Genomic DNA, 115,343 nt, shown 5'->3' with positions numbered 1-115,343 from the left:
AGTATCGATAGCATCGTCGTAAAATTCAATATCACTGGTCTTGCTTACTTCCTTCGCCCGCTGCCCCAAGGCATACGCTAGCGAAGTCTTGCCAGCGCCTACCGCGCCTACCATCATGACCTTGCGTTTAACCGTAGGTTTCATAGGTCAGGACCTGGTAATGCGAGTCCCGGTAAAACCCAGGCCATCCATCAGTACGGCGTTTACCTGGCGCAACGCCGCTTCCACAGCAGAAACGCTGCCCACCAGCACGACAGAACCGGTGAAACGATCCATAAATCCAATGTCCACGGCCGCTGTTTTAGTGGCTACATCCGCAGCAATCAAAGCCGCCTCGCAAGGAGTAATGGTCAAGATGCCAATAGCGCCGCTTTGTCCGACTCCCAGCTTTTCGCAAAGGGCTTCCTTAGGGTGAGCAATCAGGTGCGCCAAGGTCACCTGTTTCCCTGGTACATATTCTTGTACAACTCTCTGCTTTTCCATGCTCATCGGCCTTCCTCGCAATCTTCGCAAATAATTCGACGATTCTACATGTGTATTAATTGGCGATTGCCTTCATTCTCCCTTGAGTCCTTGTTGCTCCCCTACTGGAGTTCCTTGCTGCCCCCAACCTTCTATTTAGACAAAAATACACTCCTCTTTTTTTGAGATGATAAGATCTTGCTGATCTTTCCGAATTTTTTTAATATAAAAGCAAAAAAAGACTGCCCGAAGGCAATCTTTTTTTATGACAGATTCACTATGCGATTTTGCCGTAAGCTTTTTAGACTTTTGTTTTTTCGCCCCGCAACTCCTGCCGGTACTGGTTCGGCGTCATCCCCATGGCTTGCCGGAAAACACGGCAAAAATAACTAGCGTCTTGATATCCCACTTCCGTAGCAATCCGCACCACCGTGTAATCCGGATCCAACAGAAGCTTCTTAGCCCGATCCAAGCGCACCCGAGTAATAAAATCGGCAAAGTTGAAGCCTTTTTCCTTTTTAAACAAGCGACTGAAATAAAAGGGACTTAAATGCACCGTCTGCGCCACTTCCTCCAACGGCAGATTGCGGTGACAATTGGCAACAATATATTCACAAGCTTTATTCATAACCCGCAAATTCATGCTGTTGCGGTTTTCCAGCATATTATCCAAAAATTGATCCAGCGCTTCCATCATCCAGCGTTCAATATCGCTTTGCTCATGACACTCATTTAAACGCTGAATGCACTGAAAGTTGAGCAAGGTCAGCTTGTCTAAACTGGCGCCGCCTTCCACTGCGGACCGCGACAGCACCACCAGCAACTCCAACACACACGCCTTGACGGTTTCCAGCCGACTTTTCTTGGCAAAGATTTCACTTAAGAGGCTTTTTAAGGTTTCCTTGGCTTGCTTGCGGTCGCCGCAGCGCACTTTGTCCAAGACCGCCCGTTCTGCATGAAAGGGATAATGAAATGGACCTTCGCTGAGATGCGGCGCATCTTCAATATGAATCACCTGGCTGCTGCCCAAATAAAAACGCTGCCGCAGCGCGCTCATCGCTTCGTGATACGATCGATAAATATCCCTCGGATCCCCATAGTATCGGCCCACGCCAATCGTAATGCTAAGCCCCAGCTCCTCGCCTACCACGCTGCGAATGCTCTCCGCTTCCCGTAGCGCACCCGCTTTAGCGCTGTCCGCAGTCTCCGCATTTTCCAAACCTAACAAGACTACGATATTGTCGCTCCCGGTAGGCGCCACCAGCGCCGCCTTGCCCACGCCGCTGCGCGCTCTTACGGCGCGGCAGATACTCTGATGCAATCGCTGCTTCATTCCCTGTTTTTCTAGTTCCGAGGCCTGCAAAGTCAACTTGCGGAAATTATCAATATCAATAACCAGCGCCACGCCAGGGTCCACAGCCAAGCCCAAAAACTTAGCCCGTTCCCGATAATGAGCCAGCTCCTCTACTTGCCCGGAAATGAGGTCGTACACAAAAGACATCTGAATAAACGGCATGGCCTCGGTCACGCTTTTACGCAACGCTTCTTCTTCTTGATGCTTGTTTTTCATGGCCTTGACGCCTTCCGCCACCTTGCGCAGCGTTTCCGTAAGTTCCTCCGGTCGCACTGGTTTCAGCAAGTATTCTACCGCCCCCATCGAAAGAGCCTGTTTGGCGTAACTGAATTCGTCAAAAGCCGTCAGCATCACAATGCGCGTATCCGGCAGCAGCACTCGAATGCTTTTCGCCGCCTCCAAGCCGTTGATCTCCGGCATCCGAATGTCCATCAGCACAATATCCGGCCGTTCTTCCATGGCCAGCCGGACGGCGCTGGCGCCATCGCCTGCCTCACCGACAATTTGAACCTGCGGATAGTTTTTTTCAATAATGAAGCGCAACGCTTGTCGCTCCAATTGTTCATCGTCGGCTATCAACAGCGTATACATACAACTACTCCTTCCCGAATGCTGCCGGTCTTCCCTGACCGGCCTTCTACGATACTTTAATTATGCCGAAACGGCAGACGCAGCTTTACCGAAGTTCCTTCGCCAGGCATGCTTTCCACCGAAAGGCCGTATTGCTCTCCAAAAAAATGACAAATACGCTTATGTACGTTAATGATACCTAAGCCAGTTGTCTGTCCATGCGAATTTTGCCGACGTTCCTCCCGGAACAAGCTTTGCAAACGTTCCGCCGACATCCCCACGCCAGTATCGCGCACCGTCAGCACCATATCGCCGTTCTCCATCTGCCCTTCCAGAAAAATCCGGCCGCCTTCCACCCGGTTTTCCAACCCATGAATAATGGCGTTTTCCACCAACGGTTGCAGCGTTAGCGCTGGAATCAGCCCCTCTAAAAGCGCGGTATCGATTTGAATATCCGAGGCAATACGATCACCGAAGCGAACCTTTTGAATGGTCAAATAATCCCGAGTAGATTTGACCTCTTCTTCGATCGTACGCAACACGTCAATATCCCGCAGATTATTGCGCAGCAAATCCGCTAAAGCGTAAACTACCTCCTGCGTCTTTTCCGCCCCTTCCAGCAAGGCTAAACGCGCAATGGTGTTGAGCGTATTAAATAAAAAATGAGGATTGACCTGCGATTGCAGCGCCTTCAATTCAGTCACCTGCAGCAGGCTTTCCAGCTCCGCTTTCGCTTTCATCTCCAGCATCAGCTGCTTTTGCACAATATTCGCTAGGCCAATTTCTACAATGTAGTTGGACATGATATAAATCAGATCCGCTCCAGCCTTAATGCGGTGCTCCGGTACAATTTCTACCTGGTCAAAAAGCTCGCCGATTTTTTCTTTGTCTACCGGCAAATCCGCCACACGACGATACATTTCTTCCTTGACCTCTTTAATATCGCTGTGCTCGGTTTCCACTACCACCTGACCGGCCAAAAACGCTCCAATGTACTCATCCTGCACAATAATCGGCGCCGCCAAATCTGTCAGACCGCTATGACAAAGATATACCACCGGACGTTTATCTTGAGTAGCCCGTCGACCGCTTTTATCATCACAATTCATGCAGCGACGAAAGCCTTCATCAAAAGAGCGAACGTAATTGCAAAAACAGGCAAAATGGCTGGGCTTAGTAATAGGGCGGCCTTCGGGATCCACAATAACTGCCGCCAGACCCGTGGCTTCTGCAAACTTATCTTGGATCTCTTGCAAAATACTAGTGTCAACAATTTCACTTAACGTAAACCGGCTGACTTGCATATTCATTTCCCTCCATCCTTTTACGACGCATCCGGCAGATTTTGGTCTTGTCAAAGTTTTCGCATAAATGAATACTATTAGTTATACAGATGCGTTTTTCCTGCGTCAGGATTTCGGGATATGAAAGTTTTGTCATAAACCGCCAGTTTCTTTGGCAATATTTTACAAGGCAGCTCGTTGTTCTTTTTCCGTCGCTGCAGGAATGAAATCGGTAATCCGCGCCATATTGTGCATCGTGTAAAGCATGGTCTTCAATAAAAACACCATCAATACCGCCCCAGTTCCTTCTCCTAAAGCCATATTGGCTTTCAACACCACTTCTTCCGCCGGAATATTCCCCAACAGCAGGGAATACGCCATGCCCGGCTCTCGAGACAAATGCGAAGGAATGGCATGCTTTTCCACGCTCGTATCCAATCGTGAAGCGCAGATATAGGCAACCGCCGTAATAAAACCGTCAATAACAAATGGCGTCTTGAGTCGCGCACATTCCAACATAGCGGCGCAAATAGCCACCATATCAAAACCGCCTACGCAGCGCAGAACATCCTTGGCGGTATGAAACTTTTCTTTATGTAGCTCCACGCCTTTAGCAACCACTTGGCATTTGTTTTTGATCAATTCGCTGGTCTGCAGTCCGGCGCCGCCGCCGACGATAAACTCCGGTAAAATACCTGTTAAGCCGTGGAGTACTGCTGATGAGGTAGTCGTATTGCCAATTCCCATCTCTCCTAAAGAAATTAAATTGTAGCCTTTCGCCACTAGTTGACGGACCTGTTCTTGTCCGGCTTCCCAAGCAACAGTAAATTCCGTCTCTGTCATGGCTTCGTCTTTGAGAAAGCTGCGACTGCCCATGGCCGCTTTACGAGAAATTCCGGTAAAAGGTCTTGTAGAATTGACGCCAACATCAATAACCCGATAAGGTATGCCGCACTGCTGGCAAAAACAGCTGATCGTTGCCCGACCATCTACCATATTCTGCACCTGCAAATACGTAATCTCTTCCGGATCCTTAGCCACGCCCTCAGCAATGACGCCATTATCCGCTGCAAACACTAAATGAAAGGGCTTAAGCTCTGTTTTCACTTCACCCCAGGACAGCACCATCTTTTTTAGGTATTTTTCCAACAAGCCCAGGCTATGACGAGGTTTAGCCGCCCCGTCAATCCACTCATTCACATCCTGTTCCAAACTCATAAAAACCCCTCCTTCAACACGTTCAGCCTGCAACTGCCGTACCAGCGGGGATGAGGGATATAAAAACAACCCAGCCACAAAGGCTAGGTATCTTTTCTTAAGTGTACCTATCCTTCTGGCATTCCCCTTGGCGCGAGGGTGCATGACAGCCAAAACAGGCAGGTATCCTGGCTAACGGTTTCTCAAGCTTCCTGCACCTTCCCGGTTTCCCAGTGGCATACGCAAGAGCTCTCCCCGAATACAGTGGCGCGACCGCATCGTTTACAGGCCAAACAGCCTGTCCGAACTTCCCTATTCTCCTTCGGCTTTTTCAACGCTTCCGAAGGCACCTGTTTGGTGGCATCCTTTTTCAGTTGTCTTGAAAATTCTTTTCTCTGATAAGCAAATTAAATCCTGCCTCAGGGAAGCGGCTCGACAAGATAATGGGCAAGGTAGTCAAAATACTCCTATTTTTTACACATCCATCGCCATCGCCTGGCCATGCTCCACCGCCACGCCCCAAAGCTGCTGCAATGGTTTGCCTTGCAACAAACATAGCAAGACGCGAATGGTTCCGCCATGAGCTACCACTGCTATTGCATCCTCTTCTTGATGCGCTTCACGAAGCGCCTGCAACGCCGGCCACGCTCGTTTTGCCAGATCGCTAAACCCTTCGCCTTCCGGCGCGCAGCCTATCTCAGGATGATCGTACATCAGACTCAATTCGTTGGCCCATTTCTCCATAATCTGCTCATACCGCAAACCTTCCCATAGTCCAAAGTGAAGCTCTCGCAGTTCCGGCTTCTGCTGCACCTGCAGCCTGTGCGGCTGCGCTATTGTCTCCGCCGTTTCTACAGCCCGTTTCAAATCGCTGGCATAGACCGCCGCCAGCGGCTCCTTTGCTAATAAGGCCGCTGTTTCCTGCGCCTGCCTCCGCCCGTTTTCATTCAACGGTATATCGCTATGCCCCTGATACCGTTTGGTCCGGTTCCACTCGGTTTCACCATGCCGCACAAACCAAATCTTCATATTTTCACCTCTAACACTTTAACTAATAACATTTCATCATTGCTGGAAATTCTCTGTCAAAGCTCACCGCCAGAAGACAAATACCGCGAGCGCTCCCAATTGAGATAATTCAATGATCGCTCCATATACATCGCCTGTCAGACCTCCAAGAATACCAGCCGCATAGGAAGCTACCGCCCAAGCGATCAATGAAGCAGCTAGCCCCGCCCCCATTGCGAACAATCCCAACGGGGCCAGCAAAATGAGTGTCAGCAATAAGCTCGCCCAAACGGTCAGCCCCCCGGCATACTGCCCAAAGCCCTGCCCCAATCCTTGCGGACGAGCATAGGGATAATGCACAAGGGGCGCTACTACAGCCCACCGTCCGGCTATAGGCATCACCAACGAAGCCATAGGCAGCCATTGCAATGGAATATCCAGGTAGAACGAGTACTTCACAAGCATTAACAACGCAAAAGACATCGCCCCGTATGCTCCTACCCGACTGTCTTTCATAATCTCCAACATTCGTTCCCGAGAACGCCCGGAAAAAATCCCGTCCATCGTATCCATAAACCCGTCGCAATGCAGCCCGCCGGTCAGCATAATCTCGAGCACAATCAGCAACGCCGTTGCCGCATGCATCGGCAAAGATTCTCCAAAAGCCTGCACCATACCCCAGGCGCAGCCGCCCAGAACCGCGCCAATGACGCCTCCCGCCCAAGGAAAAAAGCGCACGCTCCTTCCTAATGCTTCTAGAGACCAATCCACTTCTTTCACCAACTGAAATCGCGTTAAAAATTGCAACGCTCGTATAAAATCTGCTATATAACCTGCTTTCAAGCAACACGCCTCCCACGTAATGAACCAATAATCACCGGTATGGCTCTTGTTCTTGTGTCTATTTCAGCAAAAAGGCACTTCCATACATAAAGAACTATCGTTATGATTAAATTCCACTAAAGAGCAACGCTTTCCTTCCCTAGAATACGTTCATCTTTTGCGGTTTCACCGTCTGCTCTTGCTATGCTCCCGGAAAGATATTGCAAGCTTTGCTCCCGAATGATACGATTGTGATATTATGAACAATCTTTGCAAAAGGAGGGCGTCTTTATGCCCGGAAAAGCCTTTGAGTATTTCATGCCCCCAGTCAGTATTCTAGGCCGCGACTGTTTAAAGGAAATTCCCCGCTACATCAAGCCCATGCGATTTCGCAAAGCGCTCATTGTCAGCGACAAAGTGCTTGTAGATATCGGCCTGATTGCGTCTCTTACCAACGTCTTGGAAGAAGCCGGTATCTTCTACATTATCTATGACAACGTTTCTCCCAACCCGACAGTTGAACAGGTAGATTATGGCCTGCGTCTCTTCCAAGACAACGGCTGCGATTTTCTCATTTCCTTCGGCGGCGGCTCTCCCCACGACTGCGCCAAAGGAATTGCTCTTTTAGCGACCAACGGCGGCAGCATCCATGATTATGTCGGCCTTAACCAATCGAAAGCGCCAGCTGCACCGCTTATTGCCGTCAATACCACGGCTGGTACCGGCAGTGAATTGACCCGTTTCTGCGTGATTACCGATGAAAAGCAGCATAAAAAAATGACCATCACCGATTGGCATGTTACCCCCATTGTCGCCGTCAGCGATGCCTGCCTCATGACCGCCATGCCTCCGGGACTAACGGCTGCCACCGGCCTAGATGCCCTCACCCATGCGGTAGAAGCTTATGTTTCTACCCAAGCCACGCCGGCAACTGACTGCAAGGCCTTAAAGGCCATTGAGCTTATAGCCAAGCATCTTCCTACCGCCGTAGTCGACGGCCAGGATTTAGACGCCCGCGAAGGAATGGTTTACGCCGAATATCTGGCCGGCATCGCTTTTAACAATGCCAGCCTAGGCTATGTCCACGCCGCCGCTCACCAACTTGGCGGTCGCTACGGCCTCCCTCATGGCTTAGCGAACGCCCTCATGCTTCCGGCTGTAACAGATTTCAATCTTATCGCCATCCCCAAGCGCTATGCCGACATCGCCCGCGCCATGGGCCAGTCCATCGCCGGCCTTTCTACAGCCGACGCCGCTCGTTTAGCGCCTGCGGCTATGCGCAGCTTGATTGAAACATTAGGCACGCCGCAGCATTTGCGCGATGTGCGGGGATTTAACGAAGAAGACATTCCTCTCCTTGCCGCTGGCGCCCTGGAAGACATCACCGGCGCTACTAACCTGCGCCGAGCCACCCAAGAAGAAATGGAAGCCATCTTCCGGGCCGTGCTTTAATAAATAACGAACAAGAGAATCAGAGTAACTGAGGGCACGAGCGAGGACACGTAGAAAAACAACATAACAAACATAACAGGGGTTACAGATACTATTTTTTGAGTATCTGTAACCCCTTGTCAATTTCGAAACCCTCAGCCGTACCCTCTCGCGACTCCGGTTCTCCTGTTTCGTTGCCGTTTAATATAAAGCTATGCCCAGGGGAGTCACCAAAAGCGGATGCGGCGGCACATGCACCGGTCGGCCAAAGGCTTTGCCAAAAGCTTCCTCAAAACCATCTAAGTAGGCCGTTCCGCCCACTACGTATACCTCTTGTTTTTCACAATCGCCGCATTGATTCATCATTTGCTGCGTCACAGTAGCCATCTTTTCTATTACCGGCAAGACAATAGGCATAATTTCGCGATGTCTTGATGTATCGCGTTTAATCAATTCCGCTTCTTCAAAAGGAATATGGTACGCCCCTGCCAAAGCCAAGGATAAATGCGTCCCGCCAGTTGGCTCATCAGCCGAAAACACCATCTCTCCGTTGCGCAATACGGCAATGCCTGTCGTACCGCCGCCAATATCAACTACCACGCCGTCGTTAATTCCCAATGCTTTCGCTGCTGCAACCGGTTCGTCCACCTGCCCGATGGGTTCAATTCCAGCCCCGGCAATGACATGGCTGCACGCCTGCGCGTTGCGGCCTACCGTTCCAGGCGGCACCGCCGTAGCTCCGCACTCCAGCTTAACACCGACAATGGTTTCTACTTCTTTTTTCAGTTCTTCTACGATATTCATAGCGCCTCGGAAATCCACCACCAAACCGTCACGCACTACCGTAGCCCATCGCATAGCACCGGCTACCGGCAAACCAGCCTCATCCACTACGACAAGCACCACATCCGCCGTCCCCAAGTCCACCCCTACACGATACGGTCCAGGGACACCTGTCCATGCCTTATCTTCAATCAATTGCTGTAGCTGATATATTTTCTCGTACGCCTCCATTACCATATCCTCCTACTCCTGCTCAAGAACCGCACTCCGTTCCCTCACCGTACCCTCATGTTCTCCGGTTCTCTTGTTCAATCCTAGACCCTATTATTCACAGCATTCTTTTTTTCCGCAAGAACAGTCCAGCTAAAGCGCTCGACAGAAGCGAAAGCATGACTACCAAATAAAAGCCGATCTCCGTCTCTCTGAGCGGCACGACCATGCTCATGCTCCAAAAGCTGGAAATCATCGTAGGAATCGATACAAGAATGGTGATCCCTGCTAAAAATTTCATAATATGATTCAAATTATTGGCAATAACCGAAGAAAATGCATCCATCATGCTGCTAAGAATGGAGCCATAGGTCTGCACTAATGCTAAGGCTCGCTTATTCTCAATAATAACGCTTTCCAGAATGTCCTCGTCTTCCTCGTTCATCGGCAGCCAACGGCGAAACTGCGGCGAAGCCCGCATACGCACAATATTATCCAGCACAATATCATTTGCCCGAAGCGCCGCCGTAAAGTAGGTCAAACCTTTTTCCAAGTCTAATAAACGATATACTTCCTCATTGGTTGTCGACCGACGCAGCTTCATTTCAATTTCGTCCGTCCGTTTGCGTATGCTGTTAATTTGCCGTAAAAACGTATTTCCCGCTTGATAAAGAAGCTGAAAGAAAAAATGTACGCTTTTCGTCGTGTCAAAACCTAGACCAGCTTCGCCTCCTTTAGGCAAAACACTGGTAATTTCCCGCGTCACAGTAATCGTACAATTGGGCGTTAAAATCACGCTCAAAGGAATGGTGTCATAACGATCCTGCCCGCGAAAAACAGGTACACTGACAATTACCAGCAGGCAACCAGCGCTACGTAACACCCGTGGGCATCCATCTTCCTCAAAGGCAAAGCGGAAATAGTCCTCTGGAACGCCTACTTTCTTTGTCACTTCAGCAATTTCCTCAGCCGTCGGATGCACGGCGTGAATCCAGCAGCCATCCTCCAGCGTTTCTAAGGACAACGTACGTAGGCCTTCTTCCTGAGTTTTATATACCGATAACATAATTATTTCTGCATCCAGTATTGGCTCTTGGACACACCCTCAATTTCCATACTGTCTACAATCCCAACAATGGCCGCATCCACCGCACTGTCGTCATTTTTCGTCACTCTCCGAGCCGAACTGCCCGAAGCGACCAGCACCGTCTCGCCGTTGCCCGCTCCCACCGTATCAACTGCCACCTGCATGCTGATATTATTCAACCCATCAAGGTTCAGCGGCTGCACCACCAAAAGCTTCCACCCTACCAGCGTATCATCTTTTGTCGGAGCTACCACGGTACCTACTACTTTTCCTAACCACATATATTTGTGCCTCCTTCTTAAAAGGAAACCAGTGATTGGGTCGAAGTACGCCTCAAATCATTGGTTTCCTATACATGCTTGTCAAAATACTAGCGAATACGCTTATACTGTCAGTAAATTATCCCCCCACTTTATTTCCTATACTCTTGTTCAATCCCCAAATATCATTTACTAAATTGGCCTTAAAGCCCTTATTTCCCTCTGCACTGGCTTGTGCATTCATCGGATATTCTTGCGCTTCAAACTATTCTGTCAACCGCGAGACAAAAACTAACCGAATCCCTTTGCGCTCTAACTCCGGGATTACCTCACGCAAGGCTGTAGCCGTATGCATGCGCGCGTGACCAATCACCACGGCGCTGCCGGATCGCAAAGCCAGATTCCCTGCCGTCCGCAGTTTCTGCTTCACCGCATCCACTTCATCCACGTTATCCAAAAACAAATCATTTTCCGCCGCCGGAACCCCCAACTGTCGCGCCGTCATCCTCCCTACCGACTGAGAGCTGGTGCGGCTGTCCACGAAAAACAGTCCTCTACTATGAAGCACGCTCAATACCTGTTTCATGACCCGGCTGTCCGACGTCGCCAAGGATCCCTGGTGATTGTTTACACCGACCACTCCTGGCAGCGAATGCAGCGCTTTCTCCACGATACTGCGAATTTCACCATCCGACATGCTTGGACTAATGGTATTCTCCTCTGAAGCCGCCGACGCTTGCTGCGGCATCATCGGCAAATGCAAGATCGCCTCTTTTCCCGATGCCTTTGCCGCTTGCAGCGCTTCTGCCGAATGAGGCCGATACGGAAGAATGGCGAAAGTTACCGGACGCGGCAGCGCCGCAAGCGCCGCTATCGGTCCTGAGGTATAACCAAAGTCATCAATAACAATAGCTAAGCGCGCCTTTATTTCACCGCTCGGTTCTGGGAGGGTACTTTTTGTATCTCCCGCGACCTTAGCCGCTTCCTTGGTCTTTTCCTTGGCCTTTTCTTCTACACCCTTGCTCGCTTTCTCTTTTTCGCTGCCGCCGATCGCCTCTTGAACGGCTGCCGGCATCAAGCTGGTTAACGAATTTTTTCCATCATCCTGCATCCCGTACCAAACTGCCGCCCCTAGCGCCAATAACGCCACTACCCACCAAACGATGCGCGGTGACGATTTTTTCTGCTTCCTTGCCATAAACACACTCCTCTAATATCCTTCGGCTCAAACTTCCACGCAGCCCGCTGGAAGTCCTGCCAGAAAACGTACGAGAATGCACGAAGATTAATTTTTGAACAAGAGTAGAGGGAGTAATCGGAGGGTACGATGAGGGTACGATATATTATTTTTTGAAAGTCAACGTTTTTCAGAGATGTACATCTTCGCTTAGTCTATGGCAGCCATGCTTAGCACGTCGTTGCGAGGAGCGCAACGACGCGGCGCCCTCCAAAAATTGTTTTCTTGGTCTTTCTTTGTAAATTTTTAACTTTATCGAGCCCTCCATCTACTCACTCTACTCCTGTTATAATTTAAATTCTCCTGCGTTCCCTCCCGCGACTCTCGAGACTCCTGTTCAATTCCCGTCGCATTTAAAAAGCCTGCGCACTCTAAAAATGCGCAGGCTTTCAAGTCTACTTTTATTGTTTTTTGCCGAACCATTTCTGATACAGTTTGTCATACTCGCCATTGGCTTTTAAGGTTTCCAACGCTTTGTTCACCTTGCTGGCCAATTCAGTATTTTTCTTAGCTACTGCAATACCATAGTCTTCCGCATTTTTCAGCTCTGTTGTCGCCAGTTTAGCAAAAGCATCGCCTTTTTTTTCAAACTGCCCCAAGTAGTATTGGTTAACCGGCAAGTCATTCACAACGGCATCCACACCGCCAGCTTTCAGTTCCATAAAAGTTTCTGGCACACCATTAAATTCACGCACCACCGCACCGGGAATTTTACGAGCTTCTTCCGCAGATGTCGTGCCTATTTGCACGGCAATTTTTTTTCCTTCTAAGTCTTTGAAACTCTTGATGGTCGTATTCTCGTTTTTCACCAAAATACTCAAGCCGGATTTGTAGTAAGGCGCAGAAAAAGCAACCTTTTGCTGCCGTTCAGGCGTAATGGAGACGCCGGAAGCAATCATATCAATCGTACCGGAGTCCAATGCCGGAATCAACGCATCAAAGCCCATGCTCTGAATCTCCAACTCCATTCCCATCTCTTTAGCCAAAGCCCTGGACAAATCCATATCAAACCCTACATAATCTTTACTCTTGTCATCCTGAAATTCAAACGGCGGAAAAGTCATCTCTGCACCTACGCGCAAAACCTTTTTCCCGGTATTATCCGCTTTCTTCTCACCGCCGCAGCCAGCGACACCCACAACGATCGTAAATAACGCCAATACCAACCAGATTAAAGTATTTTTCTTCATTAGTACATCTCCTTCGCACTCATCTTTGTGTAAGATACTTTTAATCATAAAGTATCTTACACAAAGATGCAAAATGCGCAATGTTTCGGAAAATGAAAGAAAAACAAAAAACCTGCGTCATCCGGCAGGATGCGCAGGTTTTAGTAGTACTTTATTGTTTTTTGCCAAACCATTTTTCATAAATTTTATCATATTCGCCATTGGCTTTCATTTCATCCAACGCTTTATCCATTTTTTCTTTCAGTTCCGTGCTTTTTTTGTTCATAGCAATGCCGTATTCTTCAGCTTGCAAAACATCTCCTACCATTTTGGCATCCTTATCGCCACCCTGTTTCAAATAGTAGGCCGTTACCGGTTTGTCATTAATAACCGCATCTGCGCCGCCAGCTTTCAATTCCATAAAGGCTTCCGGAGCATTGTTGAACTCGCGAACGACAGCATTAGGAATCTTTTTAGCGGCATCAGCGCCGGTAGTACCAATTTGTACGGCAATGCGCTTGCCTTCCAAATCTTTTATGTTCTTGATCGTGTTATTGTCGTTTTTCACGGCAACAATCAAACCGGACTGATAATAAGGTTTCGAGAACAATACTTTTTTCGCACGTTCTTCTTTAATCGTCATTCCCGCAACGGTAGCATCAATATTGCCAGCTTCCAGCGCCGGAATCAAGCCATCAAAGTTCATGTTCTGAATTTGTACTTCATAACCCATTTTCGCGCCTAGCGCTTTAATCAAATCAATATCAAAGCCTACATATTCTTTGCTTTTCTCATCTTGGAATTCAAACGGCGCAAATCCAGGATCCGTACCAATCTTTAAAACTTTTTTCCCTTGCTGCTTGTCACCGCCGCAGCCAGCCAAACCCAACGTCAACATAAACATCGCCAATACCATTACCGAAAGCCATTTTTTCGACATTCTTGTTTCCCCCTAACGTTCTTTCGCATAGATTTGTTTATAATTATGCATCATGTCGTATAATTAGTCAACTGCTTTTCTTAAATTTTTGAAAGAAACAATAACCGTATCCCCGTATCAAAAGTAAAAGCCCCGGCACAAGACCGGGGCGCATTGCTGTTGCTATTAGTAATTATTGTTCCGCATCGAATTGAAGCATTCGCGGCAGTAAACCGGACGATCATTGCGCGGCTGGAAAGGCACCTGGGTAGTTACGCCACAGTTAGCGCACACTACATCGTGCATTTCGCGCTGCGAGCTAGATCCGCCATCGCGAGTCCGGCGACGTGCGTCGCGGCAGGTACGGCAACGCGTCGGTTCGTTTTCAAAACCTTTTTCAGCGTAAAACTCCTGTTCACCTGCAGTAAACACAAACTCTGCTCCACAATCCTTACACGTTAATGTCTTGTCTTGAAATTCCATGCACGAGATCCCTCACCTTATTGGTTTCTAAGGAGGTTGCTTAGCCGACCTGGTCTTTGACCCCACACTCGCCTGCAGGAAGTTTCGCTACGAGGATTCCAATCCGCTCACTACTTCCCCTCTCGAGATCTTACGTCCCGGCAGGTCTTACTTCTAAGCCGCACCATGCTCAAAGCTTCGGAAAAATTATACGAGCTCCTTACGTGGATCGTTTCGCCTGCGACTGGCATCGACTTTCAACCACAGACCTAAGCAACATTTCCCGAGGTCATTATAACGCAATTTCCAGAATATTTCAAGGGAATAAAACAAGCAAATTGTCTGAAATTGTTTGTCAATATAGAAGTTCCCTAAACTAGATTTTATGCAAACAAATCCAGTAAGAAACCGGAAGACTGCCGTAAAGCCGCAACTGCCAAACTTCCTGTCTGCCCGTAAGATGACGTAGACTCCAACGGACTGGGAACCTTCAAGAGCGTAGACGCAGGACTTGAACCGACAGCTGAAGATACTGCATTCAGTGCGCCAGTTAAACCATTCTCCCCTCCCAACAGTCGCTGCACTCGTCCTGAATCTTTTGCCAGCGCGCTCGTCAGCCGCTTCTCGTCCAGCGCCAATTCGCCAGTCTGAGAATCACGCGTTATGCCAATATTCGCCAACTCGTTTTTCTGGTATCCCTGAAACTTCGCGTCTACGCGAGAAAAAACGCGCTGCCCCGCAGCCGTCACATTATCTGCCCCTGTAACCGCTGTTTCCAGGCGATTATACGCCGTAATCATCTCTTTAGCTGCCGTGACAATGCCCGCAGGGTTCTTGCCTACCGTTACCACAGCCTTCTCTGTTGTTGCTTTTTGCAAATTCAGCGTCACATTACCGTAATCTAAAGAAATTTGATTAGACGCAGAGGTTGCCGCTTTTCCATTCACGCTATACACAGCATTTTCTGCCTGCTGCGTACGATTTCCCAGTCCCAAAGCCGCAACCGCATTGCCGGATACATCCCGCAATGTAAAGCTTTGAGCAGCCCCGGTTTCCTTGGACTGCAAATTCAGCCCCGTTTTCGTTCCATCGCTGCTCATTACAGCGTTTATATTCAAACCGCTTTCACTAAACGCTTTTGCTACCTTCTCTAATACTTTGCTGTTATTTTCCCCAGCACTCACTGCAAACGATATGTTTTTTTCCTTGCCACTGCTATCGGTAACCCCTAACGTGTAATTACCTGCAGACAACGCCCCATACCCCAGGGCATTAACGCGGGTCCCTGTATTTTGCTGCGCCGTCGCCACCTTGCTAACTTCCACCTCATACGTTGCCGCCTTGGCCGCCACTTTAGCCTGCCCCGAAATAGCACTCGATGTTGAGGTTACGGTATTTTTAGCAAATACATTTTCCGCGCCGGAAAATTGTCCTGTCGCACTTTTCAGTTGTTGATTAGCGCTTGATACTTCTTTTATCTGTGAAGCATAGCTTTGCTGTTCTGCGCGATAATTAGCAAACTGATTCTGCGCCGACTGTTTTAGGGATTTATACTGATTCCCTAGCTTTAGCAGATTCGTATCAACCGCTTTTGTTGGCGACACCGAATTATACCCTGTATAAGGCATTAAATTTCTATACACGCTCAGGCTAACATTAGCCACACTAATCACCTCCTGGCAAAAGAGTATACTTACCTTATATTATTATACCGCAAAAATCACATATTGTCAGTATAATTAGTTTTTTCGCAAAAGGTCCCTCACGTCATAAATCACTACGTCCGCCTTACTATTCTCAACAACATTTCCTTTCTCCAACAAGCGGATAGTCTGCGCCACCCCCGCCCGCCTCCCCGCTTCCACGTCAGACTCCTTATCACCAAGCACCACCGACTCATTCAAAACAAGCTCCAGTTCCTCTGCCGCCTTTAATAGCATCCCCGGCCCTGGCTTACGACAATCCGATTCCCGACGATATTCGCCAATCGCCTTTTCCGGATGATAGGGGGAAAAGTAGACGCCTTCAATCATAACATCCTGTTCTGCCAATGTCTGCTTCATCCACTCCGTCAGCGCCCAGAAATCTTCCTCTGTATAATAGCCGCGCCCAATTCCAGATTGGTTCGTCACAACCACCAGCACATACCCGTCTTGCTGATATTGATGCATCACTTCAATAATTCCCGGAATAAATTCAAAGTCTTCTATTTTATGTAAATAATGCTTCTCTACATTAATCACACCATCTCGATCCAAAAACAACGCCTTACGCACACCAACAGCCTCCTCATGAAAATACTGGGGAGAATACGGTTCACTCAGAGTAACAGAGAACGGCCAGAGAAATGCCCGAGAGGAAAACCGAACTATTTACCGCAGAGATTGCTTCTTCACTTCGCTCCTTGCAATGACAAAATAGCCATCTTAGCGGCACAGCCTCCCCTCACCGCTAAGCCGACTGACCCGTCATTGCGAGCGCAGCGCGGCAATCTCCTTGTGCTACTGTCCAATTTCTCTGATTCTCTGTATTCCGTTCCTTTACCCGTAAGCCCTCCCTATACTCCCTATACTCCTGTTAAAAAACCGTTCCCCGTAACCCTCATTCGAACCCTCAGATTCTCCGGTTCTCTTGTTCAATCCCCGTTCCAATGTTCTCTCTGTTACCTCTGGCATTTCCTCTGTTTCTCTGTGTAAATCTTGTAGCTCCGTCGTACCCTGCATTCCTGTGCCTCGTACCCGCAAAAAAGCCGTCAGCATTCGCCGACGGCTTTTTTTATTTTTCCGGCGCGATTCCTTTAGCCAGCTTCATAGCTTCCGCCCAAGTATCCCGCATTTCTTTCAGTAAATCCAATACTTCCTGCAGCATCGCCTTATCTTTCTTCACATTGCCCTCCATCAAGCGATACTCCATAAATTCATAGAGCTTATCCCAGTTTTCCGAAAGCTCGATATCCATGTTTAAGGTCTGCCGAAACTCCCGTATAATTTCCTGCGTTCGCATGTTCATCTCATGAGCTTTTTCCATCTCTTTCGCCTCAATCGCGGTAATCGACGCACGCAAAAAACGTATAGCGCCATCATACAACATCAAGGTCAATTGTTCCGGCGACGCCGTCATAATCTGTTGATTGCGGTATGCCGCTGCAGGATTCATCATACTCATGTTCAAAAATGCCTCCTAGTATTCCCGTCCATTGCTAAATCTTTTTATCAATCATCATACCAACATAATCGCGAATTCTCGCGATCATGTCCAGGTATTCTTTGGGAGGATACTCTTTTAAAACTTCCCCTGTTCTTGTATTAACGAACTTCACCATAACTTCATGAGTCTTTTCATGCACTTCAAACTTCAAATCAGCAGTCAGCATTTCCACAAATCGATTCATTGCATATGACATTGTCTTAAGCTCTTCCGCGGTTGGCAAAAAATGCAACGGTTTCATTGCTACTTTATCAGCCTTTTGCTCACTTGCTCCATCAACTGTTGCTACGCTTGCCGCTGCTGCAACTTGAGGAGCGTCACTTGCTTTTCGCTGCGTTTCCTGCTGTTGCGCATTCCCTTGCTGTACAGTCCCCTGCTGCATCCCTGCTGAGCTGGCCGTCGCCACCGTCGCTCCGGCATCCATGCGTGTGAGCGATCCGATCTCCATCTTCCATCCTCCTATCCTTTACGTTCCACATGAGCGATTACTCCAGCTACACCTTGATAAGCACTGGCATTTGCATGCTGCTGTTGTACATTTCGCTTAAGTGCGTCCACAGCCTGTACCAATAGCTCTTGTTCCTGCAAAACTTGCTTTAAAAGCACCTGTCCTTCTTCGGTCTCCCGAAAATCGTCAGTTCCTTGCATCAACAAGTTTTGCACTTCTTCTCGCTGTAGTTGTAAAGCCTCCAGTGTCGCCCAATCGGGAACAGAAACAAATTTCCGCATTTCCGTAGTCAAAAACGCGTATTCCTTCCACAACTCTCGACTGTTCTTCGTATTCATAGCTTACTGCGAGTTTCCGCCAAATAATTGGCTAAGCCAAGAAGACTGGCTATTGAGTTTTTGCAACATCGTTTCCAATGCATCAAACTGTTTATAGTATCGTTCTTGCATTGCGCTAATTCGCGAGGTGGTCGAATCAATTCTGGAGTCCAACGACTTCAGCTCTTTAGCCAAAGAACTCTTAGTATCTGATGAGCCTGCAATAACCCCCGCTTTGTCATTTAGCTGGGTCATTGTACCTTTTAACGAATCATACAAACGTTGTGCAATACCATCTTGCGAGGAAGTTACTCCGTCTGTACCAAATAGATTCTTGACTACCGTCGGATCTTCCTGCAGAGCTTTGCGCAATTTCGTCTCATCCAAATACAATTTGCCGCCTTCCGTGTACGACCCGGTTGTAATGCCAATGGACGATAACGATGTATAGTTGCCGCTGATACCTGCTACAGGATTTGAAATACTGTTACGCATGTTTGTCGCAGCCTGCCGCAAGATAGAGTCATTGCTCAAAAGGCCTGTTTTAGCGATTTTCTCCCAAGCCGTAATCTCGCTATCGCTCATAGACGACTTCTGCGCATCTGTCAGCGGCGCGTAGTTCCGGCTGTGCGTTTCGTTTGCCTTATCATTGATAGCTTTTAGTGTCGCATTATAACTTTCAATAAAAGATTTTATATTTTCTACAGTCTTATCTGCATCTGTAGAAACCGAAATCGTCGCCGATATCCCTGCCGTCTTGTTTTTTAGTGTATACGACACACCTGCCAACGTAAAGGAATTGCTGCTTTGCGTAATACTCTGCCCATCGATCTTCACGCTTGCATCTGTACCAGTGCTGCTTATTGATAATTTCAAGTTGTCCGTAATAAAGGCCAAGTCAGCGCTACCTGTAAAATCAACCTTAGCAGTACTTCCTGTCGTACTGCTATAGATATACATCCGGTCCGCTGTCGCATCATAGGTTGCCTGTACGCCATCGCCAGCGCGATTCAAAGCAGATGCAAATTCGTTCAAGCTTTGATTCGTGTTAATAGAAACAGACTTGCCATTAACTTGAAACGATAATGTCGTATCCGCAGCCAAGGAAAACTGCGAAGCAATGGTTGTTTTGCTATTTCCGGCAGCCGTAATCGTCCCGCTGCTAATAGAAGCAGCTCCGGTTGCCAAAGCATCCACTTCCACCGTATGAGTGACCGCTGCTGCTCCGCCGCTTGTCAAAGCGACAACCGCACTTTCATTACTAGATGTTACCTTCTGCGGAGTTAACGTCTTATCCAGCTTATAATCAAAGACTTTATTGCGAAAATCATTGACCGTATTGTAAATACTGGAATAATCCTCTTTTTTCCACTGCAAGGTAGTTTTCTGCTGATTAAGCTTATTCAGGGGCGTATTCGCCGCTTTCATTAAGTCTTTTACCAAATTATCCACGTCCAACCCCGAGCCGGACAAACCATATAAACGCATCCTGCGCACCTCCTTAAAATCCTTTTATCCTCTTAGAAGGAATATCGAATAAAAATCACATATTCTTAAGAACTCTAAAGAAGATTTCGCATATGCTAAAGTCTACTCAGGTCGATTATTACATTTTATCGTAGCAGATGATTCCAATTCAAAGCAGTTCCTTTTAAAACAGCCTGACTAAAGCGAGCCCCTCTCACAAGCTCTAAATACTTCGGTTCCATACCCAAACCTGGGCGAATTGCTCGCACATTTTCTTCGGTAACAAGATCACCGGCTTGAACATCTTCCACAACATACAACGAACGTCGAAACTGCAGTGACTTTTCTTCTGCCTTGGTTCGTTGATAAGATACAGTACCTAACGCTTGAAACGCGCGCTGACATTCAGCAACCAATTGCTTCATCTCTTTAGGCTCTAAGGAAAACGCAGCATCCACACCGCCTTCGGCCCGAGACAAAGTAAAATGCTTTTCAATAACCGTGGCCCCTAAGGCAATAGATGCCACCGCCGCCCCCAACCCCAGCGTATGGTCCGACAGCCCTACATCGCATTGAAACAACTCTTTCATATGAGGAATGGTCCGCAAATTAGAGTCTTCTGGCGATGCTGGATAACTGCTAGTGCATTTTAATAGAGTCAACTGCGAACAGCCTGCTTTACGAACCGCATCAACAGCCTCAGCTAATTCCGCTGCACTCGCCATTCCAGTGGACATAATAATAGGTTTGCCAGTTCGCGCCACTTTCTCCATAAGTGGTAAGTCGATATTCTCAAACGATGCAATCTTGTAAATAGGCATCTCCATGCTTTCTAAAAATTCAACAGATGTTCTGTCAAAAGGGGTACTAAAGCCTATAATCCCCTTTTCCCTGCACCGTTCAAAAATCGGTTCATGCCATTCCCAAGGCGTATAGGCTTCTTGGTACAGATCATATAAAGAACGCCCATACCATAAGCTTTGCGGATCATTAATGCGAAATTCCCGTTCGTTCAAATCCAGCGTCATCGTATCCGCCGTATACGTCTGAATCTTTAATGCATCTACGCCGGTTTCCGCCGCAGCATCCACAATCGCCAAGGCCCGTTCTAAGGATTGATTGTGGTTTCCAGACATTTCCGCTATGATAAATGGTTTTCTATTCACTGTGCTCTCCTTTGTATACATAGCCCCTATTACTTTCTCAGCAGAAATTGTCCTCGTCCTAAAACCGTACAATATTCGCAGAGTTTTGGCAAATCCCCTTCTTCAATCTTTTTTCTAAATGCAAGCATAGGCTGGTTATTCCAAATTGTTTCTAACTTCTCATTTAGAATGTTTCCCATAACATACATATTAGTAAGATCATAGCAACAAGGAACCACCGCCCCATCCCAGCGAATTGTAATTGTATTATTTACATTATCACAATAATTTTCGGGACAATCTTTTCCATTTGCAGTTACCTGAAATTCTTTCTCGTTAAGCCCTGGCCACTTCATTGCAGAAACAACATGAATTTCTCCTTGAAATGCTTCCTTGATAAATTCAGGCACAGTCGGCTCTAAATCAAATTGGGTAGATGAAACAACAATATCAGGCAGGGAACACCCCAACTCTTTTTTCATCGCGATCAGTGCATTAATGTTGGTTATTACTGTATCAAAATTTGCACCTCTGCGAATGCTATTATTATCATTAGCATCGACTCCATCAATTGAAAACTCAATCAAATCCAATCCACTTTCAATAAGTTCGCGGCTTCTTTCTGCTGTAAGAAGCATGCCATTTGATACTATTTTTACAAAAGATACTCCTATCTTTTTTATTTGTTTGATCATCTCGGATAAATTGGGATTTAATAACGGCTCTCCACCATGATATAACACCGCCACTCGAATCTTTTTCCCTTGAATATCATTGATGATTTTTTTAAATATCTCCGAAGACATGATCCCACGATTCATATTGGTCGTTCCAGTCGGACAATGAATGCATCGTAAATTACACGCACCAGCAGGCTCAATGCGAAGTACTTCGGGAAAATTTCTAATATACCTTTTCATAAGTTGACACTCCTTTTATATAGAAATTCATTTCACATTCAAGTTTCATTCACCATTTAAATATATTTCTCTCTGATTTCTGCAATTAAACTATCTTTTATATTCGTCCAATAATCTATCAAATACCCAAAACAAACCACATCTAAATATCCATCATATTCCTTAAAAATGTGTCCCTTCAAACATCCCTCTTGTAAAAAGCCGAGTCGCTGATGATAGCGAAAGCTCTTTTCATTTTTTTCAAGTACTTCCCCCACTACCTTGTGCATCTCCATACGTTCAAAGGCTTCTTGCAACGCTAAAAAGCCCATTACTAACGCGCTTCCTCTAGGCGCGTCATCTACCCCAAGATAAAATCCCCAATTCAATCGTCTATGTTTTTGCGAGATAGCTGTAAAATTGACAACTCCTAACGGAATATCGTCACAACAAAAAACAAAATGTTTTCCACAATATCCTTTTTGTTGTGTTTTATAGAACCAGTGTTTATGCTCTTCTAAAGAAATTTCATGCTCCGTATACATAGCTGCACGTATTGAGGGCTTATTCCGCCAAGTAAGCACCACTAAAAGATCAGCCTCTTCCATTGGCCGCAGTTTCCATCGACTAGCCAGCATGGTTCAATTCCTCCATGGTTCGTACTATTTCACCCACTCCGTGCTTGTCTTTTTCTGGATACAACGCTTGCATATTTTCTTTCATCTGTAGCCGTAGCGCCCTATCTTCAATCAATTGGGTTAATAAGGCTTCTATTCGTTCCAGATTGTCCTGCTGGGCCGTTCCTGCGAGCAAGGTCAATCCATCTTCAGCTGCTTTTTCAGCAATCGCCTTCTGGTTTTCCGCTACGACCACAGTAATACTTGGCACCCCGAGATAGCAGCGTTCCCACAATGAGACCCCACCAGCGCCTATAGCAATATCTGCTTCACAAAGAAGTTGCGCCATTTTAGAGGTTTGGATATGCAACGTAACATTCTCATTTTCATGACAATACTGCTCAATTTTGTCCCTATTCACACAATAATGCCCGATTACAACGATTAAGTGCATTTCTCTGTTTTGGGCAAACTCAGCCTGACTCCACCACTGTAAAAACTTCCATGTCATTCCAGCTGGGTCTGTTCCTCCGAAGGAAAGTAAAATACGCTGCACTTTTTCGATTCCACGAGAACCTAACTTCCCTTTTACTTGAATAAATTCGCGTCGAAACAAAGCATAACCTGGCCCAAGAAAAGAGGCACAATTCCGTGGAATCAATGCCTCATAGCGTGTTTTATCTTGCAAATAATCATTTTGGTCCAATAAGATATCACAATTATGCTGACGATCAGCCAAATCGTCAATAACCATAATATGCCGGAATTGCTTTCGCATAGCCGATTCCCATGTTAAATCCAGTTGGTAATGGTCTACTACCAGCCAGTCACCACAGATAGTAAGTACTTCGTCAATAGCCTTTAACGCATAACATGTATATCCCTTGTCACGAATCATCCTTATCAAATGTCCCGGTTGTTCCACACAAGCAAATTGAACCTGTATGCCATGACACTGAAGTTCTTCTGCAAATGCCAGGCAACGCATTACATGGCCTGTCCCTATTTCAACAGAAGCATCGGCTCTGAATACCACTTTCATTGTACCCTTACCCCCATTGCACAATGCTGTTGCGAACAGGTATGCCACACTTCGCCAAATAATTTTTTGCCTCCATGGGCGTTTGCTGTGTAAAGTGGAACATACTGGCAGCAGCTACCGCCGTTGCACATCCTTCCACTAAAGCCAGGCGAAAATCTTCATATTCCCCTGCTCCCCCTGAAGCAATAACTGGAATCTTATGGACTGTAGTCGTTACTTCACGAATCAACTCTAAATCATACCCCTGCAGAGTACCGTCACGCTCAATAGAAGTAATCAAAATCTCTCCAGCACCCATTTCCTCCATCTGCGCAGCCCACTCTCCTGGAGTGTATGTAGTCTGCTGCTTACCAGAACGACGATAACAACGATAACGGCCATCATCTTCTTTACGCGCATCAATGCTCACGACAATGCATTGCCGTCCAAAGCGCTCCGCCGCTTCACGAATGAGCTGCGGATTTTCGTAGGCAGCACTGTTAATGCTGACTTTATCGGCGCCGGCTTTTAATAGCCGGCGTATTTGTTCAATGTTAGTAATACCACCGCCCACGGTAAAAGGAACAAATGTTTCTTGCGCCAATTCTTCCACCAGCTCATAGTCTGGCTCTCTCTGATCTTCTGTAGCCGTGATATCCATAAGCATCAATTCATCAACTTGTCGCGTATTGTAGACCTTTACAGCCGGCATAGCCGTTCCAACGCGTCTCCAACTATTAAAGCTTTCGCCTTTGACTAAACCAACATCTTTCAGCAACATCGTGGGAATTACTCTTACTTTTAACATGAGCTGTCCTCGTCTCCATAGTAATGCAGAAAGTTTTTTATAATTTGAAACCCATAAGGCCCGCTCTTTTCCGGATGAAATTGTGTACCAAAGACATTCCTTTCTTCCACTGCCGCTACAAAACCACTGGCATAATCTCCTGTTGCCACGACCACGCTGGCGTCTTGCGGTTGAAAATGATAACTATGCACAAAATAAAAATCAGCTCCATCAGGAATGTTCTTTAACAATACACACTCCCTTTTCTTGTGAATGTTGTTCCAGCCCACATGTGGCAAACGTTCTTTCTCTCCAACCTGCATTAAAACGACTTTACCTTGAATAAAGCCCAACCCTTGATGAGTACCGCCTTCTTCGCCTACACTCGCTAAAAGCTGCATTCCTAGACAAATACCTAACACTGGGATTTTTTGATCCAATACCATTTCACGCAATGGATCCACCCAGCCACCTTGACGCAACAGCTTCATGCCATCGCCAAAAGCTCCGACTCCAGGAAGAATAATGCGTTCTGCCTCCTGAAGTTGAGCTGATGACTCAGCTAAAAACACATCGCCCCCGCATTCTTCAATGGCGCGATGAATGGACCCTAAATTGCCAAGACCATAATCAATAATCGCCGTTGCCATAAGTCGGCCTCCTCATGCCTCTGGGTACTGTTTCTTTTGCAAATTTCCCTGGCGATCTTTTACTAAAGCGCCTTTTGCATCTGTTACAAAAATCTTTTTATTAGTAAAACGATCACATACTTTTATAAATTCATCCACACTCATGTTAAGGGGAGCTAAAATCTCTTCAATAGGCTTCCCTAAATAGGTCCAAGGGAATTTGCCGTCATGCATTCTCACCATTTCTACCGCATCCTGCCTAGTAATTCGTCCACGTCGCACATGCAAACAAGCTAAGTCAGTAGCGCGCCCAAAGCCAAATTTAAGATATTTGAAATAGTCGTGAATCCCGGTTTGGTAATTATCTAAATTTTCATAACTCACAAGAGACCCTTCTACCGTATTGGTCAAAGTGGTAAACCCATGAGCCTGGGCAATCAGGGCATTCGCATATCCATCCCAAGGCAAATAATATCCCAGAAAGATACCTGTAACGCCCACGCGTTGAAGCTCTTCATCACTAGGATATGAATAAGGAATTAAATGCCGCGCTTCAATCCCTTCCATGCCAATCAAATCCGTTACCCGAAGACCTAATAAACCACCAAATTCTTCCAGCCACCGCCGCGTCAGTACATTATTTTCCGCAGCAGTCGCTGGACCGCCATACTCATTTTGCGAATTTTCTCCCCACACAATCAATGGAACATTGTATTGCACCGCCGCCCGAACTGGAATCGTAAAAATACCACAATGTTCTGGCCAAGATATATCTCCTACTTGTTTCAAACCAATGCGGTTAAGTTTCCTTCGCACAAGTGGATTAGGACTAAACTCTACATAATCCACACCTAATTGTTTAATGTTCTCAATATTTTTGCGGCCCACTTCCGATAAATGGCAGGTAGTGGCAGTCACGCACAGCGGATTCATGCCTAACTGAAGCATACGTACCACTTGATACGTACTGTCCTTACCACCGCTCACCGGTACAATGCAATCCCAAGAGCTTCCATCTTTAGAACGGTATTTTTCTACAACTTTCTCTAACTCTATCTTCCTTGCATCCCAGTCCACTTCTACGCGTTTTTCATAGCTGCGGCAGGCATTGCATATTCCTTCATCATCTAATACCAAATCCGGTTTTGTATCCGGCATAACACAACGCTTACAATATTGCATAAAACACGTCCCCCCATACCATCATTTTTTCAACAAAAACCAGGTAATATCATCTTGAGGAAACATGGGATCCTTATGCCAGCAGAAGCCGTAATCTACAACCTGCAAATCTGGATATTGAGCTATAAGCTCTCCTGCAAAATCACGTTTAAACAATTTCCCATCGTGACCGCGATAAGATATTTCTACCGGCGAGGGATTATAATATTCCGCTACAAGAATATATTTTTTACTGCATTGGTATAATGTTTTATACACTTCCGGCAGCATTTCCGGTGCCAAGTGAATTAATACGCCTTTGGTAAATGTCAAATCCCACTGCCGATCTTGTACGGCAAAATCAAATATAGATTGATGATATACTTCCACTTGCTCTTGCTTTTTAAGTTCTTCCACGGCTGTTTGATTAATTTCTACCGCAGTCAATTGGCACCCCGGAATCAATTGGCGTAACGCCTTTAAGTTCATGCCAATATTAGCCCCAAGCTCCAGCACACTACTGGTTTCTGTTGTCCGACTTAAAATCCGGCTGAAAAAAGCTAAGTTCGCCGCTGCCAATTGCGCGCTTTTATTCCGTTCCACATAGGCATCCCCAAACTCGCCAGCCCAAAAAGACTCTTGTTCGGTTTTATATGCACTCATTACCATTACACTCTCTTTCTTCCGCTATTCTTCCAACTTCTTCTGCTCAATTTCCGCGTTGAGCCGCTTCCAGTCCGGATGCCGTTCCAGCACGCGCAGCACGTCACGCCAAGAAAAACACGGTTGGACTGGATACAATTCTTCCAGCAAAAGTCTCACTAATTCATAATCTTCTTGTGTGTCCACAGTCCAACGATACTCCGAATAGTCCCCAGCCGCTTTTAATTCTTTTTTTATAAAATTGGGCTGCTGATACAAATACGGTGTTACATGTTCCCGCTCATAGGCTTTATTTGCATTCTTCCAGGCTATTTCTAAAGTCTTAAAAGAAAAGCACTCTACATCCAGCCCTCGTGGATAGGTACGGCTCAACGTATTAGATACATAATCTACGCTCGGGCTTTTAAAGTATACTTGAATCACTTCATCAATAATAGCAGGCTCAATCAGAGGGCAATCCGAAGTCACCCTAACTACCACATCCGCCTCCGCCATTACAGCCGCTTGATAATACCGATCCAACACGTCCTGCTCGTCGCCTCGAAAACAACGAATCTCTTCTTTAGCGGCAAACGCGGCGAGTACGTCATCTGTTTGATTGGTTGTTGTTGCCAAAACAATCTCATCCGCCAATTGAACTCGGCGCAATCGTTCCAGTTGATAGGCCAGCAAGGGTTTCCCCAATACTTCTTTAAGCACCTTACCCGGCAATCGCGTTGAGGTCATACGCGCCTGTACAATAATGACCGTTTTCATCGAGCCACCGCCTCTTTAACTGCACTAATTACTTGTTGCTGCTGCTCTTGGCTTAGCTCCGCATACATAGGCAGACTGATCGCCTTGCAATAATACTCTTCTGACACCGGGAAGTCTCCGGGTTTAAAACCAAAATGCTGCTGATAATACGGCTGCGTATGGACCGGGATATAATGAACGTTTACGCCAATTCCTTTAGAGCGCAGAAAATCAAACACTTCTTTGCGATTCTTATCGGCCTTGCTTTCATCAATTTGAATCACATACAAATGCCAAGCTGACTGCACATTTTCCTGCTGTTTTGGCAATAGTACCGGAAGCCCTTGAAGTTCTCGATCGTAGATGGCCGCAATTTCGCGGCGGCGCGCTAAAAAATTATCGATTCGTTTCATTTGGCTAGTCCCCAAGGCACATTGCAAATCGGTAATACGGTAGTTGTACCCTAAATCAATTTGCTGGTAATACCAATCGCCATGAGAAGCTTCCGTCATTTTAGCAGAATCCCTTGTTATGCCGTGACTGCGGTACATGCGCAGCCGTTCCGCCAACTCCGGGGCCTGTGTCGTTACCATCCCGCCTTCGGCGGTAGTGACAATTTTCACCGGATGAAAGCTAAAGACCGTCATATCGCTGTACTGACAATCGCCAATTCGGCTATCCTCGTAGGAAGAGCCAATAGCGTGCGACGCGTCCTCAATAACCGCAAAACCGTACTCTTTCGCCAATGCCGCAATTTTACGCATCTCGCAAGGCTGCCCGGAAAAATGCACAGGAACCAACACTTTCGGCAGCCGTCCTTGTTTCTTTGCTGCCTCCAGCTTCTGCCGCAAGGCTGTTACACTCATATTATAGGTTTGCGGATCAATATCAACAAAGTCAACATCAGCCCCACAATACAAAGCACAATTCGCCGAGGCCACAAAAGTATTGGGCGTCGTCCAAAGCACCTCACCTTTTTGCAGCCCCAAGGCCATACAAGCAATATGCAAGGCCGAAGTGGCACTGTTGACCGCCACCGCATGACATACGCCGCAATAAGCGGACACTGCCGCTTCAAAGGCATCCACCGCGGGTCCGGTCGTCAGCCAATCCGACTGCAACACTTCCACCACAGCTGCAATATCTTCTTGCGAAATACTCTGTCTGCCATAGGGAATCGACTTCATTCAAATCAACTCCTTAATTTCCTCTACTGTCAAGAAATGAGGATTTGTTCCTGAGTTGTATTCAAAGCCTTGCAAAACTGGCTTGCCTTTTTCTTCAAGCTTGTTAATCGAATAATCAACAGGTGTTTGAAAGGTGATCGTAGGACGAATCACATAGTGATCAGCAAACTCCATTACCAAATGCGAGTCATCCGCCGGGCACATCGTTTCATGCAGCTTCTCTCCCGGCCGAATTCCAATAATACGCTGCGTCATTCCGGGAGCTAGCGCTTCCGCTAAGTCCGTAATGCGGCTAGAGGGAATTTTAGGCACAAACACTTCCCCGCCTTGCATGCGTTGAAACGCCTTTAATACAAACTCTACACCTTGGGGCAGGGTAATCCAAAAACGAGTCATCTGGGCATCTGTAATGGGCAGCGATTCTGCTCCGTCTTGCACTAGCTTTTGGAAAAAAGGCACTACCGACCCCCTCGAACCCACTACATTCCCGTAACGCACTACACTGAAACGGGTGCAATGATCCCCTACGATATTATTGGCTGCTACAAACAGCTTATCTGAAACCAACTTAGTAGCCCCGTACAAGTTAACCGGATTAGCCGCCTTATCAGTAGATAAAGCAACCACTTTCTTTACCTCATTTTCAATGGCAGCATCTATGACATTTTTTGCGCCGTCCACATTCGTCTTGACGCATTCCATCGGATTGTATTCCGCAGCTGGCACCTGTTTTAAAGCTGCCGCGTGCACCACATAATCCACGCCGCGCATGGCTTGCTTTAAGCGCGAACCATCACGCACATCACCAATAAAATAACGCATGCATTCCTGATTAAATACCTGCTGCATCTCAAACTGCTTCAGTTCATCCCGCGAATAAACAATCACCTTTTGCGGGTTATATTGTTCTAAAATAGTCTTGATAAACTGCTTACCAAAGGACCCCGTGCCGCCAGTAATCAAAATCGCTTTATTATTAAACATCTTCTCTCCTCGCTCTATATCAACTTCATTCTCAGCCACTAGGCCCTTGTTCCGTCCTGAACCACCACTTTAAATTCCTCACCGTTAATATACCAACCTATTACCTGTAAAAAGCGTTTTACATACTCTTCTTTTTCGCAAAGTTCCAAGAAAAATACATTAACCGACGGTATCACACTTTTCAGTTCTTCATTTCCCTTTAAATATCCAGCCCTGCGCATACCAAAACTTTCTTCAAAAACAGGATCTACAATTGCGGCCATTTCATTACTCTGAAGCACACGGATTCTTCGTAAAATATGTTTACTTTCTTTTTCTGAGGGTTCATGCTTCTTCTTTAAAAGCCTTTGCGCCAAACGCTTGCTTTTCTCAACCTCTTGTAAATATGATTCCATTTTCTCTTTAAAAAGAACCGCTGCTTTTCTCAACAATTCCTTTTTCATGTCACTACTTTTTTTGCAACACAATTCTAATATTCGTGTTTTGATGATAGTTCTACAGTCATTTGGCATTTCTGCCCATTCACCTAATAATTCCGTCAAGTTTCGATTTGGCGCTCCTTTTATTGCCACTCCTCCTTCGGTTGCATTAATAAAACGCAGTTGAGGGTTTCCTTTAATAGTAGCCTCAAATATTTCCCTCATTCCTTCAAATGGAGCACTTACATATACATCATTTCCATGAATGTCTTTACGAAGCAAATGCTTATGTATATACTTTTCTTCCACATCACTATCCCACGCCCCCTTTGCATGAAGACGCTCCTCTGTATAGGCCAAGTCCTGCCCCACAAAAACGATAGGATCACAACGCCAAAATGCCAATAGTCCCGCAGCTACATTAGCAACTGAAAAGCCGGAAGAAATGTTTTTCTTATCAACGCCCGCAAGCTTGTATAGATAATCTACGATCACTGAATTTCCTGATAAATTCAACTGTACCTTAGGTGCTTCATACGTCGGAAGAATTTTATAGTATAGATGCTCTGAAAAAAGCAATGGAATTTCCGTTTTATCTATCAAGTTGAACAAGTCTTCATTTTCAAAATCCGGATCAACAGCCATCCGAAAATGCGGTTTAATTCCTTTGGCCTCTAGAATTGACATAGCACTACCCACAGCTATAATTAGTGCTTTCTTACTTGCTTCCTCTAATAAATGAATATTCTTATCTAACGAAGGGCCTGCAGCAACAATAATTGCTGGTTTTCCATGAAAGCAGTCGGAAAAATCCTCCATAGTAGCATCACCATATTGTAAATTATGCCACGTATTTAATAACCAAAGATTTCGAAACACGTTCAATGTAGCCCTATTAACACGCGAAAAACGCAATGCTTCTAAAATTGCTCCCCGAAGCGCCGCAGCATACTTCGAGAAATGCCATTGATAATTCACCGCGCCAACAGTAGCAATCGCTTTTTCTTCCACTGCTCCTGTCGCCAAAGCTTTATTTATATAGTAGTTAAGGTTCTCTTCCTTTTCTCCTACAATTAGGGATACTTTGGGGAAAACACTAAATGCCTCTACTAATGACCACCGCTGCAAGAAAGCTCGAAATAAGCTTACATGCGGCTCCACGAAAATCAAATGTTTAATGTTTGGATACTTTTTTACTAAAAGGTGCAAGTAATCCATCGATACGCAACCATATACTATAATCGTTCTGTATTCCGTCTGTAACTCCTGGTTCATAGTTTGATATTCTCGTTCTCGATCATACAAACTATGCAACATGAATGAGAAAGATTTTCCTTGACAAACCTGAACGTTCCAACCTAATTCTGTTTCTTTCGTAAATACTTGAAGCTCTTCTGATGGGTTATCTAACTTTAGTGCAATTCCTGGTAAATTTTCCTTTAACCAAGCCTGATTGATTTCCCATGTGCTTTTCGCTTTCATACATTTTCCCGCCTTTTCTCCGCGAGCAATGGCTTCAATTTGAATTCTAATACATCTGCCAATAATAAATAGTCTTTCGTTTGGTATGCTTTAAGTAGTTCTTGCAAAACCCTTTGCACAGAAACTTCGTTCTCCAAAACAAGGGAATGCTTGGATAATAAGTCCAACATGGCAATTACTTTTGTTTCCAGTATGCTTGCTTCAAATTTAAAAATTGCATTTTGCAATTCATCAATTGCCTCTAAAAAACCAGTTGCCATTTCTTACTCCTCCAACCATTCGTTAGCTTTCATTATTTTTTATCCAACAAAAGGCCAGAGACAATGTCTCTGGCCTTTTAAGTCTCTTGGCAAACCCTCTTCTGAATTACTGCAGAAGTTTGAGAACGTTCTGCGGCTGTTGGTTGGCCTGAGCCAACATCGAAGTAGCAGCCTGTTGCAGAATGCTGGTCTTCTGGTAGTTCATCATTTCTTTCGCCATGTCGACGTCGCGAATACGAGATTCAGCCGAGCTGATGTTCTCCGAAGCGCTGGTCAAGTTGTTAATGGTGTGCTCCAAACGGTTCTGGATGGCACCCAAGGAGCTGCGTTGCGAGGAAACCTTGGTAATTGCATTGTTGACCGTCTCAATAGCGGTCTGTGCACCAAACTTGGTGGAGATATCGATATCATCCACACCAATTGCAGCTGCACGCATATCTTTCATGGAAATGAAAGCTGTCTGGCCTGCATTGGCACCAATCTGAGTCATAATGGAGTTAGCAACATCGCTGGTTGCAGCTTCATACTTTTTGAATACAAAAGTAATTGACTCGCCAACCTTAACGCTATCATCAAGAGTGGATCCAGTAGCAAGAGCAAGCGTTGCTGCACCCCCAACTGCCGCAGAAGTAAAGTCAATCGATCCATCTGCAATGTTAATCCCTAGGCTTGCTGCTGCACTAGCAACAGTATACTTTGTCCCATCAGGTCCAATAAGAGCGAAGTCAGTCGCATTATAAGCACTAGTCGATGCATCATCAGCTACCCGAATCAACATATATGCGCCATCCAAAGCGCCTGCGGACGTTGCATCTTTCAATGCACTTGCCAAGGCCGTCTGACCGGTAGCAGCAAAGGTTACCGCCGAGTTATTATTCAGCCGGTAATTGCCAGCTTCCGCATCAGTTACGCCCTTCGCCGAACCATCCAACAATTTCTTAGTGTTGAATTCGGTGGTGTTGCCGATACGATCTAATTCGCTAATCAATTGGTTAACTTCGGCCTGCAGTTCTTTGCGGTCATCATCAGTGTTGGTATCATTAGAAGCCTGCACTGCGAGTTCGCGCATACGTTGCAGAATGCTGTGGGACTCGGTCAAAGCACCTTCAGCCGTCTGAATCAAGGAAATGCTGTCCTGTGCATTGGAAGTAGCGCGATCCAAGCCGCGGATCTGGCCGCGCATTTTTTCGGAAATCGCCAAACCGGCAGCATCGTCGCCAGCGCGGTTGATGCGCAGGCCGGAAGACAGTTTTTCCAAAGACTTGGAAGCAGAAGCATTGTTGGAAGACAGTTTGTTGTAGGTGTTCATCGCCATGAGATTGTGATTGATAATCATTTTGTTTTTCCTCCTTGAATTTTCAATTAGGGCATCCTTGCCCTTTATTGTGGGCAGAAGCTTTCACCGTCGGCCGCCGGCTGAGCTCCGTGTTCCCGGTTTCAATAGGTATATCGCAAGGATGCAAAATGGACTTAAGAGTTTTTTTGCGAAAAAAGCAAAAAAATTTAAACAGGGATTGAACAGGAGAACCGGAGTCACGAGAGGGCTCGAAGGAGGGTTACGGTTTTTTAACAAGAGTAGAGTGAGTAGAGGGAGAGTACGACAGATTTTAACAATTGACAAAAGTGGAGTCTTTTAGATCCTGGGAGATTGCCGCGCTACGCTCGCAATGACACTAACCGCTGCAACCATTCCTCTGCATCTGCTTAAAACAATTTCCCTCCTGCACACCCTCAGATTCTCCCGTGACTCTTGTTCAATCCCTCGCTCTTATTCTTTCGTTTGCTGCTGGGGCAGGCCCAACGGGAAGAGGCGATGCTTAGTGCTATAGGGGCTGCGATTCAAAATAATTTGCATGCCCTTCTGCTCTTTCCAATTAACCACGATCGGAGCCACAAGGTTGACGGTCATTTGCTCTATTTTTTCCGGCACTGCTACCACGCCATAAACAGCTGCGGTTTCTTCGGAGTCGCTTAAGCCTAGCAGCGCTGCGTCCTCGTCATTCAAATCCAGCGAGTAGTGTTTGAAGAACAAAAACGGATCTGCCAAAAGCAAGGTCAAATCCGGGTCTTGCACTGATTGCATATACGCGAAAGGACTATTATCTTCGTCCACCGTATAAGGGAGAAATGCAAATTGCTTTTGATCCTCAAAACCAGGAAGCCCTTCCGGGAACTGAACCACCAATTCTTCTGACACCTCGAATTCGCCAAAACGAGTCGACTTGATTTGCATGTACTTCACCCCTTTCCAAAATTACCATTTTCTTACTTCGACAAACAAAAAGAAAAACCTCTTGTAGTTAGAGATTTTTCTAATTTTTCACACAATGTGTTGTGCTTGCCATTTTCTATTTTCCCTTGGGCAGTTGACTCAAATCGATCTCCCCTGCAGGCAAGGGAGCTTGTTTATTTTCCGCGACAATGGCGTCGTAGATTTCACCGCGATAAATGCGAATGTCCTTAGGCGCATCTATCGCCAAACGCACGCTGTCACCTTTGACATCGGCCACGGTCACCACAATATCGTTGTCAATAATGATGCGACTGCCCACTTTACGAGTCAAAACAAGCATGTCATTGGCCTCCTTCTTGGGCCAGATAAAGACGCTGCCGCAAAGAATAAGAGGTATCAGTCAGCACGACTTGGCGACCCAAGCGCGTAAAACGGTTAATAACAATAGGCGCACTCAGATTGGCTGTCATATCCTGCATTTTTCCCTGGGGCACGTTCACGATGCACAGGGCAATGGGCGGCTGTTCGGCGGACAGCCCCAGTTGAGACACCAGCTTATCGTCGATCTCAAAATGATATTCTGCGAAAAAAGCAAAGGGGTCCACCAGTAAAAAAGTGAGGTTTGGATCCTGCGTGGATTGCAGGAAGAAAAACGGACTGTCCTCTCCTTGCGGCAACAGGGAAAAATGGTATTCCTCCGGAAAGCCCGGCAGGCCTTGGGAAAAATGAATCACATCATTTTCAGCTACATCCAGTTCTCCGAAACGGGTTGATTGAATTTTCATAAAAATCCCCCTTATACTATTTCATCGCACATACTCTCACCGAAAATAGACTTCACGCCTGTGCGCAATAGCCAACACCAATACAACTACTCGTTGTTCCTGAATTTCGCAAACCACTCGATAGTCTCCTACACGATATCTCCAGAGTCCACCTAAGTTTTCTTTAAGTGGTTCGCCAAAATGTTTTGGGTTTTTACACCCATCAATTCGATCCCATAAATAATGAAGAATACGTTCCCTTATTGGCTTATCTATTTTTGCTAATTGTTTTTGCGCCGATTCTGCAACTTCAACCGTCCATGCCATAGTCACGCATCACTTCCCGTAATGACTTCGTTCGGCTCGGATCATATTGACGAATTGCTTCTTCCGCTAAAAGCAGATCCTCACAGTCTTCCATATAACGTATAATCGCTTCACGAACAATCAAACTCTTGCTCCGTCCCTGGAGTTTCGCCAGTGCTGCCAACCGTCCTTGTATTTCTTCATCCAATCGTACTGCCAACACAAAACCACCTCCTTGTATAACAAAGTATAACAAAGCAACTGAATTTTTACAAGAGAGATTGCCGCGCTGCGCTCGCAATGACGCCAAAGAAGGCTCGTTGACACAAGTACGCTACTGCCACAAAGTCGGCTTACTGTCGTTGCGAGGACCGTAGGGACGAAGCAATCTCCTCGGTCTTAACCGACAACTTCAGTATAGAGGTCTTGCCAAGATGGATTTTTCTCATTGATCAGTGCTTCTTTTTTAAGCCGACTGCCTGCTTTAAGTTGTTTTTCTCGAATAATTTCTTCACGAATACTTTCATAGCACTCATAATAAACTAGGATTACCACATTATACTGATCGGTAAAGCCATCCATTAAATGCGTTCGATGCTGATAAATCCACCGCTGCAAATTGCTGGTAACACCTATATACAAAACTGAACGTGTGCAATTGGTTAGGATATAAACATATCCTTTTCGTTCCATATACAACACTTCCTGGGTATTTATAATCGCAGGGAGATTGCCGCGCTGCGCTCGCAATGACGCCAAAGAAGGCTCGTTGAAACAAGTACGCTACTGCCACAAAGTCAACTTACTGTCGTTGCGAGGACCGCAGGAACGAAGCAATCTCCTCAAAACAAACCCCCGGCATTAGCGCCGAGGGCCAGTTTAATATTTATTTTAGCGCTCTACAAACAATAAAACTACCCTCTACCTTCAAATTTGCGCGCCTTGGTTTTCTGGCCTTCCGGTGCATAGTTAATTTCCGTAGTCACTTGACTAAGCAGATTAATTTGGTACTGCACGAATTGAGAGGCTTGTTCCAAAAAACGACCATTCATCGCATTGAGTTCCTGCAGCGCTTTAAGAATTGGTGAAACTTGACGCGCCCACTCTTTGATGCGGTCTTGAATAAAATAAGCCGGCGCTAACAAAACAAGTTGGAACAAAGGCAAGAATATATCCCCTCTTCCATGTTGCTTGGCTAACGCCCGGCTGGTTCTTTGCTTTTTTTGCTCTAACATCCCGGCCTGCAAAAGCAATTCCTCTTCGCGCTTCACAAGGACTTCCAGCTCTGCCGGCTCCGGTTTAGAAAGCAAGAGCTGTTTTTTTTCCTCGCCGCACTCCAGCAAGGCTTGGTATATCAGCAACAGTTCATCTAAAATTCGCTGTAATTCGTCCCAAAGCTCCATAGGCGTATCCTACCTCTCAGTCGGCTCCCGCCAGCAGATTCTTCGCCACCGCCGCCGAGTCTACGCGGTACTCGCCGTTTTCCACTTGCGCTGAGATACGTTGTACTACATCTGTGCGTACCTCGGGCGTTTGCTGAAGTTTAGCTAATAAGCCAGCAAATTCCTGAGCCTTCGGCGACAAAACAACCGAATCAGACGCTTTAGCCGCAGAAGTGGCTGTCGTCTTCAACATTCGGTTAACCTTTGTCTGTTCACCATATAACTTTAGGATGCCGTGAAATTGGCTTCCAGATACATTCATAATCAACACTCCTCTTTCCCCAATAGCAAGCCTGCCATGCCTTGCTCATTTATTCTATCGAAAAAAAAACCAGGGACATTAATCCCTGGTTTAAAAAAAACTTAATTTTTTCGGTCACTGGTGTACATGCGACGTTTTTCCCGGATCGACTCTTCTAAAGACTTTCCTTGCGTTGCCGTCTCGCCTTCCAAACTTCTCAAGCACGGCCCGCAAACACGGCCTTCTGTAATCGTCGTCCCACACATTTCACAAGCATATTCTACCGTAAAGTCTCCAAACAGACGACCTTGTTTTAACATGCGATTGATCGTTTTCTCTCGCACGCCTGTAGCTTGTTGAATCTGGTGCACTCCTGCCCGATTTACTTTTCGCAGGTATTCGGCAATCTTTTTTTCTTCTTCATCTACTCGATCCAAGCAATCTCGGCAAAGCTTCTGCGGATTTTCCATATACAACTTTCCACATTCTGAGCAATTTCCTAAGCCCATACAGATCCCCTCTCTATCTGCGTTATATGTTATAATAGATAAGCCCACTGTAGTTCTAGTGTATCATGAAATAATCCGCCTGGCAAAAACCTCATAGTTTTTTTTGAAAAATAGGACATTTGATTTATTTTCCCGAAAGTGGTATATTTTTTATCTGTGCCGGCAGGATTCTGCCATTAAACAGCCAAATTTCCATAGAGTGGGATTTCTTTTTTTAAGGATGTTTCCCTGTGATGCCTTTATATTTGGCTGACACCAAGCACGCTAGAAAGGTTGCTTATGGACAGTATGCTTACATTATTGCATGATCCCGGCATGTACCCCGGTGATCCAGAGACAAACCGGCAGACCTTGGATTTCTTCCTGCGTCTCATTGAAATGAAAAACAGCAAATTATACCAGCACTGTTGCCAAGTGGCTAATTACGCCATGAGCATTGCCGCCAAGCTAGGGTTGCCCCGTGAAGAATTGGAGCGCATCCGTGTAGCTGCTTTGTTGCATGACATTGGCCAACTCACTGTACCGAACGCTATTATCACAAAAATGCCCTATGTGACGCCACGGGAGGCTACCACCTACAAAAGCCACTGCAATGCTGGCAGTTATATGCTGGAAAATATACCTTGTTTCCAAGAAATTATTCCCTACATACGGTACCATCATGAACGCTGGGACGGCAAAGGCTACCCCAAACGCCTCAAAGGGGTCAACATCCCCTTAGGCGCGCGCATTCTGGCCGTAGCGAACCATTATGATCGTTTCATCAATCCTTGCACGCAGAACTGGGTTAAAACCAAGTCTGAGGCGGTGCAGGAGCTTTTAAGTTTGTCCGGCATGGCCTTTGACCCCGAAGTCGTGAAGGCCTTCGTTCACGCCCTGGGACGCGACGCAGAGCAAGCGGCGACGGTGTACCGAAGGATCTAATATTTTATTAATAGGAGTAGAGGGAGTAAAGGGAGGGCACGAAAGAACCCTTTTCGAATCCCTCCGCCGCTGTGGCGGCACCTCCCTTTAGCAAGGGAGGCAGGAGTTAGCGCTTTTTTTATCAATACGCTTAGTGAATCCCCTGACGGCCTTGCGCCTTAGGGGATTTTTATTTTGGAGAAAGATATGATTTCACACAGAGAAAGGCCAAAGAAATGCCTGAGAAAATCCAGAGAATAGAAACGGTTTAAGAGTGTAAACGTAACCCTCTGCGTACCCTCCGATCGCTCCGGTTCTCTTGTTCAATCCATTTCTCCATCGACCCTCCCTCTACTCCCTTTACTCTTGTTCAAAAATCGTTCCCTCCGATCGAGTAGGAGGCTACCCATTAGTTGGGTAGCCGACCTCTCACACCACCGTACATACCGTTCGGTATACGGCGGTTCAACCGCATAAGTGCATTAAGCGTAATTGCTCGTACTGAGCCGGAAAGTCATAATAACCGGCCTGTACGAGCTTTTTGTTTGTTATGGAACGGGAAAGCACTGCGCTACCGGCTATACGCCAGTACCCAAGCCTGGTGTTCCCCCATTGGCAAGCCAACCCGTCGGGAATCCCGAGTTTCTTCAGATTCTTCACTCTCGTTCTCGGCTTCTTCCATTGTTTCCAGATGTACATCCGAAACCTTCGGCGTAGCCATTCATTCCATGACAATAGTATCCGTTTGATGTCGGCCACATAATAATAACCGAGCCAGCCCCGGATGAAGCTCTTCACGCATTCCATGACCCTACGCACATCCCTGCCCTGACTTCGGCGGGTCAGCTCCTTCAGTTTCCGTTTTGCTTTTGCGTGGGAATCCCGGTGGGCTCGTATGTAAATGCCATTTCCGTTCTTTCCAAGACAGAAGCCGAGGAATTTGAAGTGCTTTATTGCCAGTACACTGACCACTTTGCTCTTTTGGAGGTTTATTCTAAGTTTTAGCCTGCCCTCCAAATACCTGCGACTGCTTCCCAACAGACGTTCTGCGGCTCGCTTGCTTTTTGCTAACACCACAATATCATCCGCATAACGTATCACTTGCACGCCTCGCCTTTCCATCTCCTGATCGAATTCATTCAGATAGATGTTGGCCAATAGGGGCGACAGTGGTCCGCCCTGCGGTGATCCTTCTTCTGTTCTGCTGAACACTCCGTTGTCCATGACGCCGCCCTTAAGATATTTCTTGATAAGTCTCGTCACACGGGTGTCGCTGATTTGCTTGCGCAAAAGGTCCAATAGCAGTTCGTGGTTCAGGGTGTCGAAGTATTGGGACAGGTCTATTTCTACTGCATAGCCATATCCCTGCTCTGCATGCTCCTTCACTTTCTGGATCGCCTGTCGTGCGCTTCTTTTCGGTCGATAGCCATAGCTTCCGTCCGAGAAAAGCGGTTCGAAAATTGGTTGGAGCTTCTGGGCAATGGCCTGTTGGATGATACGGTCGATGACCGTAGGTATCCCCATTTTCCGCGTCCCGCCATCAGGTTTAGGAATTTCCTTCCGTCGTACCGGCTTTGGCTTGTAACAGCCTTTTCGAATACTTTGCAGGAGTTCTTCCCGATGTTTCCTTATCCACAAAAGCGCGTCTTCAATGGTCATTCCATCGATTCCCGGTGCTCCGTGGTTACGCTCGACCTGTTTGTAGGCTTGGTTCAGGTTGTCCCGTTCCAGAATGCTTTCCAACAGGTCTCTTGCACCGCCTCTTTCTTCGCTTTCCCGAGCGCTGATGCTCCGCGCTCCTGCATACTCTTTGCGTTCCACGCCATCCCTCTGCAGGCAGCCCTTTCGGTTTTCTGCTTTCACCACATCAGCCTCCTTCCGGCTTTTACTCAAGACTTACGATTGTTCGGCCCTTCCCGAAAAGTTTTTTTTCCCTCTTCTGGTACTATGACCTCGGCTGACTTCTCACAGCGAGCTTTACTCCGTGTTTCAGATTGTCTTACTCCACGTCCGTGAGACCTCCCCGGGTAAGAACGATAACCTTCATCCCATATAACCGCCGCATCTACCGGTAAGGGTTCGGGTAGCATGGGACTTTGTTTTGAGTTGCAAACTTGTCCGCCCTCTACCGGCCTTAATATGCGGTTTCTGTTCGTCGGTCCGGGACTTTGCCTCCGACTTCCTTCAGATTCCACCTCGCGATGGACACCCTTGCCTTTGGCTAACGCTTCCTGCTACCGAGCGCGTAGTGGACTTGCACCACCAAGTTATCGCCCATGCCGGGCGCACAACATTGCAAAAGCCGCAAGGAAACGTAAGTTTCCTTGCGGCTTTTGTCATGTCTTAGCTTATTTAAGGTTGTAGAATACGCCTTTGCCATTATAGCGAGCTACGTCACACAGGCGGTCTTCAATGCGGAGCAATTGGTTGTATTTTGCCACGCGGTCCGTACGGGCCGGAGCGCCGGTTTTGATCTGGCCAGCGTTGACAGCGACAGCGATATCGGCGATGGTAGCATCTTCAGTTTCACCGCTGCGGTGAGAGATGACGCAAGTATAGCCGGCGCGTTTCGCCATTTCGATGGTGCTGAAGGTTTCCGTCAAAGTACCGATCTGGTTTACTTTGATCAAGATGGAGTTGGCAGTGCCAGTGGCAATGCCTTGACTCAGACGCTCTACGTTGGTAACGAAGAGATCATCGCCAACAAGCTGGACTTTGTCGCCCAGGCGCTCGGTGAGAAGTTTCCAGCCTTCCCAGTCATCTTCAGCCAGGCCGTCTTCCAAGGAGATGATGGGATATTTTTCAGCCAGTTTCGCATAGTACTCAACCATTTCAGCGGACGTTTTAACAACGCCTTCGCCTTCCAGGTGGTACTTGCCGTCTTTGTACAATTCAGAGGAAGCAGCATCAATAGCGATCATTACCTGCTCGCCTGCTTTATAACCAGCGCCGGCAATGGCTTCCAAAATGACTTCAATAGCTTCTTCGTTAGAAGCCAGGTTTGGCGCAAAGCCGCCTTCGTCGCCAATGGCGCTGTTCAGGCCGCGTTTTTTAAGCACGCCTTTGAGGCCATGGTAGATTTCCGCGCACATACGCAGAGCTTCAGCAAAGCTGGTTGCGCCAACAGGCATAACCATGAATTCCTGAATGTCAACGTTGTTGTCCGCATGAGCGCCGCCATTGAGGATGTTCATCATCGGCACCGGCAGTTCGCGGGCGCTGAAACCGCCCAGATATTGGTACAAAGGCATATCCAAAGCTTCGGCAGCCGCTTTGGCTACAGCCATGGAAACGCCAAGAATAGCGTTAGCGCCCAGTTTGCCTTTGTTCGGCGTGCCGTCGAGTTCGATCATGGCTTCGTCGATAGCAATCTGCTCCAATGCGTCCATGCCTACGATTTGGGGAGCAATAATGTCGTTGACGTTTTTCACAGCCGTCAGTACGCCTTTACCCAAATAGCGGCCTTTGTCCCCGTCACGCAGTTCTACGGCTTCGTACATGCCAGTGGAAGCGCCGGAAGGAACCGCAGCGCGGCCAATAACGCCGCTTTCCAGGGTTACTTCTACTTCTACCGTCGGATTGCCACGGGAATCAAGAATCTCGCGAGCGTATACGTCTAAAATGGTTGTCATGCAAATTTCCTCCTTAATATATAGAAACATTATTTTTGCAGCAAGCTTTGTCCGGTCATTTCCTCAGGCTGCGGCAAGCCTGCCAACGCCAAAATGGTCGGCGCCAGATCGCACAGGCTCCCCGCCTGCAGAGACTGCCCCTTGTGCGCTTCGGATACCAAAATCAGCGGTACTTCATTGGTAGTATGCGCCGTATAAGCCCCGCCTGTCTGCGGATCCACCATCTGTTCCGCATTGCCGTGGTCGGCGGTCACCAAGGTGACGCCGCCCCGTTCCCGCATAGCAGCCGTGATGCGGCCCATGCAAGCATCCACTGTCTCTACCGCCTTAATGGCGGCGTCCAGCTTGCCTGTATGCCCTACCATGTCGCCGTTGGCGTAATTTAAAATAATCAGATCGTATTTAGCGGCTTTGATTTCCTCGACCAGACGATCCGTGACCTCCACCGCGCTCATTTCCGGCTGCAAGTCATACGTAGCCACTTTAGGCGAAGGCACAAGAATGCGCTCTTCTCCTTCAAAAGGCTTCTCTTCGCCGCCGGAAAAGAAAAAGGTTACATGGGCGTATTTTTCTGTTTCCGCAATACGTAATTGCCGGCAGCCGTGTCCGCTGAACACTTCACCCAAGGTCTGCTTCAAATATTGCGGTTTGTATGCCACAGGCACATCCAAGGACTCTTCATATTGGGTCAGCGTGGCAAAAGCGACTTCACCAGCACCGCAGACGCGTTTAAATCCGTCAAAATCCGGATCCACGAATACCCGCGTCAACTGGCGAGCCCGATCAGGACGGAAGTTAAAGAAAATAGCTCCATCGCCTGCTTGAATGCCGCAATCGCCACAACCGGCAATGGCTGTCGGCTGCACAAACTCGTCGGTTTCACCGCGCTCGTAGGCACGTTCAATGGCTTCTTTGACGCTTGGCGCCGCCAAACCGTCGCGGCAAGTCATCGTCCGATACGCTTTTTCCACCCGTTCCCAACGTTTATCGCGATCCATAGCGTAATAACGACCAGAAATCGTGGAAATGCAACCCACTCCATACTCCTGCATTTTAGCCGCCAAAGCGTCCAAATATTGCGGCGCACTGGACGGCGGCACATCGCGCCCGTCCAAGAAGGCGTGAACATAGACTTTTTCTATGCCGCGCTCTTTAGCCATCCGCAGCAGCGCATACACATGGCTTTCGTGGCTGTGTACGCCGCCATCGGAAAGAAGTCCCATCAAGTGCAGCGAAGTTCCTTTAGCCGCGACCTGATCCATGACCTGGCATAGTACGGAGTTTTTAAAAAAGTCGCCATCCCGAATAGCCTTAGTAATACGAGTCAGCTCCTGATACACCACACGGCCTGCGCCAATATTTAAATGGCCTACTTCGGAGTTTCCCATTTGCCCTTCCGGTAAACCGACCGCTTCGCCAGAGCACTTCAGACTTGTTGTAGGATATATCTCCGACAACAGCGTCATATGCGGCGTTTTCGCCTGCACAATGGCGTTATTGGCATCATCTTGGCGCCCCAAGCCCCAGCCATCCAAAATGACCAGCGCTACCGGCGTCTTAAGTTTGGTCACAAAGGTTCCCCCTTTTAAAAAAGGGAGCCCCGGGCGAACGCGTTTTTCGTTTGCTCGCGGTCTCCCTTCACGTCATACAGACTGTCACTTAGAAGTTGACAATACCGCTGAAGCTGTCGGCCTGCAGCGCTGCGCCGCCCACCAGAGCGCCGTCGATATCGCTTTTGCCCATCAGTTCCGCTGCATTGGCCGCTTTCACGCTGCCGCCGTACTGAATACGAACCGCATCAGCTGCTGCAGCGCCAAATACTTCTTTGACAACACTGCGGATATACGCGCAGCCTGCATTGGCGTCTTCCGCTGAAGCAGTACGTCCGGTACCAATCGCCCAAACAGGCTCATAAGCAATAACCGTAGCAGCTGCTTGCTCGGCAGTAAGGCCTTTCATGCCTTCTTTAACCTGACGCTCCAAAACGGCTTCCGTTGTACCGGCTTCGCGTTCTTCCAACAGCTCGCCTACGCAAAAGATAGGAGTCAAGCCATGGTTAAACGCAGCATGCATTTTTTTGTTAACCGTTTCATCGGTTTCCGCAAAATACTGCCGACGCTCCGAATGGCCGAGGATCACGTATTCGCAGCCTGCGTCCTTCAACATGGCCGGAGCAATCTCGCCGGTGAAAGCGCCTTTTTCTTCCCAGTGCATGTTCTGCGCGCCGACGGCAATCTTGGAGCCTTCCAGCGCTTTTTTCACAGTTGCCAGCGAAGTGAATACAGGGCAAACCACTACTTGCGCTTTGGCATTAGCTACCAAAGGCTTAAGGGCTTCCGCCAGCTCCAGCGAAGCTGCTACGGTGTTGTGCATTTTCCAGTTTCCCGCAATAATCGGTGTGCGCATGAGACCATTCTCCTTTTCGTTACTTGTCGGCTAAAGCTGCTACGCCGGGAAGGACTTTACCTTCCAAGAATTCAAGCGAAGCGCCGCCGCCAGTAGAAATATGGGTAATTTCACGGGCCAAGCCCAGTTTTTCCAAAGCTGCGATGGAATCGCCGCCGCCGACAATGCTCTTCGCACCGGAAGCCGCTACCGCTTTAGCTACTGCCTCAGTTCCCTTAGCAAAAACATCCATTTCAAAAACGCCCATCGGTCCGTTCCAAACCACTGTTTTGGCATCCCGAAGCGCTTCCGCATAGGCTTGGCTGGTAACCGGGCCAATATCAAGGGCCATCCAGTCGCCTTCAATGGCGTCAGCTGCCACTACTTTATTGGCTGCATCCGCTGCAAAGCGATCGGCAATGGTGACGTCTACAGGCAGCAACAATTCCTTGCCCGCTGTTTTCGCCTTGGCCATCAGTTCGCGCGCTAACTCAAGCTTATCTTCTTCCACCAACGATTTGCCGGTGGCAAATCCTTTAGCGGCCAAGAAGGTGTTAGCCATGCCGCCACCAATAATTAGGCGGTCCACTTTAGTCAGCAAATTTTCAATAACGCCGATCTTGTCCGAAACCTTCGCCCCGCCGATAATGGCCACAAAAGGCCGCACCGGATCATTGACAGCCTGACCCAAGAAAAGGATTTCCTTTTCCAGCAGGAAACCGGCTACGGTAGGAATATATTTAGTGATCCCTTCCACCGAAGCATGGGCCCGGTGGGAAACGCCGAAGGCGTCGTTGACAGCTACTTCCGCCAAGGAAGCCAGCTGACGCGAAAATTCGGGATCGTTCTTTTCTTCTTCTTTGTGATAGCGCAGATTTTCCAGCAGCAGGATCTGGCCTGGTTTCAGCGCTTGGGCCATAGCAGCCGCTTCTTCGCCCACGCAGTCCGGCGCAAAGAGCACTTCCTTGCCCAAAAGCTCTGACAGACGTTTGGCAACCGGAGCCAGCGTAAATTCCGGCACCGGCGCGCCTTTCGGGCGCCCCAGATGACTGGCCAACACCAGCGCGGCATTTTGCGCCAACAAGTATTCCAGCGTAGGCAGCGTAGCCCGGATGCGGTTATCATTGGTAATGACACCGTCTTTCATCGGCACATTGTAGTCGACACGGACAAATACTTTTTTGCCCATGACTACGATATCTTTGAGGGACTTCTTTTCCATGAACGTATCGCCTCCTCAGGTAAGTTTCATAGGAGAAGGGCCACAAAGTGGCCCTTCCTAGCTAGCACAATACTTGTGGGATTTCTGCTTCTTAGAGACCTTTTTTCGCCATGTAAGCGATCAGGTCAACAACGCGGTTGGAGTAGCCCCACTCGTTGTCATACCAGGAAACCACTTTCACCATGGTGCCTTCCATAACCATCGTGGAAAGAGCATCAACGATGGAGGAATTGGCATTGCCGTTGAAGTCCTTGGAAACCAAGGGCTCATCGCAGTAAGCCAGTACGCCTTTGAGCGGACCTTCCGCAGCTGCCTTCAATGCGGCGTTAACTTCTTCAGCAGTGGTAGCTTTTTCTACGTCCACAACGAGGTCTACTACCGATACGTTCGGAGTAGGCACACGCATAGCAAAACCATTGAGTTTGCCTTTCAATTCCGGCAGAACCAGAGCAACCGCTTTTGCAGCGCCGGTGCTGGTAGGAATGATGGACAGACCGGCAGCGCGAGCGCGGCGCAGGTCCTTATGAGGCAGATCCAGAATGTTCTGGTCGTTAGTGTAAGCGTGAACCGTGGTCATCAAGCCATGTTTGATGCCGAACTTGTCGTTGAGCACCTTGGCGAAAGGAGCCAGGCAGTTGGTGGTGCAAGAAGCGTTGGAAACGATATGATGCTTAGCTGCGTCATACTTATCATCGTTAACGCCCATAACAATGGTCAGATCTTCATTTTTCGCCGGAGCGGAAATGATGACTTTCTTAGCGCCAGCGGTGCGATGCGCTTCGGCTTTGGTAGCGTCGGTGAAACGGCCAGTGGATTCCACAACCACTTCAACGCCGAGATTTTTCCAGGGAAGCTGAGCCGGATCTTTTTCCGCCAGCACTTTGATGGCTTTGCCGTTGACCATGATCTGATCGCCTTCAGCGTGAATATCCATGTCCAGGTTGCCCTGCACGGAGTCATATTTCAGCAAATGCGCCAGTGTTTTGGCATCGGTCAGGTCATTGACAGCGACGATATCCACTGCAGGATTGTTCAGAGCCGCACGAAACACATTGCGTCCAATTCGTCCAAATCCATTAATACCTACTTTTGTTGCCATTGTTCAAATACCCCCTGTTTTTTATCTTTTAGCTATAGTAGCCATATCCTAATCGCACTAGCGCAAATTTACGTTAGCGCGCGTTGGCCTTGCCATGATACACTTGGCCGCGGACCGGGTCGACGGTAATCAGCATGCCCTCAGGCAGGTGCGCGGTCGCTCCTTCTACACCTACAAGAACCGGCATGCCGAAGCTGATGCCCACCACTGCCGCCGGAGAAGTCATACCGCCTTCTTCCGCTACAATGGCCGCTGCTTCAGATGCTCTGGCGGCGATTTCTTCATGGATGCTTTTCACAACCATAATATCGCCTGCTTTGAAGCGAACCAGGTCGGCTGCGGAATTTACCACGCAAACCTTGCCTGTAGCCGCTTTTTGTCCCAAGCCAATGCCGCGGAGCAGCACGTCGCCTACAACATGAACGCGGATCATATTAGTCGTACCGGACATACCTAAAGGCACACCGGCAGTAATAACAATCAAATCACCGGGGTTGACGGCTCCGGACTCTAAAGCGCCCTCTACCGCATTTTCCACCATTTCATCCGTGCCGCAGGAAGCGTTGCCAGGAACCGGCACGACGCCCCAGTACAGCTGCATGCGACGAATGGTCGCCGGGTGCTGGGATACAGCCACAATGGCCGCTTTCGGGCGATATTTCGATACCATCCGCGCCGTGTAACCTTTTTCACTGGACGTAACAATCGCAGCAGCCGACAGCTCCTGCGCAATCTGCACCGTCGCATGGCTGATGGCTTCCGTGGTCACTTGGTTGGCCAAAGCGCCGCGGGAGGTGTAAATCTCCGCATAAGGCAGGGATTTTTCCGTACGCACCGCAATGCGCGCCATAGTTTCTACCGCTTCCACCGGATAGTCGCCGGAAGCCGTTTCGCCGCTGAGCATGATCGCGTCGGTGCCGTCGAAAATAGCATTCGCTACGTCGCTGGCTTCCGCCCGAGTCGGCCGCGGGTTGTTAACCATGGACTCCAGCATCTGCGTAGCCGTAATAACCGGCTTGCCCACGGTATTGCATTTCATAATCAGTTCTTTTTGGATGAGAGGCACGTCTTCTGCAGGAATTTCCACGCCCAAATCGCCGCGAGCGACCATGATGCCGTCGGCAACCTGCAGGATTTCGTCCATGTTACGCACGCCTTCGACATTTTCAATCTTGGCGATAATGTCTACTTCCGCGCCGGCTTCTTCCAATATCTTGCGGATAGCCAAAATGTCAGCCGCCCGCTGAATAAAGGAAGCCGCAATAAAGTCGATGCCTTTGGTCAGTCCGAAGCGAATGTCCGCTACGTCCTGTTCGGAAAGCGGAGGCAGATTCACAGCCACGCCAGGAGCGGCGACGCGCTTGCGATTGCCGATGACGCCGTTATTCTGTACTGTCGTGATGATTTCCGTGCCTTCCACCGCTTCTACTTTCAAACTGACAAGTCCATCAGAAAGAAGAATCGTGTCTCCTGCTTTCACGTCTTGCGGTAAGCCGGGATGATTCACCGTAGCCCGTTCAACCGTACCTTCGATCACTTCCGCCGTAAGCACGAATTTCTGACCGGTCACCAGTTCCACTTTGCCTTCTTTAAACAAGCCTAGCCGCATTTCCGGGCCTTTGGTATCCAGCAAAATGGCTACATTTTTGTTGACGTTGGCCGCCGCTTCCCGAACCCGCGCCATGCGTCCCTGGTGCTCTTCATGCGAACCATGGGAAAAATTGAAACGCGCTACATTCATGCCCGCTTCGAGCATCTTTTCCACAATACCCGGCTGGTCAGTGCTGGGTCCCATGGTACACACGATTTTGGTTTTTTTGAACATATGTCTTTGACCACCCTTTCTTGCTTGCGCAAACAAATTGTTGGCAGGAACCACATATCCCTGCCGCATACTAATGGTATTTCTTGCTGCAAGCCAGGTTTCCCTGCTTTTTCACAAAATATAAACGAAAAAGCCCGGTATTCTATTCACTTACTTTTTATAACTGAAAAAGGAGGAACAGTTATTCTTTTCTTTGTCACTGTTCCTCCTTTTCTTCCCTTAATTCCCTGTATTGCAGTTGTTTCTTACAGCTGGTACGCTTTGCGCAAAATACTGATAGGATGCGCTGTAGCAGCGCCGCTTCCATGACCAATCTGCAGACGGCAAGTGCCACAGTCACAAACTACCGTCTTTACGCCGCTGTCTTTAATGCGCTGAAAAAGTTCCGCGCCCACAGCCATGGATATTTCGTATTTTTCATCCCGGAAGCCATAGTTTCCGGAAATACCGCAACAACCGGCATCGGCTTCTTCGATAGACAAGCCGGGAATTTGCCGCAGCAGCGTCAAAGCCGGCAGGCCAATGCCCTGCACCCGCAGATGGCAAGGAACATGGTACATAAAATGTTCCGCTACCTGCGCGAAGTCGGTTTTCAGCTTACCTTCTGCAGCTCGCTCCGCCAGAAATTCAAAGGCGTCATATAACGATACTGCATTTTGAGCCAAGCCTTCAATCGCAGGGAACAATTCTTGATATTCTTGATTCAGCATCAAGCCGCAGCTGGTGCAGGCCGTCAGGATTTTATAACCTTTAGCCGCCCATTTTGCAATCTCTGCTGCGTTCTTCCGGGCGTTGCTTTCCGCTTCTTCCAAATAACCACCAGTTACCAACGGCGAGCCGCAGCAAACGAATTCTTCCGGTACAATGACTTCAATGCCATTGTGTTGCAGCACGGCCACCAAATCTTTGCCCACCTGAGGCTGATTGTAGTTGATAAAGCAGCCCGGGAAAAAGACGACTTTTTCTTCGCACGGAGTTTGCTTCTGGTTTTTGAACCAGCTTACAAAGCTGGTCGCAGCATACATCGGCATGGGCGCTTTATCGGAAATGCCGATTTGCTTCATCGCCGCTCGGGAAACCGGGTTGTGCATGCCCACATTGGCCAGCGCCGCCCCAAAGGGAATGGCATTGACCATCTTAGCCATATTTTCACCATGCGAAAGCATATGATCCCGCATGCTCTGGGGGTTTTTCTTGTAATAGGCGGCCTTAGCCAGCATGTTCAGCGTAGAAACAGGCACGCCGGACGGGCAAGACAAGTCGCAATTCTTACAGTTTGAACAATACTCCAAAGATGGTTCATAGTCTTCCTCTGAAATGCGGAAGCGCTCCAAAGCCGGCCCCAGCATTTTAGGTCCGCGGAATTTGCGGGTGGCCGCTGTTACAGGACAATGCGCCACACAAGTAGTGCAGGCAATACAATCGTCCGGATTGATCCGATGTTTAGCCATGTCGTTTCCTTCCTCCTCACACCGTCATGCCGGCGCAGTAGCCGCTTGTCAGCGCCACGCCATTGCCTGATTTTTCATAGCTGAAGTCATACCCAGCCAAATTGCGTCCCGCAAAACGCACATTTTCCAGCAATACAGTACCGGCCGCATCGACCGGACGCAGTGTATTGTCTACGGTAACGCCAAACTTGGCAAAGGGCTGACCGCCGGAAGAAAACAGTTCTTGAATACCCCATAGTTCAGACTCTGCCGGCGCCGCCACAGGCAAGCCGAAAATTCGTTCTTGAATAACATTGGGTTCGGCAACCAAGCCGCCGCCATACAAACCGCCGGTAGCCACAATGACTTCCGCCGCTTCATAGCAATGCTCCCGCCCGAAGCCTTGGGTATAGATAGCTGTGCAGCGTCCATTTTTTACATCCGCCCGCACCGCTTCTGCATTGTCTACAACGGTCACGCCCTGCCGTTTGGCATAAGCCAGAAGGGCTTTGCGCAAACGCAAACCAGTCACAGCCGGCGGCATGGAGGAAGTTTCGATAATATGGCAACCTGTTGCTTCCTGCAAGGTTTCAAAAGCATAGTAAGAAGGCTTGGTTCCTAAAACCGGAGGCATAATCAGCGTAGCGCCGCTTTTAACAACTTGGCGCAGCTTGGCGGCGCACTCTTCCAGCCCCGCTTTGCTGTCCAGCCAGCGAGCCATGTCCAGCGCCGTAACGTCGCGGCCATCCTCCACAGACAAGGAAATTTCCACCTGCGTCACTTTGGCATTGGCGCCAAACAGACGTTCCAAGCCCTTGCTGATCAGTTCTGTCGGATAGTCTTTCAAGCCTTTCAGACCTACGACGACAATTTCTTCTGCCTCGCAAAGACGGCTAGCGTCCATCGTCCGCGGCACCAGGCAAGTAGGCTTCAACGTTCCTGCCGCAGTAGGCACCCATTGGTTATGTTCCAAATCGCCCACATAGGCATAGCCTTCTTGCTCGCAAATTTCCTGTAAGAATTTAGCTGCCTGCCTGACGTTCTCCAACCCCAGCTTAGCGTAAGGGTGCGCTTCTTGCGCCTGCGCCACTGCCGCCCCGGGATTCAAAATGGCTTTGCCTGCTTCGGTATAACCGAGAATGTCGACGATTCCGCCGCCGATGACCAAGGTGCCCGCGCCTTTGCTCAAAAGCGTCGTTTTCTTGCCTCGCTGCGCTGCGGCTGCGGCGGCAACCAATCCGGCCATGCCGCTGCCGATTACAATTACATCACTTTTCATGTCCCGGCACTTCTCCTCTCACGTTCAGCGTTCCTTCATAGATGCCGCGCATCAGCTCGGCTTCTTTTACCTGCTTGCCCCATAGCATGGGCCGAATGCCGTTCCAGCGTCCCTGGAGGAAATCATGGAACAAGTCGGCAGGTTCCCGCTCGGGAAACAAACCGGCGGTTTGAATCGCGCCAACGCCGCGCAGACCGCAGAAAGCGCCTTGACAGGTACCCATGCCCATACGCGTCCGGCGACGCACGTCGGTCAATTGATGGCTAGTAGCGTCAGATGCAACATGCTCTACTTCGGCCAAGGTAACCAATTCGCATTCGCAAACCAGTTGGCTCTTCGCCGGATCTTTTTCCATGGCTTCCACCACCGGGGCCAAAGAATCTCCCAGACGATCCGCCGCTAAACGCGAACCAAACGCCGGGAAGGCTTTGCGGGCCCGAGCCATCGTTGCTGCGTCCACATCGGAAACCAATGGTTCAACTGCCGTCCGGCAAGGAGTGGTAACTCCCAAATGAGCGCAAACAAAATCGGTCATTTTTTCCGCCATCAAGCGATAGGTGGTAAACTTGCCGCCTACGATGCTGGCAAAGCCCTGTAATCCCTCTTTGCTGTGGTCCAAGATCGTGAAGTTACGAGAAGCCGCCCGGCCAATGGCTGAAGGATCCGCACTATATAGAGGACGAGTACCGGTGAAGGCGCGCAGCAAGCGATAGCTCCGTACGTCTTCAAACATTTTTTCGCCCACTTCCAACATGGCCAGCACTTCTTCGGCCTTAGGAATGGTATCGTCCGGCAGCTCCGCCGGTGAGGAGGTAGTTCCCAAAATGACGATGGAGCCGTGAGGCACGAAAATGTCAGCATCCCCTGCAGGGCGCAGGCGGTTGACAACGCGATTCGTGAAACGATGGTTGAAAGCAATCAGCGTACCGCGGTCAGGCTGTACATGCACCTTAATGCCTGCCAAAGCAGCCAATTCGCCGACCCAGGAACCGGCGGCGCTTACTAAAAACTCACAGGAAATCTTGCTTTCCTGACCGTTCAAGGTATTGCGTACGGTCACGCCCGTTACTTTGCCGTTGCTCTGTTCTACGCCAACTACTTCGGAATAGGTGTACACACGGCCGCCGTAACGACGCCCGGACTGCACATTCTGCCACACCAAACGAAAGCCATCGATAGCTGAATCAGGCACTTTATAAGCGCTGACCAATTTCCCGGTCAAGTTTGGCTCCAAACGCAGCGCCTCCGCTTTAGAAATCTGCGTCGTTTCAATCCCTGCCGCTGCACAAGCCTCCACCCATTTGTGTTCAAAAGCTTCGTCGTCTTCCGGCAGACGCACAAAGAGTCCTTCTGTTTCTTCTACACAATGTTTCGCTACCGTCCGCAGCAGTTTATTCTCCTCAATGCACTCCCGCGCCGCCTCGGCGTCCTTAACTGCGTAACGGCCGCCGCTGTGCAGCAAGCCATGAAACCGAGAGCTGGTTCCATAAGCCAAGTCTTTTTGTTCCAGCAATACGACATCCACGCCACGCATGGCCAAATCGCGGAAAATCCCAGTGCCTGTGGCACCTCCGCCAATGACTACCACTGTCGCCTGATCCATTGCCTTTCCTCCTCATATCGTAAATTATCAGCCTGCTCGGCCACCATTCCAACTTTGCACTGTCGAATAAAAAAGCCCGAAAAAACCATGTGCATTTCAACAGAAACATGGTGTTTTCGGACTTCTCTTTTCTCCAAATCCAGAGTATGCACTTGTATGGCTATTGTTGCGAATATGCCGATAGGCTTTAAATTTTCCCAATATTTTTATAGTACATCCTGAAGGCATTGTCAAGGCCTCCTCTCACAGTCCTAATGCCCGCAGTTCTCATCACCAACTGCGGGGTTACATCTAAAAATATAGTAAATCCAAGACCTTCGCCTTCTCTAGCTCTGCTAACAACCATACCGAGCAATAAAAATATAAATTTCTCTGTATTGGCGCCTCATCTTTCTTAATTTTAATTTATTTGAATTTTTATTCTTTTCATTCTTTAAAGCATATATATACCTTCCCAAGAAGCCGCTGATGTAATGAACACTCCGTCAAACCGATAATTTTTTTCGTCAGGCGCGAAAGAAAACGAAGGAATAGCGGCGCTATGCCGAGGATTTCTGCCAAAGTCTGGTGGAAAAAGCACCGGTTTGGCGCAAGATGTGAATAAATTAGCGACTTCTTAAATGTCTTTTGTTGACAATAATCCATGTTTCAAAGAATATTCCACAAGCTCGCTTTTTTTACTTAACCCCAATTTTTCCATCAACCGCGTTTTGTAGGTATCCACCGTTTTTACACTTAAAAAAAGCTTAGCTCCGATTTCCGAAAGCGAATAGCCCCTTACGAGCAGCTTTAGAACCTCCCGTTCGCGAACGCTAAGAACCTCATAAGGATCCTGCCCGCTAGGGCGGGGCGCCGCTGTAAAGAGCGAATTCAACAAAGCTTGCGAGTTTTTAGAGCTCAAATAGAACTGTCCTGCCGCTACCGCTTTTAACGCTGCAAACAATTCCGCATCCACCGCCTGTTTTTCCACATAGCCATTGGCGCCAGCCTGCATGACCTCACGGATATACGTTTCATCGCCAAACATCGTCAAAACCAGTATCTTTACATCCATGCCACGGCTGCGAATTTCCTTGATGCATTCCAGCCCCCCCATCTTGGGCATGGACAAGTCAACTACTACCACATCGGTCTCTGTCTTTTCCAATAAGGTCAGCAGCTCCTCTCCGTCCGCCGCCTCGCCAACCACAGAAAAATGAGATTCACTTTCCAGCAACATTTTCAAACCTACACGCAACACGCTATGATCATCCGCCAGAATGATCCGTATGCGATTCTTCATTGACTCCACTTCCTTCCCATAATGCAGGCAACCGCACACAAACCATCGTCCCGCCGCCAGGCTGCGAACGAACCAATAGTCTGCCCCCCAGAAGTTCCACTCGCTCACGCATACCGAATACGCCCATATGGTTATTCTTGCGGGCGTCCTCGAGACGCCCCGGGGCGATCCCCACCCCGTCATCACTGACTTCCAGCGTTAACTCCCCTGCTGTCAATCCCAAAGCCACATCCACCCGAGACGCCTGTGCATGTCTTGCGACATTTGTTAAACTTTCTTGCAACACCCGATATAAGGCCAAACCAGTTTCATCGCTAACTATCAGCTTGTCTTCCGGCGCTCGGAAAGACACCTCTATTCCGACTTGTTCTCCCCAGGCCTGTAAGTACTTAGCCATAGCAGCCACAATGCCGTGATCGTCCAGAATCGGCGGCCGCAAGTCTACGACCATTTGCTTCATATCCTCCAACACGCCGGACACCACATCACGCGCTCCCAGAAGCAGTTCCCGTTGTTTTTCATCCACCGTCTTAGAAAGCAACAGCTTCATGTATACCAGCAAGGAAGTGATCGACTGACCCGTGCTGTCGTGCAATTCCCGGGAAATACGTTTCCGCTCTTCTTCCTGCACGCTAAAGAGTCGTTTAATCAACTCGGCGCGCCGCGCTTCCTTTTCGCGCAACGCATCCAACAGCCGATCATTTTCCGCCTCTTTTTGCTGAAGCGATGTCGCCATGTCATTAAACGCATGCGCCAACTGCCCCATCTCATCAGCCGCTTCAACCTTGGCCCGCGCCGAGTAGTCTCCGCCGCGAATAGCTCGCACCGCACTGAGCAAATGTCCTACAGGACGCATGATGACATGCGCCATTCTCGTAGCCAGAGAAACCGCCACAAGACCGATCAGCAAAGACCACACCAAAAGCTCCCGAATCTTGCGATCCAGCCAAAGCTGCATGTTGCGCTCCGACATGCCTACACGCACAAAGCCGATGTTGGCATTGCTGTCAATGGGAGCTACCACCTCACGCACCGGCCCTTCATTGCTGTCAAACAAATTCACAGAATGATCCGCGCCGTCAGCCAAAAGCTCCGCTGTATTTCCAGGCAGCCCCTCAGGCAGCACGGCCCCAAAAGTATGCGCCACCAGATTTCCGGCATGATCGGCAATAATAATGTAGCGCACATCTTCGGTATTATTTTTTTTCGTATTAATACGCTCATGCAAGGCAAAATAGTTGTCTACTACTACATCATCGGCGCTGAGCGTAGCAATATAAATGGCCGTTTCCAAGCCGCGCTGCTCGATCTGCTTTCCTAAAACATCCGCCGTGAAGCCGCGCACCAGCCAGCCGGAAAAGAGCATGAAAAAAACCAGCATGCTAATGGTAATGCCGTTGATTTTGTAATAAATGCTCAACTGACTCAAACGCTTCATGATAGGCCTCGCATATGATCATACAGCTCCCGCAGCGGTTCGTATTCTTCCGGGCGCGGCGGCACATAGCGATCCGTCTGCAGCGAGCGCATGGCTTCATGAAGCTCTGGATGTTCATGCATGTGCAAAAACACTTGCTGCAGCCTTTGGCGCTGTTCCAAAGGTAAATGCCTATTGACTACCACCGGCCCTGTTGGCGTAGGTGGAAATTGCGCAATCACCTTAACCTGCGCCGCCAAATCCGGATTTTTCTCTTGTGCGTATTCATACACCATGCTGTCCATGCAGGCTCCGTCTACGACGCGATTAGCCACTGCCCAAATTGACTTGTCATGGCTGGAAGTATAAATATAGCGTCGGAAATATTTTTCCGGCCGCTCTTGTCGCTCCCACAAATAGTTTGTCACCATCACATGCCCCGACAGACTCAGCGGGTCCGTAAAGGCAAACACCTTGTCCCTCAAATCCTCCAGGTTTTGATAGGGACTGTCTTTATGCACAATGACTTCTGTACGATAGCGGGAATGTCCTTGCCATTCCACCATCACCAGCATCTCAATCGGGGTAATACCCCTATAAGCCGCATAAGCGCCAGTAGAAAGAAACACCAAATCCACTTGATCGTTCGCCAAAAGCGAGTTGAGTTCTTCATATGTTTTTCGTTGTACCAATACCATGGGCCGCCCCATTTCGCGCGTCACATGGTCCGCCAGTTGTCGATAATACCCTATGGTTTCCTGTGGCGACAATACCGAGGTAATAGCTATACGCAGCGGCTTTTCTTCTGTTGTCACCGCCGGAGCCGCCACCTTCGCTCCTTTGGAAAAATCAATATATCCGGCATATTGAGGCCCGCAACCCGTTAACACGCCGCAAATCACTAAAAGCCAACAACATAAAAGCCCAATCTTTCTCATGCCTACTCCTTGCTCATGCAGTCTTTCTTTTTGCCAGTGTAGTATATTCCGCGAAAAGCGTCAATATTACGCCTATCTCTCTTCTTTACCCAAGCCAGGAAATCCTTTTTAGCCCATTTCTTTCTGCTTTTATTTCTGCTATGCTAGATAAAACATTGAAAATGAGGTGTCGCTATGAAAACCGTCGCTTTAATCGCTCATGACCAGAAAAAACAGCTAATGCTGGATTTTGTCCGCGAACATCTGGCTCTTTTATCTCCTCATTCTTTACTGGCTACAGCTACTACAGGCCGTCGTTTACGCGACGAACTCAATCTGAACGTACACACCTATTTATCCGGCCCCCTGGGAGGCGACCAGCAAATCGGCGCACGCATCGCCGCTGGCGAAGTCGACCTGGTCATCTTCCTGCGCGATCCCTTGACGGCTCAGCCTCACGAACCGGACATTACAGCCCTTTTGCGCGTCTGTGACGTCCACAACGTCCCTGTCGCCACCAATCTGGCAGGCGCTGATCTACTTGTACGCGCAGTCCTGGGAAATCAGTAGTATAAATTGAAGAGTCTTCGTATCTTCATTCTTTTCAGAAGAAAACCCCCGGCAATTTTTGCCGGGGGTTTTGTTTTTTAAGTTACAAATGCTCCAGCAATGTCTGGCTCTGAAAAATCTGCGCCCTCAAAACCTGTCCCACTGTGTCCACAATATCAACTGCAGGAGGATAAACTAAGTTGTAAATCACTTTAGTGCCATTTTTGTGAGACTCAATAATCCCCTGTTTTTTCAGCACACTTAAGTGCTGCGACAGATTTGACTGTTCAATACCGATAGTTTCCACCAAATCACATACGCATTGTTCTTGTTCAGATAATAACTTGAGCACTTTGATCCGCACCGGATGCGCCATCGCCTTAAGGAATTCCGCCGTTAGTCTGGTTACCATTTCATCCATTTTTCTTTCATCCTCCCGAGACTTGCCTTGCCTGCAACTATTTATTTTAAAACCATAAAGAAAATCAGTTTCTTTTGAAAACTTCTTTAACTATATTACGGCATACAGACTAACCAGTCAATATATAAACATGAGAAATATATCATTTAGCAAATTCTTGGCAATTGGTCCCCCTCTAATTGACCCAAAAGTCTCATTCCACCGACCAAGGTCCTGATACCTACTTTTCCTTCCGTTCCTTTCGTCACATACCCTATGCGACAAGCATCCCTTCCGTGCGCATGTTTTTGCAAAACGCCCAAAACCCTTTCGCTGTCTTCTGGCTCTACTAGCAAAAGACATTTCCCCTCATTGGCCATATACAAGGGATCAAAGCCGAGCAAATCACAAGCAGCCTTCACTTCAGGTCGAACAGGCAGCAAGGCTTCTTCCAACTCCATGGATACGCTTCCTTGCACAGCGATTTCCTGCAATGCCGTCGCTAAACCGCCCCTCGTAGGATCCCGCAGTACCGCTACCTGCGGAACTTCAGCCAATACCTCCTGCAGCATAGCCGCCAAAGGAGCGCAATCGCTCCATACTGTTTCCGGCAGTGTCAAACCATGACGTTCCGCCATAACCGCTAAGGCATGGTCTCCCAGAAAGCCACTGATTAAAACATGCTGCCCCGCTCTAACCCGGCGCACCGTCACATCCACCCCATCCGGCACAACCCCAACGCCAGCGGTATTGATGAACAATCCGTCTACTGCGCCTCGCTCCACTACCTTCGTATCCCCTGTAACAATCCAAACTCCCGCTTCTTTGGCCGCCTGCGCCATAGACGCCAGTACACGCCGCAGCGTAGCCAACGGCAGACCTTCTTCCAATACCAAGGCCATACTCAAATACAGCGGTTTAGCGCCGCTAACCGCCAGATCATTTACTGTACCGCATACAGCAAGGCGGCCAATATCGCCGCCAGGAAAAAAGAGCGGCTTTACTACATACGAATCCGTGGTAAAAGCCAGCCGCCCTTCCTGTTGCGGCAAAAAAGCCGCATCATGCATGACATCCAACACTTCGTTGCTGAAATACGGCCGAATCACTTCTTCCACCAAAAGACGGCTTAACCTGCCACCGGCCCCGTGGGCCATGCGAATTTGCTCCTCTTTCACGGCGACCACCTTCCTGCTCCGTATTTATACCAGGCCGCACATACGCCTTCTACCGATACCATGCAAGCGCCAACTGGCTGCAGCGGCGTACAAGTCCTCCCGAACAAAGGACACTGCGGCGGCTGCCTTCGTCCCTTCAGCACCTCTCCGCAACAACAGCCTGAAACTTCCTTGCTTTCCGGCGTCGACAACGGCCAAGCTTGCGCAGCATCCCAGCGCGAAAATTCCTGCCGCACCCGCAAGCCGGACTTCGCCAATACGCCCATACCGCGCCAAGCGGAGTCTGCCGGTTCGTATACCTCTTTTACCATGGACAAGGCTACAAGATTCCCCTCCGGTCTAACCACGCGACGGTAGGCATTTTCCAGCCGAACTTCTCCCTGAGCCGCTTGGCGCACAAGCCGCACAATCGCTTCTAAAATATCCAAGGCTTCAAAACCGGCAACAACTGCCGGAGCCGGCAAATTGGCAAACACTGACGTACCGGTCACTACCGCCACGTGTCCAGGCAGCAATAAACCGTCCACTCGGCTCTCCGGGTCTTGCAACAGCGAAGACAATGCCGGCGGTACTACTTTGTGGGCTGGCAATAGCAGCCAATTTGACAACTGACGGCGAGCCGCCTCTCGAACGCAGGCCGCTGTTAGCGGCGCTGTTGTCTCAAAACCGACACCAAGGAAGATCACTCTTTTTTCAGGAAACCGTTCCGCCAGTTCCAAGCTTTCCAGCGGCGAATATACAGTATGAATATCTGCACCTCGGCTTTTCGCCTCTTCTAAGCTAGAAAAAGATCCTGGCACCCGCAGCATATCGCCAAAGGTGGCAATCAGCGCCCCTGGCTGCTCCGCATAGGCTATGGCGAGATCCATATAAGAAGTCGGCGTAACGCACACAGGGCAACCGGGACCGCTGACCAGCTCAACCGCTTCCGGTAAAAGTTGCCGCAAGCCATGACGGAAAATGGCCACCGTATGGGTGCCGCAAACCTCCATCAACCGCAGCGGCCGTATCGCCAATCGCTCTATTTCCTGTACTGCCGCCGCTGCAACACAGCGTATTTCTTCAGGCGTTTTGAACATGTTCGGCCATCTCCTGCAATAAGCTCCATGTCAACTTTGCCTCTTCTTCATCGATCTGCTGCATGGCAAATCCGGCATGAATCAAGACATAATCCCCAATCTTCGCTTCCGGCAGCAGCATCATGCTTACCTGCCTCCGCACGCCTCCTACATCCACTGTCGCCACCATATCTTCACGCTCTACAATCTGCGCCGGAACTGCCAAACACATAGTTGATTCCTCCCAAACCAAGGATTTGCAAACTTTTCTTATTATAGCATATTGAAAGAGAAAGGAACTAACGAATAAGAGAACCTCGCTGCCTCAAAATAGCCCCGGCCACTACGGCCTGACCGTAAGCCAGGCCGCCGTCGTTGACCGGCAGTTGCACCGGCATATACGCCTTTAAACCTGCCTCCTTCAGTCCTTGCCGCACCTGCTGCTGCAGTAAGGCGTTCTGCCAAACACCGCCTCCCAGCACGACTTGATTCACCTTGTGCTTTTGAGCCAAAAGGCAAGTCATATCCAATACCGCTTGCCCCAACGTCTGGTGAAATGCAGCCGCCAAAGCCGCCGCGTTTTCTCCTTGAAGGTGTTTCTCCAGCAACGAAGCCAGTAAAGGCGCAGCATCCACCTGCCAGGTTTCCTCTTCCGTCCGCAAACGACAGCCTGCTAGCGCTATCCCTGCAGTGCCGTTTCCGGCTGCAAGCTGTTCCAATTCAATGGCCGCCTGCCCCTCATAATGGCTTTCCGGGCATACTTCTAAAATAGCTGACGCCGCATCAAACAAACGCCCGACGCTAGAGGAGTGGGGCGCTGCCAAACCGCTGCATACCGCCTGCATGAGCGTTCGCCATCCCTCCGGGAAAGGCGCTTTGGTCAAAGCTTCCCCACTCCCGAACACTTCTTGCCAAACCCAGGCCGCCAAACGCCAAGGCTGCCGCACCGCCTGTTCCCCTCCCGGCAACGGCCGATAGGAAAAATGCGCCAGCCGTTGAAAATCCTCGTACTGAGCCAGCAAAAATTCACCGCCCCAAAGCTTTCCGTCATCTCCATACCCAGTTCCGTCAAAAACTAAGGCTAACGCAGGTCCTTTCAGACTGTGTTCCGCCATCACCGCTGCCGCATGCGCATGATGATGCTGCACAGGAAAATGCGGCAGTTTGCTCTTTTGCGCATATTGTCCGGTCAAATACGCCGGGTGCGAATCATAAGCTACCGCTTTCGGTTTTATCTTAAAAAGACATTCCAAATGCGCTACAAGCGAAACAAATGAATCATAGGTAGCCTCACTGGCCATATCGCCGATGTGAGGACTCATAAAAGCATAGGCGCCCCGAGTCAGGCAAAACGTATTCTTCAGTTCGCCTCCCGCACTCAAAAGAGACGGCATCTCAAAAGGCAGACGAATCGGCCGCGGCGCATATCCGCGCCCGCGGCGCAACAATTGCACGTCTCCCTGCAACACGCGCGCAACAGAATCATCCACGCCTCGGCAAATCGAGCGATTATGCATTAAGAAAAAATCAGCCAAACCGCCCAAGCAAGCAAGCGCCTCCGTTTCATCCCGCACCATTGGCTCTCCGCTGGCATTGCCGCTAGTCATGACCCAGACACCTGTTTTCTCCAACAACAGCCAATGCACCGGAGCATAGGGCAGCATCACGCCTAAATAATCGTTTCCAGGCGCCACCTCTTCCGCCACAAATTCCCCGTATCTTTTTCGCAGCAACACCACGGGCCGCGCTGGAGAAAGCAGCAGTTTTTCTTCCTGCGGCGACACATAACAGAGCTTACGCACTTGTTCCATTTCGCGGCACATCACCGCTAACGGCTTTTTTTCTCTTCCTTTACGCCGCCGCAATCGGCGCACCGCTTCTTGCTGTTTGGCGTCACAAGCCAAGTGATACCCCCCAATGCCCTTGACCGCTAAAATCGCTCCCTCTTTCACTTTGCGCCGGGCCCCTTGGAAGATATCTTCCCCCGCTTCCAGTAGAAAGTCCGTTCCCGTCGCATCGATCAGTCGATACGCCGGGCCGCAGACGGCGCAGGCGTTGGGCTGCGCATGAAACCGACGATCAGCAGCACTCTCGTACTCTTCTTGACATGCTTGGCACATGAAAAATCCGGCCATCGTCGTCTGCGGCCGGTCATACGGAAGATCCTTGATAATCGTATAGCGTGGCCCGCAATGGGTACAGTTAATAAAAGCGTAACGATACCGTCGATCTGTCGGCTCCAGTAATTCTCTTTGACACTCGGCACAGGTAGCCATATCCGGCGAAACAAGAGTCAGTGTCTCCCCGGCAAGGCTTTGCTTGATAACGAACTTATTTTCCCCTGTCGCTTGCATGACTTGGCATTCTATTCTCTCCACCAAAGCCATCGGCGGCGCTTCCGCCTCTAACCGCTGCATAAACTCTTGCAGCGAAGCGGCCTCCCCCTCAACCTCCGCCAGCACGCCAGCCCCCGTATTGCAAACAAAGCCTGCTAATTGCAGCTCCTGGGCCAGGTTATGAACAAAAGGGCGAAATCCCACTCCCTGCACAATGCCTTCCACCAATACCTGCCAGCGCTCTTTACCATCTTCCATATACGACTGCCTCCAAAACAATAAGAAAAAAGTGACTATCACATAGATAGTCACTTCTCTTTTTCACTTTAAGAATCCTGCCGTTTCGCCAAAGCCAGCGCCGCCTGCACCATCAAGGCGCACTCCAAGCGTTTTTTCTGCAGCTTGCAACCAAGCTCATACGGCTTTTCCAAACAGCCGTGGAAAGCGTCAGCATTAGCATGGCAGCCGCCGCTGCAATAAAACCGCGCCCAGCATTGGCTGCATTCTTCCTTAGCCAGCACATGGGCCCGCCGAAACGTCCAAGGCAGTTCTTCATTAACAATGCCTTCGTCTACGGAACCCAGGCGATACGCCTCGCGGCCGACAAACTGATGGCACGGATAGAATTCTCCTTGCGGCGTGACCGCCAGATACTCGTGGCCGGCGCCGCAGCCGCTGAGACGCTTAGCTACGCAAGGACCGTTCTCGATATCCACATTGAAGTGGAAAAAATCAAACCCTTCGCCCCTCATCTTGCGTTCCAAGTATTCTTTCGCCAACAATTCATACTGCCGGAATAGTTCCGGCAAGTGCTCTTCTTTCAAGGCATAGTCCGCCTCATCTTCCGCCACTACCGGCTCTACGGACAATTGCGTATAGCCGCGATCGGCCATATCCAGTACATCCGCTGCAAAATCGAGGTTATGCGCTGTAAAGGTGCCGCGCAAATAGTAGTTTTGGTCATTCCGCAAACGAATGGCTTTGTCAATATTCGACAATACCGTTTCGTAGCTGCCATTGCCGCCGGCATTAGGACGCATATAGTCATGAACTTCCTTACGTCCGTCCAGGCTAAGCACCAAGGAAATACCCTCTTCATTCAAGAAGCGAAGCTCCTCATCCCGCAACAACACCGCATTCGTCGTCAACGTCAGTTTGACTTCCTTGCCGGCTTCTTGCTCTCTGCGCCGCACATAGGCAGTCAATTCTTTTACCACGTCAAAATTCATCAAAGGCTCGCCGCCAAAAAAGTCGATTTCCAAATGGCGACGGCTGCCGCTTTTTTCTAAGAGAAAATCAATAGCCTTCTTGCCTACTTCCGCAGACATCAAACCCCGGCTGTGGCCGAAGTCGCCAGTACCGGCAAAACAGTAACGACAACGAAGATTGCAGTCATGGGCCACATGGAGGCACAAGGATTTAAGGATAGGCTCCTCCTTAAAGGTAGGCGGCACCTCCAACGCGGGGGTAAACAATTTTTCCTCGGCAATCAGCTCATGCATCTCAGCCAGCGCTTCGCGCAGTTCCGTTTCACTGTATTGCTCCGACAAAGACGCCAGCACCGCTTCGTCATTGCCGCCGTCAAATACGTTCATGATGTCGCTAATCATCTCGTCCACCACATGGACAGCGCCGCTATTGACATCCAACAGGATATGCATCCCGTTTAAGCTAAAAGAATGTATATTCATGGTCTTTCCTTTCAAACAGTCATAGGGCCTCTTGCCGCCAGCGGCAAGAGGCCCGACATTTGCTAGTAAATTAGTTCTGCTTTTGGCACACCTGATTGCCGACAGTGCAAGAGGTCTTGCAGGCCGACTGGCAGGATGTCTGGCATTCGCCGCAACCGCCGGTGTATGCCGTCTTCTTGAGGGCTGCACTATTTACAGTCACAATATGTTTCGCCATGGATTCTTCCCTCCTTGTCTTTTCAGGAAATGATCGCTTTATCTATTCTACCGTCTTTGCCTTCCAGATGCAAGAGGCCAATCTCAAGCGCCGCCGGAACGCCAATAGGGAGACAAAACCAGACGCACCGGCAAGTTAGAGCCGCCTGGAGGACTAAAGCGCACAAACAAGTCTTGCCCGCTGGTATAGCGCCCGACCAGAGAAATTTGCCTAAAATCTCCTACTGAACCAAAGGCGGTTTGTCCCATGGGAGTCGGCAGCACCAACTCCGCCGGTTTTTGATACCGCACGCCTAAAAAGCCTGCATACTCACCGCCTTGAGGACTCAAATACAGGGCTACGCCGCCGGAATTAGCCGTAGGCAAACGCAACTGGTATATAACGCCGTAGTTGCCGTAATTAACCGTTTCTGTTCCGTCGGTAGCATCAATGCCCTTAACAAAAGCATCCTGAGAATTGTCAGCTAAGGTCACCGCTACCGTATTGTCATCAAGCGGATTATAGGTGCTTTTGGCTGTAAGTAAACGATCCGCTTGCAAAAAAGTTCCCCTCATCCGATATTGGTCTGCTGGCAAAATCGGAGCCCATGAGGCAAATTCAATAGCTTCCGCACCAATTGGACAAAAGACAATTTTGATTCGCACCGGCCGATCCGCTTTTAAATCCATCATCCCTGTAAGCAATTCATTATAGCGGAAAGAAACACCGTTCTCTCCTGAAAGAATTTCTGCCGCACCGCCAGCAGGTATGCTTACTTTGCGCGCCCCTGTTCCTTGGAAATAACGAGCCTGCACTTCTTTGCCCACCGCCAGATAATCCTGGCTAGGCCCTGCTTGGCCCGCCCGCTGGATCTGAAGCTGCGCCATGCCAGGTCCTGGGTTCTCTACAACAATGGCTAAGCGCTTCCAGTTTTTCGTGTCGTTTACATGATGATAAAATAGGCGCACGTCTCCTTGCACCGTATCTTGGTATAAAATACCGTCGTTCGATGCCAGTTCCGGACTATCAGAAAACAGAAGGGTCGGGCCGCTTTTTTCCACCGTCACAGGCCACTCCGGCAATGCAGATACTTCCATATTTCCTACGGAAGTACGCTCATCTGCGGCAGCGCCAGCGCTAACCCCTCCCGTCTGCAGTAAAACAAAAAGAAAAAGCAGCCCTACCGCCGCCTTCCAGCCTTGGTTATTCACTATACTGTATCTCCCTTCCCTTGAGTTGATGTTGAAATCATCGGCAATCCATGCTTTTCCGCCAGCATTTCCAATCGCCGCAAACGGTGATTCAAACCAGAACGAGATAATTGCCCGCCGGACAACTCCACCAGTTCTGATAAAGGCGCTTCCGGGTTCTCCAGACGCAAGCGGGCGGCTTCTTTCAAATGAGCCGGCAGTTTCTCCAACCCTACAGCCTCATCCAAATACCGAATGCAGGCCACTTGACGCACTGCCGCTTCCACCGTCTTTTGCAGATTAGCCGTTTCGCAGTTAACTAAACGATTGACCTGATTGCGTACGTCTTTGACCACGCGCACATTTTCAAAGGAAAGCAGTGCATTGTGCGCTCCTATAAGACGCAAAAAAGAAATAATTGCATCTCCATCCTTAAGATAAGCCAAATACGACTGCTTGCGCTCGGTTAAACGTACAGGAAGCTCAAAGTATTTCATGATCTTCGTCAGCGACTGAGCAAATTGGTAATTGTCGGTTACCAGCTCCATGTGGTAATCCCCTTCCGGCCGGTTCACCGAACCGCCGCCCAAAAAGGCTCCCCTCAAATAAGCTCGGCGACAGCAAGACCGCCTAAAGCTGCTGCTGTCCCTCACCATGTGAATGCCGTCTTCCTTCCAAAAGCCCACTGCGGTCAGCAGTTCTCTCACGCCCGGCGCCGGGGCGACTTTAATTTGATAGGTATTCATTTTTTTCAAGCGGCGGCCACGTTTAACCACTACCTCCACCGCCAGAGAAAATCCCGTTTTTATCAACGAAAACGCTTTGCGGGCTACTGCCGCATTTTCCGTAGTAAACGTAAGGCCCAAATTCTTATTGCCCCCGATGAGTAATGTTCCGCCCATACGCAGAAGCGCAGCCAGCTCGGCAATGCGGCAACAGTCACTCTCTCCCTGGACGCGGGCCAATTCGTTTTTGACCTCTGTCGCATAAGACGCCATTGCCGTACCTCCTTTTTGTCAGCAGCCATCCTTGCGTTCCCGCAAGGTATCTGCGATAAGATAATGATCTAAAAGAGCCATGTGCTCCGCATGCGGTCGCAGTCGGTAGATAATCGAAACAAGAGTGCGGCACAATTTCAGCGGGTCATGCCGAACCACGTCGCTTTCAGAAATAACATCCGCTCGGAACGCTTTTACGCCCATCTTTTCAATCCGCTCCACATCGGCCTCAACCGGAGCCGCCCCTTGATTGGCGTAGACGTTTTGCAGCGATTTCGCCACTGGCTGACCATTAACCAAAACATAGTCCAAAATCCCTGCACCTGCATGCTGAAGAAGCGCTTCGACATGATCGGAGGCTGTATAGCCGTCGGTTTCTCCCGGCTGGGTCATTACATTACAGATATAAATTTTGGCTGCTTTGCTGGCTTTAAGTTCCGCCGCCACTTCTTGTATCAACAGGTTTGGCAGCACGCTGGTATATAAGCTTCCCGGCCCGATCAAAATCGCATCCGCTTCGCGAATTGCTTGTAACGAGCTAGCTACAGGCGCCGCGTCTTCAGGCACTAGACGCACTCTTTGAATCGCCTGCCCAGCCAAGGGAATATTAGATTCGCCTTCTACCGTCGTTCCATCCGCCAATTCGGCTTGCAAGCGCACCGGCGCTTCCGTTGAAGGAAGAACACGCCCTCTCACAGCCAAAACCTTGCTGGATGCCGCCAACGCGCCTTCCACGCTGCCAACGACTTGATTCATAGCGGCAATAAAAAGATTGCCGAAACTGTGTCCGGCCAAACTGCCATGTCCCCCAAAGCGATGTTGAAACAGTTTTTCCATCAGCGGTTCCGTATCCGCTAAGGCAACCAAGCAGTTACGCAAGTCCCCTGGCGCTACTACGCCCAAATCCTCCCGAATTCGCCCGGAAGAGCCTCCGTCATCCGCTACCGTCACAATCGCCGTAACATTGCTTGTTACGCTTTTAATGCCTCGCAACAACACAGATAAGCCTGTACCACCGCCGATGACTACAATATTAGGGCCCCGTTTTAAACGGCGCTGTGCAAAAATCCGATCTATAAACTTTTCCGATCCATCGGGGATCAGAGCGCCAATAACGGAGCGAATAATCTGTCTAGTGGCAAACAGCATAGAACCAAGTCCCAGCGCCAATACAGATAAACCAGCCAAAAAAGTAATTGTATAGTAATAGCTGCCCGTCGCTAAATAGACGGTTTTGAATAGCCATTCTTCCAAATAACCAACATATTGGTAGTTTAGGACCAGAGACATTCCTACGCTTACTAAAATCGTTCCCAAGGAAAATAAGAAAAACCAACGTTTCAGGCGAATGCCGGGGTAGAGCCACTTCAAAAAATCCATTGTGTCACCTCAGCATTTCATTTCCGGTTCCGGCAGGTTGTGCCGAATATCGCGATGTTCAATCGTAATTTTATAACCATGATTGCGCAGCCGTTCATATAATTTCTGCGCAATATACACGGATCGGTGCATTCCGCCGGTACAACCAATGGCTATAATCAGATGGCTTTTCCCTTCGTCGACGTAATGAGGAATTAGATAGTCTACAAAGGACCATAAGCGCTCCTGAAACTGCTGTGATACCGGCCATTTGGCAATATACTCTCCTACTTCGGGAGTCACCCCGCTCTTGCGGCGTAAATTTTCCACATAAAAGGGATTGGGTAAAAAGCGCACATCAAACACCATGTCCGCATCCAATGGCAGCCCATGCTTAAAGCCAAAAGAAACCACCGTAATGGACATTCTCTGCATCTGCGCCCCTGTAGCGAATAAGCTTGTCAATTTTTCCCGCAGCTTTGTCGTCGCCATCCCGGTAGTATCAATCACATGGGTTGCCCTACCGCGAATGGGTTCCAACCTTGCTCGTTCACGAACAATGCCGTCGCTGACCCGCCCTTGCGCCGCCAACGGATGCCGACGACGCGACTCTTTGTAACGCCGGATTAAAACCTCGTCCGAAGCCTCTAAAAAGAGAACCTCATAAATCTGGCCTTGCTTTTCCATTTCTTCCAAAACCTGCGCCAACGTATCGAAAAACTCCCGGCCACGGATATCCACTACTAGGGCAATCCGACTGACTTTCCCTGCCGACTGCGAACAAAGCTCAGCAAACTTGGGAATCAAGGCCGGCGGCAGATTATCGACACAAAAATAGCCCAAATCTTCCAGGGCGCGCACAGCCTGCGTCTTACCAGCGCCAGACATACCTGTAATGATTACCAGGCGAAATTCTTCCATTGCCATGCTGCCTACGCCCCCTCATCATACGAATCATCTCAACTAGTATTATAGAATATCAGTTAAAAAAAGGCAAAGCAATGGGAAAACTAGCAGGTTCACGATACTCTTTGAGCGAATTAACAAATTACAAAGAATGAAAGAGCGCGAAGTTATAAGATTTACACAGAGAATCAGAAAAAACAGAGGTAACAGAGAGAAAAGCAAGGTTGAACAGAAGAACCAGAGTCACTCGAGGGTACAAATGAGGGTTACGAGGGACGGTTAATCTCTCGTAAAATCCAATTAAGGCACCATCACTTCCCTATGAGGCCGATGTTTTAATGAGCGCTCCGACACGGCAAGAAAATTTTTCGCCTGGCGTGCTGTAAGCTGCGAATAAAGTAGTGGCCGAATAAAAATAAGGAGGCGTCGCTATGAGCTTTGGGACTCGCTTGCTTATGCTTTTACTGGTAACTCTTCTTCCCTTTTCCCCTTGTTGGGCCCAACAAGCCGATACGGCTTCGCCCCTGCACCGAGTTCTTTTCCTCCACTCGTACAGCCCTGAATTCTCTTGGGTACGCGATATTGAACGCGGTGTGTTGGAGGAATTAGAACCACATCCGGAGGTTGCTTATTATTTTGAATATCTGGATACAAAACATTTTTGGGGCAAGGAGTATTTGAATGCCTTGGTCCCTTCCTTGCGTTATAAATACGCACATCTACCATTAAGCGCAGTGGTGGTTTCCGATGACAATGCATTTCTGTTTGCCTTAGAGCACCAGCAAGACTTATTCCCTCATACGCCAATCGTATTTTGCGGCCTTAATGATTTTGATCCTTCTCTGCTGCAAACAACCCCCTGGCTGACAGGGGTCGAAGAAAAGGTTGACGTGGCTGGCACTCTGCAAGCCGCTTTGCGTTTACGCCCGAATGCAAAAAAGCTGCTTATTATTACAGATCGAACCATAGTAGGCCACTCAACCCGTCGCTTGGCCTTGGAAGCGTTGACCGCCCTGCCGCCTACGCTTTCCTATCAGCTCCTTGACGACGCCACGCTGGAAGAAGTGCTGCAAGCAGCGCACGCGCTTTCTGCCGACGACATCATCCTTCACCTTATTTTCAACATAGACCGCAACGGGCGTATGTTCACCAATGACGAAAGCTTGCAACTGGTTGCTAAGGAAAGCGCCGCTCCAGTTTTTGGCCTCTGGGATACCGCTATCGGCCATGGTCTTGTTGGGGGGTTGCTTACCAGCGGCTATACGCAAGGAAAAGAAGCCGGCTCTTTAGTGCGGCAAATTATTTTTGAAAACAAAGCGCCTAGCCAATTTCCTGTCATTAGCGAATCTGTGAATCGTTATGCTTTTGATTATCGGCAACTAACCGCGCACGGCTTGGACGTAGAAGCGCTTCCTCCTGGCAGCAAAGTGCTTTTCCGGGAGCCTTCTTTCTACGAAGCAAACCGGACCCTGGTCTGGAGCGTCAGCGCTGTCATTCTGCTGCTAACCATCCTGGTCATTTCTTTACTCTTCAACATCCGTCATCGTCGGCGCGTAGAAAATGAAATACGTCTGCTAAATCTGCATCTGGAAGAGAGAGTAGAAGAGCGCACCCAGTCCCTACAGGAGGCCAACAACAGCTTAAATCGTACAATGGATGATTTGCAAAAAGCCAGAGGCCATCTGGTAGAAGCCGAAAAAATGGCTGCTCTGGGCGGACTGGTTTCCGGCGTAGCTCATGAAATCAACACGCCTGTAGGCAATAGCATCACGGCTGCCTCCTTCTTGGCCGGACGCACCCAAGAACTACTGCAAAAGCTCAAGGAAAATCAAATGAAGCGTTCGGAATTGGAAGATTTTCTTGACACTAGCGCTAAGAGCGGCGAAATCATTGTTGGTAATTTAAACCGGGCGTCGGAACTTATCCGCACATTCAAGCAAACTGCCGTTGACCAGCAAGTGGAAGAAAAACGCCTAGTCAACATGCTCACGTATTTGCATGAAGTGCTGCTGAGTTTACGGCCTCGTCTGAAAAAAACGAAGCACACCATTGAACTTGATTGCCCTGACGATCTTAATGTCACGATCTACCCCGGCGCATTATGGCAAATTCTCACCAACTTCATCATGAACACCTTGGTCCACGCTTACGAGCCGGACGAAGCCGGTCTCATTCAGATCGCCGTTTCTTTAGAAGAGCAACAACTTACTTTGCGCTATCGGGACAACGGCAAAGGAATGCCGGAAGAAGTACAGAAGAAAGTATTTGAACCATTCTTTACCACTAAACGCGGCAGCGGAGGTACGGGGCTGGGCCTGCATATCGTCTATAACTTGGTTGTTTTTAAGTTGAAAGGAACTATTCTCTGCCACAGCACGCCTGGTAAAGGAACCGAATTCATTATTACCGCCCCGCTCAATCCGGAAGGAGGTATCTAAGCATGCACGAAGACGAACTTCTTTTTGCCGATGAACATCCCCCTGCTGCACCCGAAACCGAACATCCTCCATGGAACATTCTCATTGTTGACGATGACGAAGAAGTGCACACCGTCACCAAACTGGTATTAAGCAATTTTTCTTTTGCCGGACGGCCTCTGCAGTTTCACAGTGTCTATTCCGCAGCGGAAGGGCGAGATTTTCTTCTCAAACACGATGATGTCGCAGTCATTTTTTTGGATGTCGTCATGGAGGAAGTCGACTCCGGCCTTAAATTAGTACATGTCATCCGAAGGGAACTGCAAAACCAATTAGTCCGCATCATTCTACGCACCGGACAACCCGGTCACGCCCCAGAAGCGCGGGTCATTGTAGACTATGACATCAACGACTATAAGGAAAAAACAGAACTCACTTCACAAAAGCTGATCACTACTTTAATTACTGCTTTGCGTTCTTATCGGGATCTGATTACCATTGAACGCAACAAAAACGGCTTGGAACAAATTGTCCAGTCATCACCGGAAATTTTCCGTCTCCAATCCCTACAGAATTTTGCCGCAGGCGTCTTAACTCAATTATCAGCTTTACTTTATTTAGATCGCAACAGTCTCTATCTCAAAACAGCTAGTTTCGCAGCTTCTTCAGAGGAAAACGGCTTTCACATTTTAGCGGCTACAGGCCATTTCTCCAACGATCCGGCGCCGCCGCACATCACCGATCTGGTTCGGCAACGATTGCAGCCAGCCTTGCAAGGACAGCGCAGCGTTTACGCCGCTGACCATTTTGTCCTTTACTGGCGGGGCCCGGTTGCCGGCGCGTATTTAATCTATATGGAAGGTACGCCGCCGATGAACGATTTAGACCGCCAGTTGCTAGACATCTTCTGCCTCAATGTTTCAGCGGCCTTTGAAAATCTCCATTTGCACCACCAAATGGACCTCACCCGCCAAGAAATGCTCTTCCTGCTCATGGAAGCGGCGGAAACTCGCTCCAAAGAAACAGGGCACCATGTTCGCCGGGTTGGAGAATACTCCGCTCTTTTAGGACAATGGTACGGTTTGGACGAAGCCGAAGTAGAGCTGCTACGAATGGCTGCGCCTATGCATGACATCGGCAAGCTAGGTATTACTGACAACATATTGCACAAACCCGCCCGGCTCACAGAGGAAGAATTCGACTCCATGAAGCGCCATACCATCATCGGCCACGATATGCTCAGCCACTCCGGCCTTGACGTGCTGCGCGCCGCCTCCATTATCGCCTTACAACATCATGAACACTTTGACGGCAGCGGTTATCCCAACGGCCTGTCTGGATACAACATTCATTTACACGCTCGTATTACCATCATCGCCGACGTGTTTGACGCTCTCAGCTCCAGCCGGAGCTATAAAATCCCCTGGACGCTCGACCATACCCTGGAACATCTGCGCACACACAGCGGCAGTCATTTCGACCCGGCTTTGATTGACCTGTTCATGAATCATCTCGAAGAAATTCTAGAAGTGCAAAAAAGTTTACAAGATGTACCTCCCTCGGATACGCCGCGCTTTGATCCGAAAACAGGAGTTCTGTAACGACTATACGAAAAAACGAGCAATGAGACGCCTATAGCAAGGCACTCATTGCTCGTTTTTATCTCAGCACATATTTTTCAATAGCCAAGGCGACGCCATCCCGGTTGTTGTCCTCTGTTACCGCATCCGCGACTTCTTTTACTTTGTCGTCGGCATTATCCATAGCTACTCCTAGGCCCGCATAGGTCAGCATAGCCATATCATTTTCCGAATCTCCCAGTACCATAATATCTTGTTGAGAAATCCCCAAACGCTTGGCCAGCATCGCAACGCCTCGGCCTTTATTTACCGCTGGATTCACCATCTCGATCATATGGTTTTTAGCTCGCGTAAAGCACACTGTATCGCCAAAGCGCTCTTTCAGCACGGGCGTAATAGCGTCTAAATGTTCCGGTTCCGCCAACGTCAAAAGCTTAAGGGGCTCCTTGGTAGGCGCAAATACGTCCTCGCCTACCACATGCGGTGAAATACCGGACACCGCTTCATACGCGCGGGCCTCCGCCGAATAGTCTCGCACATAAAATTCGTCATCGACATACGTCTGAATATACCAGCCGCGCTCGCGAAAATACGCCAACACCGCCAACGTAGTATCCATGGGCAGCAATTCTTCATGCCAAACCTCGCCGGAGCGGCAAGACTTTACCAAGGCGCCGTTATAGGTAATCAACGGCACATCTACGCCCAATTGTTCCGCGAACGGTTTAGCCGACTGAAACATGCGCCCCGTGGCTATTGTCACCGTCACTCCTTGTTGCTGCGCCGCTTGAATTGCCTTCGCCGTTCTTGGTGAAACTTCCAGCTTATCTGTCAACAACGTCCCATCCATATCGATTGCTACTAATTGAATTGCCAAATTGCCACATCCTTTTCGGAATACGTTTCACACAGAGCAACAGAGAAATGCCCGAGAAAAGCCAGAGAATAAGGATTGAACAAGAGTCTCGGGAGAACCTGAGGGCATGACTGAGGATTCGAAGCAATGTTTTATCAGGAGATTGCCGCGTCGCCGCGCTCCTCGCAATGACGCAAAGCTTGTTAGTTTTCATCAAACATAGCCTACTTGCTTCCAAGCCGTCTTTAAGGTCATTGCGAATGCAATGAAGCAATCTCCTCGTGCATTTTTAAATTAAAATAATGCTACTCCTTCGGGCCCTCACGCGACTCCGGTTCTCTTGTTCAATCCTGTTCCGTTACCGGTCTTGGATATACACGGACAGCAGGCAGCTGCACAAGGTCACTACGCCCATGCTTAAAAACGGCAAAAACAAACCGCTTACCTGCACGCCCGGCAGCACCTTGAGCAACGCCGCTGGCGTCACCAAATTCGTTAAAAAAGTTAACCCGCCCAAAGTACGCCACGAAATAGGACAACTCATTTTGCAAAGAATGGTGCGCACCAAGCCATTGGCTATCCCCACCACCAACGAAGCCGCTAATAAGCACCAAAACGTATCGACAAAAATTTCCGGCAGCCATTCTACCATCCAATACAAAATGACTGCATTAACTATGATACGCAAAAGCAAGCCGCACACAACGATCCCTTCCTCACTGCAAAAATCATCGTCCTCTTTGGACATTATTGCTTCTATTATACCGTGCTTCTCCCTTGTCTGCCAATTACTATTCTGTCATTTTAGCTGTCAAGGTTGCGCTCTAAAAACAACAAGGCCTCCTTCAATTCCAAACCGCCTCCAAAGCCGCCCAGCTTACCGCCGGAAGCCACAACCCGGTGACAAGGAACCACGATAGGAATACGGTTAGCGTGCATAGCTCCGCCGACAGCGCGCGCCCCCTGCTCTACGCCGATCGCCCTCGACACCTCTCCATAGCTGCAAACGCAGCCATAAGGAACCGAGGCTACATACCGCAACGCTTTCTCCTGAAAAGATGTATATCCCCGCCAATCCAAGGGTACGTCGAAAACTACAGGAAAACCTTGGAAATAGGTTTGCAGTTGAGCCGCCAACGCCTCCCAGGCTAACTCCGCCATATCCTCCGCCTGCAAGTCCTGCGCCGCTGTCGGGGAAAACCGCAGGTCCGCCCAAGCCTCTTTTTCTGTTTTGCGGGGAAAACCAAGTTCCCAAAGTCCTCGAGACGACCACAAAGATGTCATCACCCCCCAAGATGTGGAGAAGGTTCTAGCAGCCAATTCGATTTTTACCATAAAATATCCTCTGCTACGTCCTCTACTGACGCGGTACCAGTCATGATCATCGCCGCCTGCAATTCCGCCGCCATTTGCTCTAAAAGTAGCGCAACCCCAGCAGCGCCGCCTACGGCGCCAACCGTCAGCGGACGTCCAATCAAAACAGCGTCGGCGCCCAAAGCCAGCATTTTCAGCACATCCGTACCACTACGTACGCCGCCATCTACCAGCACCGTCAACGCGCCATCCACAGCTTCTACAATCTCCGGCAGCACCTCTGCCGTACCAGGCGTATGATCCAGCACCCGTCCGCCGTGATTGGAAACGACAATACCGTCAACTCCCGCCCAAGCGCAAGCTTCGGCATCGGCTTCCGTCATAATTCCTTTCACAAAGAATGGTAGCGGCGCATGGCGTTTTAACTCCGCCAATTGTTCTTTCGTTTTTGGCCCAACCCGCTGACCCGCGCGAGTCATGTTAATCAACGCCGCTGCATCCAGATCCATACCAACTGCAATCGCACCAGCGGCTGCGGCTTCCTGCATTTTCTCTAAAACCGCCTCATTATCCCTGGGCTTCAAGACGGGAATTCCCTGGCCGCCGGCCAAACGAACCGCCTCCAAGCCGCCGTTAAATACGCCCGGATTAGGACCGTCGCCGGTCATGCCCAACGTTCCCGCCTGGAGGCAGCCGTTCACAATAGCCGCTGCATACTCGGCTTCCGGCAAGAAATCATTTAAATTGAATGCAATACCGCCAATGGGCGCTCCCAAAATCGGCATTGTCAGCTCTTGTCCAAAAATCGTGCAGCTCAGCTTCGGCTCACTGATCTGGTGCACTACGCGCTGCTGCAGCCGATGCAAAGCCAGCGCCTGCATATTGCTTTGAAAAGCCGCTCCGGTTCCAAGGCCGCCCATGCCGGGAACCTCTCCGGCGCAGGCCACGCCATTACAAATTTTGCACACCCGGCAAGCCTTGCCAAAACGCTCCCGCGCGGCTTCACGTAATGAATTCATGTCCATAAAATCATCCTTCTTTCTATGTATAGATTTTAATTTAAACAGGAGTAAAGGGAGTAAAAAGAGGGTACAAATGAGGGCTATCGGGTATAGTTTTATTGTAATAATACACAAGGAGTTTTCGTTATCAGAACCTAAGAGGGCCACTGATTTAATAGCGCCCCGGCAAACCAAGAGATTTTTGCGTCAGACGCGAAAGAAAACGTAGGAATAGCGGCGCTATGCCGAGGCTTTCTGACAATGTCTGGAGGAAAAAGATCCGGTTTGCCGCGGGATGCAAATGAATCAGTGGCTCTCTAAACAAAAAAGCCTGTTCCGTATTTCGCGACGGAACAGGCTTTTTCCTTTTAAGAGATGGCTTAGATTACTTTCATATCCGCAAGAACTTGGTTCATCTTGCGAACAGCAGCAGCGCTCTTCTCGAAGAGATCTTTTTCTTCTGCATTGAGTTTGTAGTCAATGATTTCTTCACAGCCGTTTTTACCTACAACGACCGGAACGCCGATGCAGATGTCTTCCTGGCCGTATTCGCCTTCAAGGGAAACACAGCAAGGGAATACTTTCTTCTCGTCGCGAACGATGGACTCTACCAGCATAGCTGCAGCAGCGCCCGGAGCGTACCAAGCGGAAGTACCCAGAAGCTTGGTCAGCGTAGCGCCGCCAACCATGGTGTCAGCAGCAACTTTTTCCAAAGCAGCGGCATCGAGGAACTGGGATACCGGCAAACCATTGTAGGTAGCCAAACGAGTCAACGGAATCATGGTGGTGTCGCCATGACCGCCAATAACGGTTCCCTGAACGTCGGTCAACGGACGGCCCAGAGCCTGGCTGAGATAGTACTTGAAGCGAGAGCTGTCCAGCGCGCCGCCCATGCCGATTACGCGGTTTTTCGGCAAGCCAGTAGCTTTCAAGGTCAGATACGTCATGGTATCCATCGGATTGCTGACGATGATCAAGATAGCATTCGGAGAATGCTTGAGAATGTTTTCAGCAACCGTTTTGACGATACCGGCATTGGTGCCGATCAGTTCTTCACGGGTCATGCCAGGTTTACGCGGCAAACCGGAAGTGATGACAACCACTGCGGAACCGGCTGTTTTTGCATAATCATTAGTGCTTCCTACTACACAGGTGTCAAAGCCAAGTAGAGGCGAAGTCTGCATCATGTCCATGGCTTTGCCTTCGGAAACGCCTTCTTTGATATCAAGGAGTACCACTTCGCTGGCAATCTCGCGAATAGCCAGAACGTTTGCGCATGTTGCGCCTACATTGCCTGCACCGACGACTGTAACTTTCATCTTATATGTACCCTCCTTTTAATTGTTCGACCGCTGCTTAAGAGCAACTTGCCGAAAGTGAACTTTAATAAAACTACGTAATAATTTTAACAAAATAACTTTTTAAAAGCAACGATAGGAACGGTAGGAATAATTGTATACAAGTATACAAAGTTGTTTTCCTTTTATTTTCTTACCATGCAGCTACACAACCGTCCGCCCGCGACTCTGTCGCACCCGCTAAAGCGCCAGCATCGCTCCTCCAAATAATTTGTCCTCTGCCGAAAGAAGCAACATCCATAGAAACGCGCACCTCATGCCCCCTTCGAGACAATGCCGCTGCAATATGCTGCGGAAAATGCGGTTCTACTTCGATCGTTCTGCCGCCTGTCCACTGCCAACGCGGCGCATCCAAAACCGCCTGCGGATTTAAGCGCTGATCGATGGAGCGCACTACTACCTGCAAATGACCTTGCGGCTGCATAAAGGCCCCCATAACCCCAAAAGGCCCCACTGGTTGCTCATCCTTGCTGATAAAGCCGGGAATGATCGTATGGTAAGGCCGTTTGCCCGGCGCTAAGCAATTAGGATGCCCTTCTTCCAAATTAAAATTACATCCCCGATTATGGAGGGCGATGCCAGTGCCTGGCACTACTAACCCGGAGCCGAATCCCTGATAATTGCTTTGAATGAAAGACACCATCATTCCTTCTGCATCGGCCGCCGCCAAATATACCGTGCCGCCAGACTCCGGATTTCCGGCAATCGGCAAAATAGCCTTTTCGCCAATCAATTTGCGCCGTTCCGCCGCATATGCCGGGTCCAACAAGCTTTCCGCTGTTACTTGCATGTTCTTTGGATCCGCCAAATACGCTTTAGCATCCGCAAAAGCCAGCTTCAGCGCTTCCATTTGCCGATGATACCATTCTACCGACTCCACGCAAGTCATATCGAAACCCTTTAAAATTTCCAACGCAGATAAAGCCACAAAGCCGTGCCCGTTGGGAGGAATCTCCCATACATCATACCCGCGGTAATGCACGCGCAGCGGATGTACCCACTCCGGCTGAAAAGCGGCCAAATTCTCCGCTGTCAGCGGCGCAGCAAAACGTGCGGCAAAATCCCCGATACGCTGCGCTAAAGCCCCCCGATAAAAGGATTCACAGCCGGTCTGCCCTAACTCTTCCAAGGTCGCGGCATGCTCCGGCAATTGTACCAACTCTCCGGCCTGCGGCGGCCGTCCATGAGGCGCAAAGGTATGGAACCAAAAGCGAAATTCCTCTCCTTCCAGTTCTCTTGAAAACAGCTGATACTGTTTTTGCCAAGCCGCGGCAACCGTAGGCGATACAACAAAGCCATTGCGAGCATAGGAAATAGCCGGTGCTAACACCTTGGGCAAAGGCATGCGGCCAAAACGTTTCGATAAGGCTGCCCAGGCAGCCGGAGCCCCCGGCACAGTAACCGGATGCCAGCCAAAACGAGGCATGGCTTTATATCCCTGCTTTCCCAAAGACGCAGCATCGGCTTTTTGCGCTGCCGGACCGCTGCCGTTCAAGCCAAATAAACCGCCATGAACCCAAACCAATGCAAAAGCATCGCCGCCGATGCCATTGGAGCAAGGCTCTACAACTGTCAAACAAGCCGCCGTTGCAATCGCGGCATCCACCGCATTGCCTCCTTCGCGCAAGATTTGCAGCCCCGCCTGCGCCGCTAATTGCTGCGAAGTCGCTACCATGCCTCTAGCTCCATACGTCACCATGCGCCGCGACGCATAGGGATATTCCATCGGATCAAATCGCACGTTTTCTCCTCCTTCTTTTTCATTCCCCATATGTACCCAGGCGCTATTACAGCGCCTGGAGCTTGCACATTATTTAGCTCAGAGTAAACCGGCCATCGTTCACGCCGAACAAAATGTCCGGGTCATCCTCTGTGTGAATGTTAATCTGAGTCGACACATCACAGTCCTTGGTCGTATATTGCACATGATAGACATGAAGTTGGTAAATCACTAAATTCGGGTCTCCAGGGCCAGTGAAATAGTGGCTCATATCCGGCATTTCCCGAAACATCTTTTCTTTAAACGTAGTTACTTCCGCCGGATCCATACTGTTGTAAACGTCCAGACGCCCGCTAATGCGAACTACTTCCTGCTCATCCCCAACAAAGCAAATTTCAACCCGGTCATGATGATGAATTTCGTCGACTTTTTTAGTAAGCAAGCGGCTAAACAGCCAAATACGCCCATGTTCGCAAACATACGGTTTCATAGGGCGAACTCGCGGCTGCTCGCCATCCAGGGTAGCCAAGAAGCCTTTGTTTTTCCTTACAATATCCAGAACTTCCTTTTCATACATACTAATGCCCCCTTTCTGCCAAAAAGAGAAAACGAAACAAAATTCCTCCTTCACCTCCCCCTTTTTATGCTATAATGAAAAATTCGCCTAAAAATAATCAATTTCCTTCTCATTTTCTGCGTAGATACATTTGTTTTTCAATTTTTAAAATATTATGCTTATAAAAAGAGACACACAAAAGGCAGCTCCTCAGAGCTGCCTTTAATTGGTTCTACCTTATGCTTTTTCGAAGTCGTCCTTGCCTACGCCGCAAAGGGGGCAAACCCATTCCGCCGAGATGTCCTCAAAGGCAGTGCCCGGAGCCACGCCGTTGTCCGGATCTCCGGTTGCCGGATCATAGACATAACCACATACTGTACAGGTCCATTTTTCCATGATAATTCCTCCTTTTTTTATAAAGGTTATTCACAAATCATGATTTTATTTTACCATATCCTTCGCTTCTTGGGAACTGGCAAATTAACAAAGTCTATTTTATGTCGTCACCACCGGCGCGAAGAACCGCCCCCGCCGCCGCTGCCGCCTCCATATCCGCCTCCACCGCCGCCGCCACGCAGGCGAAGCAAAGAAAGGATCAGATACGTAAAGGTTCCCCCAAACACAGTCCAGTCCAAAATCAGCAAGCCAACCAAGGCGGCCGCTCCTAGAATTTTCGCCCACCAAGGCCATCCATCCCACGGATAACTGTCTGCTTGCGCTTTAGCAGTTGCACTTTGAGGAGAACTTTTCAATTCCAGCTTATATTCCTTAGCTACTTCCTGCACAACCGCCCGGTAACCATTAACAATGCCTTTGTCATAATCTCCATTCTGGAAATACGGCACCATATACTCGTCCTGCAATTGACCGGTTTTAGCATCAGGAAGCGCGCCTTCCAGACCATACCCCACTTCAACGCGAGATACCTTATCATCAACCGCAACTAAAATCAGCACGCCGTTATTCAACTGCTTATCGCCAAGCCCCCACGTGCGCAAAACCTCTAAGGCATAGTCTTCCGGCTCTGCACCTTCCAGACTGCGAACCGTCAGCACGACTACCTGCGCTTTGGTCTTAGCCGCCAAACTGGCTCCTAGCTTTTGCAGGCGCTCCTTGGATGCCGGCTGCATCACTCCAGCCAAATCCTGCACGTAAATCGAAGACGAAGGCTTGGGCGGAATGGAAGCCGCCGCCTGCACCGGCAAAGCCAATGCTATTAATGCAAAGCAAAAGAGAAGAAAACCTGCAAGCCAGCGTTTCATGCCGCACCTCCTTCCGCTTAGGTAATGGTCGGTTTACTTACAATTCCGCCAAAAGGGATCTTTTTCTCTCAAACTCCATTAAGGAGGCCGATTTTTTAACGAGCACTCCAGCACGCCAAAGAATTTTTTCGTATGGCTAGAAAGAAGGCCGCAGAAATAGCGGCGCTATTTCGAGGTTTTCTGACAACGCCAGACGGAAAAAGGGCTGCCGTGCTGCGAGATGCGAATAAAACAGCAGCCGACTAGAACTTAACCTGCGGTACTTGCTTAGCCCCTTCTTCGGCCTTGAAGTACTCGCGCTGGCCAAAGCCTAGCATGCCCGCAAACATGCTCTGCGGGAACGTTTTAATTTTAGTATTGTACCCTTGAACCGCGTCGTTATAATCCTTACGCGCAACGGCAATGCGGTTTTCCGTGCCAGCCAGTTCATCCTGCAAAGCGCGGAAATTCTTGTCCGCCTTCAAGTTCGGATAATTCTCCGCAATCGCCAATAAGCGGCTCAAAGCGCTGTTCATTTCTCCGGCTGCAGCTGCTTTATCGCCGACCCCTTGAGCGCCGACCAACTTGGAGCGAGCATCAGATACCGCTTGAATAGCCGCTTGCTCATGAGCTGCGTAGCCTTTCACGGTATTAACCAGATTGGGAATCAAATCCGCCCGCCGCTGCAGCTGGTTGTCCACCTGACTCCATTTGCCGTTTACCGTCTCGTTCATGCCCACCAATCCATTATAAGTAGACACGCCGAAAATGGCTACAAGCGCCACCAGCACAATTGCAATAATGGCTCCTTTGTTCATCTTAACTCCTCCTAAGTAGTTTTTTGAAATTCTCCATGTGGTTTTTAAAACCATATGCTTATTTTCACCGATTTTTCTACTTTTGTCAAGAATACTTCGCCAAGGAACGCCTTACACCTGCTCATCGGGTCGATATTCCCTGCGAAAAAAATCATATACCGCCTGCGCCGCCGTACGATCCATGCCATCAACTCCAACTAATTCTTCCAAGCTTGCCTTGCGCAAAGCTTCCAAAGTACCGAAAGCCGACCATAATGCCTTACGGCGTTTCGGACCAATGCCGGAAATATGATCCAAAACAGAAACCAAATTACGTTTACCTCGCAGCTTGCGATGGTATGAGACAGCAAAGCGATGCGCTTCATCGCGCAAACGCTGCAGTAGGTACAACGATTCTGAGCGTTCCGGCAAAATCAAAGGCTCCTTGTCCGCCTCTCGAAAGACCCATTCAAACTGCTTCGCCAGCGAAATAACGTTCATCTCTAAACCTACGCCGCGAATGACCTCCAGCGCGCTAGATAATTGCCCCTTGCCGCCGTCTATAACAATCAAATCCGGCAGCGGCTCCGCTGCTTCGCCATACCGACGCAGCAATACTTCCTGCATGGATAGGAAGTCATCCGGCTTGCCTTCCACCGTTCGCAGCTTAAAGCGACGGTAATCTTCCTTCTTAGGTTGGCCGTCTTCAAAAACAACCATTGACGCTACGGTTTCCGCACCCTGGATATGGGAGATGTCAAAGCACTCCATACGCTGCGGCGGCCTCGGCATTTCTAAAAATTGCTGCAGCTGCTCCACCGCTCCCGTAGTCCGTTCCATTTCCCTGAGCAGCTCACCCTCTTTGAGAGCCAGCACCGCTCGGGCATTGTCTTCGGCCATCAAAAGCAACGCATGCTTGCCGCCCCGCTTTGGTACATGCAGTTCCACTTTACTTTGACGTACTTCCGTCAGCCAGCGTTCCAGTACTTCTTGATAAGAAAGTTCAAACGGCAGCAATACTTCTGGCGGCACGAACGCCACCCTTGCATAATACTGCTCTAAAAACGCTTCCAACGCCACCTCTTTTTCTTCGTCCGCTGCGCCCTGTAAAAAGAAATGCTCTCTTCCAATCAGCTTTCCTCCACGCACTTGCAGTACTTGCACGCATACTCCGGCATGCGAATGCGCCAGCCCCAAAACGTCCTGGTCGCCCCCGGCGGTCACTATGTTTTGCTTCTCCGTCAGCTTTTCCACCGCCGCCAATTGATCCCGCAACCGCGCCGCTTCTTCAAAGCGCAGTTCCTCCGCCGCCTGAAGCATGTTTTTTTTCAACTGCCGCAACAGCTTATCCCCTCGTCCTTCCAGAAGCATCATCACCGCATCCACCATGCGCCTGTATTCTTCCTTGTCTACTTTCCCGCTACACGGCGCCACACAACGTTTGATATGATACTCCAGGCATGGACGCCGCGCCTCCATAGTTCGGCAATTGCGCAACAGAAACAAAGACCGAACCAAGCGCAACATTTCATGAACCGCTCCAGCATCCGCATAGGGCCCGAAATAACGAGCGCCGTCTTTCACCAACCTGCGGGTGATATGCACCCTCGGATAATCGTCTTCTAAGGTTACCTTAATGTAAGGATAGGTCTTGTCATCTTTTAAGCTGATATTATAACGCGGCCTATGCTTTTTAATTAGATTGCATTCTAGAATGAGAGCTTCCACTTCGTTAGCTGTCAAGATATATTCCAGCGATTCAATTTTAGCCACTAGGGCCATGGTTTTAACCGAGTGATTCCGATTGCTTTGAAAATAAGAACGCACACGATTCTTTAGACTGACCGCTTTACCTACATATAGAATTCTTTCTTGCGCATCTCTCATGATGTAGACTCCAGGCGAACCCGGCAAATGCGCTAATTGCTCTTGCAACACTTCGTTCATAATTATGCACCTTTCACGCTGCACACCATCAAAAAGACAATGGTAGGTTTTATCCAGAAAACAGCTAACACTTTTTACAAATTTCGCAATATTCAGCTTGCATTTTTGTGTACCCTGTATACTTACTCGCAGTCGTTGTGAAAAAATACACAATAGAATATAATATACCCAGGGTCATTTTAAAACATGGGAGGTCTATTCGGATGTTTAACAGAGTTCTTATCGCCAATCGCGGCGAAATCGCCATTCGTGTTATTCGCGCCTGTCAGGAATTAGGGATTGAAACGGTGGCAGTCTATTCCGACGTCGACGCTCATTCTCTCCATGTACAGCTGGCGGACTACGCCTACAACATCGGTCCAGCTGATGCTTCACTCAGCTACTACAATGCTGAAGCCATCATTTCCGCCGCTAAAATGGCCAAAGCAGACGCCATCCACCCCGGTTACGGGTTCCTCTCCGAAAATGCGGATTTCGCGCAAATGGTTATTGACGCCGGCATGATTTTTGTCGGACCCCATCCAGAAACCATCCGCAAAGTCGGTAACAAAGACGCCGCTCGTTTAGCAATGAAACAAGCCGGCTTACCGATGACCGTAGGCAGCGAAATCGTCCGCGAAGCGGAAGACGCCTACGCGCAGGCCGAAGCCATTGGCTACCCGGTTATTTTAAAGCCCGTAGCAGGCGGCGGCGGCAAGTCCATGTTCGTAGCTCATAATAAGGAAGAAATGACTTCCGCTCTCAATAAAGTCGATTTGAAATCCAGAGATTTTTACTTAGAAAACTATATTGATCAAGCTCGTCATATCGAAGTGCAGATCATGGCCGATAACTACGGCAACATCCTTCATCTCGGCGAACGCGAATGCTCTTTGCAGCGCCGCAACCAGAAGATTTTGGAAGAAGCGCCGTCCAGCGCCTTAACGCCCGAAATGCGCCACAAAGTGGGGCAGTTGGCCATCCGTGCCGCCAAAAGCATCTATTACACCAATGTCGGAACTGTAGAATTCCTTATGGATATCAAAACTGGCAGATTTTATTTTATGGAAATCAATCCCCGCATCCAGGTAGAGCATGCTGTCACGGAAATGATTACCGGCGTCGACCTAGTCCGCCGCCAATTGCGCATCGCCGCGGGCGAACCGCTTAACAAAAAACAAGATGAAATCATGTTCCTCGGCCATGCTATCGAATGCCGCATCAATGCTGAAGATCCTGATATGCGTTTCATTCCCTGCCCGGGTCATATTGACTTCTACCATCAGCCTGGCGGCCCTCGCGTGCGCGTAGACAGCGGCGTAGCTGCCGGAGTCACCGTACAGCCTTACTACGACTCCATGATCGCCAAAGTAGTCGCCCATGGGCGCACCCGCGGCGACGCCATCCGCATCATGCGCCGCGCCTTGGCGGAATTCCGCATCGGCGGCATCAAGACTACGATTCCCTTCCATCAGAAGGTTCTCAGCAACCCTCATTTCTGCAGCGGCGACTTCGATACCCAATTCATCTATAAACGTATGACTCCCTGCTGAAGCTAGGGAGCAACCCCGGCAGCTACAAAGCTGCCGGGGTTTTTATGTTTTACACACAACTCTCCATTTTACCCCTGCAATCTTGCGGCCTCTTCCAGTAAAGGCTTCAGGTATCGCCCGGTATGGGAGGCCTCAACACGGCAAATTTCTTCCGGCGTACCTGTCGCCACAATGGTCCCGCCGCGATGGCCGCCCTCCGGTCCCAAATCAATCAAGTAATCCGCCGTTTTAATGACGTCCAGGTTATGCTCGATCACCACTACGCTATCGCCGCCCTCCACCAAACGCTGCAATACTTCCATCAACCGATGGATATCCGCCGTATGCAAGCCGGTAGTCGGTTCGTCCAAAATATAAAAGGTCTTGCCGGTACTGCGCCGCGCCAATTCCGTAGCCAACTTGACCCGCTGCGCTTCGCCGCCGGAAAGCTGCGTTGCCGGCTGCCCCAGCTTCACATATCCCAGACCTACATCCTGCAATAATTGCAGTTTACGATGAATCCGCGGCTGATGGCGGAAAAACTCCACCGCCTCATCGACAACCATATCCAGCACCTGGGCAATATTCTTGCCCTTATAACGCACTTCCAGCGTCTCTCGGTTGTAGCGCGCCCCATGACATACCTCGCAAGGCACATAAACGTCCGGCAGAAAATGCATCTCAATCTTGATGATGCCGTCGCCCTTGCAAGCTTCGCAGCGGCCGCCTTTGACGTTAAAGCTAAAACGCCCCGGCTTGTAGCCGCGCATCTTCGCTTCCTGCGTCTGGCTAAACACCTCGCGAATAATATCAAAAACGCCTGTGTAGGTAGCAGGATTGGAGCGAGGCGTCCGCCCGATGGGCGACTGGTCAATATCAATGACCTTGTCCACTAGTTCCAGGCCTTTTATCGCCTTATGCGCTCCTGGACGATGTTTGCCGCCGTATAAGCGCTGCGCCAGCCCCTGATACAAAATATCATTGACCAGCGTACTTTTACCGGAGCCGGATACGCCTGTCACTACCGTAAACAAACCCAAAGGGAAACGCACCGTTAGGTTTTTTAAATTGTTTTCCTTCGCTCCCTGCACCGTCAGCCACTTGCCATTCGGTTGGCGGCGCTGTTCCGGCACGGGAATAAAAATACGACGACTCAAATATTGTCCGGTGATCGACTCCTCACAAGCCTTGATTTCCTCTACCGTACCGGCAGCCACCAATTTTCCGCCGCCTTCGCCGGCGCCGGGGCCAATGTCAATAATATGATCCGCCGCATACATCGTATCTTCGTCATGCTCGACAACGATCAACGTATTCCCCTGATCCCGCAGATGCTTTAGCGTATCCAACAACCGATTGTTGTCCCGTTGATGCAGACCAATACTGGGCTCATCCAAAATATAAAGCACGCCCACCAAGCCGGAGCCAATCTGCGTCGCCAAACGGATACGCTGCGCCTCGCCGCCGGAGAGAGTCCCCGCCGCACGATCCAAAGTCAAATAATCTAACCCTACATTAACCAGAAAACCCAAGCGAGCGTCAATTTCCTTTAAAATCTGCCTGGCAATCGTCCGCTCCCGTTCGGTCAGCTCCAACTCCTGAAAGAAAGCCTGCCCTTCGCCAATGGTTAACTGGGTCACTTCATGAATGTTTTTTCCGCCCACGCGCACCGCTAGCGCTTCGTCCTTCAAGCGCGCCCCTTTGCATTTAGGGCAAGGTTTGATACTCATATATTCCTCGATTTCCTCGCGGGACCAATCAGAGGAAGTTTCCCGGTAGCGCCGCTCCAGCATGGGAATAACCCCTTCATAGGCGGTATGATACGTCTTCAGCTCGCCAAACAAGTTTTCATATTCAAAAGTGTAGCGTTCTTCACCGCTGCCCTGCAGAATCAACTGTTGCAGTGAAGCAGGTAAGTCATCCCAGGCAACATCTAACGACTTGCCTTTGCTTTCCAATACTGCCGCCAACTGGCACATAAAATAGGAACTGGTGTTGCGGCTAAGAGGAGCCAAGGCCCCTTCGGCCAAGGTTTTCGAACCATCCGGGATCACTAATTCTTTATCCACTTCCATGTTATAGCCCAGACCAGTACAAACCGGACAAGCGCCGAAGGGACTATTGAAGGAAAAAAGACGCGGCGCTACCTCTGGCAGGCTAATTCCGCAATCCACGCAGGCAAAATTCTCGCTGAAAAGCATTTCTTCGCCGCCTGTCACCGCAACCGTTACCAGCCCTTCTCCCAGCTTTAACGACGTCTCCAACGAGTCCGCCAGCCGGGAAGCCACTCCTTCGCGAACCACCAGGCGGTCTACCACCACTTCAATCGTATGTTTTTTGTTTTTTTCTAAAGCTGGCTCGCTGCCAACCTCATAGACTTCGCCGTCGATGCGCACACGCACATAGCCGCCTTTGCGCACCTCCTGGAGAATTTTTTGATGCTCTCCCTTTTTCCCCCGCACTACCGGCGCCAACACCAGCAGCTTGCTTCCTTCAGGCAAAGCGGCTACACGGTCCACCATCTGCTCCACCGTCTGCTGGGTAATAGGCTCGCCGCAGCAGGGGCAATGCGGCCGACCGGCGCGAGCAAAGAGCAGGCGAAGATAATCGTAAATCTCCGTAACCGTTCCCACCGTCGAACGGGGATTCCGGCTGGTCGTCTTCTGGTCAATGGAAATAGCCGGTGACAGCCCTTCAATATAGTCCACATCCGGCTTGTCCATCTGCCCCAAAAACTGCCGCGCATACGCCGACAACGATTCCACATACCGCCGCTGTCCTTCCGCATAGATCGTATCAAACGCTAAGGAAGACTTGCCGGATCCGGATAGCCCTGTTACCACCACCAGCTTATCTCGCGGTATCGTCACGTCCATATTCTTTAAATTGTGCTGCCGGGCCCCTTTGACCACGATTTGATCTTTCACAAATGAATCCTCCTATAGTAACAGAGATACGTTTTACTTCTTGCTTTTCTTCTTTCCCGGTTCGCCGAATTTTTCCCGCAGATCAAACAAAATATCCCTTAATTCCGCGGCCTTCTCAAACTCCAACGCCCGTGAAGCCTGCTGCATTTCTTTTTCCAAACGAACCATCATTTCCCGCGCTTCTTTGGCCTTCAGCTTCGCAAACGGCGTCGGCGCCGCATAGACAGCTCCGTCTTCGGCCACTTTCGTCGTTTCAATCAGATCTTTGATCTTCTTTTTAATTGTATGCGGTACAATGCCATATTCTTCGTTATAAGCAATTTGAATGGACCGACGCCGTTCCGTCTCGTCCAACGCGCGGCGCATCGAATCGGTCACTACGTCCGCATATAAAATAACAAGACCTTGAACGTTTCGCGCCGCCCGGCCAATGGTTTGCACCAAGGACGTTTCGGAACGCAAAAAACCTTCCTTGTCCGCATCCAATACCGCCACTAAGGAAACTTCCGGCAAATCAAGACCCTCTCGCAACAGATTAATGCCTACCAACACGTCAAAAACGCCAGCCCGCAAATCCCGCAGAATCTCAACCCGCTCAATAGTAGCAATGTCCGAATGCAAGTAGCGCACCTTTACGCCCACTTCCTTCAGATAGTCGGTAAGATGCTCCGCCATTTTCTTAGTCAGCGTCGTCACTAACACCCGTTCGTTGCGCGTTGCGCGCAGGCGGATCTCGCTCAACAAATCGTCCATCTGCCCGCTGATCGGGCGCACTTCGACAACCGGATCCGGTATACCCGTCGGGCGGATAACCTGCTGCACGACTCGCTGCGCCTCCCCCAGCTCATAGGAGGCAGGAGTTGCCGACACATAGATTGTCTGGTTCAAACGTTCTCGAAATTCATCAAAGGTTAACGGGCGATTGTCATAAGCCGAGGGCAGACGAAAACCGTTTTCCACCAAAGAAAGCTTGCGGGCGCGGTCGCCATTATACATGGCTCGCACTTGCGGCAACGTCACATGAGACTCGTCAATGACCAGCAAAAAGTCATCCGGGAAATAGTCCACTAGCGTGTATGGCGCATCCCCTGCCTGCCGTCCTGTTAAATGACGGGAATAATTTTCAATGCCGGAACAATATCCCATTTCCAGCATCATTTCCAAATCATAGCGAGTCCGCTGCTCCAAGCGCTGCGCTTCCAGTAGACGATCGTTCTCCCTAAAGTAAGCCAGTCTCTCCTTAAGCTCCGCTTCAATACGCTCTGTCGCCGCCAGCAGCGTCTCTCGGGACGTCACATAATGGGATGCCGGATAAATAGCTACATGGGTTCGTTCGCATAAAATCTCACCGGTCAGCACATCCAGCTCCTGCAGTCGCTCTATCTCGTCGCCAAACAATTCAATGCGCACCGCCCGTTCCGTATAACCTGCCGGAAAAATCTCGATAACATCGCCTCGCACCCGAAAATTACCTCGCTGAAAGGCAATGTCATTACGAGAATATTGCAGTTCCACCAGCTTGCGTAAAATGGTGTCACGTTCGCGCTGCTGCCCTTGTCGCAGCGACAATACCATGTTGCTGTACTCTTCCGGAGAGCCCAAACCATAAATACAGGAAACGCTGGCTACTACAATGACATCTCGCCGCTCAAAAAGCGCCATCGTTGCCGAATGGCGCAGTTTGTCAATTTCGTCGTTAATAGACGAATCTTTTTCAATATACGTATCTGTCTGCGCAATATACGCTTCCGGTTGATAATAATCATAATAGCTAACAAAATACTCGACTGCGTTGTCTGGAAAAAATTCCTTAAATTCGCTGGCTAACTGCGCCGCCAGCGTCTTATTGTGCGCCAGCACCAAGGTCGGACGCTGCACCTTTTCCACTAATTTCGCCACGGTATAGGTTTTACCGGTTCCTGTCGCCCCTAAGAGAACCTGCGCTTTTTCACCGGCTAAGATCCCTTCCGTCAAAGACTCAATTGCTGTCGGCTGATCCCCCGTAGGCTCAAAAGGAGCCACGACCCGAAACGGCCTGCTTTCTTCCAATTGCACCGTATTCAGCTTCGGTACCGCCATAGTATCGCCTCTTTTCAAAAATAAGAACCTGCATGCATTTATTATATTTTGGATTAATTCCTAATTAGTAATAATTATATCATATTGTTCATTTAAGAAAAACCATAATCAAAATAGAAGTAATTCGAAAACACACAGCTCTTCGCAAGATCAGTTTTCTCGAACATACATTCTTTTTTAATTATAGCACACCCTCACTTAAATGCAATGCTACAACTTATTCAAAAGGCTTGGCTTTTTTCCGTTTTTCCCACCAATCCTGCCAAGGAAAGCGCTCTTCTGTCAGTTCAGCGACATTGAGTTCTCCGCCTTCCGGTACAAGAATGACTCCTAATCGTCCATTTTCGGGCAATGGCAGTTCTTTTTGCATTTGTATGTCCGCCCTCCGCCAAAGCAACCGCACGGTACTGCCTGCCCGCAAGAGAGCTTCCCCTAGTTCCACGCCGCTGGAAATGTTCTCTCCGTCGACACTCAGTAAAACATCCCCAGATCGCAGTCCCGCCACTCGCGCCGGTGAGTCTAGCACGGTATCCAAGACCATGACGCCCCGCATCGGCGGAGCATAAAAAGGCTTACCGCGCGTTTCCCGCCGATTCCCCTTCATGATCAGCCATTCGTGTCCTACTGGCGCCAGCAATGCCGCTACTGGCTGCAGCCAATGCTGCCATGCTGATGCCACTGCCAGCACCAAAAGCAGCAAACTATACGCCAGCAGCTGCCATGCCGTACGCCAACGACGCCGAGCTGGCGGCTCCGTTACCGCCATATCCGAATAGCCTAAAGCAGCCACAACTGGCAGCAGACCATACATCCATCGCTGACCATCCGGCGTGTCCAAGCCCAACGGCAGCACAGGCCACCAAGGCACCCCCAAAGTCAGCCCCCGCACATCCCCTTCCGGTACGGCCACCGCCATCAACAATACCAACGGCAAAGGCCAAAAATTCTGCAACTGAAACGCGCCCACAACCTGGCCGTCACGGCGCCGCAAAAACGAAGGCAAATCTCCATAACGCCCGCTTAACACAATCAATACGCTCTCTACCACATGCAAAACCGCTACTAACGAAAGCAAATGCGGTACGTTAACCACCGGCCAGCCAAAAATCGCGCTGGACAAAGCCACAAGCCCGCCTGCATAAGCAAAGCAGATAAACCGCGCGCTCGCAATCATCAACAGCACCGCTAAAGGCCAAACATAGGCAAAACCCATGGCGTTAAAGGATACGCCCAGCAAAGCCAGCAAAGCGCCTCCCAAAAGCCCGCCTACAATACCATACAAAAACATATATCCCAAATGCTGCCGCATGGAAAAAGTCACAACCCCAAACATAGCTTTTTGCCTTTTGCGCGCCTGCCAGTACTGCCACGCCACTAGAAGCATAATCATCCAAAACATAGGGTCCAAGCAGACGCCAATTGTCTTGATCACAATAAACTCAAAAATAGTCAGCCAAGAACTCATTTTTTAGCCCTCCTTTACTGCTCAGATACTCTGCATCTGCTTATTACTCCTGCTTTTTTTTTGCAAAAATAGCGGCAAAGCTTAACGCTTGCCGCTATTTTAGGGAATACATGATTCGAAAACACGAAGATTACTATTTCTGCCTCAATACTTCCAGCGCCTTATCGAGCTGCGCATCAGAGCCGACTTCGCCGCGCCGTTCGCCATTGCCTTCCACCACAATATCCGGCTCAATGCCAACGCCGTTAATCGAACGCTCTGCAGGAGTATAATACTTGGCAATAGTCAATTTTATGGCTCCGTCGGAAAGACGGTAGATCGTCTGCACAGATCCTTTGCCAAACGTTTTTGTTCCTATCAAGGTACCGGCATGCGTATCTTGAACCGCGCCAGCGACAATCTCCGACGCACTGGCGCTGCCGCCATTTACCAAGACGGCCAAGGGGATTGGAGGTGTTTCTAAGTTCGAGTACCGGGTTTCCTTTTTGCCGCTGCGCGTCACCATAGAAACCACAGGCCCTTTGGGCACCAAGCGTCCGGCCACCTTAACCGATTCCTCCACAATGCCGCCAGGGTTATTCCGCAGATCTAAGACAAGGCGCTTCATGCCCTGTTCCTCAAGTTCTTGATATTTTTTTAAGAAATCAGCGCCAGTATGCTCATTAAAGGTAGTAATCCGAATATAGCCGGTTTGCTCATCCAGCATTTTTCCGCCTACCGTCTTGATGTCAATAATAGAGCGGGTTAAGGCAAAATCAAGAGCTTCTGCTTCGCCTCGTTCAACAGACAACGTTATTTGCGAGCCTTCGGGACCGCGAATCTTGCCCACCGCTTCATCTAAGGGCATATTCTTGGTTTCCACCCCATCAATTCGTACAATACGGTCTCCGCTTTTAATGCCGGCTTTTTCCCCTGGCGTGCCTTCAATCGGAGATACGACAATCAACTGCTTGTCCTTCATCCCTACTACAATGCCAACGCCGCCAAAAGCCCCGGAGGTCTCTACTTTGAATTCGTTGTACAGCTTTTCATCCATATAGATAGAGTGCGGATCCTCCAAGGAAGCGACCATGCCACGAATGGCCCCGCTCATCAGCTTTTGCGTATCAGTTCCTTCTACATACTGGGCTTGCACGGCTTTAAAAGCCCGAAAAAACCGCAGCGCCTGCAACCCATCTTCCGCCGAAAGACGGAAAATGTAAAATACTCCGCCCAAGGTGGCAAACATCGTAATGAGCACCAGTACTGCCGCACCCGCCCATAATTTCCCCCGCCTCAATGGCTACACCTCATTTTATTTAAAAAATACAATTGATCTACCACAATGTTCTTCTCGGATTCCCTATTCGCATCACAGATAGTTCAACGGATTAACCGGCGAACCATTTTGGCGCACCTCAAAATGAAGATGCGGCCCTGTGGAATATCCAGTAGAACCTACGCGGGAAATCAATTCGCCTTTACGCACGCTCTGTCCTTCGCTCACAAGAAGCGCCGAATTATGCGCATACAACGTCGTAATACCATTACCATGATCAATGATGACCGCTTTGCCATAGCCGCCCATCCAGCCGGCTTCAATCACAACGCCGCCATCAGCCGCCACTACCGGATCACCAGAATCAGCGCCGATATCAATGCCGCTATGGAAGCGGGACGTGCCAAAAATCGGATGCGTCCGCCAACCGAAGGGAGACGTAATTTCACCCGAAGTCGGCCAAGCCAGCGCCCCCGTAGCCTGAGCTACGCGTCCGCTGCTGGTACGACTCCGCAAACGCTGCTCAATGTCCTGCGACATCGCCATAAGCTCTTGATACGCCTGTTCCGCCGTATCCCGCTCGTTTACCGCCGAATCCAAGACTTTCTGCTTTTCCTGCTTGCGCGAAGCAATTTGCAGCCGTTTTTCCTCCGCCGCCGCTTGCAACTGCGAAATACGCTGATGATCTTGCTCCAGCTCCGCCCGCTTCTGCATTACCAAATCCCGCTCCGTGCGCACTTGCAGCATCAGCTCGCTGTCTTGCGAAAGAATGCGCCGCAACAGTTCCATACGCGTCGAAAAGTCGTTAAAATCATGCGCTCCCAAGAGAACGTCCAAATAGTTGATTTGGCCGTTTTCATAAATATCGCGCATGCGTTTATTCAAGATCACCACGCGTTTTGCTAGGCGCGCTTCCGTTTCAGCCAGCACCTTCTCATTCGTCTGAATCTGCTGTTTCGTTTGAGATAAAGCCGATGTAATGCCATTGTACTCTTCCATAGCCGTATCCAACTGCACCTGCACTTGTTTCAGCTGCGTCGATACACTGTCCACCTGCTGCTGCGCTTCCGAGGCGCGCTGACGCTGTTCGCGCATCTGCCGCTGCACGCTTTCCAAATCATCCTCCGAATACGCCCATACGGGTGTTAGAGACAAACCCAGTAAAGCTGCAGCCACCCCGGCCGCCGTCAGTTTACGCATTGTCAACATGACTACCTCCTGTATGTACAACAACCATGCTACACCTTCATAAACCGCCGCAACGATACGGCGCTGCCTAAGGCTCCTACCACCATGCCCACCATCAATAACAGCAAGCTAATCTGCAAAATAAAAGGATATTGCGGCAAAAGCGGTAAAAAAGCCAACGACTCGTAAATACGCTCCACCAGCAAGCCATACGTCTGTGACAAAATCAGCACCGACAAGAGCGCGCCGCCAATTCCCAACATAACTCCTTCGATCAAGAAAGGCCAGCGAATGAAGCTATCCGTAGCGCCAACATACTTCATAATGCCGATTTCCTTGCGCCGCGCAAATACCGTAAGGCGAATGGTATTGGCAATGATGAAAATAGCCGCCAACGCCAACAAGATAATCAAAATCAACCCAAAGGTTCGAATCAATTTTGTCAAAGCAAATAGCTGTTCAATGACTTCTTGACCGTATTTGGCATTCTCCACGCCTTTGATTTCCCCTATCGCCTTTGCTACCGCCTTCACCTGCTCCGGCTTATCCACTTTGACTTCAAAGGCATTGGGCAAAGGATTGGTTTCTCCTAAGGCGTTCAGGAGATTTTTTTGCTCGCCTAGGCGCTCTTGAAAGCGCTTCATCGCTTCAGCCTTTGTCACAAAAAGCACCTGGTTTACGCCCTGCATTTTAGTAATGCGCGTGCCAATCTCCCGATGCTCGTATTCCGATAAGCCATCCTGCAGATATACGGAAATCTGCACTTGCGACTCCAAGGCTGAAGCCAAGTGAGTCAGATTCAAAACCAAAATTAGGAACATCCCCAGAATAAATAGGGATAGAGCCATAGTACTCACTGACGCCACGCTCATCAAGCCGTTGCGCCGCATGGAAATAAACGCTTCCCTGACAAAATACTCGAAGGTACTAATCTTCATAACCGTATACCCCTTTGGCCTCGTCACGAACAATACTGCTGCGTTCAATGGCGATAACCCGCTTGCGCATGGTATCCACTACGGTCTTATCATGAGTCGCCATTACAATCGTCGTGCCATTTTTATTGATGCGTTCAAAAATTTTCATGATTTCCCAGGATGTTTCCGGGTCTAAATTCCCTGTCGGTTCGTCGGCAATGACTACCACCGGGTTGTTTACAATCGCTCTAGCAATAGCTACGCGCTGCTGCTCGCCGCCGGATAACTCTGTAGGAAAGTTGCGCGCCCGATAACGCAGCCCCACCAGTTCCAGCACATGGTTCACCCGTTTTTGAATTTCTCGGCGCGGCGCCTCGATAACCTGCATGGCAAACGCCACATTTTCATACACCGTCCGGTTCGGCAGCAACCGATAGTCCTGAAAAATAATACCCAGGCTACGCCTAAAATACGGCACTTCGCTGGATTTTAACGCCGTCACATTGCGGCCATTGACTACCAATTGCCCTTGGGTCGGCAGTTCCTCTCGGAAAATCATCTTCGTAAAGGTCGTTTTTCCCGCTCCGGAAGGACCTACAACAAAGACAAATTCCCCTTTTTGAATATCCACATTGATGTCGCGCAACGCTACGATGCCGCTGTCGTAAACCTTGCCGACGTTCTTCATATGAATCAACGACTGTTCCCCCTACTACTCCTAAAAACTCTAAACATAGTCATATTTGACGTCCTCTCGAAAAACACCTGCCTCGGACGGGGAAATATTTTGGGAACACGAATTATTTAAACAGGAGTAGAGTGAGTAAATGGAGGGTTCTCCCTATACTCTTGTTCAAAATCCGTTCCTAATACGTCAAAAAAGCAGGAAGGCCATTGGCCTCCCTGCCTCACTATAAGTCATTTTATTTCTTACGCGCCACAACGCGACGCGCCGCTTCAGCTACGTCCACTGCCGTCAAGCCGTATTTAGCCAACAGCTCTTTAGGCTTACCAGACTCGCCAAAGGTATCCTTAACGCCGACGCGCTCCATTGGGGCCGGAGCCTGTTCTGCCAATACTTCCGCCACCGCACTGCCCAGACCGCCGATAATGCTGTGCTCTTCGCAGGTCACAATAGCGCCGGTTTCCTTGGCGGCGCTTACAACGGCAGCCGCATCCAACGGTTTCACGCTGGCCATATTAATTACTCGCGCCTGAATGCCTTCCGTCGCCAGTGTCTTAGCCGCTTCCAACGCAGCCGTTACCATGACGCCGTTAGCAATCAGCGTCACATCATTTCCCTCTGTCAATAGGGCCGCCTTTGCCGGAGCAAAAACATAGCCTTCCGGACTAACCGCATCCACCGACATGCGTCCTAACCGAATATAGACAGGGCCCTGATATTCTGCAGCCCAAGCAATCGCCTGGCGAGTTTCTTCCTCATCCGCAGGAACCAGCACTGTCATGTTCGGCAGACTACGCATAAGGGACACGTCTTCAATCGCTTGGTGAGAAGCGCCGTCTTCCCCTACGGTTAAACCGGCATGCGTTGCCGCTACCTTGACGTTCAGTTTCGGATAGCAAACCGAATTGCGGATCTGCTCAAAAGCCCGTCCGGCTGCAAACATGGCAAAAGTAGAAACAAAAGGAACCTTGCCGCTGGCAGCTAAACCGGCAGCCGTTCCTACCAAATTCTGTTCGGCAATGCCGACATTGAAAAATCGCTGCGGATACGCTTTGGCAAAGACATTCGTTTTAGTAGACTTGGACAAATCTGCATCTAAAACAACAATCTGTTCGTTTTTGCCGCCAATTTCCTTCAGCGCTTCACCGTATGCTTCACGTGTTGCTTTACCCATTTTTTATCACCCCGTCAATCGTCTAATTCGCTTAAGAATGTGCGGCACTCTTCTACTGAAGGAGCCTTGCCATGCCAATCCACGGCATTTTCCATTTTGCTGACGCCCTTGCCCTTCACGGTGCGGGCAATAATGACCGACGGCTTTCCTTTCACCGTTTTGGCCACTTCCACTGCACGATACAAATCTTGCAAATCATGGCCGTCGGCTAGGATAACATTCCAGCCAAAGGCTTCGAATTTCTTATCAATCGGTAGCGGCGAAAGAACTTCAGCCACCGGACCGTCAATCTGCAGACCATTGAAGTCTACAAACGCGATCAAATTATCCAGCTTATAATGGGCCGCGAACATAGCCGCTTCCCAAACCATGCCTTCTTCCAGCTCGCCATCACCCAGCAATGCGTAAATCCGGCGAGCGCTGTTATCCAAACGAGCAGCCAAAGCCATCCCATTTGCGGCACTCAGTCCCTGTCCCAAAGAACCAGTGGACATTTCAACGCCTGGCAGGTCTTTGCGGCTAGGATGCCCCTGCAAACGCGAATTAATACGCCGCAATGACGGCAGCTCCCCTACCGGGAAAAAGCCTTTTTCCGCCAAAGTAGCGTACAATACCGGCGCAGCATGACCTTTAGACAAAACAAAACGATCCCGCTCTGCATCGCCTGCCTTAGCGGCATCGATATTCATCACTTTGAAATAGAGCAGCGTCAGAATCTCAGCTGCCGACAAAGAGCCGCCGGGATGACCCGATTGCGCCTCCGTCACCATTGAAACAATATGCCGACGAATCGCTTTGGCGCGTTGCGCCAATTCCGCCACTTCCTGGGCACTTAAGTTAGCCACTATTATTCTCCTCCTCATTTTCGGGAACTTTTTCTTACTTAAAAGCGTATGTTCCCTTGTGCAACTATGATTTTTATTTTTTCTCTCTATTTTACGATTTCTTATTCAACAAATCGATCGCCAGCTCTGCGGCCCGATAGGCTTTATCACGCAATTCTTTCATGCGCGGCAGCCACGGGCGCGCCGGATTCTGCAGCAAGGCCTGCACCGCTTCGGACAGTTCCTCCGCCTGCAGACTGCGCAGCGACCCAATGGGTTTTTCGCCCAGCATAGATAAGAAACGTTCAATCTTCGGATCATAGGAAATGCCGATTAACGGCACTTGCATAATTGCCGCAAAAATCAGCGCATGCAGCCGAATGCCTAAAAGAACATCTAAATTCCCCACCAGCGACAACAGTTCGCTCGTGGTATACGCGTCCTGGAGAACCACCGAATGCTGCTTCATGCGAGCCTGCACCTTGCGCGCCGCCTGTATATCTTCCGTGGACTGCATCGGCAAAAACACAATCCGGGCGCCGCAACTCTCCACCAGCCGATCTGCGGCTTGCGCCAGCGCGTCCTTATAGCCGTCCCAGCCCTGCCACTCGCGAATGGCCAAGCCCACTAACGGCGCTGTGCCCTCCAGACCATGGCGCTTCAAAATGCCACGCCCCAGTCCTTTGTCCACCGGATGCATCGCTAGTACCGGGTCCGCAGTCACTTCCTGCGGCGGCCTGCTAATATGCAGACGCCGCAATTCTTCCAGCGAACCTTCGTCACGCACCGTGATCAGAGCCGCGTCATTGCCTACATAGCGCATAACTCGCTGAGCCAAGGAACCGCAAACCGGCCCAATTCCTTGCGAATACAGCATAACCGGCGTTCCCATGCGCCTAGCCAGCCACATGACCCCCAAATAGTAATAGAGGCTCCGCTCGCTGGTCACGTCCTGAAGCAAACTGCCGCCGCCGCTAATAAGTAACTGCGAACGCTTCAAAAGACGCATCACCGCCGGCACATCCAGACGATGCACCGCCTGCACGCCATGGCGGCGGCGCGTATCATCCGGATTGCCGGAAATGACCGTAATGGTCACTTCCGGCGCCAGATCTCCAAGGACTTCAATCATCGCCGCCAGCATCGCCTCATCACCGGCGTTGGAAAAACCATAATAACCAGAAATGGCAATCTCACTCATCCCCTGCGGTTCTCCTTTCCAGCAGGTATGTGAGATACTGGGCAATCTGCAAAGCAACCACAGCCAACACGCCAAATACAATGCCCACAATCAGACCGTCAAAGGCCCGCACCGTCGACATCAAAACCGGCGTACGCAAATGAGCAAACGTCTCAACTAATGACCCCTGAGCGATTGTCGCTCCCAGTACCAAAACAAAATGCACCAGCCTTGGCCATTGACGATACCACGCCAGCATAGCCAGAAAAAAGGCCGGATGACCTATCATAAATTCTTTTTCCCGTGGTCGGGCGTACATCACTTGTTCCAAAAACGCCCGCAATTTTAGCTCGATGGCTGGAACTGGCACGCCTGCCGTATGGCCGGAACGCCCCACAAAAATCCAGGCTGCAACCGCAAGTAAGGCAACGCCCAAAAGCGTCTTCACATAGATTGGATAGTTCAGCATGCGTTTTAGCTGTGGCACTACGCCAAGCATCGGCTCCGGTCCAAACAGGTTATGACGCGCCAAATACGTAATGGAAACCAGGAGAAGCGGCGCTATAAAGGTCACCTTCACGCCACGGTAAATCTCCATTTCCAAGAAGAAACGCACATCGCCCAACAAACCGGCCACATACAAGCCGCCAACCAAGGAAAAGAGCACCATCAGCGTCAAGCTTACTGCTCCGTCCCCCAAAATCCGCGCCAAAGGCGCGCCTTTCTTCGGTGAGAGCCAGCGCCAGCGATCCAGCTGCCAGGTCATAGATAACGCTGGAATAATCACGGCGCTCGCTAAAGCCGCCACCTGCCGCGCCATCAAGCCGCCGCCTTTAAAAACAGGCACAATCAAAACAGCTGCAGTAATCACCAGCAGTATATACTGCAATAATGGCGAAAATGGCCGCACAAGAGACAAGAAAAGCACCCCTGCTGCTGCTGCGCCAAGCATAATTAACGCCAACACGTATGGTGAAGGCGTATATTCAGCAAACACGTCAGCGCGGCCAATCGCAAAGCCTTTTTCCACAATTCCATTGCGCGTAGCGCGCACATAATCCAAGTTTGTCTCTAACAACGTCTTCCCTGGATCGGTTTTGACAAATTTCCGCAACAAATTAATGCGGATATTACGTTCCTGATCTGTCACCGGCCAGCGATGCGCCGCTTCGGCCGGCTTAAGCTTCAGCATTTCGTCCTTGGCAATGGTGTACACCCTTGCCGCCCGATAGTTCACCAAAGCCGCTAAATCCAACAGACCGTCTTGCTTGACAAACTGCAGCTGCAACGGATGTTCGATCATCCCTAATGTCAGTTGACGCTCCCTCATCTTCTGCGCCGTCAAGGCCAGTTGGTTCGGATACCCCAGCGCCTCTTCCCCCACAAACATGAGCGTGCTTATCTGCTTTTGCACGCCCGCCCCGTCGATGCGGGCAAAAACTGCATCCACGTCCTCCGCCCTCACCAGCGTGTAGTTGCTGGGACGGACCACGACTAAAAAGCCTGCCTGCGCCACTTGACGCATCTCATCCGTCGGCAGACCTAAATTCCATTTAACAGCCTTTTCATAGTCAGCTTTTACCTGCAACACGGGCTGACCTTCCGCTACCGCAAGAACGCGTCCTGCTCCTAAACGACGCTCCAGGTCCGCTTTGACTTCGCCAAACACCGCTTCATCATGACCAATAATATAAATATCCTCCGCCACAATGCGCCCGTTTTCAACTAAGCGACGCCAAAAAGGATCCGACAGCGTTCCTGTACGATACTGGTGCAGCAAATGAGCCCCGGGCATGCTTGTCACCTGACCATTTTGATTCAACTTCTCCAACGTCCGCTCATACACAGCTAAGGACGTTACGCCCGCTTCGCGAAACTGCGCCAGCACGTCTTGCTCCGAACGCCCTTCGATCCGGGCCAATTCCGCCAGCTCTTCACGGTCATAAACCATTTCCACAGTATGATTGGCCGTCTCCGTCTGATGTCTCTGCCAACCTGCATACAAAGCGGCAATAAGCCCCAGCGCCATGCAGGCCAACAGCCAGCGGTTATAACGGAATTTCGTCAAAAACCTCTCCACCTTAACTTTGCTTTCTCTCAAGTACGACTACTTACGCCGTCCTGAGGCAACATTCCTTAATTCGCGCTAAAAGAAAAAACTCCTGCCAAAAGCGAGTTTTCAATTTCGTTCTTTGGCAATAATCGTCAACCGACCTTCTTGCGCCTGTATGTCGGCAATCAACAGCGGTACCGCTATGCGCTTCACATCTAGAAGCATTACGCCTTTGCCGCCAAGACTTCCCAGTTGCCGCACACTGCGGCCGCCTACTTTAAAATAGGAAGGCGCAAAGCGAACCGTATCTCCGTCCGTCTCAACGCGTCCTTCCACTTGCAATGGCAGCGAAAAGACGCCGCCAACGCCATAGGCGCCGGAAATATCAATCTTCTCCGGATGAATTTGCACGCGAACTTGTTCAAAGCCTTTCATTTCCTGCCGCAAAAGTTCCGCCAAACTTTCTTCGCTAACCGCCATCCTTACTGATAACTTCTGCGGATTCCGCAAGGAGATACGTTGGCTCTGCAATAACGTTACCAAATCAATGCGGGCGTCTTGAATATCGGCGGACAAATCCTCAAAGGCCAAGCGGTCCAGTCGTCCCTTCACCGCAGTCACTTGCAGCCGTGGTATGCGTCCAGTCAACCAAAATAATGCCGGGCGACCGCTTGTTTCCGCCTCCACGTTGTTCGCTTCAAACTGTTTGGTCAATGACGCTCCTAACATGCCGTTTAGTGTTGCTGGCAGCACCAGCTCCAGTAAAATAAGAACCGCCGCAATCATCGCCAAAACAGTGCCTGTTTTACGCACGACTCAGTCCCCCTGCATTCCCCGACGCAAATACGCCTGAATAAACAGTTCCAAATCCCCGTCCATCACGGCCTGCACATTGCCGGTCTCCGCATTCGTCCGATGATCCTTGACCATATTGTACGGATGGAAAACATAGGAGCGAATTTGGCTGCCCCACTCAATGGCTTGATAGTCTCCGGCCAATTCATTCAGTTCCTGTTCCTGTTTCTGACGTTCCAGTGCAAATAGCTTCGCCCGCAGCATATGCAAACATTGCTCGCGGTTTTGAATCTGCGAGCGTTCGCTTTGGCATTGGGCCACAGTTCCCGTGGGTATATGGGTCATGCGCACCGCTGAGTCAGTTTTATTGATATGCTGACCGCCAGCGCCGCTGGCGCGGTACGTATCAACGCGCACATCCGCCATATTGAGATCCACTTCCACATTATCGTCAATTTCCGGCATGACGTCCAACGCCACAAAGGAAGTATGCCGTCGGCCGCTGGAATCGAATGGAGAAATTCGCACTAACCGGTGCACGCCTTTTTCCGATTTCAAATATCCGTACGCATTATGACCGCTCACTAAAATGGTGGCGCTTTTCACGCCGGCTTCATCACCCGCGAGAAAATCCATGGTTTCCACTTTGTAGCCGCCTTTTTCCGCCCAACGCACATACATGCGCAGCAGCATCTGCGCCCAATCTTGGGCCTCCGTACCGCCCGCTCCGGCATGAAGCGTCAAAATAGCATTATTGGCGTCATACTCTCCGGACAACAATAAAGTCAGTTGCAGATGCTCCAGCTCTTGTTTGAGCTGATTCAACGCAGACTCCACTTCCGGGTACAGGCTTTCATCCTTCTCCTCCATACCCAATTCCCACAGTACCTGCATATCATCATAACGACTTTCCAGCTTCCGGTAGGTTTCGCAAGTATCCTTCAGCGCCGTCGTTTCCCGCATCAGTTGCTGCGCCTTTTCCGGATGATCCCAGAAATCAGGCGCTCCCATTTCATATTCCAGTTCGGCGATCTTTTCCTCTTTGACAGCTACGTCAAAGAGATCCCCTCATTTCCTCTAGCGTTTCTCCAACACGGACGATCTCCACCCGTAAATCTTCCAACAACATGCTTTCAGCCCCTTTATTATTACTAACGAAACACAAGAAAATCCACTGACAAGAGAACCGGAGTCACGGGAGGGTACACAGGAGGATTATGTGTATTTTTTATATTAAAACGTACTTCGTAACCCTCATTCGAACCCTCAGATTCTCCGGTGCTCCTGTTCAAATCCTCGTTCCTTACATGCCTTTGTTCACCGAGAACTCATTAATCGCTTTATCGATTTCCTGTACCAGTGTCTCTGGCAGGCCCTCAATATCTACATTCAAGAAACCGCGTACAATCGTCGCTGTAGCCTCGTCTTCATTCAGGCCACGCGCCATAAGGTACTCAATCTCTTCCGGGGCAATCTTGCCCACTGCCGCTTCATGACTGAGTTCGGCATTATCGGTTTTCGCTTCCAACTCCGGAATAGCATGAATCACGCCTTTGGGATGCAAAATCAAGCCGTTGCACTCCAGATGCGCTTTGCTCTCCGGCGCTTTCCCCAAAAGATGGCCGCGATTAACGATAACGCCTCCGGTAGATAATGTCCGCGCCACAATTTCGCCGCGTACTCCGGGAGCTTCCAGAATCACCCGGCCGCCGATGTCCATATGCGCCCCTTCCGGCGCCACAATGACGGAATTCAGCCGCGCCACCGCGCCTCGTCCCACCAGACGGGTCGTTGGATACATCTGAATGTCCTTTACTCGCTGCAAGCAGATGTAATTCGACAAATAGGTTCCGCCCTCTTCGACAATAACGCCGGTCCTAGGCCGTACGGCCACTTCTTCGCCCCAACGGTGAATCATGGTAAACGTCAGCTTACCGCCTTTTTTGACAAAAAACTCACTGATGCCGATATGCATACCCTTACGCACATGCGGGTCGGTTCCGCAGCCGGTAATAACGTGCAGTTCCGCTCCTTCTTCGACAATAATCACGTTATGCACGTCTTGCACTACTTCTTCCGAGCTAATATACATGCAAGCCTGCACCGGCTCCTCCACCTTAACGCCAGGCAACGCCCGGATGAAGTAGCCATGTTCTTGATGTACCGCCGCCCGAGCAGTGTACTTATCCGCGTCAGGCGCGACCGCCCGCCACCAATACTCTTCTGCTAACCAGTCGTGGCATTTCAGAGCCTCATCAACGCTCATGATTTCCAGACCGTTTCCCTGCACCTGACAATGCGTTACTGCATGGTCAGTCTGCAAAAACGTCCCCGAACGCCCCGCGCCAGACACTTCGATCCCGATGCCTTCCAAGGAACGCTTGCGGGCCGCGTCCATCTGCACCGCCGGCTGTTCCAGATACTGCGCTTCGCCCTGCTGATCCGAAAACTCAGCAAAATTAATGTCCGCGCCGTACAACGCCGGTTTTTGCTCCGCCTGCCGCGCCTGTTGCTCAATATCCTGCTGTCGCTTCATCTCAGTTTCCTCCTGTCATATCACAGCTAACGCAAGCTTCATAGCCTTGCGTCTGAATACAGGAAAACATCTCCTGCGGATTGCCGCTGCAGGATACAACGCCGTCGAAAAGCACATGGGCCACATCCACAGGTACATACTGCATAATGTGCCCTGTATGCGTAATGATCAAGCCAGATTTACTGCGCCCTTCACGACGCTTTTTCAGCGGCAAGGCATTGCCGCCATTGACGCCGCGTTGCAAAATACGATCCGCCGCCTTGCCCACGACCGCAATATTTTCAATATCCACCCCGGATTCCGGCTCATCTAAAAGCAGCAGGTCCGGCTGCTGCGCTAAAAGCTGCAGGAGCTCCGAGCGCTTAATTTCGCCCCCGGAAAAACCGTCATTCACCGAACGATCCAAGAAGTTTTCCATATTGACCGACTTGGCCAGAGCCTCTACATCCACTTCCCGCTCGCCAGCGCACAAACGCACCATATCCCGTACAGCCAAGCCCCTCACCGTCGGCGGGCGCTGAATCATCACGCCCACGCCTCGGCGCACGCGCTCATACACCGGCAGTTCAGTAATGTCCTCATCTTTAAAGAAAATGCGACCGCCAGTAATTTTATAACGAGAAAAGCCCATAATGGCATTGATCAACGTCGACTTCCCAGTACCATTGGGACCGAAAAGCACATGCACCTCGCCCTGCTTAATATGCAGATTGATATCCTTCAAGATCTTCCGGCCTTCCACTTCTACAGCCAGATGTTCCACTCGCAGCATCGTCAATCCCTCCTATGTTATCGGAGCTGCTGATTTATTCACAGCTTCCTATAAATCAAAAAGCCACTAACAAGAGAACCGGAGTCACGTGAGGGTACGTATGAGAGAAATAATCATAGTTGAAACATTTCCCTGTAGCCCTCATTCGAGCCCTCATGTTCTCATCCCGACTCTTGTTCAATATTAACCCGTAGCCCTCCCTCTACTCCCTCTACTCCTGTTAAAAAGCCTCTCCCCGCATCCTCATTCGAGCCCTCAGATTCTCCTCGTGACTCTTGTTCGCTCCCCATACTCCGGCCCATTATAACGAAACACAGAGTACCCGCAAAATCGGCTACTCTGTTGTTTCATTCAGCTTAGTTAACGCCGCAGCAATTCTTGTACTTTTTCCCGCTGCCGCAAGGGCAAAGATCGTTTCGCCCCACTTTGTCCTTATTTACCACCGGCTGTTTGGGCGCATTTTCATCTGCTTCCCCATGGCTTTCCGTAGCCTGCTGCAGATGGTCCTCGGGCTGCGAAATAATATTCACCCGGAACATATATTTGACGATATCGTCCTGGATGTATTCCATCAATTGCTGGAACATGTCATATGCTTCAATTTTATACTCAATCAAAGGATCTTTCTGTCCGTACGCTCGCAATCCAATGCCCTCACGCAAGCCGTCCATGGCGTCCAAATGCTCGATCCATTTGCTATCCAGCACTTTGAGCATAATAACCTTTTCCAGTTCGCGCATGTTTTCTTCGCCGAAGAGCCGTTCCCGGCCTTCGTAGGCTTCTTGCGCCGCCGCCAGCACTTCTTCACGCAGCTCTTCGCGATTGCAAGCTTCCAGCTTAGCCACCGTCAAGCGACCTTCCGGCGCAAAATATTCCTCGCAGAACTTGATAAGGCCCGCCAAATCCCAATCCTCCGGATACGTATTGGCATCAGCATAGAGAGAAATACCATGATCGGCAATTTTCTCAATCATCGCCAAAATGTTTTCCCGAAGATTTTCGCCCAGCAGAATCTGTTTACGCTGCGCATAGATGATTTCGCGCTGCTGATTCATGACATCGTCGTATTCCAACACGTATTTACGAATTTCAAAGTTGCGGTTTTCCACTTTTTTCTGCGCATTTTCAATGGCTTTGCTGACCATGTTGTGCTCGATAGGCTCGTCTTCTTCCATGCCCAGCTTATCCATAATGGTAGAAATATGATCCGAGCCAAAAATGCGCATCAAATCGTCTTCTAATGACAGGTAGAAGCGGCTGGAGCCAGGGTCGCCCTGACGGCCACAGCGGCCGCGCAGCTGATTGTCAATACGGCGGCTTTCATGACGCTCCGTGCCGACGATATGCAGACCGCCTAATTCCGGCACGCCTTCGCCCAGCTTGATGTCCGTACCACGGCCAGCCATGTTGGTGGCAATAGTTACCGCGCCTTTTTGTCCTGCCTGCGCAATAATTGCCGCTTCCTTATCATGATGCTTGGCATTCAACACATTATGCGGCACGCCATGCTTCTTAAGTAGCGCCGACATTTCCTCCGACTGACTGATAGAGGTAGTGCCTACCAACAGCGGCTGCCCCTTGGCATGACGTTCGGCAATTTCTTGCACGGCCGCCTTATATTTAGCTTTCTGCGTTTTGAAAACCACATCCGGGAAGTTTTCGCTCACTACCGCCTGGTTCGTCGGCAACACAACTACGTCCAGATTATAAATCTTCTGGAATTCCGGTTCTTCGGTCTTCGCCGTACCGGTCATCCCAGCCAATTTCTCATACATGCGGAAGTAGTTCTGGAAGGTAATCGAAGCCAGAGTTTGGCTTTCCCGCTGAATTTTCACGCCTTCTTTAGCTTCAATAGCCTGATGCAATCCGTCGCCGTAACGACGTCCGAACATCAAACGGCCAGTGAACTCGTCAACAATAACGACTTCGCCGTCTTTCACCACGTAATCGCGGTCCCGCTCCATGAGCGCCTTCGCCCGCAAGGCTTGGTTGAAATAATGAGACAGCTGCATGTTTTCGCCGGCGTACATATTGGTCACGCCCAGCAGTTTTTCCGCTTTGGCAATACCAGCCTCGGTCGGCAATACCTGTTTCGCTTTTTCGTCCAATGTAAAGTCGGCTTCTTTTTCCAACTTTTCCACTACTTTAGCCACTTTGGCATAAATGTCTGTAGCGCGCTCGCCAGGACCGGAAATAATCAAAGGCGTTCTCGCTTCATCCACCAAAATGCTGTCCACTTCATCGACAATCGCAAAATTCAACGGACGCTGCACCATTTGGTCCGCATAAATGACCATATTGTCACGCAAATAGTCAAAGCCGAATTCATTGTTGGTACCGTAAGTAACGTCGCAGGCGTAGGCATGCTTGCGATCAGCATAGGTCAATCCGTGCAAAATCGTACCCACGGACAAGCCCAAAAATTGATACAACTGCCCCATCCATTCGCTGTCGCGGCGAGCCAAATAATCATTGACCGTAATGACATGGACGCCCTTGCCAGCCAAGGCATTCAAATATACCGGCAGCGTCGCCACCAATGTTTTACCTTCTCCTGTACGCATTTCAGCGATATTGCCTTCATGCAGAACCATGCCGCCCATCAACTGTACGTCAAAATGGCGCATGCCCAGCACGCGCCGCGAAGCTTCCCTAGCCACAGCGAACGCTTCCGGCAATAAATCGTCCAGCGTCTCGCCATTTCCCAGGCGTCGCTTGAATTCTTCCGTCTTAGCTGCCAATGAAGCATCGCTAAAATTCTGCAAATCCTTCTCCAAGGCGTTAATCTGCTCCACCGTCTGCTGCATCCGTTGGATAGTCTTTGCATTCGGGTCTCCAAAGAGTTTCTTAATGAAACCGAACAAGCTATATCACTCCTCAAAACATCGCCGCGAAGGCGTTATATTCCATCTATCAATTCTAGCAGAAGGCGCCTGAGAAGTCAAAATGAACACAAGACTTACGAAAGATTGAACAAGAGTAAATGAGAATCTGAGGGTTCGCAGGAGGGTTACGAATTTTTAGCAAGGGCCGCAATCTCCAAGTTCATATTACAACATCTCCGCAGCCCACTCTATGCTCCTCGTTAAGTTTCCCGTTTTCCCGTAGCCCTCCTGCGTACCCTCTCGTGACTCTGGTTCTCCGGTTCAATAATTTCGCACTTTTTTTAGCCATAAAATAAGCCCCGGCTTTCGCCGGGGCTTATTTCCAGATAACCCTCAGTCATACCCTCAGATTCTCCGGTTCTCTTGTTTGTTTTCTACGGTTCTTAATAGTTAGGCTCGATCAAACCGTAAGCGCCGTCTTTACGACGATACACTACGTTCACGTCTTCCGAGTCCGAATTGATGAACACATAGAAATCGTGATGCACCAGGTTCATCTGCATGATGGCTTCCTGCACATCCATTGGTTTCACTGCAAACCGTTTGGTTTTCACCAACGGGAACTCGTCATCATCAAGCGAGGTAGGAGCCGATACCGGCACCACCAGTTCCGCTTTGAAGCCGTTGCCCCGCAGACGGCGTTCCAATTTGGTTTTATACTTTTCAATCTGCTTTTCCAGCTTTTCAATAACCAAATCAATAGAGGTGTACATATCGCTGGTAGCTTCCTCGCCCCGCAAAATAATGCCGTTGGCCGGAACCGTGACCTCTACGATATGACGCCCTTTTTCCACCGTCAGCACCACGGAGATTTCACCAAGCATTTCAAAGTACTTAGTGATTTTACCAATGCGCTTCTCCACATAGTCGCGCAGTGCAGGAGTAACATCAATGTTTTTTCCACGAATCGCTATTGCCATAATAACCACAACTCCTTTCCGGGTTCTTGTTATAATGTATTCGCCTTTTTTCAGCAAAATCCTTTTTATCGTTTTCGGAATTTTCCGGTTGACCCGCTAGTTTATGCCTAACTCGCGCCAAATATAAAAACAAAAGGCAAGCTCTTCAGCTTGCCTTTTGTTTTACATGCGTATCTTATTGACGGAATACGTTCGAGGCCTGCGGTCCGCGAGCACCCTCTACAACGTCAAAAGAAACTTCTTCACCCTCATTTAGAGATTTGAAGCCGTCCCCCTGGATTGCGGAAAAATGCACGAACACATCGCCGCCATCTTCTTTTTCAATAAATCCATAACCTTTTTCTGCGCTAAACCATTTTACTTTACCTGTCATGCCTGTAGCCTCCTAACATATATCCACTGGAGTGGGTCAATCTTGTAAAAGTATACCATTCCATTACAGGCGTTGTCAAATCACTAGACCAAAGGTCACGAAAATGTTACGTTTTGTATATCAGAAAAATTCCTACAAGATTTTTGAGAGGAATAACTTAGTCCTTTCTTCCTGAGCATCCAAGAAAATAGCCTCTGGCGAACCTTCCTCTACAATCTTTCCTTCATCCATAAAGAGCACGCGATTACCCACTTCCCGGGCAAAACCCATCTCGTGAGTAACCACCACCATGGTCATGCCTTCCCTTGCCAAGGTCTTCATAACTTCTAATACTTCCTTGACCATTTCCGGATCCAACGCAGAGGTCGGCTCGTCAAAAAGCATGACTTTCGGCCGCATAGCTAAAGCCCGGGCAATGGCCACCCGCTGTTGCTGCCCGCCGGACAATTGCTCCGGATAGACCTCCGCTTTTTCCTGCAAGCCCACCTTTTCCAGAAGCGCACGAGCCATAGTCTCCGCCTCCGCCTTGGGCAGCTTACGCACCTGTACAGGCCCCAGCATGACATTCTCCAACACATTCATGTTGGGAAAAAGGTTGAACCGTTGAAATACCATGCCCACTTCCGCTCGGACTGCATTAATATTCGATTTCTTCGACAGAGTCATACCATCTACAATGACTTCGCCTTCTGTCGGCTCTTCCAGATAGTTGATGCAGCGCAGCATTGTGCTCTTGCCGCAGCCGGACGGGCCAATAACAACCACCACTTCGCCTTCATCAACTTCTACATCAATGCCTTTCAGCACATGCAGCTTGCCAAAACGTTTATGGAGCCTCTTAATGCTTATCATCAATCTTGTACCTCCGCTCCAAATAAGCCACTAAACGGGAAATGCTCAAGGTCATAACCAAATAGATAAAAGCCACAGTCAGCCAGATCTCAAAAGAGCCATAGGTCCTAGCGATAATCAACTGGCCTCGACGGGTCAATTCTTCAAAGCCGATTACTGAAACCAAGGACGAATCCTTCAGCATCGCAATAAATTCATTGCCCAACGGAGGAATCACGCGTTTAAACGCCTGCGGCAAAACAATAAAGCGCATCGTCTGCCACCAAGTCATTCCCAACGAACGCCCTGCTTCCATTTGCCCTTTATCAATGGATTGAATACCGCCGCGAAAAATCTCTGCTACGTACGCCCCGCTGTTAATACTGCAAGCCGTAATCGCCGCTATAAATGGATCGATCCGCTGCCCAATTATAATAGGCAGTGCGAAATAAATTAGAAAAATTTGCACTAACAGCGGCGTACCGCGTATAAAGTCAACATACACTGCTGCAAACGAGCGAATCACCCACAGTTTAGACAAGCGCGCCATGCCCATAAAAACGCCGATGACTAGGCCAAAGCCCACACTTAACGCCGTAATCTGGATGGTAACCCCCGCGCCCAGCAGTAACAACGGAAAGGAACGCGTCACTAGGTCAAAATCAAAATTCATGATATCCTTCCTTTTTTCCCATTAGGCTGCAACCGCAAAAACGCAAAGACCTCTTCATTCCGAGCGCCAACAACCGCCGCCGCGCTCCTTTGAGTCTTTGCGTTCCCCTTTTGGGGCCAGCCCTACGTATAAAATTGATAGAATAATTATAAATGCATATGCATAACAGTGTCAAGGAAGCCACTTAGAGAAACCAAAAACAAATGACGAACATCAACAGGAGTAGAGGGAGTAAATGGAGGGTTTGATAAGAAGAAATAAAAACATCAGAAAACCATCCCCTCACTCTACTCACCCTACTCCTGTTTTAAAAAACCGTTCCTAACTCCTAAATCTTTACCATTTTATTTTTAATGGCGTACAACACCGCTTGCGTCCGATCCGAAACATGGAGCTTGCGGAAAATATTCGTCAAATGATTTTTTACCGTTTTTTCGCTTAAAAACAACTTCTGCGCTACTTCATTGTTGCTCATGCCCTGGCAAATGAGCTCCAGCACGTCCAATTCCCGGTACGTCAGACGTTCTTCCTTGCGACGCTCGTAAATGCGCGTCGTCTCCAATAGGCGCTCTTCCTGGCGGTTGATTTCTCCCAACAATTTGCCCGCAAGAGTCGGGTAAATAAAAGTTTCCCCTGCAGCAACCACCTTCAAAGCCTGAATCAACATGGAAGGTTCCACATCTTTTAAAAGATAACCCGCTGCGCCCGCTTTTACCAATTCCACCACATAGTTTTGATCATCGTGAATCGTCAGAACTACAATCTTCACAGGCGAACCAGCTTCTTTTAAACGGCGCGTTACTTCCAGGCCGTTCCCTTTGGGCATATTCACATCCAGCAACAGCACGTCGGGGTTCACTTCCTGCACCAGGCGAACCGCCTCTTCTCCATCTGCCGCTTCTCCCAGCACCTTCAATTCCGGCTCCAGTTCCAGCACATTGCGAATACCTTGTCGCAATAACGCATGGTCATCCGCAATTACAACTCGAATGGTCATATACTCCTCCACCTTGCTCCCTATCGCTATGTATTCATAACTATGTAAAAGCATATCATATTTATTATAGCCGATTCACTGAATTACTGCATCAATAATAAAAGAAATATCCAATAAAATGGTTATAAACCGACTAACGCTCTGTGCTATTAGGCATTTTAACCCAAAACCACTCGGGCTGTCAAAAAGATAACCACTTCCGTATCTTCTTTTTCATGGTATTGATGGCGAAACAACGCGCCCAATACAGGCAGCTCCGCAAAAAAAGGCAGCCGACTCATAGCTTTCGTTTCCGAACGACCGATCAAGCCGCCAATAACCATCGTTTGCCCGTCGTGAAGACGCACTTGCGTATCCGCTTCGCGCTTGCTGAAGCGATAGGCAGGCGGCGCCAGCTGCGTCTCCAATTGCGGCGTACTTACTTCTGTATGCACAACTGCCGTAATTTGCCCGTCCGCCTGTACCTGTGGCGTATATCGCAGAATAATGCCCACATCCCGATAATCATACGTTACCGTAGTCCGCCCGTTTTGCTCGGTTGATTCCCGAGGTATCGGCACACTGTCGCCAATATTGATATAGGCGGTTTTCCCATTCAGCGTCGTGATTTTCGGGCAAGCCAAAATTTCCGCCTTTCCGTTGCTAACCAAGGCATTGATCTTCGCTTGATAATAAAACTCATAAGGCGCGCCGCTTGGGCTCTTGCCATAACGCACAGTACCCCACACAAAATCTCGTTTTTCAGTCGTTTTATCTTGCTGAGTCGTAGTGTTATTTTGCGAAGAATAGCTTGTGGTTTCACTTTTTTCCGGATACGTTGGCGTCTTCTGCCATTCCCACTCAATGCCTATATCCCGCAGATTTCTTTTACTAATCGCCACAACCTGGGCTTCCAAAGCCACCTGCTTTCCCGGAGAGTCCAAAAACGATACTACCTCTTCCGCTTGCCGCCATTCCGTCGCTGATCCTTGAAAAAGCAGCGAGTTAGTCATATCATCTGCTAAAAAGCGTCCTGTATTCTTTGCAGACGTATTCTCATTAGTAGAAGAATTCTTTTTGGTTTTCTCTTGCTTGGCATTTGGGGTGCCAGCTGCCGGAACAACTTCCTTGTCCTTTCGGGTATCATTCAACAGATTCGCCACATCGGATGCTTTAGCATACTGGAGCTTGACGCAATACACCCTGGCAAAACCTTGGCGAAAACAATCCGCCGTACCCACTACCAAAACATTGCCAACCTGCTGGTATTCCAGTCCTTGCAAACGCGAGACGATATCCAGCGCCGTTTTTAGCGGTACCTGCTGCAATTGCGCACTAACCTTCCCTTTCACAGCCGGGTTCAGCACCAAATTCAAATCGCCTAAGCGGGCCAGTGTTTGCAAAACCGGCACAACCTCTTCTTCCTCTACTTGCAAGTCTACCAATGTTTCCATATCGGCCTGTACCGGCTGCGGCCAGCTAATAAGCAAACATACTACCAACAATACTCCAGCCCAATTCCCCCGCCTCAATGCCCCAACGACAGCCAACACTGCCCCTCCGGCCCTTCCAGCAGAACGCTGCGCTCTTCGATTTGCACAACTCGGTATTCCCCTGGCCCTTCTCCGACCCCGTAGGCCCGCGTACGCCCTCCATGTCGCACCAGCGCCATCGTTTGCCCGCCCGAGCGGGCGATTCCTGTCAGCATCGGCTGCAGCGATACCTGCGCTGGCGCAGGCACCGGTGCAGCCGATGCTGATGTTTTAGACGAAGAAACTGTTTGGGGAACCGCCGCTACCACCTGGGCCTTCTTGCTCATTCCCGCTAAGCTTCGGTACTCCGCCGGCGGCGCAAACGGATCTCGCGCACTCACCGCCGCCCCGCCCTGTGGCACAGCTTGCTGTAGTCCTGATTTTGTTTCAGGTACCTCAGTAGGCGCCTTCGGTTTCATCGTTATCGGCGTTTCCGCCACCACAGCCCCATCCGGCCGGCTTTCTAGCCAATACCCAAACAAACCAAGCACCACAATTCCAAGTCCCACAACCAGCCGCCTCTGTACCTCTGTTAACTTCTCCCAAAGCTCCCGTACATCCATCTGCAGCCATTCCATAATAAACCACTTCTTTCCTCTGAAAAACCGCTACTTCAGGAGACCACCGTCACACTGGCTCTTTTTTCCGCATACTTCGTCGAAAAAGCCTTGAAATAGCTGTGCTATTCCTGCGACTTTTCTTCTCGTCTGTGAAAAAACATCTCAGCCTGTCAGTACCCTCCTGAAGCCATCGGCTCCTTTTCTAATTTTAAAACACGTTATCTTTAATCTTATTTCTTCTCTTTTACTTTGAATTTCGTCCCCTAATTCAATCTTGCTTCGCTTTTAGTTCCTGCAATTTAGGCCCTAACAGTCGTTTATAGCCTTCCACCCCGGGCTGATCAAAGGCATCCACATTTGCTAATTCGCCCTCATAGGCCACAGACAATGCCAGCAAGTACAGCAATTCTCCAATATGGTAGGCGTTGAGTCCGGGCAGGGTAAAGACCGCGCTAAAACGTCCGTCCGCCGCCAGCGCCTCGGCATTAGCTTGCCGCGCCGCTTCCAGCGCCTGCCCCATGGTTACGCCCGCCATGGCCGCCAGTTTGGGAATCTGTGGGAACACATCCGGAATCACCCGATCTTCCGCCCATTTCCCAACTCGCACAAACTGAAGCACTTTATCCTTAGGTCCATCCTGATGCTGCTGCGTTTGAGCGTGCATGTCCGTTGTGCCCACCGCCACAATCGGCGTGCGCCCGTAATAAACCGTCTCGCCCTCGCGATTCTGCTTCTTGCCCAAGGACTCCGCCAACAGTTGAACATACCACTCCGCTACCGATTTCATATCATCGCTGTAGGGCATGAAGACCTCGCTCGTCCGCCCGTATTTCTGCGCCGCCAAGTATTTCAGCGCCGCATTCAGCATGGCCGGATTATTCCAAACTTCCGTATCCCGGCAGGCTTCGTCCATAGCCTTCGCTCCTGCTAAAAAGGCTTCAATATCAAAACCGCAGCAAGCCGCAGTCACCAATCCCACTTCGGAAAAAATACTGAACCGGCCGCCGACACCGTCCGGCACAGAAAAGCGCTCCCAGCCCTCTTCTTCCGCCAGTTTTCCCAACAACGTCGCCTGCTTCCCTTGGGCCGGATCAGTGACCGCCACAACTTCCAGCCCCACTCCGGCTACGCCGCGCAGCTCCGCCAATGCCGCCATAAAACAGGCCATCGTATCCAACGTCGAGCCGGACTTAGAGATAACCACCAGCATGACCTTATATGCACCGCCGCCATGAACCGTTTTCATCTGCGCATCATAGGATATTTGCTCCAATAACGCCTGTGTCCTCCGCGGATCAATGTTATTGCCACTAAAATACAACTTCGGCCAACCGCCACGAGCTTCCTTGTGCTTTTGATTCCAGAACTCACCGCAGGTCAGATCGAAAATCACCTTGTTTCCTAAATAAGAACCACCAATACCAAAAAAGACAACCGCGTCAAAATCCGCTTTTACCCTCTGTCCAAAAACCTTTAATCGCTGCAAAGATGAAGGGGAATTCAAATGCCCCTCTGCCACAAAAGGAAGCTGAGAAAACAACACTTTTTCTGGCGTGCCGTCTTTCGATAAATGCCCTCGCACCACACCGCTTTGCCGCATCTCTCCGATAGCCTCGTGCGCCTTATGCAAGCGTTCTTGCAAATGCTCAACTGCTTCGCACTCCACCCGTCCCTCGCCATACAAAAGCGTATAATCAAAAGAAAAACCGGATGCCAATGTCAGTTCTGCTGCCAAAAGCCTCACCCTTTCTTTTTCTGTTATGTTATTGTATTCGAAATTTTAGCAGCGCTTTCCTGCAATGGTTAGTACCTATTTAATCGGAATACAATATTTGGGATTTCCTTTTAATATATATTCTAAAATTCTTTTTTCATAGATATATTTTCCAATAAGAGCATCCTGTTTCATCGCCAGCAACAATTTTGCATAACTTGTTTCACTCCCGTGGAATCCATCGATTGTCTCATCATCATTAGAACCATACCATGTAATATCACTAAAATCATAGAAATTTACATTTTCATCAGAACACAGCTGTTTTATCGATGAACGAAACTCATTTAAAAAAGCTTTATGATTCGGCGAGCAATGCAGTGCTTCATAAATTTCATGTGCCCTGCCCCCGAAAACTAGTCCAAAAAACCAAGTTAGTTTAAGCAACGCACACTATGGTTTGAGGTGCTGGAGGCTTGTATCCAAGGGAACTATGTGGTCGTATCGTGTTATACTCCAAAACCCAACGTTTCGTTAATATATCTACTTCAACCATGGAATCAAAAATTTCTCGGTTTAGAAACTCATCTCGCATTTTACTGTTAAAACTTTCGCAAAAGCCATTCTCCCATGGACTGCCTGGTTCAATGTAAGCAGTGGAAACTCCCAGGTTATGCAGCCACTTGCGTAATTGAT

109 protein-coding genes and 1 riboswitch (1 of these 110 running past the window's edge) are annotated in these 115,343 nt (G+C 49.5%); of the genes, 6 read left to right on the top strand and 103 right to left on the bottom strand.

Annotation, left to right across the window (positions count from 1 at the left end; genetic code table 11):
- From C508_RS0104145 to cobS, 7 genes are all read right to left on the bottom strand, one after another.
- On the bottom strand, positions 1–144 hold the 5' portion of the coding sequence (locus C508_RS0104145) for a EutP/PduV family microcompartment system protein (RefSeq protein ID WP_018702286.1). It extends 342 nt beyond the left edge of the window; only the first 144 of its 486 coding nucleotides appear in the window; its start codon is at positions 142–144; its stop codon lies off the left edge, out of view.
- A 3-nt stretch (positions 145–147) separates the two neighbouring features.
- Positions 148–483 carry an ethanolamine utilization microcompartment protein EutS gene (gene eutS / locus C508_RS0104140; protein WP_018702285.1) on the bottom strand — a complete coding sequence of 112 codons (336 nt, stop codon included), beginning with the start codon at positions 481–483 and terminating at the stop codon, positions 148–150.
- A gap of 280 nt (positions 484–763) precedes the next feature.
- Entirely contained in the window at positions 764–2,407 is a 1,644-nt protein-coding gene (locus C508_RS0104135) for a response regulator transcription factor (protein WP_018702284.1), read from the bottom strand.
- 56 nt (positions 2,408–2,463) lie between these two features.
- The gene (locus C508_RS0104130) at positions 2,464–3,696 is read right to left on the bottom strand and encodes a sensor histidine kinase (RefSeq protein WP_245553712.1); all 1,233 of its coding nucleotides are present in this window, start codon (positions 3,694–3,696) and stop codon (positions 2,464–2,466) included.
- Positions 3,697–3,852: 156 nt separating this feature from the next.
- The gene (locus C508_RS0104125) at positions 3,853–4,887 is read right to left on the bottom strand and encodes a nicotinate-nucleotide--dimethylbenzimidazole phosphoribosyltransferase (protein WP_018702282.1); all 1,035 of its coding nucleotides are present in this window, start codon (positions 4,885–4,887) and stop codon (positions 3,853–3,855) included.
- Between the two features lie 140 nt (positions 4,888–5,027).
- Positions 5,028–5,235, bottom strand: a riboswitch (cobalamin riboswitch).
- A 105-nt stretch (positions 5,236–5,340) separates the two neighbouring features.
- A complete protein-coding gene (gene cobC / locus C508_RS17790; protein WP_018702281.1) occupies positions 5,341–5,895 on the bottom strand; it encodes an alpha-ribazole phosphatase in 555 nt (184 codons plus the stop codon).
- A gap of 63 nt (positions 5,896–5,958) precedes the next feature.
- Positions 5,959–6,717, bottom strand: coding sequence for an adenosylcobinamide-GDP ribazoletransferase (gene cobS / locus C508_RS0104115; protein ID WP_018702280.1), 759 nt, complete (start codon positions 6,715–6,717; stop codon positions 5,959–5,961).
- A 270-nt stretch (positions 6,718–6,987) separates the two neighbouring features.
- Between cobS and C508_RS0104110 the strand changes: the two genes are divergently transcribed.
- Positions 6,988–8,148, top strand: a complete 1,161-nt coding sequence (locus C508_RS0104110; RefSeq protein WP_018702279.1) for an iron-containing alcohol dehydrogenase — start codon at positions 6,988–6,990, stop codon at positions 8,146–8,148.
- 180 nt (positions 8,149–8,328) lie between these two features.
- Here the strand turns inward: C508_RS0104110 and eutJ are convergent, their stop codons facing one another.
- The 36 genes from eutJ to C508_RS0103920 form a co-directional block, all read right to left on the bottom strand.
- Positions 8,329–9,141, bottom strand: coding sequence for an ethanolamine utilization protein EutJ (gene eutJ, locus C508_RS0104105; protein WP_018702278.1), 813 nt, complete (start codon positions 9,139–9,141; stop codon positions 8,329–8,331).
- 97 nt (positions 9,142–9,238) lie between these two features.
- Positions 9,239–10,186 (bottom strand): magnesium transporter CorA family protein, encoded by a 948-nt coding sequence (locus C508_RS0104100; RefSeq protein WP_018702277.1) that lies wholly within the window; start codon positions 10,184–10,186, stop codon positions 9,239–9,241.
- Positions 10,187–10,188: 2 nt separating this feature from the next.
- Positions 10,189–10,488 carry a EutN/CcmL family microcompartment protein gene (locus C508_RS0104095; RefSeq protein WP_018702276.1) on the bottom strand — a complete coding sequence of 100 codons (300 nt, stop codon included), beginning with the start codon at positions 10,486–10,488 and terminating at the stop codon, positions 10,189–10,191.
- Between the two features lie 244 nt (positions 10,489–10,732).
- On the bottom strand, positions 10,733–11,665 hold the full coding sequence (locus tag C508_RS17785) for a divergent polysaccharide deacetylase family protein (RefSeq protein WP_018702275.1): 933 nt from the start codon (positions 11,663–11,665) through the stop codon (positions 10,733–10,735).
- Positions 11,666–12,105: 440 nt separating this feature from the next.
- A complete protein-coding gene (locus C508_RS0104085; RefSeq protein WP_018702274.1) occupies positions 12,106–12,894 on the bottom strand; it encodes a basic amino acid ABC transporter substrate-binding protein in 789 nt (262 codons plus the stop codon).
- 151 nt (positions 12,895–13,045) lie between these two features.
- On the bottom strand, positions 13,046–13,813 hold the full coding sequence (locus C508_RS0104080) for a basic amino acid ABC transporter substrate-binding protein (protein ID WP_018702273.1): 768 nt from the start codon (positions 13,811–13,813) through the stop codon (positions 13,046–13,048).
- 165 nt (positions 13,814–13,978) lie between these two features.
- Positions 13,979–14,275: a zinc-ribbon domain containing protein gene (locus C508_RS0104075; RefSeq protein WP_018702272.1), complete on the bottom strand. Its 297-nt coding sequence runs from the start codon at positions 14,273–14,275 to the stop codon at positions 13,979–13,981.
- 362 nt (positions 14,276–14,637) lie between these two features.
- Entirely contained in the window at positions 14,638–15,918 is a 1,281-nt protein-coding gene (fliD, locus tag C508_RS19340; protein ID WP_018702271.1) for a flagellar filament capping protein FliD, read from the bottom strand.
- Positions 15,919–15,993: 75 nt separating this feature from the next.
- A complete protein-coding gene (gene gmhB / locus C508_RS0104065) occupies positions 15,994–16,530 on the bottom strand; it encodes a D-glycero-beta-D-manno-heptose 1,7-bisphosphate 7-phosphatase (RefSeq protein WP_018702270.1) in 537 nt (178 codons plus the stop codon).
- A gap of 499 nt (positions 16,531–17,029) precedes the next feature.
- The gene (gene fliS / locus C508_RS0104055; RefSeq protein ID WP_018702268.1) at positions 17,030–17,419 is read right to left on the bottom strand and encodes a flagellar export chaperone FliS; all 390 of its coding nucleotides are present in this window, start codon (positions 17,417–17,419) and stop codon (positions 17,030–17,032) included.
- A 34-nt stretch (positions 17,420–17,453) separates the two neighbouring features.
- Positions 17,454–17,909 carry a flagellar protein FlaG gene (locus C508_RS19335; protein WP_018702267.1) on the bottom strand — a complete coding sequence of 152 codons (456 nt, stop codon included), beginning with the start codon at positions 17,907–17,909 and terminating at the stop codon, positions 17,454–17,456.
- Between the two features lie 11 nt (positions 17,910–17,920).
- Positions 17,921–18,202 (bottom strand): hypothetical protein, encoded by a 282-nt coding sequence (locus tag C508_RS0104045; protein WP_018702266.1) that lies wholly within the window; start codon positions 18,200–18,202, stop codon positions 17,921–17,923.
- Between the two features lie 48 nt (positions 18,203–18,250).
- Positions 18,251–19,714, bottom strand: a complete 1,464-nt coding sequence (fliD, locus tag C508_RS0104040) for a flagellar filament capping protein FliD (RefSeq protein WP_018702265.1) — start codon at positions 19,712–19,714, stop codon at positions 18,251–18,253.
- Between the two features lie 125 nt (positions 19,715–19,839).
- On the bottom strand, positions 19,840–20,880 hold the full coding sequence (gene pseI, locus C508_RS0104035) for a pseudaminic acid synthase (protein ID WP_026319345.1): 1,041 nt from the start codon (positions 20,878–20,880) through the stop codon (positions 19,840–19,842).
- Between the two features lie 8 nt (positions 20,881–20,888).
- Entirely contained in the window at positions 20,889–21,758 is an 870-nt protein-coding gene (locus tag C508_RS0104030) for a radical SAM/SPASM domain-containing protein (RefSeq protein ID WP_018702263.1), read from the bottom strand.
- A 56-nt stretch (positions 21,759–21,814) separates the two neighbouring features.
- On the bottom strand, positions 21,815–22,375 hold the full coding sequence (pseH, locus tag C508_RS17770) for a UDP-4-amino-4,6-dideoxy-N-acetyl-beta-L-altrosamine N-acetyltransferase (protein WP_018702262.1): 561 nt from the start codon (positions 22,373–22,375) through the stop codon (positions 21,815–21,817).
- Positions 22,365–23,396, bottom strand: coding sequence for a UDP-2,4-diacetamido-2,4,6-trideoxy-beta-L-altropyranose hydrolase (gene pseG, locus C508_RS17765; protein ID WP_018702261.1), 1,032 nt, complete (start codon positions 23,394–23,396; stop codon positions 22,365–22,367). The genes pseH and pseG overlap by 11 nt, the downstream gene beginning before the upstream one ends.
- Before the next feature lie 7 nt (positions 23,397–23,403).
- On the bottom strand, positions 23,404–24,183 hold the full coding sequence (gene hisF, locus C508_RS0104015; protein ID WP_018702260.1) for an imidazole glycerol phosphate synthase subunit HisF: 780 nt from the start codon (positions 24,181–24,183) through the stop codon (positions 23,404–23,406).
- Positions 24,177–24,812: an imidazole glycerol phosphate synthase subunit HisH gene (hisH, locus tag C508_RS0104010; RefSeq protein WP_018702259.1), complete on the bottom strand. Its 636-nt coding sequence runs from the start codon at positions 24,810–24,812 to the stop codon at positions 24,177–24,179. The genes hisF and hisH overlap by 7 nt, the downstream gene beginning before the upstream one ends.
- A 12-nt stretch (positions 24,813–24,824) precedes the next feature.
- Positions 24,825–25,973 carry an N-acetyl sugar amidotransferase gene (locus C508_RS0104005; RefSeq protein WP_018702258.1) on the bottom strand — a complete coding sequence of 383 codons (1,149 nt, stop codon included), beginning with the start codon at positions 25,971–25,973 and terminating at the stop codon, positions 24,825–24,827.
- Positions 25,974–25,994: 21 nt separating this feature from the next.
- Positions 25,995–26,615, bottom strand: a complete 621-nt coding sequence (locus tag C508_RS0104000) for a pseudaminic acid biosynthesis-associated methylase (RefSeq protein WP_026319344.1) — start codon at positions 26,613–26,615, stop codon at positions 25,995–25,997.
- Positions 26,616–26,639: 24 nt separating this feature from the next.
- Complete coding sequence (locus C508_RS0103995; RefSeq protein ID WP_018702256.1) at positions 26,640–27,371, bottom strand: cytidylyltransferase domain-containing protein; 732 nt, start codon at positions 27,369–27,371, stop codon at positions 26,640–26,642.
- Positions 27,368–28,537 (bottom strand): UDP-4-amino-4,6-dideoxy-N-acetyl-beta-L-altrosamine transaminase, encoded by a 1,170-nt coding sequence (pseC, locus tag C508_RS0103990; protein WP_018702255.1) that lies wholly within the window; start codon positions 28,535–28,537, stop codon positions 27,368–27,370. The genes C508_RS0103995 and pseC overlap by 4 nt, the downstream gene beginning before the upstream one ends.
- Positions 28,538–29,521 (bottom strand): UDP-N-acetylglucosamine 4,6-dehydratase (inverting), encoded by a 984-nt coding sequence (gene pseB / locus C508_RS0103985; protein WP_018702254.1) that lies wholly within the window; start codon positions 29,519–29,521, stop codon positions 28,538–28,540.
- Between the two features lie 38 nt (positions 29,522–29,559).
- Positions 29,560–31,422, bottom strand: coding sequence for a motility associated factor glycosyltransferase family protein (locus C508_RS0103980; RefSeq protein WP_018702253.1), 1,863 nt, complete (start codon positions 31,420–31,422; stop codon positions 29,560–29,562).
- Positions 31,419–31,682, bottom strand: coding sequence for a DUF8042 domain-containing protein (locus C508_RS0103975; RefSeq protein ID WP_018702252.1), 264 nt, complete (start codon positions 31,680–31,682; stop codon positions 31,419–31,421). The genes C508_RS0103980 and C508_RS0103975 overlap by 4 nt, the downstream gene beginning before the upstream one ends.
- 106 nt (positions 31,683–31,788) lie before the next feature.
- The gene (locus C508_RS20790) at positions 31,789–33,018 is read right to left on the bottom strand and encodes a flagellin N-terminal helical domain-containing protein (protein ID WP_018702251.1); all 1,230 of its coding nucleotides are present in this window, start codon (positions 33,016–33,018) and stop codon (positions 31,789–31,791) included.
- 432 nt (positions 33,019–33,450) lie between these two features.
- Positions 33,451–33,915, bottom strand: coding sequence for a flagellar assembly protein FliW (fliW, locus tag C508_RS0103960; RefSeq protein WP_018702249.1), 465 nt, complete (start codon positions 33,913–33,915; stop codon positions 33,451–33,453).
- A gap of 115 nt (positions 33,916–34,030) precedes the next feature.
- Positions 34,031–34,255 carry a carbon storage regulator CsrA gene (gene csrA / locus C508_RS0103955; RefSeq protein WP_018702248.1) on the bottom strand — a complete coding sequence of 75 codons (225 nt, stop codon included), beginning with the start codon at positions 34,253–34,255 and terminating at the stop codon, positions 34,031–34,033.
- 1 nt (position 34,256) lies between these two features.
- The gene (fliW, locus tag C508_RS0103950; RefSeq protein ID WP_018702247.1) at positions 34,257–34,700 is read right to left on the bottom strand and encodes a flagellar assembly protein FliW; all 444 of its coding nucleotides are present in this window, start codon (positions 34,698–34,700) and stop codon (positions 34,257–34,259) included.
- A gap of 36 nt (positions 34,701–34,736) precedes the next feature.
- Positions 34,737–35,006 (bottom strand): type II toxin-antitoxin system RelE family toxin, encoded by a 270-nt coding sequence (locus tag C508_RS19780; protein ID WP_071595762.1) that lies wholly within the window; start codon positions 35,004–35,006, stop codon positions 34,737–34,739.
- Positions 34,990–35,208 (bottom strand): type II toxin-antitoxin system RelB family antitoxin, encoded by a 219-nt coding sequence (gene relB, locus C508_RS0103940; RefSeq protein WP_018702246.1) that lies wholly within the window; start codon positions 35,206–35,208, stop codon positions 34,990–34,992. Before relB ends, C508_RS19780 begins: the two co-directional genes overlap by 17 nt.
- A gap of 176 nt (positions 35,209–35,384) precedes the next feature.
- A complete protein-coding gene (locus C508_RS0103935) occupies positions 35,385–35,678 on the bottom strand; it encodes a GIY-YIG nuclease family protein (RefSeq protein ID WP_018702245.1) in 294 nt (97 codons plus the stop codon).
- 221 nt (positions 35,679–35,899) lie between these two features.
- Positions 35,900–36,388, bottom strand: a complete 489-nt coding sequence (locus tag C508_RS0103930; RefSeq protein WP_018702244.1) for a flagellar protein FlgN — start codon at positions 36,386–36,388, stop codon at positions 35,900–35,902.
- A 16-nt stretch (positions 36,389–36,404) separates the two neighbouring features.
- Positions 36,405–36,689: a flagellar biosynthesis anti-sigma factor FlgM gene (gene flgM, locus C508_RS0103925; protein WP_018702243.1), complete on the bottom strand. Its 285-nt coding sequence runs from the start codon at positions 36,687–36,689 to the stop codon at positions 36,405–36,407.
- 101 nt (positions 36,690–36,790) lie between these two features.
- Positions 36,791–37,138 carry a flagellar protein gene (locus tag C508_RS0103920; RefSeq protein WP_155836636.1) on the bottom strand — a complete coding sequence of 116 codons (348 nt, stop codon included), beginning with the start codon at positions 37,136–37,138 and terminating at the stop codon, positions 36,791–36,793.
- 318 nt (positions 37,139–37,456) lie between these two features.
- On the opposite strand from C508_RS0103920, the gene C508_RS0103915 reads away from it, so the two are divergent.
- Positions 37,457–38,101 carry an HD-GYP domain-containing protein gene (locus C508_RS0103915; RefSeq protein ID WP_018702241.1) on the top strand — a complete coding sequence of 215 codons (645 nt, stop codon included), beginning with the start codon at positions 37,457–37,459 and terminating at the stop codon, positions 38,099–38,101.
- 444 nt (positions 38,102–38,545) lie between these two features.
- On the opposite strand, the gene ltrA is transcribed toward C508_RS0103915, so the two are convergent.
- The 13 genes from ltrA to C508_RS0103850 form a co-directional block, all read right to left on the bottom strand.
- Complete coding sequence (gene ltrA, locus C508_RS0103910; RefSeq protein WP_215731951.1) at positions 38,546–39,946, bottom strand: group II intron reverse transcriptase/maturase; 1,401 nt, start codon at positions 39,944–39,946, stop codon at positions 38,546–38,548.
- A 482-nt stretch (positions 39,947–40,428) separates the two neighbouring features.
- Positions 40,429–41,712: a phosphopyruvate hydratase gene (eno, locus tag C508_RS0103905; protein ID WP_018702239.1), complete on the bottom strand. Its 1,284-nt coding sequence runs from the start codon at positions 41,710–41,712 to the stop codon at positions 40,429–40,431.
- 29 nt (positions 41,713–41,741) lie between these two features.
- On the bottom strand, positions 41,742–43,283 hold the full coding sequence (gene gpmI, locus C508_RS0103900; protein WP_018702238.1) for a 2,3-bisphosphoglycerate-independent phosphoglycerate mutase: 1,542 nt from the start codon (positions 43,281–43,283) through the stop codon (positions 41,742–41,744).
- Between the two features lie 88 nt (positions 43,284–43,371).
- On the bottom strand, positions 43,372–44,118 hold the full coding sequence (gene tpiA / locus C508_RS0103895) for a triose-phosphate isomerase (RefSeq protein ID WP_018702237.1): 747 nt from the start codon (positions 44,116–44,118) through the stop codon (positions 43,372–43,374).
- Positions 44,119–44,137: 19 nt separating this feature from the next.
- The gene (locus C508_RS0103890) at positions 44,138–45,319 is read right to left on the bottom strand and encodes a phosphoglycerate kinase (protein ID WP_018702236.1); all 1,182 of its coding nucleotides are present in this window, start codon (positions 45,317–45,319) and stop codon (positions 44,138–44,140) included.
- 91 nt (positions 45,320–45,410) lie between these two features.
- Positions 45,411–46,418 carry a type I glyceraldehyde-3-phosphate dehydrogenase gene (gene gap / locus C508_RS0103885; RefSeq protein ID WP_018702235.1) on the bottom strand — a complete coding sequence of 336 codons (1,008 nt, stop codon included), beginning with the start codon at positions 46,416–46,418 and terminating at the stop codon, positions 45,411–45,413.
- Positions 46,419–46,491: 73 nt separating this feature from the next.
- A complete protein-coding gene (gene pyk, locus C508_RS0103880; RefSeq protein ID WP_026319343.1) occupies positions 46,492–48,243 on the bottom strand; it encodes a pyruvate kinase in 1,752 nt (583 codons plus the stop codon).
- A 245-nt stretch (positions 48,244–48,488) separates the two neighbouring features.
- Positions 48,489–49,694, bottom strand: coding sequence for an anaerobic glycerol-3-phosphate dehydrogenase subunit C (locus C508_RS0103875; protein ID WP_018702233.1), 1,206 nt, complete (start codon positions 49,692–49,694; stop codon positions 48,489–48,491).
- A 16-nt stretch (positions 49,695–49,710) separates the two neighbouring features.
- A complete protein-coding gene (gene glpB, locus C508_RS0103870; RefSeq protein WP_018702232.1) occupies positions 49,711–50,952 on the bottom strand; it encodes an anaerobic glycerol-3-phosphate dehydrogenase subunit GlpB in 1,242 nt (413 codons plus the stop codon).
- On the bottom strand, positions 50,942–52,555 hold the full coding sequence (gene glpA, locus C508_RS0103865) for an anaerobic glycerol-3-phosphate dehydrogenase subunit GlpA (RefSeq protein WP_018702231.1): 1,614 nt from the start codon (positions 52,553–52,555) through the stop codon (positions 50,942–50,944). Before glpA ends, glpB begins: the two co-directional genes overlap by 11 nt.
- A gap of 616 nt (positions 52,556–53,171) precedes the next feature.
- Complete coding sequence (locus C508_RS0103860; protein ID WP_018702230.1) at positions 53,172–53,837, bottom strand: response regulator; 666 nt, start codon at positions 53,835–53,837, stop codon at positions 53,172–53,174.
- Positions 53,803–55,275: an ATP-binding protein gene (locus C508_RS17760; RefSeq protein WP_018702229.1), complete on the bottom strand. Its 1,473-nt coding sequence runs from the start codon at positions 55,273–55,275 to the stop codon at positions 53,803–53,805. The genes C508_RS0103860 and C508_RS17760 overlap by 35 nt, the downstream gene beginning before the upstream one ends.
- Positions 55,272–56,192, bottom strand: a complete 921-nt coding sequence (locus C508_RS0103850) for a substrate-binding domain-containing protein (protein ID WP_018702228.1) — start codon at positions 56,190–56,192, stop codon at positions 55,272–55,274. Before C508_RS0103850 ends, C508_RS17760 begins: the two co-directional genes overlap by 4 nt.
- A 174-nt stretch (positions 56,193–56,366) precedes the next feature.
- Here C508_RS0103850 and C508_RS0103845 point away from each other — a divergent pair, with 174 nt between their 5' ends.
- Positions 56,367–56,741 (top strand): methylglyoxal synthase, encoded by a 375-nt coding sequence (locus C508_RS0103845; protein ID WP_018702227.1) that lies wholly within the window; start codon positions 56,367–56,369, stop codon positions 56,739–56,741.
- An 82-nt stretch (positions 56,742–56,823) separates the two neighbouring features.
- On the opposite strand, the gene C508_RS0103840 is transcribed toward C508_RS0103845, so the two are convergent.
- The 11 genes from C508_RS0103840 to rapZ all read right to left on the bottom strand — a co-directional run bounded on the left by C508_RS0103840 (position 56,824) and on the right by rapZ (position 68,047).
- Entirely contained in the window at positions 56,824–57,141 is a 318-nt protein-coding gene (locus C508_RS0103840; protein ID WP_018702226.1) for an ArsR/SmtB family transcription factor, read from the bottom strand.
- 146 nt (positions 57,142–57,287) lie between these two features.
- Positions 57,288–58,298: a hydrogenase expression/formation protein HypE gene (gene hypE / locus C508_RS0103835; protein WP_018702225.1), complete on the bottom strand. Its 1,011-nt coding sequence runs from the start codon at positions 58,296–58,298 to the stop codon at positions 57,288–57,290.
- Positions 58,295–59,377: a hydrogenase formation protein HypD gene (gene hypD / locus C508_RS0103830; protein WP_018702224.1), complete on the bottom strand. Its 1,083-nt coding sequence runs from the start codon at positions 59,375–59,377 to the stop codon at positions 58,295–58,297. Before hypD ends, hypE begins: the two co-directional genes overlap by 4 nt.
- Positions 59,361–59,588: a HypC/HybG/HupF family hydrogenase formation chaperone gene (locus tag C508_RS0103825; protein WP_018702223.1), complete on the bottom strand. Its 228-nt coding sequence runs from the start codon at positions 59,586–59,588 to the stop codon at positions 59,361–59,363. The genes hypD and C508_RS0103825 overlap by 17 nt, the downstream gene beginning before the upstream one ends.
- Positions 59,589–59,655: 67 nt before the next feature.
- On the bottom strand, positions 59,656–61,950 hold the full coding sequence (gene hypF, locus C508_RS0103820; RefSeq protein WP_018702222.1) for a carbamoyltransferase HypF: 2,295 nt from the start codon (positions 61,948–61,950) through the stop codon (positions 59,656–59,658).
- 68 nt (positions 61,951–62,018) lie between these two features.
- Positions 62,019–63,383, bottom strand: a complete 1,365-nt coding sequence (scfB, locus tag C508_RS0103815; RefSeq protein WP_026319342.1) for a thioether cross-link-forming SCIFF peptide maturase — start codon at positions 63,381–63,383, stop codon at positions 62,019–62,021.
- 70 nt (positions 63,384–63,453) lie between these two features.
- On the bottom strand, positions 63,454–63,600 hold the full coding sequence (scfA, locus tag C508_RS19770; protein ID WP_018702220.1) for a six-cysteine ranthipeptide SCIFF: 147 nt from the start codon (positions 63,598–63,600) through the stop codon (positions 63,454–63,456).
- A gap of 83 nt (positions 63,601–63,683) precedes the next feature.
- Positions 63,684–64,790, bottom strand: a complete 1,107-nt coding sequence (locus tag C508_RS0103805) for a hypothetical protein (protein WP_018702219.1) — start codon at positions 64,788–64,790, stop codon at positions 63,684–63,686.
- Positions 64,790–65,767: a DNA-binding protein WhiA gene (gene whiA / locus C508_RS0103800; RefSeq protein WP_018702218.1), complete on the bottom strand. Its 978-nt coding sequence runs from the start codon at positions 65,765–65,767 to the stop codon at positions 64,790–64,792. The genes C508_RS0103805 and whiA overlap by 1 nt, the downstream gene beginning before the upstream one ends.
- An 18-nt stretch (positions 65,768–65,785) precedes the next feature.
- On the bottom strand, positions 65,786–67,147 hold the full coding sequence (locus C508_RS0103795; protein WP_018702217.1) for a gluconeogenesis factor YvcK family protein: 1,362 nt from the start codon (positions 67,145–67,147) through the stop codon (positions 65,786–65,788).
- 9 nt (positions 67,148–67,156) lie between these two features.
- On the bottom strand, positions 67,157–68,047 hold the full coding sequence (gene rapZ, locus C508_RS0103790) for an RNase adapter RapZ (protein ID WP_026319340.1): 891 nt from the start codon (positions 68,045–68,047) through the stop codon (positions 67,157–67,159).
- A 416-nt stretch (positions 68,048–68,463) separates the two neighbouring features.
- On the opposite strand from rapZ, the gene C508_RS17755 reads away from it, so the two are divergent.
- The gene (locus C508_RS17755; protein WP_018702215.1) at positions 68,464–70,470 is read left to right on the top strand and encodes a sensor histidine kinase; all 2,007 of its coding nucleotides are present in this window, start codon (positions 68,464–68,466) and stop codon (positions 70,468–70,470) included.
- Between the two features lie 2 nt (positions 70,471–70,472).
- Positions 70,473–72,050, top strand: a complete 1,578-nt coding sequence (locus C508_RS0103780; RefSeq protein WP_018702214.1) for a DUF3369 domain-containing protein — start codon at positions 70,473–70,475, stop codon at positions 72,048–72,050.
- Positions 72,051–72,108: 58 nt separating this feature from the next.
- Here the strand turns inward: C508_RS0103780 and C508_RS0103775 are convergent, their stop codons facing one another.
- The 11 genes from C508_RS0103775 to uvrC all read right to left on the bottom strand — a co-directional run bounded on the left by C508_RS0103775 (position 72,109) and on the right by uvrC (position 82,819).
- The gene (locus C508_RS0103775; protein ID WP_018702213.1) at positions 72,109–72,906 is read right to left on the bottom strand and encodes a Cof-type HAD-IIB family hydrolase; all 798 of its coding nucleotides are present in this window, start codon (positions 72,904–72,906) and stop codon (positions 72,109–72,111) included.
- Between the two features lie 337 nt (positions 72,907–73,243).
- Positions 73,244–73,633: a phage holin family protein gene (locus tag C508_RS0103770; RefSeq protein ID WP_018702212.1), complete on the bottom strand. Its 390-nt coding sequence runs from the start codon at positions 73,631–73,633 to the stop codon at positions 73,244–73,246.
- A 56-nt stretch (positions 73,634–73,689) separates the two neighbouring features.
- Positions 73,690–74,220, bottom strand: coding sequence for a methylated-DNA--[protein]-cysteine S-methyltransferase (locus tag C508_RS0103765; protein ID WP_018702211.1), 531 nt, complete (start codon positions 74,218–74,220; stop codon positions 73,690–73,692).
- Positions 74,214–75,218, bottom strand: coding sequence for an alpha-hydroxy-acid oxidizing protein (locus C508_RS0103760; RefSeq protein ID WP_245553711.1), 1,005 nt, complete (start codon positions 75,216–75,218; stop codon positions 74,214–74,216). The genes C508_RS0103765 and C508_RS0103760 overlap by 7 nt, the downstream gene beginning before the upstream one ends.
- A gap of 362 nt (positions 75,219–75,580) precedes the next feature.
- Entirely contained in the window at positions 75,581–76,519 is a 939-nt protein-coding gene (gene mdh, locus C508_RS0103750) for a malate dehydrogenase (RefSeq protein WP_018702208.1), read from the bottom strand.
- Positions 76,520–76,691: 172 nt separating this feature from the next.
- A complete protein-coding gene (locus C508_RS0103745; RefSeq protein WP_018702207.1) occupies positions 76,692–78,299 on the bottom strand; it encodes a gamma-glutamyltransferase family protein in 1,608 nt (535 codons plus the stop codon).
- Positions 78,300–78,372: 73 nt separating this feature from the next.
- Positions 78,373–78,855, bottom strand: coding sequence for a pyridoxamine 5'-phosphate oxidase family protein (locus tag C508_RS0103740; protein WP_018702206.1), 483 nt, complete (start codon positions 78,853–78,855; stop codon positions 78,373–78,375).
- Between the two features lie 216 nt (positions 78,856–79,071).
- Positions 79,072–79,230 (bottom strand): rubredoxin, encoded by a 159-nt coding sequence (rd, locus tag C508_RS0103735; RefSeq protein ID WP_018702205.1) that lies wholly within the window; start codon positions 79,228–79,230, stop codon positions 79,072–79,074.
- 107 nt (positions 79,231–79,337) lie between these two features.
- A complete protein-coding gene (locus C508_RS0103730; RefSeq protein ID WP_018702204.1) occupies positions 79,338–80,096 on the bottom strand; it encodes a TPM domain-containing protein in 759 nt (252 codons plus the stop codon).
- Positions 80,097–80,338: 242 nt separating this feature from the next.
- On the bottom strand, positions 80,339–80,893 hold the full coding sequence (locus C508_RS0103720; RefSeq protein WP_018702202.1) for a LemA family protein: 555 nt from the start codon (positions 80,891–80,893) through the stop codon (positions 80,339–80,341).
- 111 nt (positions 80,894–81,004) lie between these two features.
- Entirely contained in the window at positions 81,005–82,819 is a 1,815-nt protein-coding gene (uvrC, locus tag C508_RS0103715; protein WP_018702201.1) for an excinuclease ABC subunit UvrC, read from the bottom strand.
- 203 nt (positions 82,820–83,022) lie between these two features.
- Between uvrC and C508_RS0103710 the strand changes: the two genes are divergently transcribed.
- Complete coding sequence (locus tag C508_RS0103710) at positions 83,023–84,351, top strand: acetyl-CoA carboxylase biotin carboxylase subunit (protein WP_018702200.1); 1,329 nt, start codon at positions 83,023–83,025, stop codon at positions 84,349–84,351.
- 68 nt (positions 84,352–84,419) lie between these two features.
- Here the strand turns inward: C508_RS0103710 and uvrA are convergent, their stop codons facing one another.
- From uvrA to C508_RS17740, 25 genes are all read right to left on the bottom strand, one after another.
- Positions 84,420–87,257, bottom strand: a complete 2,838-nt coding sequence (gene uvrA / locus C508_RS0103705) for an excinuclease ABC subunit UvrA (protein ID WP_018702199.1) — start codon at positions 87,255–87,257, stop codon at positions 84,420–84,422.
- A gap of 33 nt (positions 87,258–87,290) precedes the next feature.
- Positions 87,291–89,336, bottom strand: a complete 2,046-nt coding sequence (gene uvrB / locus C508_RS0103700; RefSeq protein WP_018702198.1) for an excinuclease ABC subunit UvrB — start codon at positions 89,334–89,336, stop codon at positions 87,291–87,293.
- Positions 89,337–89,553: 217 nt separating this feature from the next.
- Positions 89,554–90,801 carry a PDZ domain-containing protein gene (locus tag C508_RS0103695; RefSeq protein ID WP_018702197.1) on the bottom strand — a complete coding sequence of 416 codons (1,248 nt, stop codon included), beginning with the start codon at positions 90,799–90,801 and terminating at the stop codon, positions 89,554–89,556.
- Between the two features lie 133 nt (positions 90,802–90,934).
- Positions 90,935–92,080, bottom strand: a complete 1,146-nt coding sequence (locus C508_RS0103690) for a S41 family peptidase (protein ID WP_018702196.1) — start codon at positions 92,078–92,080, stop codon at positions 90,935–90,937.
- Between the two features lie 72 nt (positions 92,081–92,152).
- Positions 92,153–93,268, bottom strand: a complete 1,116-nt coding sequence (locus C508_RS0103685) for a murein hydrolase activator EnvC family protein (protein ID WP_018702195.1) — start codon at positions 93,266–93,268, stop codon at positions 92,153–92,155.
- Between the two features lie 29 nt (positions 93,269–93,297).
- Positions 93,298–94,185, bottom strand: coding sequence for a permease-like cell division protein FtsX (gene ftsX, locus C508_RS0103680; RefSeq protein ID WP_018702194.1), 888 nt, complete (start codon positions 94,183–94,185; stop codon positions 93,298–93,300).
- Positions 94,175–94,861 carry a cell division ATP-binding protein FtsE gene (gene ftsE / locus C508_RS0103675; protein WP_018702193.1) on the bottom strand — a complete coding sequence of 229 codons (687 nt, stop codon included), beginning with the start codon at positions 94,859–94,861 and terminating at the stop codon, positions 94,175–94,177. The genes ftsX and ftsE overlap by 11 nt, the downstream gene beginning before the upstream one ends.
- Positions 94,862–95,087: 226 nt before the next feature.
- A complete protein-coding gene (locus C508_RS0103670; protein ID WP_018702192.1) occupies positions 95,088–96,023 on the bottom strand; it encodes a transketolase family protein in 936 nt (311 codons plus the stop codon).
- Between the two features lie 14 nt (positions 96,024–96,037).
- Positions 96,038–96,886 (bottom strand): transketolase, encoded by an 849-nt coding sequence (locus C508_RS0103665; protein WP_039796737.1) that lies wholly within the window; start codon positions 96,884–96,886, stop codon positions 96,038–96,040.
- A gap of 73 nt (positions 96,887–96,959) precedes the next feature.
- Entirely contained in the window at positions 96,960–98,048 is a 1,089-nt protein-coding gene (csaB, locus tag C508_RS0103660) for a polysaccharide pyruvyl transferase CsaB (RefSeq protein ID WP_018702190.1), read from the bottom strand.
- Positions 98,041–100,095 (bottom strand): DUF5693 family protein, encoded by a 2,055-nt coding sequence (locus C508_RS0103655; protein WP_018702189.1) that lies wholly within the window; start codon positions 100,093–100,095, stop codon positions 98,041–98,043. The genes csaB and C508_RS0103655 overlap by 8 nt, the downstream gene beginning before the upstream one ends.
- 111 nt (positions 100,096–100,206) lie before the next feature.
- The gene (locus C508_RS0103650; protein ID WP_018702188.1) at positions 100,207–100,893 is read right to left on the bottom strand and encodes an LmeA family phospholipid-binding protein; all 687 of its coding nucleotides are present in this window, start codon (positions 100,891–100,893) and stop codon (positions 100,207–100,209) included.
- Between the two features lie 3 nt (positions 100,894–100,896).
- A protein-coding gene (gene prfB, locus C508_RS0103645; protein WP_210162476.1) for a peptide chain release factor 2 occupies positions 100,897–102,004 on the bottom strand; the annotation gives its coding sequence in 2 pieces (ribosomal slippage) (positions 100,897–101,931 and positions 101,933–102,004; 1,107 coding nt in all).
- A 174-nt stretch (positions 102,005–102,178) separates the two neighbouring features.
- Entirely contained in the window at positions 102,179–103,411 is a 1,233-nt protein-coding gene (locus tag C508_RS0103640; RefSeq protein ID WP_018702186.1) for a SufB/SufD family protein, read from the bottom strand.
- A 1-nt stretch (position 103,412) separates the two neighbouring features.
- A complete protein-coding gene (locus tag C508_RS0103635) occupies positions 103,413–104,183 on the bottom strand; it encodes an ABC transporter ATP-binding protein (protein ID WP_018702185.1) in 771 nt (256 codons plus the stop codon).
- A 356-nt stretch (positions 104,184–104,539) separates the two neighbouring features.
- Positions 104,540–107,047, bottom strand: a complete 2,508-nt coding sequence (gene secA, locus C508_RS0103630; protein ID WP_018702184.1) for a preprotein translocase subunit SecA — start codon at positions 107,045–107,047, stop codon at positions 104,540–104,542.
- Positions 107,048–107,451: 404 nt separating this feature from the next.
- Positions 107,452–107,988 (bottom strand): ribosome hibernation-promoting factor, HPF/YfiA family, encoded by a 537-nt coding sequence (gene hpf / locus C508_RS0103625; RefSeq protein WP_018702183.1) that lies wholly within the window; start codon positions 107,986–107,988, stop codon positions 107,452–107,454.
- Positions 107,989–108,163: 175 nt separating this feature from the next.
- Positions 108,164–108,361, bottom strand: a complete 198-nt coding sequence (locus C508_RS0103620; RefSeq protein WP_018702182.1) for a cold shock domain-containing protein — start codon at positions 108,359–108,361, stop codon at positions 108,164–108,166.
- A 132-nt stretch (positions 108,362–108,493) separates the two neighbouring features.
- On the bottom strand, positions 108,494–109,213 hold the full coding sequence (locus tag C508_RS0103615) for an amino acid ABC transporter ATP-binding protein (protein WP_018702181.1): 720 nt from the start codon (positions 109,211–109,213) through the stop codon (positions 108,494–108,496).
- Positions 109,200–109,865: an amino acid ABC transporter permease gene (locus tag C508_RS0103610; protein WP_018702180.1), complete on the bottom strand. Its 666-nt coding sequence runs from the start codon at positions 109,863–109,865 to the stop codon at positions 109,200–109,202. Before C508_RS0103610 ends, C508_RS0103615 begins: the two co-directional genes overlap by 14 nt.
- A gap of 328 nt (positions 109,866–110,193) precedes the next feature.
- Positions 110,194–110,862 carry a response regulator gene (locus C508_RS0103605; protein WP_018702179.1) on the bottom strand — a complete coding sequence of 223 codons (669 nt, stop codon included), beginning with the start codon at positions 110,860–110,862 and terminating at the stop codon, positions 110,194–110,196.
- Between the two features lie 158 nt (positions 110,863–111,020).
- Positions 111,021–112,391 carry a secretin GspD/PilQ domain-containing protein gene (locus C508_RS17750; protein WP_018702178.1) on the bottom strand — a complete coding sequence of 457 codons (1,371 nt, stop codon included), beginning with the start codon at positions 112,389–112,391 and terminating at the stop codon, positions 111,021–111,023.
- Positions 112,370–112,951 (bottom strand): hypothetical protein, encoded by a 582-nt coding sequence (locus tag C508_RS0103595; protein ID WP_018702177.1) that lies wholly within the window; start codon positions 112,949–112,951, stop codon positions 112,370–112,372. Before C508_RS0103595 ends, C508_RS17750 begins: the two co-directional genes overlap by 22 nt.
- 250 nt (positions 112,952–113,201) lie before the next feature.
- Positions 113,202–114,668 carry a phosphoglucose isomerase-related protein gene (locus tag C508_RS0103590; RefSeq protein WP_018702176.1) on the bottom strand — a complete coding sequence of 489 codons (1,467 nt, stop codon included), beginning with the start codon at positions 114,666–114,668 and terminating at the stop codon, positions 113,202–113,204.
- 418 nt (positions 114,669–115,086) lie between these two features.
- Positions 115,087–115,343, bottom strand: a 257-nt coding sequence (locus C508_RS17740) for an integrase core domain-containing protein (RefSeq protein WP_018702174.1), incomplete at its 5' end; no start/stop codon positions are given.

It is taken from the genome of Anaeromusa acidaminophila DSM 3853 (assembly GCF_000374545.1).
Classification (GTDB): Bacteria; Bacillota; Negativicutes; order Anaeromusales; family Anaeromusaceae; genus Anaeromusa; species Anaeromusa acidaminophila.
The sequence above is the reverse complement of the archived record's forward strand: the minus strand, read 5'-3'. Positions and strand labels throughout refer to the sequence as shown.

Coding starts and splice junctions, on each gene's coding strand:
- eutS (WP_018702285.1), bottom strand. CDS start 483: ATGGAAAAGCAGAGAGTTGTACAAGAATATGTACCAGGGAAACAGGTG.
- C508_RS0104135 (WP_018702284.1), bottom strand. CDS start 2,407: ATGTATACGCTGTTGATAGCCGACGATGAACAATTGGAGCGACAAGCG.
- C508_RS0104130 (WP_245553712.1), bottom strand. CDS start 3,696: ATGAATATGCAAGTCAGCCGGTTTACGTTAAGTGAAATTGTTGACACT.
- C508_RS0104125 (WP_018702282.1), bottom strand. CDS start 4,887: ATGAGTTTGGAACAGGATGTGAATGAGTGGATTGACGGGGCGGCTAAA.
- cobC (WP_018702281.1), bottom strand. CDS start 5,895: ATGAAGATTTGGTTTGTGCGGCATGGTGAAACCGAGTGGAACCGGACC.
- C508_RS0104110 (WP_018702279.1), top strand. CDS start 6,988: ATGCCCGGAAAAGCCTTTGAGTATTTCATGCCCCCAGTCAGTATTCTA.
- eutJ (WP_018702278.1), bottom strand. CDS start 9,141: ATGGAGGCGTACGAGAAAATATATCAGCTACAGCAATTGATTGAAGAT.
- C508_RS0104100 (WP_018702277.1), bottom strand. CDS start 10,186: ATGTTATCGGTATATAAAACTCAGGAAGAAGGCCTACGTACGTTGTCC.
- C508_RS0104095 (WP_018702276.1), bottom strand. CDS start 10,488: ATGTGGTTAGGAAAAGTAGTAGGTACCGTGGTAGCTCCGACAAAAGAT.
- C508_RS17785 (WP_018702275.1), bottom strand. CDS start 11,665: ATGGCAAGGAAGCAGAAAAAATCGTCACCGCGCATCGTTTGGTGGGTA.
- C508_RS0104085 (WP_018702274.1), bottom strand. CDS start 12,894: ATGAAGAAAAATACTTTAATCTGGTTGGTATTGGCGTTATTTACGATC.
- C508_RS0104080 (WP_018702273.1), bottom strand. CDS start 13,813: ATGTCGAAAAAATGGCTTTCGGTAATGGTATTGGCGATGTTTATGTTG.
- C508_RS0104075 (WP_018702272.1), bottom strand. CDS start 14,275: ATGGAATTTCAAGACAAGACATTAACGTGTAAGGATTGTGGAGCAGAG.
- fliS (WP_018702268.1), bottom strand. CDS start 17,419: ATGAGTATGATGAATCCTGCAGCGGCATACCGCAATCAACAGATTATG.
- C508_RS19335 (WP_018702267.1), bottom strand. CDS start 17,909: ATGGAGATCGGATCGCTCACACGCATGGATGCCGGAGCGACGGTGGCG.
- fliD (WP_018702265.1), bottom strand. CDS start 19,714: ATGCGTTTATATGGTTTGTCCGGCTCGGGGTTGGACGTGGATAATTTG.
- pseI (WP_026319345.1), bottom strand. CDS start 20,880: ATGTATACAAAGGAGAGCACAGTGAATAGAAAACCATTTATCATAGCG.
- C508_RS0104030 (WP_018702263.1), bottom strand. CDS start 21,758: ATGAAAAGGTATATTAGAAATTTTCCCGAAGTACTTCGCATTGAGCCT.
- pseH (WP_018702262.1), bottom strand. CDS start 22,375: ATGCTGGCTAGTCGATGGAAACTGCGGCCAATGGAAGAGGCTGATCTT.
- pseG (WP_018702261.1), bottom strand. CDS start 23,396: ATGAAAGTGGTATTCAGAGCCGATGCTTCTGTTGAAATAGGGACAGGC.
- hisF (WP_018702260.1), bottom strand. CDS start 24,183: ATGTTAAAAGTAAGAGTAATTCCCACGATGTTGCTGAAAGATGTTGGT.
- hisH (WP_018702259.1), bottom strand. CDS start 24,812: ATGGCAACGGCGATTATTGATTATGGTCTTGGCAATTTAGGGTCCATT.
- C508_RS0104005 (WP_018702258.1), bottom strand. CDS start 25,973: ATGCAATATTGTAAGCGTTGTGTTATGCCGGATACAAAACCGGATTTG.
- C508_RS0104000 (WP_026319344.1), bottom strand. CDS start 26,615: ATGAGTGCATATAAAACCGAACAAGAGTCTTTTTGGGCTGGCGAGTTT.
- C508_RS0103995 (WP_018702256.1), bottom strand. CDS start 27,371: ATGAAAACGGTCATTATTGTACAGGCGCGTATGACCTCAACGCGATTG.
- pseC (WP_018702255.1), bottom strand. CDS start 28,537: ATGAAGTCGATTCCCTATGGCAGACAGAGTATTTCGCAAGAAGATATT.
- pseB (WP_018702254.1), bottom strand. CDS start 29,521: ATGTTTAATAATAAAGCGATTTTGATTACTGGCGGCACGGGGTCCTTT.
- C508_RS0103980 (WP_018702253.1), bottom strand. CDS start 31,422: ATGAAAGCGAAAAGCACATGGGAAATCAATCAGGCTTGGTTAAAGGAA.
- C508_RS0103975 (WP_018702252.1), bottom strand. CDS start 31,682: ATGGCAACTGGTTTTTTAGAGGCAATTGATGAATTGCAAAATGCAATT.
- C508_RS20790 (WP_018702251.1), bottom strand. CDS start 33,018: ATGATTATCAATCACAATCTCATGGCGATGAACACCTACAACAAACTG.
- fliW (WP_018702249.1), bottom strand. CDS start 33,915: ATGCAAATCAAGTCGACTCGTTTTGGCGAATTCGAGGTGTCAGAAGAA.
- csrA (WP_018702248.1), bottom strand. CDS start 34,255: ATGCTTGTTTTGACTCGTAAAGTGGGCAGTCGCATCATTATTGACAAC.
- fliW (WP_018702247.1), bottom strand. CDS start 34,700: ATGAAAATTCAATCAACCCGTTTCGGAGAACTGGATGTAGCTGAAAAT.
- C508_RS19780 (WP_071595762.1), bottom strand. CDS start 35,006: ATGGCATGGACGGTTGAAGTTGCAGAATCGGCGCAAAAACAATTAGCA.
- C508_RS0103935 (WP_018702245.1), bottom strand. CDS start 35,678: ATGGAACGAAAAGGATATGTTTATATCCTAACCAATTGCACACGTTCA.
- C508_RS0103930 (WP_018702244.1), bottom strand. CDS start 36,388: ATGGAGCTTTGGGACGAATTACAGCGAATTTTAGATGAACTGTTGCTG.
- flgM (WP_018702243.1), bottom strand. CDS start 36,689: ATGAATGTATCTGGAAGCCAATTTCACGGCATCCTAAAGTTATATGGT.
- C508_RS0103920 (WP_155836636.1), bottom strand. CDS start 37,138: ATGGAAAATCCGCAGAAGCTTTGCCGAGATTGCTTGGATCGAGTAGAT.
- C508_RS0103915 (WP_018702241.1), top strand. CDS start 37,457: ATGGACAGTATGCTTACATTATTGCATGATCCCGGCATGTACCCCGGT.
- eno (WP_018702239.1), bottom strand. CDS start 41,712: ATGACAACCATTTTAGACGTATACGCTCGCGAGATTCTTGATTCCCGT.
- tpiA (WP_018702237.1), bottom strand. CDS start 44,118: ATGCGCACACCGATTATTGCGGGAAACTGGAAAATGCACAACACCGTA.
- C508_RS0103890 (WP_018702236.1), bottom strand. CDS start 45,319: ATGGAAAAGAAGTCCCTCAAAGATATCGTAGTCATGGGCAAAAAAGTA.
- gap (WP_018702235.1), bottom strand. CDS start 46,418: ATGGCAACAAAAGTAGGTATTAATGGATTTGGACGAATTGGACGCAAT.
- pyk (WP_026319343.1), bottom strand. CDS start 48,243: ATGTTCAAAAAAACCAAAATCGTGTGTACCATGGGACCCAGCACTGAC.
- C508_RS0103875 (WP_018702233.1), bottom strand. CDS start 49,694: ATGGCTAAACATCGGATCAATCCGGACGATTGTATTGCCTGCACTACT.
- glpB (WP_018702232.1), bottom strand. CDS start 50,952: ATGAAAAGTGATGTAATTGTAATCGGCAGCGGCATGGCCGGATTGGTT.
- glpA (WP_018702231.1), bottom strand. CDS start 52,555: ATGGATCAGGCGACAGTGGTAGTCATTGGCGGAGGTGCCACAGGCACT.
- C508_RS0103860 (WP_018702230.1), bottom strand. CDS start 53,837: ATGAAGAATCGCATACGGATCATTCTGGCGGATGATCATAGCGTGTTG.
- C508_RS17760 (WP_018702229.1), bottom strand. CDS start 55,275: ATGAAGCGTTTGAGTCAGTTGAGCATTTATTACAAAATCAACGGCATT.
- C508_RS0103850 (WP_018702228.1), bottom strand. CDS start 56,192: ATGAGAAAGATTGGGCTTTTATGTTGTTGGCTTTTAGTGATTTGCGGC.
- C508_RS0103845 (WP_018702227.1), top strand. CDS start 56,367: ATGAAAACCGTCGCTTTAATCGCTCATGACCAGAAAAAACAGCTAATG.
- C508_RS0103840 (WP_018702226.1), bottom strand. CDS start 57,141: ATGGATGAAATGGTAACCAGACTAACGGCGGAATTCCTTAAGGCGATG.
- hypD (WP_018702224.1), bottom strand. CDS start 59,377: ATGTTCAAAACGCCTGAAGAAATACGCTGTGTTGCAGCGGCGGCAGTA.
- C508_RS0103825 (WP_018702223.1), bottom strand. CDS start 59,588: ATGTGTTTGGCAGTTCCGGCGCAGATTGTAGAGCGTGAAGATATGGTG.
- hypF (WP_018702222.1), bottom strand. CDS start 61,950: ATGGAAGATGGTAAAGAGCGCTGGCAGGTATTGGTGGAAGGCATTGTG.
- scfB (WP_026319342.1), bottom strand. CDS start 63,383: ATGAATATACATTCTTTTAGCTTAAACGGGATGCATATCCTGTTGGAT.
- scfA (WP_018702220.1), bottom strand. CDS start 63,600: ATGGCGAAACATATTGTGACTGTAAATAGTGCAGCCCTCAAGAAGACG.
- whiA (WP_018702218.1), bottom strand. CDS start 65,767: ATGGCGTCTTATGCGACAGAGGTCAAAAACGAATTGGCCCGCGTCCAG.
- C508_RS0103795 (WP_018702217.1), bottom strand. CDS start 67,147: ATGGATTTTTTGAAGTGGCTCTACCCCGGCATTCGCCTGAAACGTTGG.
- rapZ (WP_026319340.1), bottom strand. CDS start 68,047: ATGGAAGAATTTCGCCTGGTAATCATTACAGGTATGTCTGGCGCTGGT.
- C508_RS17755 (WP_018702215.1), top strand. CDS start 68,464: ATGAGCTTTGGGACTCGCTTGCTTATGCTTTTACTGGTAACTCTTCTT.
- C508_RS0103780 (WP_018702214.1), top strand. CDS start 70,473: ATGCACGAAGACGAACTTCTTTTTGCCGATGAACATCCCCCTGCTGCA.
- C508_RS0103770 (WP_018702212.1), bottom strand. CDS start 73,633: ATGTCCAAAGAGGACGATGATTTTTGCAGTGAGGAAGGGATCGTTGTG.
- C508_RS0103765 (WP_018702211.1), bottom strand. CDS start 74,220: ATGGTAAAAATCGAATTGGCTGCTAGAACCTTCTCCACATCTTGGGGG.
- C508_RS0103760 (WP_245553711.1), bottom strand. CDS start 75,218: ATGAATTCATTACGTGAAGCCGCGCGGGAGCGTTTTGGCAAGGCTTGC.
- mdh (WP_018702208.1), bottom strand. CDS start 76,519: ATGAAAGTTACAGTCGTCGGTGCAGGCAATGTAGGCGCAACATGCGCA.
- C508_RS0103740 (WP_018702206.1), bottom strand. CDS start 78,855: ATGTATGAAAAGGAAGTTCTGGATATTGTAAGGAAAAACAAAGGCTTC.
- rd (WP_018702205.1), bottom strand. CDS start 79,230: ATGGAAAAATGGACCTGTACAGTATGTGGTTATGTCTATGATCCGGCA.
- C508_RS0103730 (WP_018702204.1), bottom strand. CDS start 80,096: ATGAAACGCTGGCTTGCAGGTTTTCTTCTCTTTTGCTTTGCATTAATA.
- C508_RS0103720 (WP_018702202.1), bottom strand. CDS start 80,893: ATGAACAAAGGAGCCATTATTGCAATTGTGCTGGTGGCGCTTGTAGCC.
- uvrC (WP_018702201.1), bottom strand. CDS start 82,819: ATGAACGAAGTGTTGCAAGAGCAATTAGCGCATTTGCCGGGTTCGCCT.
- C508_RS0103710 (WP_018702200.1), top strand. CDS start 83,023: ATGTTTAACAGAGTTCTTATCGCCAATCGCGGCGAAATCGCCATTCGT.
- uvrB (WP_018702198.1), bottom strand. CDS start 89,336: ATGGCGGTACCGAAGCTGAATACGGTGCAATTGGAAGAAAGCAGGCCG.
- C508_RS0103695 (WP_018702197.1), bottom strand. CDS start 90,801: ATGAGTTCTTGGCTGACTATTTTTGAGTTTATTGTGATCAAGACAATT.
- C508_RS0103685 (WP_018702195.1), bottom strand. CDS start 93,268: ATGTTGACAATGCGTAAACTGACGGCGGCCGGGGTGGCTGCAGCTTTA.
- ftsX (WP_018702194.1), bottom strand. CDS start 94,185: ATGAAGATTAGTACCTTCGAGTATTTTGTCAGGGAAGCGTTTATTTCC.
- C508_RS0103670 (WP_018702192.1), bottom strand. CDS start 96,023: ATGGGTAAAGCAACACGTGAAGCATACGGTGAAGCGCTGAAGGAAATT.
- C508_RS0103665 (WP_039796737.1), bottom strand. CDS start 96,886: ATGAGGAGGAGAATAATAGTGGCTAACTTAAGTGCCCAGGAAGTGGCG.
- csaB (WP_018702190.1), bottom strand. CDS start 98,048: ATGAGTGAGATTGCCATTTCTGGTTATTATGGTTTTTCCAACGCCGGT.
- C508_RS0103640 (WP_018702186.1), bottom strand. CDS start 103,411: ATGAAGCGACAGCAGGATATTGAGCAACAGGCGCGGCAGGCGGAGCAA.
- C508_RS0103635 (WP_018702185.1), bottom strand. CDS start 104,183: ATGCTGCGAGTGGAACATCTGGCTGTAGAAGTGGAAGGCCGGAAGATC.
- hpf (WP_018702183.1), bottom strand. CDS start 107,988: ATGGCAATAGCGATTCGTGGAAAAAACATTGATGTTACTCCTGCACTG.
- C508_RS0103620 (WP_018702182.1), bottom strand. CDS start 108,361: ATGACAGGTAAAGTAAAATGGTTTAGCGCAGAAAAAGGTTATGGATTT.
- C508_RS0103615 (WP_018702181.1), bottom strand. CDS start 109,213: ATGATAAGCATTAAGAGGCTCCATAAACGTTTTGGCAAGCTGCATGTG.
- C508_RS0103610 (WP_018702180.1), bottom strand. CDS start 109,865: ATGAATTTTGATTTTGACCTAGTGACGCGTTCCTTTCCGTTGTTACTG.
- C508_RS0103605 (WP_018702179.1), bottom strand. CDS start 110,862: ATGACCATTCGAGTTGTAATTGCGGATGACCATGCGTTATTGCGACAA.
- C508_RS0103595 (WP_018702177.1), bottom strand. CDS start 112,951: ATGGAATGGCTGCAGATGGATGTACGGGAGCTTTGGGAGAAGTTAACA.